Here is a 115,343-nt window from a genome sequence, read left to right on the forward strand (position 1 = left end):
GCGAGAAGGCCTCAAACTTGTGCGGGAGCGGCTCTAACTCGTGCGGGAAGACTTCGAACTTGAGCGGCAGCCGCCTCAACTCGTGTGAGAAGCCCTCAAACTTGTGCGACAGCACCCTGAATTCGTGCAGCGGCTCCTGTGGCTACACTTTCACTATCGCTCACGGCAGCACAGCACGGGGATTAACATGCAGCCACCGCCAAGATTTTAATCTAAATTGGGAATATTTTTCATTATGTCAGCCATCGTGAAAGATATACACGGGATGCCGGGGGAGGTTACATGCTCGTCTTCCTGGAAAACATCAATAAGAGTGTACTGCGCATCGTGCAGAGAATATTGCTCTAAAATACCTGTCTTAGGTTCTACAATCCAATATTCGGGAATCCGGAAGTTGGCATACATATTTAGCTTATCAATTTTATCCCGTTTTAATGTAGACGGGGAAAGGATCTCAACTACAAGGTCTGGAGGCCCTATGACACCACGATTACGTAAAATATTCAAACGCTTGCGGTGGATCAGTACAAGATCCGGCTGTCTTACTTCATTATCAGCCAATATGACATCAATAGGAGCATCTAATATAATATAGTCCGATTCACAGCTTTCAGTAATTCTTTTTTGCATTTGAGCGCTAATCAATTGATGCGTAACAGATGGCGCTGGACTCATCAATTCTAATTGGCCGTCCACTAGTTCATAGCGGTTTCCGTCATCAATTGACGCATAGTCATCATAGGTGAGGTTGTCTTCTTTTATGAGTTCAGTATAGGCGTGCTTATTTTTATTATCCTCTTTATCACTCATCAAAATACCTCCCATTTAGTCGTTTATGATAGTATACCATAAGATCCCTCGGCTATTGCCGAGGGATCTATTCTAAACTCTATACCACCATGCGTTCGTCAAAGTTTCGAAATTAATTAATAAAACCGCTTATACCCATCAAAATGCTTGCTCCAATACGGATTGCTCACATTGGAGATTTGAACGCCATCGGATCCGGCGTGGATGAAGTCACCGCCGCCGAGATAGATTCCCATGTGTGAGATGCCACTCTTATAAGTATTCTCGAAGAATACGAGATCGCCGACTTGCGGGTTGTTCACGTATTGAGCGCGGTTGTAATAGCCAGCGCTTGACCGGCGCGGGATGTCTTTGCCGGCTTTATTGAATGTGTATTTGATAAAGCCGCTGCAGTCGAATCCGCTCGGTGATGCACCGCCCCATGCGTAAGGGGTTCCTTCAAGGCTCGTAGCCGTGCTGATCAACTTATCGACATTGTAGTCAGTATCAACGCTGCTTGAGCTGTCACTACTGCTCGAACCTGAAGAACTCGAACCAGATGAACCCGATCCGGATGTCGCCTTAGAGCCGATATTCAGCTTCTGACCGACCAGAATCAAATTGGATGACAGGTTGTTCCAATTTCTCAGCTGGCTGACGGATACGCCGTAACGGCTTCCGATCCCTGATAACGTATCACCGGATTGAACGGTATAAACTTCTGATGAGCCAGTGCTGCCACTCGAACCGGAGTTGCTGCTTCCCGAACTGCTCGATCCGCTATTACTTGAGCCATTTCTCGACACAACAAATTGATCGCCTGGATAAATCAAGTGGGAATTAAGATTGTTCCAGTCCATTATATTAGATACGGAAATATTATGTCGTGCTGCGATTCCGCTTAACGTGTCACCGCTTTTGACGGTGTATGTAGATCCCTGGCTGCCCGAGCTCGAATTGCTACCGCTGGAAGATGAATTGGATGAGTTGCTGGAATTGGACGTTTCGATTACTTGATTCGGATAGATGATGTCACCTGATAGATTATTGATAGATTTCAATTGTGCTACACTTGTGTCATAATTCTGTGCAATCTCCCACAATGAATCGCCGCTCTTCACCTTATACGAAGCTGCTTCGACGTCATCTGCGGCGAAGATTGCCGAGGCGATAAAAGCACTTGCAGTAACCGACATGAAAATTTTCTTATTCGCCAATGAAAGGGTCCTCCTTCATAATCGTGTTGAAATATGTGTCATATTATACATGGGTATTGTAAAATTTAATAGATTCCTGACACATTTGTAATCAACTTGTGGGCAACATGTAATCTTCTTGTAATATTGTGCAGTGAAGGCAGGAACTGGTTGGATCATATCATTTCAACGCAGACAATTGAACCCGGGCGATTATGATCGCTAGAAACAAACTTGGGCAGGAAAACGAAAACATGAGCACAAATCCCCAAACATATCCCCAATCGCTCAAACATGGCCCCGACTCCCTCCCAATCCCCCCAAAAACCACACCACAAACATGTCCGCTCGCCCTCACCTCCATAGTCCAAAAAAACTATCACGATTTACCAAGATATATGTTATAATTTCGTTTATGATGCCGAAATCATATAATAGACTATCAAACGACAATCGTATAGAACGAAACAGGAGGTAAGCAATCAATGGAGGAAACGATAACGCTCAAAGAGATCTTTGAGGTCATCAAGAAGCGGCTTCTGCTCATCATCAGTCTGGTTGTGGGCGCGGCTGCTATTGCAGCTGTGGTCAGTTATTTCATGCTGACGCCGCAATATGAGTCCAGTTCCATGTTTGTGGTCAACCAGAAGGAGCAGAATCAATCGTCGGAAGTCACGCGAAATGATATTCAAACAAACGTTCAATTGATAAATACTTATAATGTGATTATCAAAAGCCCGGCGATTCTGGAACAGGTCATCGACGAGCTCGGTCTGAATTATTCCGTCGGGCAGCTGGAAAGCAACCTTAACGTATCAAGTGCCGAGAACTCGCAGGTCGTGACCGTGACAGCAACCAATCCGGATCCGGCTCTTGGCTGAGTGGGAGGAGGTGGAGCGGTTGTTGGCGAAGTATCGGAGCGGGTGAGAGGGGCCCTTCCGTAAGGGTGCCTGTCACTTCTGCTTTGTAATTAAATTAGATTTTTTTTGCAATTTTGAGTGGTTCTAATTAACTGGTACGAACATTCGAATCATGTTGCTATTCGCTGGTAACGATCTTTAATATTGATGTATGAAAAATATATAGAAAGCTGTCGACTTTAATTATGAGGAGTCGTTGAAGAGGGAGAGATTGTTATCACTTTCATGATAGCTTTTGGCTTAGCGAGTATTATGCTCTGTGTGGGCATGATTATACGAACGAAGGTTTCTTTTATTAGCAAAATGCTGGTACCCGCAAGTGTTGTTGCTGGCGTGTTGGGCTTGATTATCATGAATACGGGTCTGATTACAGCCGTCGACTCGCAAATGTACGTCGATATTGTGACCTTCTTATTTACGGTGACGTTTATTTCTATCGGATTGACAAGCAATCCTAAGTCCAAAACATCGGATTCTGTTGGAAAGAGTATAGCAAAAGGATCGATTGGATTAGGTTTTCTTTGGAATTTAATTTATGCCCTTACCCCAGCTGTTGGAGCGATTATCATTATTGGGATTGGCGGCTTCTTCGGAATGGATCCGGTATATGGCTTATTAATTCCTTTTGCTTTTACCCAAGGCCCCGGGCAGTCAGCGACATTTGGAGGAATTATGGAACAGCAATATAGGATTGCCAATGCTGCGACAGTGGGTGTCACCTTTGCAGCGTTAGGATTCCTGCTGTGCTTTCTCGTTGGAGTCCCGTTAGCCAGGTATGGGATTAAACGAGGATTGGCGAAAAACATGGGTTCATCCAAAATTGAAGATTTTGTTGAACGAGGCTATTATGTGAAAAGCGAAAAAAGAGACACATTAGGAAACGAAACGATGTTCAGCGGCAACATTGATACGATGACTTTCCATTTTGCAATTATCGGCCTCTGTTTTCTTTTGGCTTTGGGAATGTCCGAAATTGTTTCATACATTCCCGCGATTGGTTCCACATTCAGCGGTATGCTGTTTATATATGGAATGCTGGCAGGCTACCTTGTTAAGTTCATTATGAAAAAATGGCGTATCGAAAATATGTTGGATAATACGTTTCAGTCTAAAATAACCGGCTGGTCAACGGATTATTTGATTGTTGCTTCCTTTATGGCTGTTCCATTCAGTGTTATTGGAAACTGGATGATTCCAATTATCACCGTGGCTGTGGTGGTTATGTTAATAAGTGTTATGATCTGCATCTACTTTGGCCAGCGAATGGGCGGCGAAAATGATTTTGAAAGAACAATCGGCTTATACGGGACAGTCACAGGAACCGTCCCAAGCGGTATTGCGCTTGTGAGGATTATTGATCCTTCTTTAAGAACCTCAACAGCAGTTGAATTAGGATTGATGAACTTGCCAATGGTAGCTTCTTTTGTAACTGTTTCGACGATAATGGCGATAGCGTCCGGTGCATTGTCGATGAGTCTGGGTATTCTTTTGCTATTGGCACCCATTCCAATTTATTTAATCGTATTAAAGGTAATCAAAGTATGGGGCACGAAAACATATGACTTTAAATCGGAGTCTGGATCCAAAGTAGAGAGACTGAAAAGAGCTACTGCAGAATAGAGAGGGGAGTATTGAGTGTTGAAAAAATTGTATTACGGCGGCGATATTGTAACCATGGAGAAGGACATGGATGCGGCAGAAGCAGTGTTAATTGAAGACGGCGTGATTAAGGAAGTCGGTAGTTTAGACGCATTTCAGGCCTATATGAATGATACGGGTATTGAAAAAGTTGATTTAAAAGGGAATACCTTGATGCCGGGATTCGTTGATCCTCATGGTCATTTGTCAATGATGGGACCACTGGCAACAATGGCTGATTTAAAAGAATGTGAGAGCTTCGATGATATTCATTATACACTAACCTCCTACATGCAAAATAAAGAAATTGGCAAGGGAGACTTAGTTGTCGGCTTTGGCTATGATCATAATTTCCTGAAAGAGGAGCAACATCCGTTAAAACACGTATTAAATGAAGTATCATCAGAAAATCCGATTCTAATTTTCCATGCATCCGGTCACATAGGGTGTGCGAACGATGCAGCATTAAATTTTGCAGGGATTGACGAAAATACACCTGACAAAGAAGGCGGCCACATTGGCAGAATGGAAGACACGATGGAGCCCAATGGGTATTTGGAAGAAGGAATCCTGATGTCCTTGATGAACAGTATCTTTGCAGATATTGATATGGATTATGTCCAGTTAGCCAATCTTGGCCAGGAGATTTATATTAAAAATGGAATTACGACTGTACAGGATGGTGCGACCTCAAGCGAAACCATCGAGCTCTTTAAAGCGTTGTCGGAAAAGGATAATTTGAAGGTAGATGTTGTTGCGTATCCATTAGTGGCTGAAAACCCAAATGACATGAAAAATAATGAGCAATACGCTAAGAACTATCATAATCGCTTTAAAATCGGCGGATACAAAATGTTCTTGGATGGCTCTCCTCAAGGCAAGACAGCATGGATGACAGAACCATATGAAGGGGAAGAAAGCTATCGCGGTTACCCGTGGTACGAGGACGAACAAGTAAAGCAGTATGTGACGAAAGCCATTAATGACGATGTGCAGCTGCTTACCCACTGTAATGGTGATGCGGCGTCTGATCAGCTGTTAAAAAACTACGAAGCTGCACTGCAGGAATCGGATAATCCGAACAAAGACAAATTGCGTCCGGTAATGATTCACTGTCAAACTGTCCGTTATGATCAGCTGGACAAGATGGCCGAACTAGCGATGATACCTTCTATATTCATCCCTCACACATATTTCTGGGGCGATGTACATCTGAAAAATTTGGGGCAAGAGCGCGGAAATCGAATAAGCCCTGCAAAATCCGCCTTTGACAGGGGACTTATGGTAAACTTCCACCAGGATCCACCAGTCGTAAAACCGGACATGCTTCATACAATATGGTGCGCAGTCAATCGAATCACCCGAAAAGGCGTTAACATTGGACCTGAAGAACGCGTCACTGTTTATGACGCCTTGAAAGCTGTAACGATCAATGCAGCTTATTCCTACTTTGAGGAAGATCAAAAGGGAAGCATAAAAGCAGGAAAACTTGCTGACTTTGTGATATTGGACCAAAATCCGCTTGAAGTGGAAAAACTGGATATAAAGGATATACAAGTTTTAAATACTATCAAAGAAGGCAGAACGATTTATAGTAGGGATAAGGTTCTTGCTGAATGAAGATCAACGGTTTAAGTCCGTCAAAATTTGCCTTACATCGAACTGTATGAGAAGGGTTATCCGAGTATTGGCTGAATACTGTGTACTTCCAGAGTGACAAGTTCTGATGAATGGCGTTCAGGCAGATGCTCAGGTTTCAAGAAAACTGAGTGTGGTCTCCATACCTCTTAGCAGGCGTAAGGGTGCGTGTAAGTCGCTTCAGGCAACAGCTGATGAAAAGCTTATCAAACACTTTGAAAGGCTTTTCATCATTTTTTCCTCGATAGTTTAATATTAAACGAATACATATCCGATCGATAGCAGGCACGTTCGTATTCGACAAAGTTGCCGTTCACATCCCTCAGGTTCCTCTCGGCAACGAGCATACTGGTGTTTGCCGGAACCTCCAGCAGTTTGGTGTCCTCTTTGGCGATGCTCTCTGATCTGATATTCTGATCTGCTTCAATCGAAAGGACACCTAATTCCTGCTCAAGCAAGTCATATAATGATACTTTGTTTAAATCATATTCCATAATGTTTTCGCCGATCTCAGCTGGGTAATAGTTGTTTTCAACACCCATTGGTATGTTGTCGGCATATCGGACCCGTTTAATATGAACAGCTTCTTTCAGGCCAGTTATTATCTGCAGATGTACGGGCGATTGAAAACCTTCTGCTTTAACAAGCTTTGCACCCGGTTCCATTCCCATACCCTGGATGGTTTCGGATGTGCTGCTCAAGCTGCCCAGCCAGTCATTGATTGGTCTTAATGCGACAAATGTACCTCTGCCAGGCTTTAAACGTAGAGCAATATGTTCTTTTTTCGAAAAAACACTTTCCCAAAAAGGATTAAAAGGTTTTATTCACAGCCAACGCCATCCCCGTCTCTATCAAGGTGAGAGGCATAACCTGGATCTCCGGCATACACTGGTGCTGCACCGGCATTTCTTGCTTCAGTGCAATTCTCGTAATAAGTATTGCTGCTATTGCTACTTGTACTGGCCGAAGAAGTATTCGATGATCCAGTATTTGTAGAAGCGATAGTAGACTTCAAGTCCTCAACGTTAGCTTGTAATGAAGAATTTTTGTCTTGAAGTTCTTCAATTTTGCTCGTTTTTTCTTTTAATTCCGAATTCAAACTATCAATCTTATTTTTGGATTCATTAAGTTCACTTTTGCTACTCTCTAGCTTATCTTCAACTTTTTTCTTATTAGAATTGAGTTCATCTAACTCATGCTTTAGAGAATCATTGTCTTCCTTAAGAGAATTAATCTCACTTGTTAGTTCTTCGTTCTTTTGTATTTCTTTATTAAGTTGTACAGTTGTGCTGTCATCAATAAACCCGGAACTAATTATCATAAGAGCAACACCACCTATTAGAAGTGGATAAAATAGCTTTTTTGATAGTCTTCTTTCTTTAGTTTTGATTTTTCTGATAAGGTGATATGTAAGATAGATTAAAGAAGCTATTAAAGCTAGAAAACCAATTAGAAATAGAGCCATAACCAAAGCCACCTTTCTACTAGAATTGGCGCCTGTCACTTGTCTATTTTTGTCAAATTACATTCATTCGACCAAAGTAGCCTGTACAATGTAACGATTGGGCGCATAACCGATATAATCAAATGGATAACATGTTGTAAGTGTCAAAGTAGGGTCTTCTTTTTCGACAATGACTGATCGATCCTCTGCGTCGGTTACCCATGTTTTTGTGATTTCATATTCATAGGTTTCACCGTTGTAATGGACTTCAAGTATATCACCCTGACCAAGCTTATCTAACCCGGTGAACACGGTGTCACGATGCCCAGAAAGTACTGTATGGCCGGTTTTACGGTTAGGAACCGTCGTCCATTTACTGACATACATACCAACACCTTGATCAAGTGTCTTTTCATCCGTTCCCCAATAAGTTGTAAAACGCTTGTCCATCTTCGGGATATCCAGCATTGCTACCTCTGTTCCTTTTTTATTATCGAAATTGAGGGTGAGTGGATTAACATCAGTATGACTGGAATCTGGATTATCTTCTTCTGCTTCCTCATCTTTTTTATCTATATCAACAGTTGCCGCTTCTGTCTTCTCCGGTATTGTCTGTACTGACTGTGTCGCCTGAAAGTAACTCCAGCCATTATAAACAAAAGCGATGAAACCAATCGCAAACAAAAGGATTGATAATTTACGAATCATCGGTTTCCCCTCCCTAAAATCTGAGAAAGGCAGACGATTGGATCGCCTGCCCTCAAAGATTACTGACGTTTGCGGATACCAAGTGCACCGAGAGCCATAGCGCCTAAACCACCCAGGATACCAAGCGGTAATGCTGTTGCAGTATCAGGCAGCTCGCCTCCCTGTTCATCAGATGATGTATTGTCTTCGGATTCAGATGATGTATCTTCTTCAGAGGAGGTAGACTCCTCAGATGAAGTGGCTTCTGAATCGGTGTTGTTCTCAGATGTGGATGTATTATCATTGCTGGATGCATCAGAATCACCAGCTGGAAGGTCCTCGCAAGGAAGTCCATCTCCTTCTCTATCTAAATCATCTGGGTCATCTGGATGTTCTTCAAGATGCGCTTGGGCTTCAGCTTGCGTATCAAAATCCTTACAATCCAAATCGCCTGAATGACTAGCAAAGACCGATTGAGCTGTCCCAAACATAAATAGAGCCGAAAGCAATACAGCCAAAGTTAGATATTTACCTTTCATTTTGTTGTCCCCCCTTATCTATTTATTCTGGCAGTTACGATATAGTCTATTGTTCTAAAAATCGACTATGTATGTAACTACTAGAGTCACTGTAACATGTTGGTAGTTATGTTACAATAAATTTACGAAATATTACAACGGGTAATGCAAAAATAGATTTTAGGTTAAGGAAATTCCTTTTTCCTTATAGGTTTAGTGTCTGTCACCACCCGAATTTCATCGGTGCGGAATATGTTTAATTATATTCTCCTTCGCCATGATAAAGTATTTCCTGGAGAACGTAACTGCGCAAGCGAAGGTAATATTTTTCTAATTTAACCATCCCAAACTTTTTCAAACACATTCCAGGTCCGCTGCAGTTGCCTTTCGTGATTTTATACTATATATAGTATATATGTATAAACATAATATGGCTTATATAGTGTTAATAAAACTTTTTTCCTAGATTTGGGTTGCCGCAGTCGAACTTTTGTGCTAAATTGGGTGTGTGAAAATTAATAAAAATGGGGGGGAGTGAGAATTATGGCTAAAACGAATAAAGGTAAGAAAGTAGTACCAGTGAAACCGTATTCGAGGAAGGCCGACAGTAAACGAGTAAAGGTCCGCGGTCATCGCCGTTCAACACCAAATTAAAACGCCCATTGCAAATACAATGGGCGAGGAATTGGACAAGGATCTACCAAATCTCTTTAGTGTCCAGATTATGTACTTATATTTAATATTGTACACTAATTTGTCCAATTCCTCTATATTTTTTAAGAAAAAATATAGGGAAGGGTGTATTAGTATTGAAAAAGCCGGTAACTCTTTATCAATTTTGTCGTGCTTTTAAGGGAATTAATTCAAATTCGACTACCAAGCAAAAACAAAATTTCGCATGGGCTATTGGTTCTGCTGAAAGCATCATAGCTGCTTCTTTCAGGAAAAAGTCTCTACGCCCAGTAGAGGGATATTTTGAGCTGAAGAAAAGACATGCTTTAACTGATAACTTTATGAAAAGTTTTTCTGATATAAGTTATACTAAATATCGGCTGGGGCCAAAGTATTCGTCAGGAAATAAATAGGGGACTTGCAAATTCTAGGTATGGAATCGTTGTAATTTCTTCGAGTTTTATTGAAAAGTATTGGCTAAACTACGAATTAGATGGGATTCTTAATAAAGAAGGAAGTACACAAACACAGATGCTTCTGCCAATTTGGCATAATATCACTGCTGATGAAATGAAAAATTATAGTTATTCCTTGTCGAATAAATTAGCTCTGAATACCGCTTTGAATACAAAAGACGAAATTGTCGAGAACGTGAAGAAGGTTCTATGGTCTTAATAGGTGTCTGTCAATTCCCGATTAACCACTGTGTTTCGACAGGTGTTTCCGACGAACGGTTACCGTGCTCGAACTGCTGAACTCAATAGTGCAGTTGGTGATCTTTGACTTCCTGATTTCGGCACCATCTAGCTATACTTTGCCCGCTTTCTTCCCAGGCTTCATAGCGTGCTTGCCACTCTATTCTTTTGTCCTTATTGGGTAATCGTATAACCTCCCGAGTTGATTCCTACGTGTATTTTATTTGACGTTTACAAATATACTGAATGTTATTAATTTTTGTTATTTTTTGTAGTATGATATAGATGGTATGTTCGTGAGTAATTCTCGCTGTTGATAAAGCAGAAGCATAAATATCTTTATTGAACAATTATGGAAGAAAGGAGCTAATTTAACATGTCTTTTAATGATTTAGTTAAAGGGAATAAACTCCCGGTATTATTTATCGGCTCAGGATTTAGTAAACGATATTTAAATTCACCGAACTGGGAAGCATTATTAATGAGGGTTTATCAATACTTGGGAAAGAATACAATAGATTATAAGTCACTAAAACTAAAAACAAAAAACAAAAGAGAAAATAGAAATTTGAGTACTGGTGAAATAAATGCCATTATTGCTGAAGAAATTGAAATGGAATTCAATAATTATTTTTATGAAAGTGATTTGGTCCATGAATTTCCTGAATGGGTTGAAAAGGAAGTAAATCCATTTAGAAAATGTATAGCATCAATTTTGGATGAGCTCGAATTGCTTGAAGAAAAGCAAGAGGAAATCGAGGCTTTTAAGGAATTAAAAAATAAAATTAAATCAGTGATTACAACAAATTATGATACCCTTTTAGAGGACTTATTTGATTTACCGAAAGATAGTACCTTTATTGGCCAACCACAATTATTCAGCCCAAATTCCATGGAAATAGGGGAGTTATATAAGATCCATGGTTGTATGACTGAATCAGATAATATTGTCATTACAAGCAGAGATTATAGTAACTTTAGAAGTAACGCAAAGCTTTTTAGTGCAAAATTGCTTACCCTCATTTCTGAAAATCCTGTTGTTTTCATTGGATATTCAATTAGTGATCCTAATATACAACAAACGCTTAGTGATTTGATACGTTGTTTATCAGAAGAGCAAATCAATAATTTGAAAAGTCATTTTTATGTGATTGAGTTTAATGAGGGTGTTAAAGAAATAGAAGAAAAAGAACTGCTGTTCCACGCACAATCTTACCAGGGTGAAACAACCACCTTCCCAATAACTGTTATTAGTACAGACAACTATTTAGGGGTTTATAAAAAATTAAATGAACTAACTCCGGCAATGAATTTAGATACGGTTAAGCAAGTCAAAAGGATTGTAAAGGATATTGTAGTCGATGCTGTTGAATCTAAGGAAAAAACAGATGTACAGACGATATTTATGGATGACATAAATAAGCTGAAACAAACTGATCAAAAGTTTGCAATTGCAATTGGGAATATTAAAGATATTAACAGTAATTATGGTTACAATCTTAGACCCGTAGAGGAAGTTTTGGAAGACATACTATTTGATAACAAAAACTTCAACTCAGAAAGGTTAATTAAAGAAACGTATGAAAAATCCTATCTAAAAATAAAGCGAATTATTCCAATATACAAATACCTAAGAAAATTATCCAAGGAAGAAGTTGAGGAAAAATGTCCGAATGTTTATAATTACGTTTCTACGCATTTAAAAAAGGATGATTATCTAAATAGTAATATCATTAGATCTCTGAAGAATATTCCGGTTGGAAACAAGATGGATGATATGCCACCAAGTTTTAAAGGTAATACATATAAGACTTCTCTATGGCTTATTAAAAACTTTGAGCTATTACCATTGGAGGAAATCAAGATTTTATTACAAAAGGAATTCGATAATTATGGCCAATTTAATAGTAATCAACAAAGCAGCTACAGAAGATTAGTATCATTATATGATCTGTTTCAATATAAATAAAATAACCACATGGAGTGTTCATATTTAGAATATGAATTCCATATGGTTATCGTTTACACATAATTAGTATGGTTATATTATATTCAATTATGATTAATTCGTCAAGAAATTTCAAGAAAAAATCCGAGTTATTAGGTTAGGTGCCCGAGGTTAGATACCTGTCACCACTCGAATTTTGTCATTTTATGTCGAATTAAATTATTGTATGGGAGCTGCTGGTTCGAATAGGGCTAGTGGCTTTTTTGTGGACATGAAAAAATTTATCCGTTTACTCAAAATGGCATTTTCTCCCGCTCTTTTTCGTTAATTTTGGAGTTTTACTTGCGAACGTTTTCTGAAATTGAAATCTTCATCGTTTGTGGTGTTCATAAGACGATTTCAAGGATTATAAATAAGAACTAGTGTCCTTAACTTTTAACAAAATAGTTAGTGTGCTTGTCACTTTCCGAACTTTGTCGTTTTATGTCGAATAAAATTAATGTATCGAGGTCACTGGTTCAGATCGAGCTGGTGGCTTTTTTATGGACAAGAAAGATTTTATTTTTTCTTCAAAATGGCATTTTCTTCTGCTCTTTTTCTTTATTTCCGGAATTTTACCTGTGGTTGTTTTCTGAAATTTGAATTTTCATATTTTTTAGTGTTCATAAGGTGATTTTATGGGTTATAAATACGAACTAGTGTTCTTGACTTTTAATAAAATATAGCGTATCTTATACCTAATCAATGACTGATAAAAGGTGTGAGAGATAATGGCTGTGATTGTGTCAAGTATTGGTCTGAAAGGAATTAAAGGGTATCGCGTTGATGTGGAGATACAGCTGTGCCGAGGGTGGAAGGGGTTAATATTGTCGGATTGCCGGATACCTCAGTTAAAGAATCAAAGAATCGTGTGATAGCGGCTTTGTATGCGAACGACTGTGAAGTTCCGGATAAGAAAGTTGTGATTAATTTGTCGCCTGCTGAACAGAAGAAAAATAGCCCAATATTTGATTTGGCGATGGCAATTGGGATTATGATATTAAGGAGACAATTCCGGATAATGCTGCTTTTCTGGGTGTTTTATCATTGGATGGCACGATTAAACCCGTTGATGGCATGCTTCCGGCAATCGTTGCTGCCAAATAAGAAGGCATCAAGTACTTGTATTTGCCACCAATGAAGGATACGCCATTGCCGCAAATAAACGGTATGGGGATTCGCACCATTCCGCATCAGCTGTTTCACTTATTAGCGAATTTTACTTGGTCTCATTCGGGTGAAAATATGATAGTAATTGGCTTACAAGGTTGGAGTTGAAAGGAATGCGACAAAAATGAAGAAATCGACCATATTATATATTTATTCCGGTTTGCTTTTTATATTATTTTTTGATTTATGGGTAGAGAATTCAGAACAAGCTAGTAATTTTTTTGGTATATGGATTAAACCGTTTATAGATGAACCTAAATTCTCCTTAGTATGGTCTGTTCTTGCTATAGTTGCAATGGTTGTATTGTTTAAATACATATTAGATGCAAGAGAAGAAGAAAAAAAGGATTTGGAAAAAACATTAGAGTCTGAGATGGGGATTTTAATTATGGCCAATAAGGAGTTGGCTGGTTACAGGTTACAAGATAATCTTATGAGTATTTTAAATAGGTTTGTTCAGCAAAATTCATACGTCAATGCTGCGCAATGGTATCAATATATTGAAAATAATCACCAAGGTGAAACAAAGATTAAGCTGAACTTTCAATACGGCTCTGTAGCAGAAGAGGTTAATTTGAATGCAATTCAACAGCTATATTATTATTGCAATACCTCTACTTTGAGAAAGTTTAGAGAAGTAAAAAAGGCATACACGAACGGTGACACTGATCCATTAGTTGGCTTTATAATTGATGTCCATAATAGTATTGCTCATAAAAGTGAAGAATCACTTACTCAAGAAGATGCTGTTTTGTGTTCATTAATGGTACTATCCTTTGAAATACTTGAAAGAGACTTTGGTATAGTTTTTGAGGATTTTTCGGGTTCAAACTCAGACAAATTTCAAAGATTGATAGATGATAACCGAACGGGAATTTTTAGAGCAGCTCTTATGGAGGATGAGTATTATTCTTTCACACATACACGTGATAATGAAAAGTTTAATCGACAATATATAGCCCGCTTAGTAAAAATAAGGGATGAAAATGTAGTATTTACTATTGTACTGGATTCCAGCATCTTAGATGAGCCAGAATATAAGAAGATTATGCTTGATATTGCTACTGACTTTGAAAGTCTTTTAAAAGATCTTGAAAGAATGTATAATAGAAGTAAAGGAGAAGGTGATTAACATACCAATCCAAAAAGAGGTTCAAAGAAGAGATCAAAATAAAGCGACTCAAAAGTCGATTGAAAAAAGATTAACTAGTGCCGGGATAAAAGTACAATCAGGTAAAAAGACACCGAAAAAAGGTGAGTTTTCTGGGATAATTAGTAATAACAACAAGGTATTAAAGCTTAAATTTTGAATTTTTATAAAAAGACAGCATTCACTGTCTTTTTTTTGTCTGTATAACATATATATACATTGGGAATAGACAATAAAAGAGGTGTTCCAATGTTGTATAAAAATAATAATGAGTTTAATAAAAAGCAGGTGGAAATCGTCAGACGTCTAAATAAAGAAGGTATTAGGGTTCGAAAGGGCAAAAAGGAACCCTTAAATAGAGAATATTCGGGGATACTTGGTTATGAAAGTAAAATATTAAAGATAAATTTCCCAAAATAAAATCGATTTTTGGACTGCTTTGGCCCTTTTTAACACGGCCAAGATCTTTTCGTTATGGTGTGGTGCCTGTCATTCCCCGTAATGAGCGCCTGGCATCACCTGAATTATGTCGTTTTATGTCAAATAAAATTAATGTATCGAAGTCACTGGTTCAGATCGAGCTGGTGGCTTTTTTGCGGACGTGAAAAATTTTATTCGTTCTTCAAAATGACGTTTTTTTCCCGTTCTTTTTCGTTATTTTTGGAATTTTACTTGCGAACGGTTTCTGAAATTGAACTTTTTATCTTTTTTGGTGTATATAAGGCGATTTTATGGGTTATAAATACGAACTAGCGTTCTTGACTTTTAACAAAATATAGCGTATCTTATACCTAATCTATGACTTAAGTCTAGGTGCCTGTCACTTCCCGAATTATGTCGTTTTATGTCGAATATAATTATGAGGTGTGGGACAAGAAATCGGCATGTCGCCAATCTATGAAGAAGGATTGGAAGAGTAAATGCAGAAAAATTATGCTGCAGAAAGAATCGATTCTACGACCGGTTATGAATCAGCCTATAAAGACGCAGACGTCATTTTTCTTGGCGCAACAATTAATATCTTTTAAAAATAGATTCTTTACAGTTTAAGTGTTATTATATTTAAAATTCAATAGTAGGGAGGAACTTCTTTTATGAGCGATTATTCATCACCTGTGGTACATTCAGTAGCAAAAGTTCTTGAACTAAGTAGGGATATTGAAGAAAAACTCCAAGGATATTTAGTAGATAAACATGAGCGCCCGGATATATCCTATGAATTACTAAAAATATTAACAATAGCAGATGATTTAACTCAACTTGTAGATCCAGAAAAAATATCTGGAGAGTTTTTTGGTCTTCCAAAGGATGTTGTTGCAGGGTCTAAGGAGCCAGTTTCATTTTCTAACAACCTTGGATGGGATTTTGGCCCTTGGTTTAGTGAGAAAAGCACCAGTTTAAAAAAGGGTATTCAAAAAGTAATAAAAAATTGGGATTGTGACCCTAATACAGTTAATTTGGTAAGTGATGCTCCGATGTCCAAGAACGAATATCTAAGATATGGGATAGATAGTGGGCTTCATGAAGTTAAGACATATGCTAAAGTTATATTTGATCAATTATTTTCTGACCAGGTAAACGTAGATAAATAAAACAAAAAAACATCTTAACCTGTGACATTGGGGGCTGGGTTTGGTTCCTGTCACTTTCTGGGTTTTATTATTTTATGCCGAATAATGTTATTGGATAGGAGCTGCTGGTTCGGATAGAGCTGGTGGCTTTTTTGTGGACGTGAAAGATTTTATTTGTTTTTCAAAATGGCGTTTTTTCCCGTTCTTTTTCGTTATTTTTGGAATTTTACTTGCGAACGGTTTCTTTTGGTGTTTATAAGCCAATTTCAAGGGTCCTGAATACGAACAAATGTTCATGTCTTTTGAAAGAATATGGCGTATCTTATACCTAATCTATGACTGATAAAAGGTGTGAGAGATAATGGCTGGGATTGTGTCGAGTATTGGTCTGAAAGGGATTGAAGGGTATCGTGTTGAAGTGGAGGTACAGCTGTTGCCGGGGGTGGAAGGGGTCAATATTGTCGGTTTCCGGATGCTTCGGTTAAAGAGTCAAAAGATCGTGTGACGGCGGCTTTGTATGCGAACGACTGTGAGGTTCCGGATAAGAAAATTGTAATTAATTTGTCTCCAGCTGAACAGAAGAAAAATAGTCCGATATTTGATTTGGCGATGGCTATTGGGACTATGGAAGAAGCGGGGGATATTAAAGATGCCATTCCGGATAATGCTGCTTTTCTAGGTGTTTTATCACTGGGTGGCATGATTAAAACCGTTGATGGAATGCTTCCGGCAATCGTTGCTGCCAAAAAAGAAGGCATCAAGCACTTGTATCTGCCACCAATGAAGCATACGCCAATGCCGAAAATAGATGATATGGAATTATGTTTTGTTGAAACGCTCCATGATGTCGTTGCTTCTTTTTCCGGCCAGCTTTCTTCATTTACTATAACGTCCATGCCCTCTACTGAAATAACGAATCTGAAGCCAGTAGCTTACGACAAGGATTTCCAGCAAATTCTTGGCCATAAGCAAGCGAAAAGAGCACTGGAGATTGCTGCTGCGGGCGGTCATAATGTGTTAATGACAGGTCCTCCAGGGTGTGGAAAGAGTTTACTGGCATAGACTTTTCCTTCGATTCTGCCTCTCTTGAGTGAATCGAGTCAATTTGATGTGATGAGCATTTATCAGTTGGCTGGTATAACGAATGACAATTATCAAATTCCGCCATTCCGGGATCCGCATCATTCCGCATCGGCTGTTTCGCTTATTGGCGGGGGAACCAACCCGAAGCCTGGTGAAGTTTCTTTAGCACATCGTGGTGTATTGTTCCTTGATGAAATGGCCGAGTTCCCCAAGCGTACATTGGACATGCTCAGGCAGCCGGTCGAATCAGGGAAGGTGACTATCAGCCGGGCAGCCTCAACTGTAACTTATCCGTCAGAGTTTCTGCTGCTGGGCGCCATGAATCCATGCCCATGCGGTTTTTTAGGGTCAAGACATTATTATTGTACGTGCACACCTAAACAAATAACGGCTTACAGTAACCGTGTATCCGGGCCCATTCAGGATCGTATGGATATATTGCTGAGGCTTGATACAGTAGGACTGGACAAGACGACTGAAGATAATGAAACATCAGCATCCATCTGCAACCGTGTAAGTGCCGTTCGCAAAAGGCAATATGATCGTTATGGTGACGACATACTCAATGCAAACGCGCCAAATGAAACCATATTAAGAAATAGTCAACTAACTGAAGACCAGCAAAAAATGATGCAGCAATGGTCAAGTAAACATAACTGGAGCCCACGCGTGCAGATGAAAATTTTGCGCCTGGCACGGACGATTTCGGATTTGAGCGGTGATGAAGGGATAACCAATGAAAGTATCTGGGAAGCTGTCACAATGAGGCGTTCCCGCGGAAATAAACGAGAGAAAGGGATGGTACAATAACGATGGGCAGGAAGAAACGGGTCTGGGTGCCCAACTCATTTTACCACGTCGTTTGTCGCGGCAATCGCCGTGATGCTCTTTTCAAAGACGAAGGTGACTTTAAAACCTTTCTCCGGATCCTTCGACAGATTCATCAAAAAACACCATTTGAACTCGCTTCCTATTGCTTGATAACCAACCATTTTCACCTGCAAATACGCTCCAAAGAACAGCCGATCTCCAAAGTTATGTCCCTCATAAACAAGCGGTATGCCGATTATTACAATACAAAGAACCGCATCACCGGTCACGCCTTTGAAAAACGGTATTATGCTAAAGTTATTGATTCGATGGAAGGGATGCTCGAAGTAAGCCGCTACATCCATTTGAATCCGGTTGATGCGAATATGGTTGTAACCCCGCAGAATTACCAATGGAGCAGTTACCGATATTACATGCATACGTTCCGTTACCAACTATTGAATATGGCAGTTATCTTGGATTACTTTTCGGGAAATGCGTGGGAGAAACGGCGGAAGTATCAGGCGTTTGTTCGTGGTTGAGTGCCTGTCACTTCCTGGATTTTGCCATTATTGTTGAATAAAATAATAGTTAGGTGGCGAATGCTGGTTTTTGATTGAAAGATAGTTTGAAACACGGTAACTGTTATACGGTCAGTAATAAAAACTCTCCCTGAGCGGCTACGATGAAGTGTATGTAATATCAATCTGTTTGATCAAACCGCTTTTATCTCAACCTATTCTCACCCGCTCCGGGCACGCTTCTTTTTCGAATACTTCGCCAGCAAACGCTCGCACTCTTCCCGCTCTGATTCGGTGCAGGCAGATCCGATTTTGGCGATTTTTCGCTGCTGTCGTTCCCGTTCGATTGTCTGCTGCTTCTTCCGCTCTTTGAACCATTCCGGTACGACTTCATCTTTGTCGGATGTTCGGCTTGTGGGTTTTTGGGCATACTGGTTCCTGAACCGTTTATCGTCAATTGCGACCTGCTCAACGGTCGTAATACCTTTTGCTTTCCAGGACTTAAGAATGCCTTTGACATAATGCCATGTCGGTTTATTTTGTTCCACGGCACGTTTCATGGCATCCAAAACGAGCGCGTCACCCATGTCCGTGATCCACTGACTGATGTCGTGAAGAACATACGAACCGGGCACGTTGAAGTTTTGCTGGTAAAACTGGATGGCAGCAGTTGTTGTTGTTATTGGTTTATGTTTTGTATTCGTTTTGTTTATGTATTGTTTAAATAATGGGGCCGGTGTGTGGTCCGCGCTGTGGTCCATTGAGCAGTCCGGATTGTGGACCAGCGTTTGGACCGTGTTGTCGCTCGGTTTGTGAGCGGGTGTGCGGTCTGTGGTGACATTTGCCTTTTGGTCCATCTGGTGGTTTGCAGTCAGATCCATTGTGTTTGTCTGGATACGCTCATTGGGTTCTTTGGATATTTGTCCAATCGCCGTCGTTGGAAGCTGTTTTTCTGACGGCTGATGAATCGGCTCATATGACGCATGATGAATTGCTGCAACAGGCTGTGGCTTCGCAGTGTGATGTGTAGGGCTGTCGTGCTGCTCATATGTTTTGATTTGTGAAATCATACGGTAGGTGGCAGCCTGGTTACCGCTGCCTGATGTCACGGCGATATAGCCTTTTTCCTGCAGTTCGGTTCGGGCGCGTTTGAAGGTTGTGCCTTTAACGCCGGAAGTAAGTTCGATGAAGCCGGCAGGGACGGTGAATGTCCGTTGCCAGCCACTTTTGTTGTTATAGTGCATGAGTGTGTGCCAGACTGATATGGCTGAGCTTGATAGTGGATTGAAGATGAGTTGATCATAAAACGCATTCATTTCTTTGATATAGTTCATGTTAATTCTCCTTGTTCGTATGAATTTTGCGGGTAAGTTGCCAAATAGAAGTATTATAGTTTTCCAACTGCGGATTTGTGGTTTCAGCCGAACAAATGGGTATCGGTGTTAGAACGGCTGCCGGTTGGAGGCGATAATCGATTGCACCTTTTTCGATGGGATGGCTGATCTTAGTGTCTGTTACAGGAGCTCGTCCAGATTGATGCCTTTTTGAAAGCCGGAGTCGCGCAATTTCTTCTTGACCTGTTTGCCCCGGCTTTTAACAGCTTCAACTGTTGTATTTTCCGCTTGTGCAATTTCCGGGTAGGACATGCCCTCCAAAACGTGATGATACAGCCATTTCCATTGATTGTCGGTCAGCCGGGATTTAATTTGATTCCAAAGGTTGGGATTGTCGATAGGGATGTGCGCCTCATGGGGCAGTGGTGTGGCCATGCCGTTTTGGCGCTGGTGATTACCGTCAGTGAGTTGTGTCCTGTCTTCCTGAATCGCTTTTCTCTGGATGTCTCTTTGATGGTTTTCTTTATTGATGCGATCAATGAGGCGGTTCCGGATGGTGTAATTAAAGTAGGTAGCCATGGGGCCTTTGTCCGGCTGATACGTTTCATAAGCTCGCCACATTGCAATGAGGCCTTCCTGAAAGAATTCCTGATGCGGATCATGAATGTTCATCTTGTGAATCTGGTAGTGGATCCGGCGCTTGTTCTGCTCGTAAATGTCTTCAAACGATATTCTGTTGTCCATGTGATTGCTCCTTCTGTGATTAGGTAATGAGGTGAGGCTGCTTTTGTAAGAAAAAAAGGAAGTTCTAGTTGTCAGGTGGGTGTGTGGAAGGTGAGGGGATAGAAAATCTCGCGATTATGTGTCCTGGTTATTGTGAGGCACGTCTATCGTATGTATTACTTCACTGATCAGTTGATTGGCATCCAGATTCAGAGGGACACTGAGTTTGCAGATGGTTTTGGATGAAGGCTCTCGCTTGCCCAGTTCCACTTTGCTCAGATGCTTTTCATCCATGCCGGACTCATAGGCCAATTCCTCCAGTGTCATGCCACATGCTATTCGTCTTTCCCGCAATTTTCCCCCCGGAATTTCGCATACAATACTTTTAATCCCCTGTGTGTCTTCCTTTTAAAACTATTATCCGGCTGTTGTAGGAGGTGCCTGTCACTTCCCGAATTTTGTCGAATGTTGTTGATTAAACGGAAGATTCCCCCATCATTTCAATCAATTTCCGGAAAGAAAATTATCATATGTACTTTTGTATGGGTGGTATCAAGCGGATATAGAAGCATTTTTACATGCTTTTTTTAGTCACCGTTTTAGCCATACAATATTTCATCTTATTTCACGAACACAAAAGATTGAACTTTTCAGGTGAAGAGTCGTTGTCCAGGATTTTATAGCACTGCTTAAGCCCGGTTAAAAATAGTCTCCCTCACCCCTATAATCGAACCGGACCTGATAAAAGTGGCATCTTCCGTCCGAAAAAATAAAAAATAATTTTCATTCTCATGCCCACAACTCTTTAAATGTTTCGATTATAGTTATGAATAGGAGTCTATTGAGCGAACGTAATTCATTATCCGCATCCTCCATGACACTATGGCACGCGTAGTATTGGGTGCCTGTCACTTCCCGGATTTTGCCGAATTATATCTATCTCTTCTATTTTTGTTTCATGATGTGATTATCATAGTTGCTAAAAGGATGATAGATGACTTGAGGAGAAGATTAATACGCGCGATTTGTTTTAGTCGGGGGTATTAGATTTTAAAAATGGGCTTTGTATAGAACACCTCTATGTGCGGATTTTATTGATATTCGGCTGTTGTAACTTTCAAAGTGGATGTATCATTTTAATATATCTTAACTGTTGTGATCGATGAATAACCGTTCCAACAACTTCCGGGATCTGTGGCGAAAGGAGTCATGGATCAAAGGCAGGGCATTGGTTGCTTTTTAAAAAGAACCATGAATAGGACAATCTTCCTAAGTAATATGTATTAAAAAAAGGAGGAATGCTTGTTTATGGAGACATCAAGAGAGTACAGATTAAGAAATGCAGCTGACCAAATGTCTGAGTATGAATATGAAGTCTTAAGGAGTGGGGTTCAAAAATTACAACCATATCATCTATCTGATTCAGAAGCTTTATATTTCGGTAATTTAATATCTCTTCCGGAGAAACAGGAATTAGCCAATCCATCCCATGTGAAAATTCAGTCATCCAAGAAAACAAGGATCGATCATATAGCGAAACTAGAGAACCCGGAACTCATAACGGCATTAGAAGAATTGCAAAAGAAGTATAATTTAAAACAAGGCGACTTGGATAAAATTTCAAAATGGATGAATAAAATAAAAAAAGAATATGAAGATGTTCAAAATAATGTGAGTAAGTTAATATTTGAAATGAAGAAGTATACAGATCAGGTGATTAATGAAACACAGATACAAAAATATGTAAAAAGCATTGAAAAGAACTGCAAGAACTTGGCAAATTGCCTCACCCTGGAAAATCCTGAAGCTCTTTCAAATGAAACAAGAAAGGAGCTTGTTAATAAGATAAATGTTTTGCAAACTCACATAGATGATTTTATAAAGCAAATGTCAGTATAGCGCAGTCACTGTTTAGCGCAAACAAAGATCGGTCCTGGGTTCCTGTCATCACCTGAATTAGGAAGTAGTTGAGGATCGGAAAAAATTCAACGCCTCTGAATATGAAAAAGCTGAAGAACGTGTCCGAGAGTTTCGGGAAAATAGTAATAAAAACATAATTAAATTTCCTATTATAATTATAGACGCGGTTGTTTAATGAGACACTTCCGTTTTCAATGGAAGGCAGAGGATGAGGAAACAGCTGCAAGTTTATTTAATGCCGAATTTGGATCTGCTTATGAGGATTTGCAATATAGTAGGTTAAAAAACAAGGCATTAATGCGGGAATTTTTCTCTTTATTTAAATCGTTTAGCTTATTTAATCTGCTTCGAGAAAATTTTGCTTTAATGAATTTATTTGATATTCTGATTGGAAACCAAGATCGCCATGCACATAATTGGAAGGTATTATATATTAATCAGAAACCGACTTTTGGGCCATTATATGATAATGGTGCTTCCCTTGGGTGGCAGTTGCCTGAAGAGCAAATACAACAACAATTACACTCAGTTCAGAAAATGAATACATTTTTTAAAAAGTCAAGAGTCAAAATGGGAATGGATAATAAGGAAAGCCCAAGAATAAAAGCAAAACAAGTATTATACTATCTGAGTATAAACTATCCTAACGAAACCCGCTTATTTTACAACAAATTGCCTGATTTTAACCTGGATACGCTTGAAGAATATTTAAAACCATTTCCTTTGCTGACGAAAACAAGGAAACAATTTATTATTGAAATGATTCGTTTCCGCCGGATGAAAATGCTTGAGATTCTAAAAGAGGGAGGAACAGCAAATGAGCAATATTAAGTCATTGCTGTTGGTGTGGCAAAATAGGGAAACTAGGCTATATTACCATATTGGGACGTTGAACTTTGATGGGTGAACAATATACATTTACGTATACTAACCGCATCGAATCGAATCGTAATGTCCTGGCTGCTATGCGGAATGGATACCATTTGCATCCAACGTTTCCGAAACTGGAAAAAACGTATACTGCACAATTGTTATTCCCTGCCTTCAACCGACGAATACCAGATACATCAAGGATTGGTTATCACAAAATTTTAGATGAGTTTGCCTTACCGTCTGATGCTGACAGGATGGATGTATTGCGTGAAACGCGCGGGGCCCTTGCCTGGGATCCTTATACATTTGAAGAGCCGCTGCGACTTAACGGCAGTCATCTGCGCTCAAATTTTTATATAAATGGTATGCGGCATATGGATGTACCAGGCAACTGGACGGACCATGTCCAAGTAGGTGATCAACTAAGGGTGGATTTAGATAGCGACAATAAGGTGGATCCATTTGCTGTGAGTATTAAAACACAGGATGGACTGCAACTGGGCTATGTTCCAGGCATATACGCGCAGGCTGTGCATGCTTTATTGCACCAGGAAATCGACCTGGCTTTAGCGGTTACCCAGATGCATCCAAATTTTTCCCCACAATGGTGGGTGCGTGTGGAATTGTCAGCCGTTATCGAAAGTCTGTCAAGATATGAGGAGGATTCCAGTCATCTCAAAAGTATAATTTTTCGAGAAACAGCATAGGTTGGGTGCCTGTCTCTTCCGGTTTTTGTCGAATGAAATTAAAATGGTTTATAAAAGCTGCTGGTTTGGATAGAGCTGGCGGCTTTTTTGCGTCATCCAAAAAGTAAGTGAAATATTTCTTAGTTTATGCGAGAATAAGCGCATAGATTATGGTATTTCTTTTTCACCGATTCTTCCAGGAATTAGATGGGGAGTGACAAAGACATGACTAAATACCTATTTTACAGAGAATTGAATTCAATTAAACATTGCTTCACTTATGTATTGTATACTAATGACTAATAAGAATATTTTACCAAACGGTGAAGTGTGCATCGTAATGGGAGGCTTTTCAGTGAAATATTTTATAAGCGTTCTTTTTGTGCTCTCGATTATTACATTAGGAGGTTGTGGAATGGGCCAGGATCAAAACAAAAAACCATCTGAAATGAATCCGGAAGACTTGCCTGATGTCAGGGCATTTAATGATGAATTTACGCTCGATTTTCTACAATCCACAGAGGAAACAAGAGATGGGTATTATCCGTTTTTATCAGGAACTGGTAAATATAAGATGGACTTTCCAGCTGGTGGTGTGATTGGAAAAAGGGCATATTCCATAAAAGAGAAAGGTCATGAAGAGGTTCCGATTCATATTAAGGATGAAACAGGTGCCATGATCCATGTTATTTATTATTCATACCGGAAATCTGATCAGGTAGCATCATATCTTGACCGTTTTAAAAAAAGATCAGGAATAGAAACAGAATTCGAAAAGCTGGAAGATAGTAATCAATCACTTTATTATGCGCATAATGAAGATGATATATTCCGAACCTATGCAGGCTATGTGCAAAATGAAAAAGGTACTGGTGGTATTGAAGTAGTTTATGAGATAGACTGCAGAGGTGAAAAGGAAAAAAACTGTTCAGAAAACAAACAAGACGATAAGGGACGTGTGATGAAATGGATGAAATCGATTCAGTTTGTTCATGAAGATGGGAAGTGAGTGCAATGAGCGAAGAGGTTATGCATACACAGGAAATGCGATTGCGATTGATTGATTTGGAGTACAAAGATTTGTCAGAAAAAGAATTAAAAAAAGAAATCGAACGTATATATGTCGAAGAGTATGGTGAAGAACTTTCGGCTAAGATAGATGTCTTCACTTCTTCAGATGCGGAAAGTTTAGAAGATAATACGTCTGGTTATGATGGCACAGCTATTCATTTCCAATCCGAAGAAAACAATATCGATGAAGTATATGTTATATCGCAAGGTACGCAGGGTGCTAAAGATTGGGAATACAATATGAAGGCAATGCTGGCTGGACAGGACATAAGTCAAGCCGATGCAACAGAGGAATTTGTAAATGAAGCAAAAAAGAATTTTAAAACAGGTGATTCCACATCGATTATTGGCTTATCACATTCATTAGCTCATAATAATAATACAACGGCTCATTTACTATACGATACATTTGATGACATCTATAGTGTTAATGGTGCCCAGACAAACTATTATCAACTTTATAATTATAGTGGAGAATTTAGAAAAGCGATATCAGAAGAGTTCTCAATATCTCCGTCAAATCTAAATACTATTTATGAAATTAATCCAGATAAATTAAAAGCATTCGCCAAAGATTATTACAAGGATAAGGGTGAAAACATCCACCAAATCATTTCCGAAGATGATCCGCTTTATGCGGTGAGTAGTACACGTGGGTTTTTCACGCTTGGAGATGTGGAATTTGTAGACACCAATACAGATTATCCAGGACTTCGATCTATCATGGATGACATCCCGGATGAAGCTGTGAAAGATCTTCAGGAGCTTGCTATTCAATATACGACTGCTTCTAATCGTGGCGGGACAGATGCTGCAGTTCAGGAGATATTAGGTGTAGACATGGGTCTAGTCAAGCAAATTGATGGGTTTTGGAGTGCGGCAGGCGTATACACCACAAATCAGTCTGAAATTGATGAGATGATCAGGGACGTTAATGATAAGTTGCCCCGGCTGCTCTCACAAGTCAAAACGGTCACGACAAACGCTGATGTGATTTTCCAGCGGGTTGTTGATGCCGGATATATTAGTGCTGAGCAGAAGCAGCTGATCGTTACGGAACTTACGACTATTCAATCGGAGTTGGACGGGATGATGGAATCCATTTCAAGATTGGTTGACATTCGCGATATGCACAATTTGTCTTCACAACTTGGTGGGGATCTGGGTACTTACATAAATATCAAGAATCATGCTCAAGCAATCCAGGGTAGTCTCGATAAACTGAACACAGAGAAATTTCGTGCCCTTTTGCAAACAATTGGGAGCGGTCATGATATCACTGGTATATTGGAATCAATGAATAAAGGAAACAAATCTTACTTGGGTACAGATATGGTTCTCACGGCGACCAAAGGAAGTGGGGAAATCCAGGTCAATATTTCAGCCACTTTGCGAATGTATGAAGAAGGAAAAAGATTACTTGAAGACAAAGCGACAGAGATTAAACGAATGCAGGCTACCATTGACCGGGAAGTCATGCAAAGTTACAAAACGGAACGAAGAAAAGTCATGAATAAGATCTATGACATGGAAGCAAGCCCCAGCACGTATACCCACCTTCTCAGAAAACATGTATATTTTGTCAGATTGGATAAGTCAATCACAAGCATTAACGTTCATGAAGAATTTTATCCGTTCAATCATACCAATATGGATGACAAGATTAGCCTTTTAAATGAAAGTGTGGAAAAAGGCCATACTTATCTCGAAAACTATCGATCGGCTATTCAAGATCTATTTGACGAGGAAGAAAATATTGCAGCCTTATTTGATGTGGTGGAGGGTTCTTAAATTGCAAGGAGACGACCATTCTATAACGGTTACTGAACAACTATTGGACAGTGAAGACTTTTCCGATAAGAAGGGAATTCTAAAACGGCATACTGAGAAAATTAATGAATGTGATACGGACTTTTTCAAGCGCGTTGATTCCATTATTGTTAATGAAGAGCAAAAAGGGGAAATCGTTGACTCGATGCTGGAGGAAACGAAAAAATTAAAGCGTCAAAATTTTGATTTAATAGAGGACGTCAACCAGCAAATCACTAACACCGTAACAAAATTTAACGAACAGGTAGAAGAAATGAAAACACAGCGGCTGACCATCAGGTACCGGGATAATATTTAGTGATCATTCAGAGTCCGATGATTTTACTGGTGGCGACTGTTAGGATGGGTGCCTGTCACTTTCCGAATTTTGTCGAATTGGTAAGGAAAGACTGTTTCACAAACTTAGGTTGAAAAATATTCATAGCCTGCCTGCACCAGTTTTTGAACAGCTTCGGTAAGGGTCAGGATGGTTGGAGCGGAGCTAATTAAGAGGTCAAAAGGTATTAACGAATACTGCAGTCGTTTGGGATTGCAGGGGATACAGGAAACGTGGTTTTATTGAACGTGCGCCTTTTTATTGCCCGATTTTCCGACGTAGATAGATATTCCCGATTTTACCAAAGAAGGTGTAATGATTTATGATAAAGTAATGGACAAATGAATTGAGCGATAAAGAATTTAAGAAATACAAAAGGGTGTTAAATGCTGTAGGTTCAGGAGATTCATTTTTGCCAGGCTCCCTGAATGCCTCCGAAATCTTTAAGTGCTTGATCGTGTAGTTCGATGACATCTTCAACCTCAAGATATTCTACTTTCATTAATTCTTACTAAGCTTTTCCAAAGCCTTACCATTTGCTTTAACAGCTTTTTTGTAACTTTCCTGGATTCTTTTTTTGCGTTTTACAGCTTGTGGTTTCATAACGGATTTGTTCATTTCTTTATCATCCTTTTTCTTCTTCATTGGATAGCCCTCCTGCATAAGATACATCCATATATATGTTAGCTTATCCAATATCAGAAGTATTTAAATTCGTTTACTCTATTTTATCATAGTACAGTCTATCTTTCTATTAACTGAATAAGCTCTAGGTACTGCCAATTCCCGGATTTTATCCTATTATGTCTATAAAGTTATTGGAAAATGGCTGTTGGTTTGGTGGGAGGTTTCATTTTTAACAATATTTTATAAAACGGAAATTTTCGTATATATTTGCTTGGAATAAGTAAAGATGCCACAGCAGGGGAAAGGCTACTGGCAGGTGCATTTACGTTTACACCAATGAGGTATAGGTGAGGTGAGAAGTATGGATGTAAAATCAGAATTAGAAAGAATTTACTCTAATAGATTTTACAATCCCAGAAAGAAATATCAGAATTTGAAGAGGCATTAGATAATCTAATCAGTTTAGGTGATCCGTCAATTATTAGTGAATTATGCATGGCATTTGACGATGATACAGAACAATATGAAGTAATGTTTGGACTAATACATGGAATAGAGTATCTCTATAAGGAAAGTGTTGAAGAAGGAATTTACTTAATAGCTTTAGCTGTTCCCGGAGTTATTTATAGAGCATCAGAATGGATGGGAATTTTACATTTTTTAGAATTTTAAATCATAAACAAGTGAGAAGAATATATGGTAAGGTATTATCTAACCTAGGTGTGGATACAAAAGAGGTAGTAATAAATTTATTAAGTGACATAAAAAATGAAGACCCAAATATGTTCGGAAATTCTGTCGATGACGTATTAAAAGCGATTTAGTACAATTATCCTGACTAGCTAGGAATTTTGAAAGTTAAAAAAATAGACAGGTGATTGACTTACCACAAGGTCAACCAGTAGCCGTTTAATGTTGGGGCTCTTCGCCATTTAGTGTTGAAAAATGATCCTAAATTCATATTAATCCTAACACTATACCTTCAGGTGTAAATAGGACTGAATTTAATAAATAGCGAACTAATAACTGGAAAAGTAGAGCAAATGATTATTAATATTAATATGAAAAAGGGGTATAAAGATGAGCCTTGAAACTTATCAAAAAGCTAAGCAAATAATTTTGGCAGAAGAAGACATTGCTGACTTTGTTGGAGGTTGCACAAGTGATTTAAAAAGGTTGGCTGAAGAAAAGATAGGGTTAAAGTTTGCTGGTTTATATCTAGATTACGTAAAGACGTTCGGAGCAGGTAATTTCGGATCCCAAGAAATTTACGGAATTATTCATGATGATTTTGAAAACTCTTCAGTGCCGGATGCCATATGGTACACTTTAACAGAACGGAGGGAAATTGACTTACCAAATAACCTCCTTATTATTTATGATACTGGCAGTGATGGGCTATTTTGCTTAGATTATGATCAACTTGATGAAAACGGAGAACCAATAATCGTATCATTTACGCCTGGGGTTGAGCTAGAAAGTCAAACATATGAAATAATTGCAAATGATTTTGGTGATTTCTTATTGGATCTAGTTAAACTAGAGGTGTAAACGCAAAAATAGAAGAGGCTGGAATAACAAATCCAGTCTCTTTTTATTTTTGCCAACTCTCACATAACAATCACATAATGGAAGTCATAGGCGCCAATTCGTCATTAGCGGGCACATCCGAGGATGATGTGTTTGGTGGTGTGAAGAAGGGGACTGGGAAATCAAATCTTGAATTAATGAAAAAGGGAAGATCACCATATTGGGAAGATGGGACCGCGATAGAGCTTCATCATAAAGTACAGTACTTTGGAATAATCTGGAGTCGTGACGGTTGGAACTATAAATACCAAGTTGATTATAGTATTGATTCCTAAACAGAACGTCATTCTTAAAATTGGATGGTAAATCGGTCGGTGACTTTTCAGTTATATATCCCGAATTTAGAATAACCATCTGGAAAAAGGATGAGGAAAACCACCTCAAAGCATCAATTTACTTTTTAGGTTTGCCTTCAGTAGTAATAATATTGTTATTTTCAATATGAACAGAATTGGGTGTATTTGTTTCCATTCGTTTTTGCTTTTTTCGGTACCTTAAATGAAAAGTCAGAAATAGACTTAATGTAAACAGAAGGAAAGTGGTACCGCTTGCATTTAACAAGAAATTAATAAAAAGGTATACACTTAAAGTAGTGTCAAAGTTTTTTAAAGCCTTTATAATTCCTTTTCCTGCCATATTAATTATCTGGAGTAAGTAATAGATGTTCTGCAGCATTTCTTTCACTTTTTACACCCCTTTGTTTATATTTTTATAATTGCCATTTTTATTGATTGTATACATCATGGTATTGGCAGTGAAGAGTATTGTGTTAAGAGGTTTTATTCGGTGCGGGTGTGCCTTTGATGCTGGAATTTATTTTGGTCAGGCTGGCAGGGACGGAAAATGTCCTTTATCAGTCGCTTTTATTATTGAAGTGCATTAATGTGTGCCAAACGGCAATAGCTGCGCTCTATAACGGATTGAAGTATGAGCTGGTCATAAAACGCTCTTCTTTGATATAGTTCATGTTGTTTCTCCTTGTTTGCTGGTTTTTTCGCAATTGGGTCCCGGAATTTATTAGTGTAAAATTGCCGTGGTTTTTGTCGGTGCGGATGTGCGTAGAGGGAGGTGAAGCCGAAGCATCAAATTAACTTGGCCATGCCATGCCGCTTTCTTTAATGAACTGGACTCATATGATGAAGTACGCTGGCTCAAAATGAATTAGATCATTGACGACATGGCCCTTGACCCGAGCATCGTCAATTAATACAACAACCCGTACTTTGAGCATGTCGGCTGTTGCCTGCCGAAAGGTGTCAAGCAGCTTCTTGCTGACCATGATGATTTGCCAAACAACATTATGCAAACCATCGTGAATGCGAACCGCATACAAAAGGGCCACATTGCCAATATAATCATCGAAGGAAACCCGGATGTTGTCGGGATTTTCTGTCTGACTAATAAAGGCTGCCTTCGACCCTTCAGGCAACTGCCACTCAAGTGTTTTGAAACGAATTAAAGCAAAAAAAGTTGAAGTCATTTTTACGAACCAGTAAGCGCGCGGAAGAAACATTTTATAATTCGCAGGTTGAATTAATTGGAGAATGTCCGAACCTAGCGGCAGGAATGGTCTTGTCTCCGGAAACTTGTCATTGTAATGGGTGATAAGTGGCTCCGAAATCCAAAACACCATTGGATGTGTAGACATTACCCCGACGCAGCCCGGCCTTGAGAAAATAACGTATAGTACCATTAAAAGCAACCAATCGGTGAAAGCCAACAGTGCCGTAATGGGTATTGAAAGCCGTTAATTCTTGTTCGCCATATGTATCTGCGTGAGTAGAATCCAAATCAATAATAAGGGTATTGGACTCCCGATGTTGGTGCACTTTGTCCAACAGCTCCTGTGTATAATTAAAATTGGTAATATAATGATATTTTGATAAGCAAAGACCCGCGAATTATATGTTTCTTTCTATGTGTTTTTATCTTCTACACTATCGACATATTCCACATATTTACGGAACATATACTCAATTGTAATATGAAACGGTATAAAAGACACTATTTCAGTTCCATTTTTACTATTGTTGGCAGTAGTAGTAGCGTATATGTTGTATGGAGACATTTGTGCAAGTCGATTATTTTTCAGATTGGTAATTGAAATAAAATTGATTCCCCTTGCTGTTAACTGTTTTACTTGTGGAATAAGGACTGGCGTGTCTCCAGATAGTGATAAAATAATCACAACATCATTTTCATTGATACTGGGGGAGATTGATTCGAACTCAACTTTATCATGAATGATGGTAATAAATCTTTTTATAATGGCAAATAACCGTTGTGCCTCTATCGCACAGGTTATCTGCGCAGTTCCAGTGCCATAAATAAAAATTCGATCAGCATTATAAAGTATTTGACTTATCTTCTCAAAATCAGTAGATGATAGGTTTTTTAATGTAACAGTTAAATCACTTTCCAGCACATCAACATGATTCCCGTCCGATTGATCGGCTTGATCTTTCCATTTTAAGAAAACACGAAATTCACTATAGCCGCTGAAACCTAATTTTTTGGTCATGCGATGGATGGACGAACGTGACACAAAACATAAGTCTGACAGTTTGTTTATACCTAAGTTACGGGAATTCTCTTTATGATTTAATATATACCTCAAAACTTGAAGATCATTTTCATTCAATCGCTCATAATTCTCATTTATGAGTTCTTCTAAATGCATTTCAATTCGGCTCCTATGAAGGTATTTAATCAATTATAGTATAGCATAAAAATATAACTTGAGAATATTCCCAGCATTTGAAAATGCATTCATTTCTTGCTGACCTTTCCCTTTACGCTCATAGTCTATTGAACCCCTTTTCAATGCAACGTACAATAAAATTGTAAAATGAAAGCGAAAACATAAACAGGGGGTGTTAATTTAATGAATGCAGTTCGTAGGTTTGGGAGTGCTATGATAGTTCCCGTATTACTCTTTCCTTTCTTCGGGATTATTGTAGGACTAGCTGTACTTTTTAAGAATGAAGCAATTATGGGTGACTTGGCCGATCCCGATGGTCTGTGGTATCAAATATGGACTTTGATAGAAAATGGCGGTTGGACCGTTTTTAATCATATGGAACTTGTTTTCGTAATTGGTCTGCCAATTTCGCTTGCCAGTAAAGCCCAGGGAAGGGCAGTTTTATCAGCGTTAATGGGCTATTTAATGTTTAATTACTTTATTAACAGTATTTTGACATTGTGGGGACCGGCCTTTGGCGTTGATATGCAGGCGGAAGTGGGCGGAACGAGTGGTTTGACGGAAATTGCCGGAATTAAAACACTGGACACCAATATTCTCGGTGCTATTATTATCTCCGGAATTGTTATTTGGTTACATAACCGCTATTACGATAAAAAGTTACCAGAATTTCTTGGCATTTTTCAGGGTGGACCATTTGTTGTCATGATTTCATTCTTTCTTATGATTCCGCTTGCTTTATTGACAAGTTGGATTTGGCCGGTGATACAGAATGGTATTGCATCACTGCAGGATTTTTTAATTAATTCCAGCTACATTGGTGTTTGGTTGTTTCATTTTCTGGAACGCATATTGATACCAACTGGACTACATCACTTCATATATACACCATTTGAGTATGGCCCAGCTGTCGTTGACGGAGGAATGAAACCTTACTGGATTAAACATTTAACTGAGTATGCGCAGTCATCTGAACCTCTCCGTGAAATTTTCCCGGGTGGTGGGTTCTTGTTGCAAGGTAATATTAAAATGTTTGGATCAATAGGAATTGCAGTTGCGATATATAGTGCAGCAAAGCCTGAAAATCGTAAAAAGGTTGCAGCTTTATTAATACCTGCCACCTTAACGGCTGTATTTGCAGGGATAACTGAGCCGCTTGAATTTACATTCTTGTTCATTTCTCCCGCTTTATTTGCACTTCACGCAGTTCTCGGGGCAGTAATGGTTACGATCATGCACGCATTTGGTCTTGTGTCCGGGACCATGGGTGGCGGTCTCATAGAAATTGCTGCGACCAACTGGATACCATTGTTTAGTAATAATTGGAACGTTTATTTAGCAGAAATCATAATAGGGATAATATTTATTTTTATTTATTATTATCTCTTTAAATACTTGATAGTTAAGTTCGATATCCCAATGCCAGGTCGTGAAAAATCGGGTAACACCGAAACGAAACTTTATACGAAAGAAGACTATAAAGCTAGTAAACAACAAGGTGCCGCTGCATCTACAGAATCATATGGCAGTGAGTATGATGAGAAGGCAGCCGTCTATTTAGAAGGATTGGGCGGTTTGGATAATATCGTTAATGTTACTAACTGTGCCACACGATTGCGAGTCACGGTTATAGATCCTAATGAGGTTAAGGATGATACGTATTTTAAAGAGCATGGTGGAGCCCACGGATTAGTGAAGAATAACGAAAGTATTCAAGTTATTGTAGGACTCTCTGTTCCCCAAGTCCGTGATTCCATAGAATCTTTTATTGATGAACAAAAGGTACACTAATAACAACAAATGGGAGGAAACAAAAGATGAAAAAATTTTCTATAGCAGTTGCAGGTGGAGGCAGTACATTTACCCCGGGTATTATATTAATGTTGATTGAGAACCTGGATAGATTTCCAATAAAAGAAATAAAACTTTATGATAATGATAAGGAGAGGCAGTCCATTGTTGCAGGAGCATGTGAAATTCTTCTAAAAGAAAAGGCTCCTGAAATTAAATTTGTGGAAACCGTTGATCCAGAAGAAGCATTCAGCAATGTCGACTTTGTAATGGCACATATTCGTGCGGGAAAATATGCGATGCGTGAAAAGGATGAAAAGATCCCTCTTAAACATGGAGTTGTTGGTCAGGAAACATGTGGTCCGGGCGGTGTTGCCTATGGTATGCGCTCGATTGGTCCGGTTCTTGAACTCATCGATTACATGGAAAAATATTCTCCTGATGCATGGTTTCTAAATTATTCAAATCCAGCGGCCATCGTTGCTGAGGCAACACGACGCTTACGCCCAAATTCAAATATTTTAAATATCTGTGATATGCCAATTGGTATTGAGGAATTAATGGCATCCAGCATTGGTCTGACTTCACGTAAGGAAATGGAAGTAAAATATTACGGGTTAAATCATTTTGGCTGGTGGTTTGACATAAGGGACAAGGAGGGGAATGATTTATTACCACAAATTCGTGATCATGTTTCTAAGTATGGTTATGTTACTGCCGACGAGTCTAAGCAGCATTCCGATGCCAGTTGGAACAGCACATTTGCCAAAGCCAAAGATGTTCAGGCACTTGATCCGGATACACTCCCAAATACTTATTTGAAATATTACTTTTATCCGGATTATGAAGTAGATCATTCAAATCCTGAATACACACGGACTAATGAAGTTATGGAAGGTCGGGAAAAGTTTATTTTTAGTGAGTGCCAAAAAATTGTCGATAATAGGACATCGGCAGGTACTGAACTGACGATTGATGAACATGCTTCTTATATTGTCGATTTAGCACGTGCTATTGCTTTTAACACGAAAGAGCGTATGCTGTTGATTGTTGAAAATAACGGGGCAATAAGTAATTTTGAACCTACTGCAATGGTTGAAGTTCCGTGTCTGGTGGGAAGTCAGGGACCAGAACCACTTGTAATGGGAGAAATTCCTAGATTTCAGAAAGGGCTAATGGAACAGCAGGTTGCTGTTGAAAAGCTTGTTGTAGAGGCTTGTATTGAAAACTCATACCAAAAATTATGGCAAGCGTTAACACTTTCAAAGATTGTTCCGAGTGCACGAGTTGCTAAAGATGTACTTGATGATTTATATGAAGCCAATAAAGAGTATTGGCCAGAACTGAGATAGTAATAGTAGGTGACATTTTCCTCCCTGGTTCGGCTAGGGAGGATTTTGGATTTGATGATTTTTTAAAGAGAACGTAGAATTAAGGCTCCCTTGAATCTAGGTTACTTCTTAAGCTGTTACTTAATAAGGTCGGACTATTAGGAGGAACCGATGTGACCGTAAAATTGATAGCTGTTGATATGGATGGAACGTTTCTTAATATCCAAAAGAAATATGATTATGAAAGATTTTTAAAACAATATTTAAAATTGAAGGAGCAGGGAGTTCAATTTGTAGTTGCAAGCGGAAATCAATATTATCAGTTGAAATCATTCTTTGGTGACATACAGGACGAAATAAGCTACATTTCTGAAAATGGGGCTCTTGTTGTGAATCAAGGACAGGAGGTATCCTCTGCCGAAATTCCTAAGAAGGATGTAAATCTTATTATGGATGTGCTGGTAATGTATAATAAATTGTCCATTGTATTATGTGGAAAAGAAAGTGCCTATGTTCTTGAGAGTGTATCTGATGATTTTTTTGAAACAATGAATAAGTATTATATCAGATTAAAGAGGGTACAAAGCTTTGAGCTGATTGATGATCAAATTTTAAAGTTTGCATTATTTTGTCCAGAGGAGGAAACGAATCCTTTAAGAGATCTGCTGCACAGTAAAATCGGAAAAATCATAACACCTGTCTCTAGTGGGCATGGGAGTATAGATTTAATTGTTCCTGGATTCCATAAAGCTTCAGGTATCCAATTCTTACAGCAAAAATGGGATATTAAAGACGATGAAACGATGGCTTTTGGTGACGGAGGCAATGATATTGAAATGCTAAAGCATGTAAAGTATGGATTTGCAATGGAAAATGCGAGCGATGAAGTAAAAAATATCGCAAATTATATAGCACCATCAAATGAGGAAAGTGGTGTATTGGAGATAATTGATCAATATTTTTTAAATCAGGGTCCATTTGGCAGTAATTTAAACCATTAATTCGGGGGATAAGATGAAAGTAGAGCATGTGGCAATCTGGGTTAAAGATATAGAAGTTATGAAGACATTTTAATGAAACGTGATTTAATGCACAAGCAAACTCAAGATATCATAATGAGGAAAAGCAATTTGAATCCTATTTTTTACGTTTGACGAAGGTGCACGTGCAAGCCGGGAGTCAATAAGTCGAATTATGACAATAGGATTGGCTGGGCTCATATTGCAATTGCCCTTGGGAGCAGGGAATCCGTCAATAAGTTGACGGAACGTGTACAAAATGATGGTTATTGCTTAGTGAATGGCCCTCGTGTTACTGGTGATGGATATTATGAGAGTGTGATAGAAGATCCGAATAACCTCGATTATTGGTATCGTGCTTGGGTTGATGTTAGTAAGTCCTTCATTGCCAAATGCATGGGGAGTTCGGTTATTCCGATGATAAATTGCAAAATACTGAAATAGAACAATAGATAATAAACATCTTTGATTTAGGAGAATTAACGAACATGAAACAAAACTCTTCAGGATTACTTGGACTTGCTGAATGTCGGGCAAATGACTTTAAAGACGTTGTAACATATGACCTTTACCGTCTGCATTATCATTTGATGCCACCGGTCGGGCTGTTAAACGACCCAAACGGTTTTGTCTTTTTCAATGGAAACTATCATCTTTTTTATCAATGGAATCCGTTTGGAACAGAGCACGGCGTCAAATATTGGGGTCATTATGTCTCGCCGGATCTCGTCCATTGGGAATCAGCACCTGTGGCATTGGCGCCGGATCAATGGTATGACAAGGATGGCTGTTATTCAGGGAGTGCTGTTGTTCATCAAAACAAGTTATATCTTTTTTATACGGGAAATGTGAAAGATGAATCAGGCCGTCGCTCGTCTTATCAATGTATGGCTGTCTCTGAAGATGGTTTGACGTTTCATAAAAAAGGCATTGTGATTGATGTTCCTCGTGGATACACTGCACACTTCCGGGACCCGAAAGTGTTTTATAAACACGATCAGTGGCACATAGTGATTGGTGCTCAGACGGAATCTGGTAACGGTGCTGTTGTCTGGTACACATCGGATGATCTGATGAACTGGATCTATAAAGGACCGATTGCAGGTAGTGGTTTAAACGGGCTTGGTGCGTTTGGTTACATGTGGGAATGCCCGGATTTCTTTGAATTGGCTGGGAAGGACATTTTGATGATTTCCCCGCAAGGTTTGAGCCCTCGAGGTTCCCTTTTCAATAATATTTATCAGTCCGGCTATATAGCGGGAGACATGGACTACGATACAATTAGCTATCAGCATGGGGCATTTACTGAGCTGGATAATGGATTTGATTTCTATTCGCCACAGACAATGCTGGATCATAAAGGGCGGCGAATCATGGTCGGTTGGATGGGTGTTCCCGAAAATGAATCAGCACATCCTACTACACATTATGGTTGGATCCATGCGCTGACGATTCCACGGGAGTTGACATGGGAAAATGGTGCGTTAAAGCAGCGTCCTGTGGAAGAAATGGCTTTGCTACGAAAAAGGGAAGGTCATCAAACAACCTTCATTTTCGGGGATGGGGAGCTATCCCCGCCATCCAGACCTGGTATAGCCTTCGAACTGGATATAAGTTTTGATAGTCACGATGCGGAATTATATTCGATGACCGTTGGAACCAGTACATCTATAACCTTTGATAAGCGAAAGAAAACTATGACACTGAAACGACGCAGTTTTGCCGAGCCTGGGAAATTTGAAACAAGGCATTGTGAACTGTGTGATTTAAAACATTTGCAGTTGTTTAAAGATACATCTTCAATAGAATTGTTTGTTAATGATGGAGATGCTGTATTTTCAGCACGGATTTTTGATGACTTACAAGAAAGGGATGTTATTTTTCAGGCAAATAACAACCTAGAGATGACTGTTACACACTGGGCTTTAAAAAAGGTTTGTGACTAGCCTCTAATCTTCAAACAATAATATGATAGGATGAATAGAGATGTTTAAAAATTTATTTAAGAAAAAGGAAGAAATAAAAGAAATTGCTGTACATTCAGCTGTGACAGGAGAATTCATCCCACTGGAGGACGTTCCAGATCCGGTCTTTTCAGAGAAAATGATGGGAGACGGGTGTGCCATTAAACCAAGTGACGAGGAAGTTTTTGCTCCGGTCAGCGGGGAAATTGTTCAAGTGTTTCCCACTAAACATGCGATTGGAATAGAAGCAGAAAATGGTGCACAAATCCTGGTCCATGTGGGTCTTGAAACCGTGAATTTAAATGGAGAAGGTTTTACTGTTCACGTAGAAGAAGGCGACACCGTTAACCAAGGTGACAAGTTGCTGCGTTTTGACATGAACGTTATTGAGGATAAAGCAGCAAGTACCATCATTCCAATCATTGTTACGAATACAGATGAAATGCAGGAAATCCGACCGAATGGGGCAGGATCTGTAACTGCCGGTCAGGATGATATTCTATTTTTTAAGAAATAGCCGTTTGTTACGAAAAAGGAGCAGTAATAAAAGGAAAAGTCTTGTGAATCTGTGGCTACAAGACTTTTCCTTTTGGAGGCGAGCAACATATGTTAATAGGTGCAATCGAAGCAGGGGGTACGAAAATTGTCTGTGCGGTTGGTGATCGTTCCGGTGAAATTAAGGTAAAGGAAAATATACCGACCAGGAATCCGGACGAAACACTTCAGGAAGTGAGGGCATTTTTTTCAGCGTATGAACTGGAAGCATTGGGTGTTGGCAGTTTTGGCCCGATCTGGCGCTGATATCGAAGCAGCGGCTGGGTCATCTTGTTAGAGTAGGGGAACTAAATAAGCGCAGGAAAAAATCTGGGGCGGCGATAAATTAAAAACCGTTTATGATTATGATATTCCTTCAGAGCAAACCGGAGAAGCCTGGGTGATTTCAGCTCATCCAAACGGTCCGAGCAAAATCCAAAACGGTCCGTTAAAAGGTCACACCTTAGCTGACGCCTGGGATTCCTATGGTGAACTTTTCAATAAATCAGCAGATAATAATGAAGCATACCCGCTACTCGTCAAAATTTTAGATGCCAATGATGATCTGTCGGTGCAGGTGCATCCGGACGATGCGTTTGCCCGTGAAATAGAAGGTGTCCCATACGGGAAAACGGAATGCTGGTATATACTGGATGCGGATCCGGGCGCAGAACTTATTTTGGGACATCACGCGGAGACAAAGCAAGAACTTGAGCAGATGATGGCGGACAGTGAATGGGACAAGCTATTGAGGCATGTGAAGGTGCAACCCGGCGATTTTGTCTATGTGCCAAGCGGGACCATTCATGCGATCGGTGGCGGCATTGTTCTCCTGGAAACACAGCAGAGTTCGGATACGACTTATCGTGTCTATGATTATAACCGGACGGACGCTGATGGAAATAAACGGGAGCTGCATCTAAAGAAAGCTGCAGCGGTGACAAACGTTCCGCATCAGATTCCCGAGTTGAATCAAGAAGAAGCTGTTTCGGGTGATTTGACGATAACAAAGCTCGTTGTAAATAATTATTTTGGTGTGAGCCACTGGGTACTCAATGGCCGCGTCGAACAGTTAATGAAGTCTGATTTTCTGCAGGTCAGTGTGATTGCAGGCCAAGCTGTTCTTACCGTCGGTGATAAACAATTCGAAATAGAAAAAGGCATGCACTTTATATTGCCGCACGGAACCGGAAAATACGAGTTTTCAGGTGAGGCTGAGTTTGTGGTGTCATGGGTTTAAATAGTTAGGATGCCTATTACTCTCGAGTTTAGTAGAATTATATTATATATGAGCTGCTAGTTTTAAAACTGGTAGCTCTTTTTGATTTGTGGTTTTATTTCATCAACACAAAAGATTGAACTTTTCACTGAAGCGGCGTTGTCTAGGATTTTATGGCACCGCTTAAACTCGGTTATAAATAGTCTTCCTCACCCCTATAATCGAAACGGACTTGGTAAAACTGGCATCTTCCGTCCGAAAAAATAAAAACATTTTTCAATCTCATGCCCCCAACTCCTTAAATGTTTCGATTATAGTTATGAAGAGGAGGTATTAAGCTTTAATGCTACTTAATCATAAACAAGGTAACCGCTATCTTTTAAATAATATAAAATATTCACTCGAATAAATCATACAATCATAATATAATTAAATGACAGTCTATTTGTGAAATACTTATTCATTGAGGAGAATATTAAATCATGCAGGATTACAGTAAACAAAATTTTAGTTTAGCTACCGACTATACAAGTTGGTTAGAAGGTATTATTGATTCCATTAATGACGGTGTTTTGGTAATAGATTCTCGAGGAATAGTACAGTTTATAAATAAGGAGTATACTGAAATTACTGGTGTGAGAAGGAATAAGATTATAGGAAGATATTTGATTGACGTAAGGAAAGGTGCTGTTTTACCAAAGACTCTCAGAGATGGTAAGCGACGATCAGGAATACAACGTAAAGAAGGAAATAATAGATACATTGTAGATATGGCACCAATATATATAAGGGGCAAAAAAGCCGGAGCTGTCTCAGTACTAAAAAGTTTAAATGAGGTCCATGACCTAGCAAAGGAGCTCGAAAAAAACCAGGAAAAGCTCGGGAAATTAGAAAAAACCATGGGACAAATTTATAAAACCAGTTATACATTTGATGACATTGTGGGGGGAGATGATGGTTTAAAAGAGTCTGTTAATCTTAGTAAAAAAGCAGCACATTCAAACTTAAACATTCTTATTCAAGGGGAAAGTGGGACGGGGAAAGAATTATTTGCTCATGCTATTCATCATGAGAGTCCTCGATCTAACCATCCGTTTGTTCCTGTTAATTGTGCTGCCATCCCTACATCACTGCTTGAAACCGAACTATTTGGTTACGAGGAAGGAACCTTCACTGATTCAAAGAAGGGTGGGAAAATTGGATTATTTGAATTAGCCCATCTCGGTACTCTATTTTTAGATGAAATTGGAGATATGCCTTTAGAACTGCAGGCCAAGCTCTTAAGAGTTCTACAAGATGGACGAATTCGCAAAGTAGGTAGTTTAGCTGAACAGGCATTAGATGTTCAAGTGATCACAGCAACAAATAAAGACTTGGAAAATATGGTGAAAAAGGATAAATTTAGAGAGGATTTATACTATCGATTAAATGGAATTCAGATTGCAATTCCACCACTTCGAAAACGAAAAAATGATCTTAATGTACTAATAAATCACTTGCTAAGCCAAGAAGATATAAGTTCTTCCTTAACCCTAACGAGCGAGGCACGTGAGGTATTGCAGCAATATGATTGGCCTGGTAATACACGGGAACTTTTTAATGTTATTCAATATGGTATAAACATGATCGACAATGAAATGATTGAACTTCAACATTTACCTGAGCCTATTAGAAAACAAGGGCGATTTACTAAAACATTTCAACAGGAAACTTTGAAAGACATTTTACTTGAGACAGAACAGGCAGTTATTCAGGAAACTTTAGAAAACTGTGGGCATACTCTTGAAGGGAAGAAAAAAGCAGCAAATAAATTAGGTATTTCACTAGCGACTTTGTATAATAAAATAAACAACAGTTCTAGATAATTAGAAAGAGTTCTACATTTTTAGAACCACTTAATAAAAGCGCTTTCATTTTATTGATTATCGGTGAAGGATTAATCAATTATTATAAGGATTTAGAACTATTAAATAAATGTATGTGAAAAGGCCCCGATTCATGGGCTTCTTTTTTTGGCATAATTTTTGCATTTACTATAGATAAGTGTTTATTGACAAAGGGGGGGTGACAGGAAAAACATCGTATAAAAAACTCGGACAGAGGATAGACAAATTTTAATTAATTGAAAGGGGAAGACTTATGTTAGCACTACTGGGCTTTTTGACCATTGCTATTTTTTTAGCTCTTATTTTAACGAAACGGATGTCGGTAATTGCTGCTTTAATTGTAGTTCCAACTGTTTTTGCTTTACTCGGTGGAATAACTGCTGACTTGGGATCAATGATGTTAGAAGGAATTACGGGGGTTGCTCCTACCGGGATAATGCTGGCTTTTGCAATTCTTTATTTTGGAATTATGAATCAAGCTGGTTTGTTTGATCCAATCATTTCCAGTATTTTGAAATTAATTAAAGGTGATCCTACTAAAATAGTAATCGGGACAGCAGTCGTTGCAATGGTTTCACATTTGGATGGCTCAGGTGCTTCGACATTTTTAATTACTATACCTGCATTTCTTCCACTTTACGACAAACTCGGCATTAGAAGGATTGTATTAGCGGGCATTGTAGCATTAGGAGCTGGAACAATGAATCTCGTCCCATGGGGCGGTCCAACCGCAAGAGCTGCTAGTGCATTAAATACAGATGCTACCAACATTTTCAATCCAATTATCCCAGCAATAATTGCTGGCGTTTTATGGGTGTTATTCGTGGCTTATTTATTGGGAAAGAAAGAGCGGAAAAGATTGGGTGTTCAAGCTATTGAATATGATTATCATAGTGAACTGACAGAGGAAGAAAAGGCATTAAAACGCCCAAAGCTCTTTTGGGTAAACCTGTTTCTGACAATATTGGTTATAGTTGCATTGGTTCAAACTTGGCTACCATTGTCAATCGTCTTTATGGTTGGCTTTGCTATTGCATTGTTAGTAAACTATCCAAACCCAAAGGTACAGCAAGAACGTATCACTTCTTTAGCGCCTAGTGTTATAACGGTTTCCATGATTATTTTTGCAGCAGGTATTTTTACAGGTATATTATCGGGTTCTGGAATGATTGATGCAATGGCGGAGTCGATGATTTCTATCATCCCTGAGAGCTTGGGAGGGACTATGGCTGTTATAGTTGCGGTGTTTAGTATGCCATTAAGTCTTTTGTTTACACCGGACTCCTTTTACTTTGGGGTTCTTCCTGTTATAAGTCAAACTGCTTCGGCTTACGGGATAGAAAGTTTGGAAATGGCACGAGCCGCAATATTAGGACAAATGACTACCGGCTTTCCACTTAGCCCGTTAACTGGATCAACATTTTTACTTATTGGTTTAGCTGAAGTAGATTTAGGCGATCATCAGCGATTTATTTTTAAGTGGGCTTTCGGAACGACAATTGTAATGACAATAGTTGCGATAATTACAGGAGCGATACCATTATTTTAAAATTCATTGAGGTAATATAGGAGGATATCATGCTAAAAATAGGGTCAGGTGCAGGTTTTTCGGGAGACCGAATTGAGCCTGCAGAAGAGTTATTACAACAAGTCGACTTAGATTATCTAGTTTTGGAATGTTTAGCAGAAAGAACTATTGCACTTGCGCAAAAGAAAAAATCACATCAGGCGGACGAAGGGTACGACCCCTTATTGGAAAGGAGAATTCGAAGACTTCTTCCACTGCTTTTAAAAAAGGGTGTCCGTTTAATAACAAATATGGGAGCTGCTAACCCGATTGCAGGAGCAGAAAAAATCCTTGAAATAGCCGAAGAACTAAAACTTTCTTGTAAGGTTGCCGCTGTAACAGGTGATGATGTATTGGATCAAATTGATCGGAACTCTAAAATTTGGGAAGATAACAGCAAACTATCATCTTACGACCCAATATTATCTGCTAATGCCTATCTTGGTGTTGACGCATTACTGCCTGCTCTTGAATCAGAAGCGGACATCATTATCACAGGAAGGGTTGCTGATCCATCTCTTTTCCTTGCACCACAAGTATATCATTTTAATTGGTCAAAAGAAGATTATAACAAATTAGGGCAAGGAACAATTAATGGTCATTTACTTGAATGTGCTGGTCAAGTCAGTGGGGGATATTTTGCAGATGGGAATAAGAAGAATGTCACTGATATGGCTAACATTGGCTTTCCTTATGCCGAAATAGCTTCCAATGGTCAGGCAATTATAAAAAAAGCGGAAAAAACAGGAGGACTAATTGATCTTAGAACGGTTAAAGAGCAATTGTTATATGAAGTTCACAATCCAGCTGAATATATAACGCCTGATGTAATAGCTGACTTTACGTCTGTTCAAATTAAAGAAATTGGGGAAAATCAAGTCAAAGTATTTAATGGTAGTGGGCGAGAAAAAACAGATTCATTTAAAGTTTCTTTAGGTTATCATGCAGGTTTCCTAGGCGAAGGAGAAATTTCATATGCCGGTACAAATGCTGTAGAGCGTGCTGAATTAGCTGGCGAGATTTTGAAGGAAAGGCTCTCGGGGAAGATACCAGATTTGAGGATTGATTATATTGGTTTATCTTCTGTACACCGAACCAATTTTGACGACTCATTGATTCCTTATGAAGTCAGAGTTCGTGCGGCAGGCTACCATCACTCAAATCTACAAGCAGCATTAATTGGCGAAGAAGTAGAATCATTATATCTTAATGGACCCTATGGCGGTGGCGGTGCACGAAAGAAAGTTACTGAATCAATTGGTGTCGTTTCTTCGCTAATTCCTAGAGATCAAGTGAACACAAAAATCTATTACAGGGAGTGGGAAAACGAGTTATGAAATTAGTTGAAGTGGCTCATAGCAGGGCAGGGGATAAGGGAGATATCATAAATCTCTCGCTTATCCCATACAATGAAGACCATTATGGTTGGCTATGTAAAGAGGTAACGGCAGATAAAGTTAAGGATCATTTAAGAGATATAGTCTCTGGTAAAGTGATTCGTTATGAACTGCCGAATATTAAAGCTTTAAATTTCGTTTGTTACAGCAGCCTATTGGGAGGAGTAACAACTTCACTTGCAATGGATACTCATGGAAAAAGTTTGAGCAGTGCTTTGTTGGAGATGGAGATTAATAATGAGGAATTATATGGTGTTAGCTAAATAATTGAATAATTAGCTCAGTTGAGAGTATAAACTAAACTGTCTAAATGGAAGTGCCTACACATTTCATATCGCAGTTTAGTTTTTTTATTGGTAGAATATAGGCAAATCACTAGGGGTGGTGGAAATGAATAATGGTTTTTTCGATACAATGACTTTGGATGAATTTAAAGTACCAGTTATAATCTTCGATGAAAACTATACCTACAACAAAATGAACGAATTGGCTAAATTAATGTTGGTCAAGCATGATATAGATATATCCAAAGTAAAGATAGAAGTTCATCTTAATTCAAACATGAAATCAGTGATCAATTTATCGGAGAATATTGAAGGAAGAATACTATTTAACGACGACAAAAATAGCCTGTATATCTTACGTGAGAAAGATTCAAGAGAAGTAAAGTATGAGGAGATGAACTTGGATATTGAGGCTATCTTCAAACATACCTTTGATGTTATCTATATTGCAAATGGTGATGGAGTAACATTAAGAGTCAGTGAGGCAGCCAAAAAAATATGGGGGCTTTCTCCGGAAGAGTTAGAGGGGCAAAGTGTTTATAAACTGGAAAAAGAAGGCGTATTTCATCCTTCTGTTATTAGGCTTGTACTAGAAGCGGACAGAAAAGTTTCAGCTATTCAAACCACGAAAACAGGAAAGAGGCTGATAATTCTTGGAATCCCGATTAAAGATGAAAATGACAACATTATCAGGGTAGTAAACGTATCCCGAGACATTACGGAAGTTAGTCACCTGCAAAAGGAACTGCAGGATACGAAATCATTACTTGAAGGATACAGGGAAGAACTGTTGTCATTACGGGAGAAAAAGGGTGTTCAAAACAGGTTAATTTATCGAAGCCCGGCAATGAGAAAAGTCATTGCCATTGCCAAAAAAGCAGCAATTAGTAACTCTCCTGTAATAGTAAAAGGTGAAAATGGAGTAGGCAAACGTTTATTATGTGAATTTATTCATAATTACAGTGAAAGAAGTTCAAGTCCTTTTATCATTCTTAATTGTGCTGCCATTACAGATAACATCTTTTTAGAGGATATAAATGTTACCGACAACAACGGAGAAAATAATCCTCATATTGGTAATAGAGCGTATAACGGTACCATTATTTTTGAGAATATCTCGGAATTAAGTGAGAAGCTACAGGGGGATCTGACAGGTTTTGTTGAGCATATCCAAGGTGATCCAAATTCAGCCCGAATAATGGCAACAACAGATATGGATTTATATAAATTAATGGAAAAAGGTGACTTTCGAAAAGATCTATTTTTTCTTTTGAATGTCATTCCAATTGAAATACCTCCATTAAAGGATCGACGTGAAGATATTATTCCACTCTGCCTATATTTTTTGCGACAATTTAATGATGAGCAGGACAGCAATAAATACTTCAGTAATGAAGTAAGAAGATTCATCGAACGATATGATTGGCTTGGTAATGTAAATGAGCTGAAGAATGTTATCGAACATATGGTGCTTCTGTCTGATAATGAAGTTTTGAATCGTGAATTAATTCCGGAGTATATCAAAGGAGATCATGAACTATCATCATCCATTTCTGTTAATGAACTAATACCTTTGAAAGAAGCAATCGAACAGGTTGAGAAGGAACTGCTGTACAAAGCAAAAGAACGTTTTGCGTCTACTACTAAAATGGCACAAATCTTGGGTGTTAATCAGTCAAATATAAGCAGGAAGTTAAAGAAATATGAACTTTAACCTGATTATGCAATACTGCATAACCAGGGTTTGCTTTGTTCTCCCAAGGCTTTAAATCATTAAGTGTACACTAGGATTGTAAATAAATGCAAATATGCATAGATTTTTGTATTTATTTTATTGTTTCGAATACTGACAACGCTTACAATTATAGAAACGAAGGGAGTGAGTTTTATGCAAAAGAAACACGGAATTACGTTAGCTGTATTTTTTATCCTGTACGCATTAACTTTTTTACCTAATCTCGGCATATTCAATTCATTAACCTGGGTTGGGCCACTGCCATTGCCATTATTTTGGGTTTTGTTACTCAATTTAATCAATACTATCATTGTTATTTACGTTTATAAAAAGTTCTTTAGACCGTTTGCTTTAAGAACTGAACAAGAATTATTAGACGAAAAGCAAAGGAGGGAATAACATGGCTTCGGTAACGACTACCATTATTGTACTTTCGTTATTTTTAATTATATTACTATCTATTTCGTTTTTGGCTTCCCGCTCAAATATTTCTACTCCGGACGATTTCTATCTGGCAAATCGTGGTCTTGGAACAATCGTTATGGTCATGACGACAGGAGCTAGTTTCTTTAGCACATGGACACTACTCGGAGCAGTTGGCTCATATTACAGGGGTGGCGTATGGTTTATTGCTTTTGCGGCTTGGGCAATTGTGCACGCGATGTTTATTTGGATATTCGGTGCACGAATATGGTACTTAGGGAAGAAGTACAATTTCGTGACGCCCGGTGAGTTAATTGAAAAGTACTATAAAAGCAGTACGTTACGTCTGCTATTTGCTGTAATAGGTATTATTGGGTTAGTTCCTTATATGTTAATTCAGGTGACTGGCGGTGCCTCGGCGTTAAACAGTCTGACGGGAGAACAAATTCCATATTGGATTGGTGTTTTGATTATGGGTGCCTTCGTTGGTCTTATCGTAACGCTTAGTGGTGGACGAGGTGCAGCATGGTCAGACACATTTATGGGCTTCTTCTTTGGCTTTGTATTAATTTTTATTACGGCAATCTTTTTTATGAATACTGGTGGAGTAAATGCACTGAAATCAATTGAAAATGTTGCTCCTGAAATTCTAACAAATCATGGTGATTTCTGGGGTATTTTTGATACAGCTCTTGGATTGGGTTTAGGTTATTGGGTGATGCCCCATATGTGGCAAAAGTTTTACTCTGCTAAATCACCAATGATTTTGGCTAAAACATCCGTAATAACACCATTTTGGAATTCATGGCTAATGGCCTGCGGGGCCTTGTTCATTGGAATTTTAGCACATTATCCCGGTTTGGTTCCTGGAATAACTGCTGCTAACAGTGACCAGATTATTCCGGTGTTTTTCTCAAGCTATGCACCTATTTTCGGATCTATTGTGGTAGCAGCGATCTTGGCGGCTGGTATTTCAACTATTAACAGTCAGATGTTATCATCAGCCAGTTTATTGGTCACTGATATTTATGTTCGTTTCTTTAACAAGGACGTAACAGTTAAACAAACAACTGTCATCGGAAAAACGACTGTTTTGGCACTTACTGGCCTAGTTGTTTTACTTTCATTCCTTCCTGCAGCGCAAGGTTTCCTAGTACCGCTTGCATCATTAGGATTTGCCATCTCTATACAGCTTGTGCCCGCTGCGATAGGTCCTTTGTTGTGGAGGAAAGCGAGTACAACGGCTGCGATATTGAGTATTATTGTTGGGGAAGTAGCTTTAACGCTAGTTTATTTACTTGGTTCACCACTTCCGATGGGACCCGCGGCGTCAGGAATCATACTTGCCAGTATTGTGTTTTTCGGAGGAAGTCTTCTGGATAATAGAGAGCCGTCAGCTATACAAAACGAATTTCACGATACACTTGTTTCAAAATTATATGGGAATGGGAAGAAGTCAAATAGTTATATAAAAAATACTAATTAAGATTAGGGGAGATTAAGATGAGCGAACAACAGTCATATCCAAAAATAAAAGCAGCAGCAGTACAAATTTCTCCAGTTTTTCCGTTTAATAAGAAAAAAACAATAACTAAAATGCTGGAATATGTAAAAGAAGCAGCAGATAATCAAGCGGAGATTGCTGTATTTCCGGAGTGTTTCATCCCAGCATATCCGAATTGGTCCATTGATTTTAATGAACCTTCAAGGTGGGAAGAAGACTTGGCTGATTTTACTCTGGAATGTGTAAATATAGGGAGAGGGGATTTGGAACCGCTGCAAAGGGCTGCTAAGGAAAATAGAATTACTGTTGTGACAGGTATTAACGAAATTATCGATCATTATGATGGTGTTATCTTTAATTCATTAGTCACTATTGGTTCTGATGGGGAACTATTAAATGTTCACCGTAAAGTATTTCCTTCAAACAGGGAAAAGATGTTCCATACTCGGGGGGATGTAAACGGATTAAATGTTGTTGATACAGCAGCAGGTCGTGTTGGAGGCCTCATTTGTTATGAGCACTTGCAACCAATGCTGAAATATGGATTAATAACTCAAGGTGAACAAATTCACTGTGCTTCATGGCCGGGTTGGCCAGTTTTTGAAAATGGCCGTTCGAATAAAGGGGTTATCGAGACAGCAAGCAAGGCTTATGCGCTTGAAGGACAATGTTTTGTGATCGCATCCTCATTTTATGTTTCCAAAGATGAGGAAGGTATTGATTCAATCGGTAATGCAAGTTGGGATTATTTTGGCGGAAGTGCGATTATCTCTCCAAGTGGTGAATATTTAGCAGGTCCACTTTATGATAAAGAAGGAATCGTATACGCTGATCTTGATTTTAGCTTAATTCCAAAACGAAAAGCATCTGTTGATGTAACCGGAAGAGATTCATATCCAGAAGGGTTTGACGTTACATTTAACAGAAGAAACAGGGATCTCATTGATTTTTCGTAAGTTGAATAACTAGGTAGATAACTCGTGAGAAGCATTTGCTTATTCACGAGTTATTTTAGTTTTACTGAAAACCATATTCGAAATAATCAGTAACCTACACCAAGGATCACTCAATTCCCGTTGTGAACGATTAATCCCTAAATTAACCTTCTCGACGTGAGCACCCATGTTTTCAAAAACTTTTACAGAATTTGTTACGATGTTCTCAACTTCTTGATCTACAGGGAAGACGTTAAAGTTAGGACTGTAAGCAATTTTCCACCCTTTTATTGAGTGCCCCAGTGCCCTGCTAAAAGGTCCCCTGAAAACTCATCAACTGCAAACATATCGTTCAAGAGATTCATTTTTTCATGTCATAAATGTAGGCACGGCTGCCACTTCCGAATTTTATCGAATGAAATGAAGTCCCGCTAATATTCAGTGCTGTTTCTCAAATCGGTAAAAGAAAAAGTGTCATGTATAAGTTCATCATGACACTTTTTCCATTTAGTAGCGATAATAGAAAACAAACAGTCATTTAGCAGCCTCGTACTTACCGTGGCCTGGTAATCATGTTGATTGTCAGCAGGTGAAGAGTATACTCAAGAAGTACTAGTCTAAGGTTTATACAATTCATTGAAGCACAAACAGAAGAGCTTTCCAATCGTTTGGCGCCTAATCTATTTACTTCATCAATGATTGTACATGTATCCTTTAGTTTTATTTGCAACCAAATCGCTACATTGGGATAGAGAAGCCCGACTCACTTTTATTTCTTGTAAGAAAGCTTATAACGAATATTCCAAGCAAGGAACCAACCAATCCAAATACAACATAAGGGATATCAGTCCCGATAATATGGGCAATCGCAGTACCCAACAGGCCAATGAATATACTGCCTATAGCCCCTTGTTGGGTTAAAATTCGGGTGTTTTTTAAGAAAAATCCAAGAAAAATAGGAACCAATAAACCGGAAGCGGAATAGGCATAAGTGGCTACAAGCCAGTCTAAAGCTGATGGATATAATACAGCCAAAAGAATTGCTACAAAAAGAACGATGATTGACATAAGTTTGGATAGGTTTAATAATCTCCTCTCACTCACCTCTGGATTGATATAGGATTGATATATATCACGGGTTATATTTACAACAACAGATTGAACAGCACTACTAACAGTGGACATAATAGCTGCTATGATAAAAGCGGAATATATTGCTAAAAACCAGAGAGGAAGTTGCGTTAAAAACCAACCAGGAGCCATTTCAGAGTTTTCCAAACCAGGATTCATAGAACGAATCGAAATTCCCATAATAGATGCCCATACATCTGACAGTACAATGATAATTGCCGTGATGACTAGTGACCATTTTACTGTACTCACATCTTTAGCTGCATAAATTCGTTGATAATACATTTGATTCGTTAAGGTCCCTGTGCACTTTCCCGAATTTTATAGAATAATAGTCCCCGGGCCACAATGAGAAGTTCGGGGAATGGTATGGTGATTATCGTTAGAAGTATTCCTTCATTGCACAATTCCGTCAGCGTTAAGTGATCAAACTTATAAATGCTTGAGTCAAGTTTGTTTTCAAGACACAAGTCCTTGTACATTTCAATAGTTTTGTTAGAATACTAATAGACTGAATAGTAGGAAAAGCGTGTATGGTATTTTATTGGAGGAAAATGACATGAAGCTTGAAACATCTTTTAATGACAAGATATTGGAGATTATTTTTGAAAGCTCTTATTATGGAACAGTTATTGTGGATAGTGACGGGAACATCAAATTTATGAGTAAAAACTATTGTGCGTTTTTAGGAAAAGAACAAAGTCAAGTTGTGGGGCAGCATGTGACAGATGTCATTGAAAATACGAGGATGCACCTGGTCGCCCAGATCGGAAGCAAAGAAATAGCTGATCTGCAGTTCCTTAAAGGTACGTTTGTCATAGCCAATAGGATTCCGATTCTGGAAAACGGCACGATTATTGGTGCAATAGGGACTATTATTTACCGTGATTTGCATGAATGGAAGAGCATGAATGATCACATCCAGGATTTGCTGAGCGAGTATAACTTATACCCGCCTGAGCCCAGTAAAACGAATGGGGCCAGATATTCCCTGGATGACTTAATTGGTATATCATCTGAAATTCACAATTTAAAAGAAAAGGTCATGCTATTGGCGAAGGGGAATATATCCGTTTTAATAAGAGGGGAAAGCGGAACAGGCAAAGAAATCATCGCACACAGTATCCATCAAAACAGTGAACGATCGGACAAGCCGTTTATAAAAGTAAATTGCGGCGCTATTCCAATGGATTTGCTTGAGTCGGAACTTTTTGGATATGAAGAAGGGTCTTTCACCGGAGCAAAGCGGGGCGGGAAACCGGGTAAGTTTCAAATAGCGGATGGCGGTTCAATCTTCCTAGATGAGATAGGGGACATGCCTCAATACTTGCAAGTTAAACTCTTAAGGGTGTTACAGGAAAAAGAAATAGAGCCGGTTGGAGCTACCGAGCCTAAAAAAATAGACGTCAGAGTTATTGCTGCAACAAGCCGCTCTTTAGAAGAATTACTGGACGAAGGAACTTTCAGAAAAGATTTGTATTACCGAATAAATGCTGTTGAATTATATATCCCGCCATTACGTGAACGACCTGAGGATATCTCTGTGATTGTGAAGCATTTGCTTAAAAAAGTAACAGCGCGTATCAATAAAAGAGTGGTGCCCATAGATTCGAATGTCATGTCCTTACTGGAACAATACAACTGGCCGGGTAATGTCCGGGAATTAGAAAACGTGATTGAGGCAGCTGTTCATTTAACGAACAATGATAATATAACTGCAGATGACTTACCGGAATACATTGTCAGAGCAGAAGCAAAAGAACGAGGCTTAAAACAAATCGTTGAAGATACCGAGATAATGGTAATTGAAAAACATCTAAAGCGATTTAATTTTGATAAAAGAAAAGTGGCTGGGGTATTGGGGATTGGATATTCCACCCTTTACGAAAAGATGAAGAAGTATGGGATAAAGCTATATCGATGATTCTGGATTTCCAGAAACCATTTCGGATTTTCAGATAGGAACGAATACTGTTCTTATTGTTGTGAAAATATGCCCGGAGTGTGCTAATTCACATCGAACCAAAAAAATAATTGACATGCTATTTCGGAATTTCAGAAAGATAATATTCAGCTACACGCTAAAATGTCTGTAAAACAAGAGTTAGATATTTGGCATGAATTTTGCATTAATATTTGTGAAATGATTTTCAAGAAACTTATTTTGTATCCGCTTACAATAGGAGTGGGAGGGATTCAAATGGATGTCGGGTACATCACAAGACAGATGGTGAATGATCTTGGATCCGCGGAATCTGAAAAAACAGCAGTAAAAGTGGAAAGCGGGGATTCATGGTCATACCGGGAACTGCACGAAAAATCAAATGCATATGCTAATAAACTTTTTGAATTGGGGGTGAGAAAAGGCGACCGTGTCGGTATTTTATTCTACAACTGTAAAGAATATATTGGTCTTTATTTTGCAGTTGCAAAAATTGGTGCTATTGCAGTCAGGCTGAATTTCAGGCTTTCGAGTAATGAATTGGAATATGCGTTAGACGATTCCGAAACGAAAGTATTATGTTTTCACTCAGATTTTGAAGATAAAATAGAAGCCATACGTGAACATATTCCTGTCCAAGAATATATTTGTCTTCCTTATAATGACCAAGATATCCCAGAATGGTCGGAGCGGTGGCAGGTTTTGGATAGTGGCACAACTGAGGAGATCCGTGACCAAAATATAAAACTTACAGATCCGGTCATGCTAATGTATACTTCCGGAACAACAGGAAAGCCAAAAGGCGCGATATGGACCCACGATACGACCTTTTGGTTCTCAGCCATTCAGTCAATAAAATGGAACTTTACCGGGAACGAAATTGGAATGACTACAGGCCCGTTATACCATGTTGGGGCTCTTGAAGATATAGCACTTCCCATTTTAATGAGGGGTGGAACTGTCGTGATTACTCAGAGCAAAGGCTTTGATATTTCAAGGGTATTATCCGTCATAGAGAATGAAAAGGTCACCGATTGTTTTATGTTTCCATTTATGATTTATGAAATGCTCCAATTACCTGGTATCGATCGATATAAGCTGAAGAGTTTAACAACGATTTATACTGGCGGGGATTCTTTGATGCCGTGGGCACTTGAAGAATTAAATGAAAAATACCCTCATCTTGGCGTTGTTCAGGTTTATGGACTGACTGAAGGGCAGCCAATTGCCGCGTCATTGGATTCTAGTGATTCGCGTTCAAAAGCTCATACCGTTGGCAAACCAATGCCGTTAACTGAAGTGAAAATCATTGACGAAGATAGTAATCTTTTGCCGGCTGGCGATGTTGGTGAAATTGCCATTAAGAGTCCAGGTGTATCAGCGGGTTATTGGAGAAGGCTGGATGCTACAAAAGAAACATTTATCGATGGTTGGTGTAAAACAGGTGATTTAGGGATGTTTGATGAAGATGGTTATCTGTCGATAGCTGGCAGGAAGAAAGATATGATTCGAAGCGGTGGCGAAAATATTTATGCCGCAGAGATAGAGGATGTTCTCTATAGACATAACGCTGTCAAAGAGGCATCCATAATAGGTATACCAGATCCGAAGTTTATTGAAGCTGTGTGCGCCGTTATTGTTACAAAGGAGACAGCCAACGTAACGGAAGAAGACATAATCAATCACTGTAAAGACTATCTTGCTGGTTACAAAAAACCAAAGAAAGTCATATTTGTAGATGAGTTACCACGTACACCATCAGGAAAGATTCAAAAATTTGTTTTGCGTAAGCAGTTCGGTGAGAAATACACTTCCGCAAAATAAAGATTATCGTTTGTGGAAGTCCTTTCTTTTTTTACTTACATTTATCGGAATTTTCTAAAGGGGGATGTTGATGTTTGGATTGTCATCAATCATGACATTTATGTTATTTGTGTTTTGGCCGTTGTCGCTTGTAGCAGCCGCATTATGGGGGATATTTGCTTTTAAAGATGTGGAAGAGGATGATCAGTTATGACTCTGACCATAGGGATCATTTATTTACTTGTCATTTTGGCAATCGGACTATGGTCAATGAGACGTCAAGTGGATATGAACACGTTTTATTTAGGTGGACGCAGTTTCGGCCCGTGGCTAATTGCTTTTGCTGTATCGTCTACAACAATGTCAGGTTTTGGCTTTATTGGGATTCCGGGATTGGTCTATGAAAATGGTTATCCCAATATGATGATTATCATTTTTGCGACTGCCGGTATTTTTGTCAGTTTTTTAATTTTAGCAAAGCCAATGAGGAAAATCACACAAAAGTTTGGAACGTTGACGATTCCAGATTTATTGGAGATAAGGTACAACAGTAAAGCGGTTAGAGGTATTGCAGCTCTCGCCATACTTGGTGGAGCTATCGGTTATCAGATGGCTCAATACAAAGCACTGGGAAATATGCTCCAAACGGTGTTGGGCGTTGATTACAAACTTGCGCTAATAATTGGTGTTGTCATTTTAACGTTCTACGTGGTGGCTGGTGGCATGGTAAGCGCGATATGGACCGATTTTCTTCAAATGATTATAATGGTCGTCGGTTCATTAATTGTCTTTATTGGAGGAATGAATTTAGTCGGTGGTATGTCGCAGCTTAACTCCGATCTTTCAAATATAAATCCTGATTTAGTACAGGCATACCATACGACGGGGCCTATTGGGATATTCGCGTTTATCTCGTATTTTTTCATCTATGTTATCGGTCATCAAGGACAGCCGCATGTTGTTTCTAAGTTTTATATGATTAAAAAAGTATCACTATTAAAATGGGCTTGTATTATAGCAGCATCTACTTACGCTATAACAGGATTACTATCTTTCACAGGACTTTATGCAAGAGTCCTTGTGGAACGGGGCGATATGGCCGTTCCACCGTCTGCTGATATGGTGGCCCCAATGTTTATTGAGGCCTACTTCCCTTCCGTTATAGCGGGATTAATCTTTGCTGCCGTGATGGCTGCAATTATGTCAACAAGTGAGGCATTTCTCCTGATAGCAAGTCAGTCAGTTGTTCGGGATATCTATCAACAGATTATAAAAAAAGGTGAAGAACTTTCACAAAAGAAAGAGCTTGCACTATCCAGGTGGATTACCTTTGGGATCATTGCATTTACATTCGTAATTTCTTTGAATCCGCCAGATCTTGTTGGTTGGTTAGGCAATGCTTCGTGGGGGATTTTTGCCGCATCACTGGTGCCAGTATTAAGTATAGGGATTCTTTGGAAGCGTGCTACAAGAATAGCTGCTATCTGCTCTTCTTTCTTGGGATTAGTTTTTAGTGTTGGCTTATATATCTTAAGTGTCAATGACATTTACACACCAGCCCTGGATACAGGAGCAGTCGCTTTTATTATTTCCGCAGTTTCCTTTGTAGGCATATCACTAGTAACAAAACCAGAAACCAATTTAATATTTGATGAAAATACAGATGAAAAGTCGGCTTAGAATTTCGAAATCTAACAATGAAACATGAAGGAGGCATCATCATGCAGGAGGTAAAAGCAAATATGGCAGGAAGTGTATGGAAAGTTAATGTACGTGAAGGTGAAAAAGTGGAAGCCGATCAGGATGTGGTTATTTTAGAATCTATGAAAATGGAAATCCCGATTGCTGCAGAAGATGACGGAACCGTAATAAAGCTAAAGGTTTCAGAAGGTGACTTTGTGAACGAAGAGGATGTTATAGCCGTTATCGAATAGAAGTTGGAAAGTATTGAAAGGGGACTGATTAGGATGTTTGATAAATACCTTGAAGAATATGAAATTAATGAATCTTGGACCTCGAGAGGCAGAACCATTACCGAATCTGATTTAGTTATGTTTTCAGCATTTAGTGGAGATTGGTTTCCACTCCACACAGATGAAGAATATGCTAAAAAAACCCAATATAACCAGCGTATTGCCCATGGAATGCTCGTACTATCGGTTGCAACTGGATTACTGCATTTTGAACCAGAAATTGTTTTTGCTTTTTATGGTATGGAAAAGGTAAGATTTATAAAGCCAACATATATAGGGGATACCATACATTTGGAGCTGAATGTCGATGATGTAAATGTTAAAAATCCTTCTCAAGGCGTTATCACAGCCCAAATGGAAGTTAAGAAGCAAACAGATGAAGTTGTTGCCGCTGCACAAATGAAATTATTAGTAAAAGGTAAACGGAAATCGCTTCCGTCACACACTTAATAAGGAGGAAATAATGTTGAGTAATAAACTTGCTGTAGTTGGAGTTGGGCACGTAGGCTCTTATGTACTTTCAGACGCGATGAAGTTGGGGTTATTCTCAGAAATCGTCGTAATTGATCAAAATAAAGATATAGCGTCTGGAGAAGCGCTTGACCAAGCCCATGCTACCGCTCTTACCAACATGACAAACATTGATGTTTATGCTGGCGATTATGAAGATGTTAAGGATGCTGATGTAATTATTGTTGCAGCAGGTCCGAGCATCATCATTACCGAAGAAAATAAAAAACCGGACCGGGCCATGCTAGCAGAAGAAAACGGAAAGAACATTCGTGAGGTCATGTCAGGCATCACCAAATATACAACGGAAGCCATCATTATTTTAATTACCAATCCTCTGGATACAATGGTATATGTTGCTGAAAATGAATTTGGTTATCCAAAAGGACGCATTTTTGGTACGGGAACGATGCTTGATTCCGCACGTCTGCGTCATGTGGTAGCATCCAATTATAACATCGACCCCAAAAGCGTTACTGGGTACATGATGGGTGAACATGGAATGACTGCATTTCCAGTCTTTAGCCGCCTAAATGTTTATGGGTTCGGCGAAAAAGAATTGGACACCCATTTTCAAGGAAAAGAAACCCTTGATCGAAAAGCATTTGGCCAAAAAGTCGTAAATGCAGCTTATGACGTCTTAAATGGAAAAGGGTGGACCAATGCAGGAGTTGCCCAAGCGGCCGTTACTCTGGCAAAAGCCATTTTACTGAATGAACGGAGCGTTTATCCTGTTTGCACCACATTGAACGGACAATATGGCTATGATGGAGACGTTGCCTTAAGCATGCCTTGCATCATTGGCGAAAACGGAGTGGAACAGCAATTGGAAATTGAATTAGACGAGGAAGAAATAAAGCTGTTGCATCAATCCGCTGCTTATATAAAAGAAACAATGAAGATAGCAAAAACAGGAAAAGATAAAATAGTGAACTGAACCGTATACGGATTAGTCGACTAAGCGAAGGGTTCTGGTGCCTGTCACTTCCCGGATTTTGTCATTTTATGTTGAAAAAGTGGCTGTTGATTTGGTGGTGGGACTGGGAGGCGGGCTTCTCCTCGTCCCACCTATGTTTGGGGCGGGAGAATGAGTATGTTCTTTTAACCTTTACGAAGCCACTCTCTTGCTGCTTCCAGTTTTTCCAGTGGATACTGTTGTATTTCCACACCCGGTATAAGTTTTTCTACTTTTTCGTTAAGACCCACAAACGATTCATCTGCGACAATAGCGCTTTTCTTTATGCTTTTCAGGTGGGTGACAATTTTCCAGCCCTGCATCAGTGCTTTTGGTGTGTTACCATCAATGTTCTTGAAGATAAACAAAATGTTGACGGGATCCTCTTGAAGTTTTTTAGCCTTTAAAGCCTCCTCAAATTTTTGTAAGTCATCCTGTGTTGCCGTACCCTCAGTCGTCACCTCCAAAATTTCACCTTTATTTTCACCTTTTATTTCCAGCATCAAACTCATCCTTTCATTTTCATCTTTGTGTATAGTATTTCACTCTGAGGGTGAGATGAAACATGCGGATTGGGTGGGTGCCTGTGACTTCCCGAATTTTGTCGAATACACTCACCTACTTATACAGACAAACGGCTGCTGTTTCTTTAATTGCTGGCTTTCTTATCCCTATATTCGAAATGAACGTGGAAAAGGTGGCGTTATTAGCTGAAAAAATTAAAGATACTTTTTAGTTCCATGCCCCCAAATGGCAAATTGTTCCGATTATAGTTGTGAGAGATAGTTTATTAAGCTAATACGCAAGTTGCTATTTGGGGGTGAAAATGGGGACAGAGGTACCGTCTGAAGAAGGGACCAATGGCAACCTATTTCGACTATCTTACCCGAAATCGCCTAATCGTTTGATGCGGAAAGGAAAACAACGAGCTGGATAAGACCTCACCTTATGCTTACGAATGCTGGGCAGATTTCTATGATCAGCTAATAACTGCTGTGGATTGTATGTAAGTAGTAAATTGTATTGAAGCGATTTCAATATAGGATTATAATAGGTAAAAGGAATCACGCAATACGAATTTCATCCCCTGTGTACTTTAAATTTTCCAAAGCAGGGTTATATATACAATCTACGGTAAGGAGCAAACTGATGGCACTAGACTTCAATAGTCCCGAACCACTGCATAATCAATTAAAGGAACTGATCAGAAATGAAGTTCTAAAGGGGAATTTTAACGGCAAAATACCAAGTGAACGAGTATTGATGGAAACCTATTCTGTTAGCCGTACCACCATCCGCTTGGCCTTGTCAGACCTGGTTCACGAAGGTATTTTAGTGAAAAGGCATGGTCGGGGGACGTTTACATCGAATATACCTGTACAAGATTGGCTGGGGTCATTTAGAAGTATCACTGAAACGATTAGAAATATGAACATGGAACCGGGAACCCGCTTGCTCTCCCAGGAAGAAAGATCACGTTCCAAAAAAGCTAAGGAAATGTTTAAGGTGGATAAATATTATTTAATTGAGAGATTGCGGTTTGCGGATGATACTCCGATTGCAATCGAAAAGCACTATTATCCTGTGGAAATTGGATATAAACTAAAAGATTTTGATCTTCATTCAGTTGTATTATATGATCTGCTTCAATCTTCATTGGGAATTAATCTTTGGAAGGCACAACAAATGATTATGAGCGGTAAGCCTACACAGACCGATTCCGAACATTTGAATATTGATCAGAATTCAAGTGTACTGTTAAGCGAACGTTTGATTAAGGATCCTGATGGCAGGCCTGTAGAGTTTTTGCAAAGTGTGTTCAGGTCGGATATGTATGCTTTTAACATTGAATTGGTGCAAAGGGGCAATTAATAGTTCTATTTGCAGAAAATACATTGGGTAGTACGAAACATTATAATCCCTTACTGATGGTAGTAAGGGATTATTTTATAGACATGTGAATATTTGAACACATCAAAAAATATTGACAATAATTCTATGCCGTGTTTTAATATGTATAAATCCATAACTGGTAGATACCAGTAGTTACAATTCAATGGTTGATTCATGGCTTATAATTTTATTTGAGGAGGTATTCAATGGCCACTTTATCATTACCATATCAAATAGAAACGGGCATTGGATCTGTAAAGCAAATTGGGGACGTTGCAATAGCAAATGGTGCTTCCCGTGCACTGGTGGTGATGGACTCATTTTTAGCTCAACCCCCTTTGAACATCAATGAAAAGGTTGGAGAGGCTCTGAAGCAGGATGGTATTGAATGTGCTTTATTTTCGGATTATGCAGGAGAACCGACGACAGACCATGTGAATGAAGCATTAAAAACTCTGCAAGATTTTAATGCGGATTGTGTTATAGCAGTTGGCGGCGGAAGTGCAATCGATATTTCGAAAGCGGTTTCATTATTTGCGCTAAATCCGGAAATGGAGTGGGATAAAATAACATCATATCCGCGGTTAAATTGCCTTCCATTGATAGCGGTCCCAACAACTGCCGGTACGGGATCCGAGGCAACGAAAGTCATGGTTATAACAGATGCTGAGACAGATTATAAGATGAATCCTGGTCACCACAGTTTAATCCCTGATGCTGCCATTTTGGATCCGGAATTAACCGTAAGCCTGCCGGAGAACTTCACAGCTTTTACCGGTCTGGATGCACTAACCCATGCAATCGAAGCTTATGTTTCGAATAAGGCATCCAGAATGACCGATTTGTATGCTTTAGAGGCAATTCAGATGATTGGCAAGTCACTTCCGGCTGTTTATGAAAATGGTGCAGATCTGGAAGAAAGGGAAAACATGCTTTTGGCTAGTTGCTACGCGGGGATTGCATTTTCGAATTCTTCTACAAATCTTGCACACGCTGCAGCACGTCCGTTGGGGGCACGCTTCCATATACCACATGGGTTAAGTGTCGCACTGCTGTTGCCTTTTGTCATAAGGTTCGGTCTGGAAAGCGCTGTGGATCGTTATGCTGATATCGCCATTGCTTTGGGTGCTAATAGAGAATCGGATCCTATCCAAACTTCTGAAGCAGCAATTGAGATTACAGAAGGTTTCAATCGTCAATTTAAGATTTGGGAAGCCGGGGGAGACGTCATTAAAGAAATTGGTGATAATGAGATGAAATTGCTCGTCAATGACGCATTGTCAGGCAATGGTATTCAAACGAACAGAAGAATACCAACAGCTAAAAATATTGAAGATATTTATCAATCTTTGATTCATAGGTTAGGACAGAAGGTAGTTTGAGTAATTGAAGAAAACCATTTATTTATAGAGGGAGGATTTCAAATTATGGTCAACCAAACAGATGAAAGGAAGCAGGCAGTCAATCAGAAACAGAAAATGACACCAAGTGAAGCTATCGTGGAAACCTTGGTGGCGGAAAACATTAAGGAAGTCTACGGGATCGTGGGCTCGGCGTTTATGGATATGCTTGATTTATTCCCGGCAGCGGGCATCCGGTTTATCCCGGTACGGCATGAACAAAGTGCCGGTCATATGGCAGATGCCTACGAGCGTGTTTCCGGCACGGCAGGTGTTATTGTCGGGCAAAATGGGCCGGGGATCACCAACATGGTGACATCGGTGGCAGCCGCAAATCAGGCGCACAGCCCATTGGTTGTTATTTCACCGTCTGCCGGCACAAACGCAATTGGTATGGATGGTTTCCAGGAAGCCAATCAAGTATCGATTTTTAAAGACATTACCAAAGAAACGGTGCAGGTAACCAATAAAAACCGGGTGGCCGATAAACTTCGGACGGCATTCCGGATTGCTTATGCCGAGCGTGGGCCGGTTCTGTTCGATATTCCGCGTGATCTGTTTTACGGCGAAGTGGAAGATGTGATTCTGGAACCGCATCAGTACCGCGCTGATAAACGGGGAGTTGGGGACCCTGCATCAATTGAGCACGCTGTGGAACTGTTGAAGAACGCCAAGAATCCGGCGATCATCTCCGGCCGCGGCTCAGTAGATGCGGAGGGTGTTGATTCCGTCGTGAAAATTGCCGAGTATTTGACAGCCCCAGGCGCCACGGCTTATATGCACAATGACGCTTTCCCGGCGGATCATCCGCTTGCGGTTGGGCCGATCGGCTATATGGGCGCCAAATCGGCCATGTATTCATTGCAGGAAGCCGATGTTGTTCTGGCAGTCGGAACGCGCCTGTCACAGTTCGGAACGCTGCCGTGCTATGATATTGACTATTTCCCGACACATGCCAAAATCATTCAAATCGATATCAATCCGCGGCAAATCGGACGGACGCATCCGGTTGAAGTGGGCATCATTGGCGATGCGAAAGCAGCAAGTGATGAGATCTATCGTCAGCTGAAACTGGCTATGCCGTCACCTGAAAAGGATAACGAACGGATCCAGGCGGTAACTAAGCGGAAGGAAGAGTGGGAGCAGGAGCTGGTGGATTCAGCCATGGAAGATGGCGATCCGATTAACCCAAGACGCGCCTTGCTTGAGATGACCAGAGCGATGCCTGAGAACGCGATTGTATCATCGGATATCGGTAACGTGTCGTCAACCGCGAATGCCTATTTGAAATTTAACCAGACCCGCCGTCATATTGCGGCCCTGACATTCGGCAACACCGGCTTTGCCTATCCGGCTGCCCTTGGTGCACAGCTTGCCGAACCGGATGCACCTGTATTTGCGATCGTCGGTGACGGGGCATGGGGCATGAGCCTGCATGAAGTCAGTACAGCCGTTGAGCAGAATATCCCGGTTATTGCCTGCGTGTTTAATAATAAGGCATGGGCCGCTGAGAAAAAGAACCAGGTTGATTATTATGATGACCGCTATGTGGGTTCCGATATTAAAGCGCCTGAATTCGCTGAGGTAGCAAAGTCTATGGGCGCATTGGGCTACACGATCGATAAACCGGAAGACATTGGTCCGGCAATTGAAGACGTGCTGAAACAGCGCAAGCCTGCCGTTTTGAACATTTATGTTGATGGCACACAGCTGGCGCCGCCATTCCGTAAAGATGCCTTGAAGATGCCTACCCGTCTGTTGGATAAATATAAGCACCTAGATTATGAGGTTTGGGGTTAACGCTAAAGGAGAGCTTGGTTTCAAGCTCTCTAATGTTTTATCACTCAATGAAAACGCTTTACAGCATTTAATTTTAAAAGGGCGTTAAAATAATTAAAAGAGGTGAACTTATATGAGTACACCGGATAAAAAAATGGTTAAACGTGTTGTGGCCTCAAGTGTGATTGGAGCAACAATTGAATGGTATGACTTTTTCCTTTATGGCGTCGTAGCCGGAATTGTGCTGAATCAGCTTTATTTTCCATCAGGCGATCCTGTCATATCCACATTACTTGCTTTTGCGACGTTTGCTGTTGGATTTGTGATGCGTCCTCTGGGAGGCATTATAATTGGCCATTTTGGAGATAAAATTGGGCGGAAAAGCATGCTGATATTAACCCTCACTGTTATGGGCATTGCGACAGGATTAATTGCCTTTCTGCCGACATACGAGCAAATTGGTATTTGGGCACCCATCATTTTGTTGGCGTTACGTATGCTGCAGGGCTTGGCTGTCGGCGGTGAATGGGGCGGAGCCGTGTTGATGACATTTGAGTATGCTAAGCCTTCCCGGCGTGGTCTTTTTGCCAGTTTGCCGCAGGTTGGTCTGTCAATAGGTCTGCTATTATCCTCCGGTATTGTCGGTTTGCTCTCAACATTATTAACAAACGGACAATTCATGGCATGGGGCTGGCGTGTTGCCTTTGGTGTAAGTGTTGTACTCGTATTTTTGGGCTTATATATCCGTTTGAAAGTCTCAGAAACACCTGAATTCCAAGAAGTGAAAGATCAAAAAACTGAATCCAAGGTTCCTTTTAAAGACATGTGGAAAGGAAATGTCGGAAACGTGCTGGCAGGCATGGGTGCAAGGTATATTGACGGTGTGTTTTTTAATGTTATGGGTGTGTTTTCAATTACTTACCTTGTGAATAATATAGATGTATCGCGAGATGTAGCTCTTCTTGGAGTATCTATCGCCTCATTTGTTATGTGCTTTTTTATTCCGATATTTGGGCATATTTCTGACCGTGTTGGAAGAACCAGAACTTATTGGTATGGAAGCCTGATTACCGGCTTTTCTGCACTGCCGGCGTTCTGGATGATGTCGGTTAGTGGGGGCAGTACATGGGTTATTTGGCTTGCTATCATTATCCCATTTGGAATTTTCTACGCCTCGGTTTACGGCCCTGAAGCTGCCTTATTTGCAGAGTTGTTTGAACCACGAGTAAGGTATACAGGAATGTCATTTGTGTATCAATTCTCCGGGATCTTCTCAAGCGGAATCACACCGATGATCGCCACATATTTAATTGCGTTAAACGATGGAGCTCCTTATATACTGGTTGCCTATGTTATTTTCGCTGGGATTGTCAGCGCCATATCAGCAAGGTGGATTTATCTGAAGCAGAATCGTTCGACATTGGGAGGCTCAACGGCAAAGAATGTAGCAGACTTGGATGTGTAGAGATAACTTTTAAAATAGTACTAATGGAATCCGCCCCGGTAGTATCGGGGCGGATATTTTATGTTGTCTGGATGGTGTCCGTTTTTTTTGGTGAGGGATTTTCAAACAGGGCGAGCAGTGAATTGACTACATTAAAGTTGGGGGTAAATTGCTAAACTAAGTAGGCAGTTTTCACCGGATTTGGGTCATGTCGACTCCTATTAAAATATTCTATCTTACCCATTAACCATATCAATATGATATATTATTGCAATTATTTCTATTGTTTGTTTTAATTTCAATTAGTATTATTGTTTTTAAAGAAAAGATTGAAATCGCCTTCCAAGGAGGATCCTTAATTAAATGGGTTGGTATTTAACATACATGATTATATATTTCATATTTATGTTTTCAATGGGAGCCTATTATTTCTTCAAAGTAAAAACATATGATGATTATTTAATAGGAAGCTGGAATATGGGTTTTTGGTCCATTGTCGGAACAATCGTCAGCACCTGGTGCGGTGCTGCCGTTTTTATCGGATGGGTTGGAATGGGGTTTACCGTTGGCATATCCGGCTTTTTCAAATTTGCCTTGCCGGGCATAGCTTTTTGCCTGCTATTAATTATACTTTTCGCGACACCGCTCAGACGGCAAAAACTTTATACGCTTGCTGACCTTTTTGGTGAACGGTTTGGAGGCAAGGCGGGGATAATGCCATCCGTTCTTTCAGCATTCATTTATTCTGTACCAACGCTGGCTTTGCAAATTGTAGGTATGTCGACCATTTTTAACATTGCATTGGGAATTGACGTCAACATAGGGATTGCCCTTTCATTTATTTTGATATTGGGCTTTACGATTCTTGGCGGATTGCCGGCAACCATTATTACCGATGCTTTTCAATCCATTATTGTCATTGTAGGTATCGTGATTTTATTTATTACCAGTATTGTCTACGCTGGTGGGTTTGATCAAATCGCTGCCAAAACAGAACCGGAATATTTAAGTATTGTTGGTCCCTTTGGTCTGGGTGAAGTGCTGCTTTATGCTTTATCGGTTGCGCCTTTTTATCTTGTTTGGCAATCCACTTGGCAGCGGATATTTGCGTCAAAGTCTGAAAAAGTTGCAAAAAACGCCGGTGTTACAGGATTTGTCATAGCTGGAGCACTTTCGGTTTTTCCATATACGATCGGATTAATTGCACGACAGTATGTACCGCTTGATATGGATCCTGATCTGTTGTTCTCTTATGTTACAACGCAGCTTCTTCCACCTGCGATTGGGGGTATTGTTTTAATCGGATTACTTGCTGCGTTAATGACGGGCTCAACCTCTTTTATTCTGCAAGGAAGTTCGAACCTTACTAGGGATTTGTATCAACGATTAATGAAAAAGGATGCCAATCAAAAGGAATTAATGGCTTCATCGAGGTATTCAGTGGTTATTATTGCTGCTTTAGGGCTGGTTGTAGCCTATATGCTGACGGATATTGCAACGGCCTACCAATGGGCATTACGCCTTTCAGCTACGGTGTTGATTTTTCCATTTCTTGCTGTTATGTTCTGGAAAAGAACGACAAAGGCCGGGGTCTTAACAAGTATGCTTCTGGCTTTAATCGGAACACTTATGTGGCCTTTTTTAAATATACAGTTAGATCACACCGTATTTGGATTTCTTATATCGTTAATCAGTTTAATTGTTGTAAGCTTATTAACGAAACATGATGACACGGAGCAGATCAAAGCAGTTTATTGGGAGGACCTAGATTCAGCAAATATAAAGGATGATATGGATTCTGAGGAGGGCGCTTCATGATATCACCGGATTTACTAATCATAAACGCTAATATTCTGACCATTGACAGCAAACATTCCCGCGCCGGATCTGTTGCTGTAACCGATGGTGTTATTGCAAAAATTTGGCCGGAAAAGGAACCGCAGAGAGAAGAGATCGATCATAGTAAAGAGCCAACAATGATTGATTTAAAGGGAAGCACACTCATTCCAGGTTTTATTGATACCCATAACCATTTGCTGATGTATTCCCGATTTCGTAAGCAAGCGGATTGCGGCACACCCCCCAATCGAACGATTCAAGATATACTGGATAGAATGTCAGATTTGGCACAGGAAACACCGGATAATGAGTGGGTTTTAGGATGGGGTTATGATAATACATTATTAGAAGAACAACGTCATCCGACACGGCAGGAACTGGATGCGGCTGTTTCAGATAAGCCGGTGTTCATCCGTCATATATCAGCACATTTTGCGGTTGCCAACTCGCTTGCATTGCAATTGGCCGGCATCGATGAAACCACCGAAGACCCAAATGGGGGCTTCCTCGGACGCGATGAGGCAGGTCATCTGGACGGTGTGTTACACGAGATTCCAGCATTAAGTCTCGTACAAGATGTGATCCCGCTGCCAACGGAAGATGAATTAGCTTCTTTAATGGGCGAGGCTTCTCACGATTACTTGGCACAGGGAATTACGACCAGTACGGATGCAGGAGTGGGACTGGACTTAGGATTGACTGAATTCAATGCTCATCTGAAAGCGGTGAAACAGGGGTTAAATCCAATTCGCATGCGGTTCATGGTTCTTCATCATCTTTTAAACAAGGACGGTTACTTTAAAGATTACACCGCCGAACAGCTGGACACATATATTCAAAATCAAACGGATAATAGGGCTTACCTTGATAGCGCGAAGTTCTTTCAGGATGGTTCCATTCAAGGGCTTACAGGAGCACTCAGAGAACCTTACTATTGTGAGCCGGAGCTATCCGGGGAATTATTGAATGAGCAGCAAGATTTCAATAAAGCTATTTTCGAATTGCATAACAAAGGTTACCGCATTGCTACCCATGGAAATGGTGATCGAGCAATAGGATCTATTATTGAAGCGTATGAAAATGCGTTAAACGAAAAACCAATATCCGACCATCGCCATAGGATAGAACATGTACAGACTGCAACATTCCAAGATTTGGACAAGATAAAGGAATTGGATATAGCAGCATCTTTTTTCATTAATCATGTTTATTACTGGGGTGATCACCATAAACGTTTATTTCTTGGCCCGGAAAGGGCTGCAAAAATGAATCGCCTTGCAGATGCTGCCTCCAAAGATATACTTTATACACTGCATTCTGATTGTCCAATCACACCGATATCGCCTTTATTTTCCATTTGGATAGCGGTCAATCGCATAACGCGGGAAGGTGATGTTTTAGGTGATAAGCAAGCGGTCAGTGTTGAAGAAGCACTGCGCAGTATGACAATCTATGGTGCAAAATTGAATTTTGAAGAAGACATAACCGGTAGTATTGAAATTGGTAAAAGAGCAGATTTTGCAGTACTTGGCGCTGATCCAACAACAATCGATCCCAAAAACATTAAAGACATTCAAGTTGAAGCAACCATAATTGGAGGAAAGGTTGTTTACAGCCAAAAAAAACGCCAACTAACGTAAAGATAGGGGACTTTATGAGAAAATGATAAACGTTAATCGCTTAAAAGAACGCATGTTACAAATGGCGGAAATTGGAAAAACAACAAATGATGGTGTGACAAGGCTTGCGTTGTCAAACGAAGATAAACAGGCGCGGGATTTGTTCATGCAATGGATGGAGAATCTGGGACTGCACGTCCGGTATGATGATTTTGGAAATATTTATGGACGGCTGGAGGGAAATGATTCGGATGCACCGCCCCTTATGATTGGCTCCCATTTAGATTCCGTACCTAAAGGCGGAAGATTTGATGGTGTCTTAGGTGTCCTGGGAGCTTTGGAAGTTGTGGAATCCATATTGGAAAACAATATCCAGAACGAACGCCCAATTGAAATTGTTTCGTTCACAAATGAAGAAGGGGCACGATTTACACCGCAAATGCTCGGGAGCGGGGCGGTCACCAATCTATTTTCAAAGGACTATACATATAGCCGGACCGATAAAGATGGCTTTATTTTAAAAGAGGAATTACAAAAGATAGGTTATCTGGGGAGTCAGGATAATAGATTAGACCAAGAAAACGTCGCTGCATTCATTGAAATGCATATCGAACAAGGGCCTGTGCTGGAGACAAATCATAAAACGGTGGGTATCGTTGAGGGGATTGCCGGCTTCTCCTGGATGGAAGTCGTTATATCAGGCGAAGCCAATCATTCCGGAACAACACCAATGGAACTACGGCGGGATTCTCTGGTAACAGCTTCTTCCGCCATTAAAGCGATTCATGAGTGGGCTCGGTCAAAAAAGGATGGAACTGTTGCAACGGTTGGCGAGATTAATACCGAACCTGGCATTATGAATGCAATACCAGGAACCACTTCTTTTACACTGGACGTTCGGCACCCGTATAAGGATGGATTCACATCGTGTATTAATGAAATTAGAGAGAGTATAGAAGATATTGTTGATGAAGACTCACTGACTTGCAACATAAATGAAATTAAAACCCATCCACCCGTAACGTTTGCTGAAAATATCACAAGTACACTTGAAGAAGCCTCTAAAAAGCACGATATACCTTATCATCGCATGACGAGCGGTGCAGGGCATGATGCGATGTATATGAATACGATTGCCGATACCGCCATGGTATTTGTGCCAAGCATAAGTGGAAAAAGTCACTGTGAAGAAGAAAATACACATTGGGAAGATATCGAAAAAGGGGTTACTGTGCTGTATGAGAGTGTGCTAAGGAAGAGTCGAGAATAGGTAGTAGGGGTGTGTCATTTCCGAATGCAGGTCAATCCATAAAAAGACTTTTAAATTCTCAATAATGATAAGTTTTATAGGAATCATTGTGGCTTTAGTGTTTAATTTGGAATGAAAAATAAGGTTTACACAGTATTTAAATCGTGCGGGATCCGCGTCAACACGTGCGAGAAGTTCTCAAACTCGTGCGGGGCTGGGTCGAACTTGAGCGAAAGCGGCGCAAACTTGTGCGAGAACAGTCCCAACTCGTGCAGGAAAGTTTCAAACATGTGCGGCAGCCACCTCTACTTGTGCGAAAAAGCCTCGAACTTGAGCGGCGTCAACGTAAACTCGTGCGACAACAGCACAGGCTTGTGCAGGAACTTCTTTATGGATCCCTGTCATTTCCCGTATTTTGTCACATTATGTCGAAAAATGACCATCATGACATTCGTTGAATTCGAACAGGAATTGGCAAAACGTCAGGGTAAGCCATTCTACATTCCGAATCAAAAAGAACTGTTGAAATATAAAGATGATATGTATTTTGAACCGACGAAGGCATATAAAGCATTGGAAAAATATGTGCAGCGGCATATTTTTAATGGGGATGCGTACAAAGCGGAGAGGCTGTGTCAAGATATTCATGATGAATGTGAACTTGGTTTTTCATTAGATGAGGTTTTCGAGACATTTGAATGGCATGGCGTTGTGTTGGAAAGTAAGAGCCAAGTGCAGGAAGTGATGGAACTTGTTATGGATCTGTCCAATAACGTCCGGTTGTGGGAGAATAACGGATTTACGCCACATGAATTGCACAGTCGAACAGAACAGCCAATGCTGCAGCCTTTACCCGAAGAGCCGTTTCATGTGATGGACAAGCCTGGGATGAGCCAGGAAATCGCCGCAGCATCAAAACAAGGCGGGAAAACTGTTGTGAACAAAAAGGTCGGTAGGAATGAGCCGTGTCCATGTGGGAGCGGGAGAAAGTATAAGAAGTGTTGTGGGGCGTAGGTTCTGGTGCCCCCCTTCCCGAATTTTGTCAAATCGTTTAAGGTTCCTGTCACTCCACGAATTAACGTGTTAATTTCGGCATATTTTGTGAAATACTTTGACTTCACTTATAATATAGTTAATAAGCTGTGAATTGGGGGACAGGAATAATGGATTCGTCCAAAGATGTTCGGTGGCGGCAACGATTTGAAAATTTTGAACGTTCATTCAAGCTATTGGAAAAGTACGCTAATACCGGTGCTGAAAATGAATTGGAACGTGCTGGTATTATTCAGTTTTTCGAAATGACATTTGAATTATCCTGGAAGTTGCAAAAGGATTACTTGGAGGCGCAGGGTTTTATAATCAAAAGTCCAAGAGATGCGATTAAAAAGGCATATCAGGCTGATCTGATTAATGATGGTCATGTATGGATTGACGCTCTTGCAAAGCGAAATTTAACCACGCATACTTATAATGAGGAAATGGCTAAGATATTCGTTAATGAAATATCGAGCTCATATTTGCCTGCCATAAAACATTTGCATGAAAAATTGTTGGAGGAGTACTAAACATGTTTGGCTTAAAGGACAAGGATATTCGTTTAATCACTGAAACGATTGAAAACATCGGTGAAATTGAAAATGCGTATGTTTTTGGAAGCAGGGCCTTAGGAAATTATAAGAAAGGATCGGATGTCGATATTGCAATCATCGGAAGCAACGTAACACAGGATACGGTGTCAAAAGTAAGCGAAACTTTAAATGAACAATTGCCGTTACCATACTTTTTTGACATTCTGGATTATGATGATATAACAAATCTTAATCTGACAGAACACATCGATCTTCACGGCATCCAAATTTTTAATAGAGATTTAGCTGGACCCCAACATAAGCGAGAAATATAAAAAAGCAATCCAACATTACTTTCCAGGAGATGGTTTCGGGTGCCTAGTATAATAGATAGATGGTTAACCAATCAAAAAACCACCGTCTTCATTGTAAAATGGGACTACCTACTACAGAACTTCCAATTTACTAAACCTGAAAGGAGTGAAAACGATGGTATATCCATCATTTAATCATATACAGGGGAAATTAGGAAGTTGTTGAGCAAATTTTGTTAGAAAGACTGGATCCGAGAATTTATTGCTATATTATCCAGACCATGAGGATCTTTTCATGCCACTGAATAGATTAAATAATAGTAAAGCACACCTGATAGAAAACCTTACAGGTGTGCCTATTGAACAAGCATTTTATACATCTACAGCTTAAATATTTGATAGATTCTACAGTGCCAGGTCTCCAGCTGCTTTAATCTTAACGCGTGTTGCATTTCCTGGGAGATAGGCTAATGGGACACTTTCGATATCGACAATTTCGACCTTTTCGCTGTCAGCACCAGCTTCAATCGTTTCGTTGATGGCGAGTTCTTTTGCACTGCTTAGAATTTCTTCCCGGTTCTCCTGACTGATGGCGTAAATTTTCTCAATTTCGCCGCTGATTTGTGAAATAGCGGAGCCAATAGCATTTGCCACGCCGCCGTTTTCCGGTTTATACACTTCGGATGCGCCTTTCAGATCATCCGGGAATAGAACGTTTCCGCCCCCGACTAATGCGACCGGCATATCATCGGCACTTGTTTTGATTTTATCAATCGACTCTTCGACCATTTCAGTCATGCGCTGATAAATGGCGCTTAACAGTTCATGATCCAAATGACTTACATTCTTAGGATTGCCGAGCGTTACTTTTCCAAGAGCAACGGCAACGTCCGTCGCTGTAAGAGTAGAGCCGCCAAATACCAGTGCTTCTTCCTGGATTCGGTGTCCGACACTGTCGGGGCCTACGGTGAATTGATCGCCATCAAGGTGGATAATCGTGCCGCCGCCCAGTCCAATGGAATGAATATCAGGCATTCTGAAATTGGTACGGACACCGCCAAGTTCAACTGCGATGGAGGATTGTCTTGGAAAGCCTTTTGCCAATACCCCGATGTCTGTCGTTGTTCCGCCGACATCGACAATGATCGCATCTTTATTATCTGACAAGAATGATGCTCCGCGCAAACTATTTGTCGGTCCGCATGCAACCGTTAATATCGGATATTTCAGAGTATATTCCTTGGACATAAGCGTGCCATCATTTTGGCAGAAGAATACCTTTGCATCGATGCCTTTCGTGTTTAATGCTTTCTCGAAACCGTCAGCAGTCTTCTTGGCAACATTTATAATCGAAGCGTTTAAGATGGTTGCATTTTCGCGCTCCAATAACCCCATGCTTCCGATTTCACTGGAAAGCGAAACCGGAATGTCATCACCTAATATTTCCCGTAAAATTTCCTCGGTTCTCGTTTCGTGACTATTACTTACCGGCGAAAAAATCGACGTGACGGCAATGGAATCGACGTTGTCTTTTATTTCTTCAGCGATTAAGCGAATTTTACCTTCATTTAAGGGTGAAATTTCATCCCCGTTAAACTCGTGGCCACCTTCCACCATATCCGTATAATTTCCCAAAATGGCTTTTAAATCATCCGGAACACCTGCAAGTGGTTTAATGGCAGTTCCGGCAGGGGCACCAATCCGGATAATGGCGACTTTATTCAAATTCTTTCTCTCCACAATCGCATTGGTGCACTGGGTCGTGCCAAGCATTGCAAACTCAATATTTTCAACATCTACATTTGCATTTGTAATGAGCTGATCGATGGTGTTATAGATTCCTGTTTCGACATCATCTGTTGTTGGGGTTTTTAACGAATGAACGACATTCATATTTCTGTCTAACAGCACCCCATCTGTATTTGTACCACCGACGTCAATGCCTAAACGAAATTTCATTGCTTACCGCCCTGCCTTTCATTTAATGTTTCGACTGGTGTAAAATCGTAATCATAGCCAAAGTAGCGTGGACCAGCTACTTCAATCCCTTTTTCTGTGCGCCACTTCTCATCGGCAGGTATGCCAATCACCGTTGCTCTGGCGCCATATCGTAATCCTTCTGTTGTTATCGGAAGCGCGGTTTCGGTATCGAGTACACAGATTAAATCAGGGGTCATGCATAGAACGTCGTGATCTGTTTTAATTAATAGATTTTCATTTTGAAATTCCAAATAACCATTATCACCTTTATATTGGTTTAGTCCTTCAACGGTTGCCGTACCGTGCACGAACCCGCCATCTGTCTTGCGTTCAATGTCGGTGACTTTCCCTGAGAATAACGTCATTCCACCTAATAATTGTAATACTTCCTCGATCGGATTTTTCTTATTCAATTGTGCTTCTTTAATGGTCTGGCCGATTTTTTCCTCCAATGTTAAGGTACGATAAATGCTTGAATCTTTTACTTGTCTCCCTGTCATTGGGTAGATGGCATTCATGATGGAGCCGCCCATCACCATCGTTGCGGACCGGGCGATTTTTTCTGCCCACTCGCCATTGACCGTATTTAAAACGGTACTATTGCCTTTTTCGTCAGCTAAAACCATTGGTGTTGTACTGACACCGTTTAAATAGAATGTGACCATTTGCAGTTCGGGAAAAGCTCTGCCCATACCATCGCCATCCACGATCGGCAGTCCGGTACTGGCCGCGAGTGCTATCGGTAATAATGAATTGACCCCGCCGGCCTCAATGGGCATCGTTGCTTTGATTTTTTTGTTTAACACTTTCTCTAAAGAATGAAAGGCTTGAATTGCTTCATCACCGCTCGGAATCTTTTCCACGAGAACAGTGGGAGCCCCCATCATCGCAGACGGTACAATGACGTCTTCATCTTCAATTTCTGTGATATCCAGCAACTTCACCGGCCCCTGTTCTTCGATTGCCTGAAGGGCCATCATTTTACCGACAAATGGGTCACCCCCGCCGCCGGTACCTAGTAATGCTGCACCAATTGCGATATTTTCGATTTCTTCTTTTCCAATTAATTTCATGCTGCATCCTCCTTGACGGTTAATTGTTTATTTTTATTCATAAATCCGATGACCAGCTGGATGATAAATGCTGCTAAAAAGGAATCGATTGCCGGTGCACCGGTGATCGAAAATAGGCCAAAACCGGTTGGACTTGGCGTCGTTATAAATGCCAGCATTGCAGCAACAAACCAGATGACCAGACTTTGAACGCGTATACTCGGGATCTGATGAATATTATCAAAGTTATATTCCCGGTGTCTAAAGATAAAGTCAGCCGTGTAAATGCCTCCAATCGGCGGAATAAGGACACTCAGAACATTTAAAAATGGAATAAAATGATCGTAAATACCTGATATGGCAAAGATGGTTCCAATAATACCTGCAATGATGGTTAAAACATACTTTGGAATCTTTTTGAAAATAACTGAAAATCCTAATGCCGAAGAATAAATATTCGTATTATTCGTTGTCCATTGAGCAAGGATCAGAACAAGCATGCCACCGGTTCCCCAGCCGATGCCGATCATGATCGCGACAACATCCACTTCACTTGTTGCCTTAGCCAGTACCGATGCGATGATTAAGACAATACAGTACGCTATAAAATAGCTGAGGAGAGCTGAAATGGCTGCGTCTTTGGCGGACTTGGCATATCTGGAAATATCCGGGCCAATAATTGCTCCTACGGCCAGTGATCCAATAATCGATGAAATTCCCATTCCGATGGTCAGTGGGTCTGATGTCAATGCCATCTGATTCAGTTCTTCAAATGTAAAATTCTTGCTCGTGATATAAACAGAGCCAATTAATAATATAGCTAGCAAAGGTACAGCAACCGTACTCAGTTTCTCAATTGCGCGGTAGCCGATGCAGGCGGTTAGTGTCATCAGTGCGCCGCCAATAATCATGAGGATACTGGGTGCGATATTCAATCCAAACACATCGTTAATCACTTTATTTAAACTTGATCCAAATAAATCCAGTTGCACACCAAACCAGCCGAATAACGAGATTGCAATAATGACCGATACAGCCATTGATCCATATCTCCCCAGGGCAAAGGATGATACTAGTGCTGTCGATAGTCCAGTTTTAGCCCCGACTATGCAGCAAAGGGCACTCAGGAGTGATAAAAGAAATGTCCCGATAACAGAAGCGATGATGGCCTCGGTTAACCCCATTCCGCTGCCTAATGCACCGCCTAATGCCGTTGCAGATAACGCAACAATCCCCGCTATCCAGACCAGTGTTTGTTTAAACCAGCCTTGTCTTTTCTCGTCAGGAACAGGGTCTAATTCATAATCCTCTATTAATTTTTGGTCATTATCCATTTTTTCACTCCTTTATGGTTTGATTTAAGAATTGATTCATTAAAAATGTGGCTTGCTCGAGATTCTGATCAATTTGCTTTGAATCATAAATCATAACTCCCCAAAACAAGCCATTCCCAATAAAGATAAAGTAATCAATAATTGATTGGATTTCTGGGTTATGCAACTCAGGATATCTCATGCGAAGTTCACCCACTAAATGGTCAACCAACCAGTTGTTATATTCCTCCAGATATTCACGGACTTCTTTCTTGATATCCGATATCGGTGACGTCACCATCATGATATATGCCTTCGTTTCTTCTTCATTTTGCGTGTGATGAAAAACAATCCTGTTGAATAATTCAGAAAATAACGTGTTGATTGACGCTGCTTCATGATGTTCATAGGCCGTTTTCATGTTTGCAAAATGGTGATGAAGAATGCCCCGGATTGCTTGTATAAAAAGTTCCTGTTTATTAGTAAAGAAATAATAAATAGAAGCTGGTTTAATGCCAACCTTCTCGGCAATTTTCCGCATTGACGTTCCCTGGTATCCATATTCCGCAAAGTTTTCGATCGTTGCCTCGATAATCTTATCTCTTGTCATGTCTTCCTCCTAACTAATGTTTGTTAGGTAGAAATATTAGCACTACTTTTTTGTGTCGTCAATATTTTGAGAAAAATATTTTTTCTTTTTGTCCGGGTGGATGGGGTTTTATAGGCGTTACTCGGGCAGATTGTTATTTAGAACCTGCTATCCATGCAAGTCGTAAAATAGCTGATCGGTTTGGGAATGGAAAAGAAATAGAAATAGCAGCATCTACATCCCGTGGAAAAAATCCGTTTCCAAAAGATTGGCGTATGCATGCTTTTTTTATAGATGCGTTGCCCATTTTAAATGAATTTGATTATATAAAAACCAACCTGGCAAAACTTCCCACACATCAGCATATGATAGAAGCTATTCGGGGCAGTGAGGATCCGGTTAAGTTGGTATTTATTGGACCATTAACTGATTTGTCACGTGCACTTGATGAAGCGCCGGATATTGAAAATAATATTGATAAACTAGTATGGATGGGCGGAACATTTTTAGAAAATGGTAATGTAGAAGAACCGGAGCATGATGGTACAGCAGAGTGGAATGCCTTTTGGGATCCTGATGCTGCTAAAAAGGTCTGGGATAGTTCCATTTCCATTGATTTGAAGGTGTAACCATAACAGGGGGAAATGTGGGTTTTGATCAAGAGGTAGAAAATGCACTTTATACGATTCAAGTTGCTGATCCTGAAAAATATGTACCGGTTTACAAGGGTTATGAAGGCCCGATCATAATCGGGTTACCGTGGGAAGGTGCGATGCAGGCAGGTTCATATATTGGGCAGAAGTTTGTATTGAACGAGTTTGTTGCGTTTAGTTCCTTTTTAAAAGATATTTCATCTCTATCAGACAAGACGGTTGCGGTTGTAAGTTTCGCGTTATGTGGATTTGCTAACTTAGGTGCCATGGCTATGTTACTAGGTGGAATAGGCGGACTTTCACCTTCCCGCCGAGACGATTTAGCCAAAAATCACATCGGGAAGAAATGGGCCTGGCTGTATGCATGGATTTTGTATAAGACGATTACTTGAATTATGATGTTGACAAGATGTTACAACCTTGTAATTACCAGAGGGATCGCCCTCTGGCTTTTTCTGCTTGTGCTATTGATAGTTGACAACGGCAGGGGCGGGTTCTAGTTGCAGGACTTCTTTTGGTGTCATCAATGGTGTGTCGTTTTTGGTAAAAAGTTTAAACCCGCCGTATTGGATGGGCTGCTCGCGCACAAGACGTCCGTAAGCACTCTTTTTGATGGCGGCATCACCGAATCCATCGTAATTCAATGGGACTTCCACGTGATCGGTGGCATGGATTTTATCTTTATTTTGGATAATGCCATTGCCGAACTGGTGCACAAGGACCATCTTGTCAGATAGATTGTTCTGTTGAACCATTTGGTCGACGTAATCGACAGCTTTTTGAATATTTGCTCCGTCAACCTGGCCTAAATCCTCTCCGGGTATTTGCCCTTCGCCAACACTATATTCCGTATCAATAGCAAGATGGACATTGGGCTCTTTTAAATAGGGCTCTATTTTTTTGACAGCTTCCATTACTGAAGCACGGCCCAGCTGTATATCTAATAGTAACAAGGCATGTTCCTCTTGTGCCAATTTGATGTATTCTTTGATTACATCATCATTTGGCGGTGTAATATATAAACCCTGTGGACCGGGACTTCTCTGGGCAACCGTTGCAATCAATTCAATCGTTGGAATTGCCGGGCGCTCGGGGTCCAAATTGGAATATTCCTGTGTTTTTTCTTTCAGTTTTTTCATCATTTCATCCGGAGAATACCTGCCAAGAATCCCCATATTTTCCGAAAGCGGTGTGCCATAAAAGGCGACAAGTCGGTTGTTTTTCAACGGTCCGTTTGTGGTATCTTCTTTTCCTTTTAACAGGACATCACCAAGCGGGACACTTCTTTCGGGATCACCGCCTTGGGCTTCGTGGTGCGGTATTTCCCTTTTTTCCTGCTCGCTATAGTGGTCAGGTAATTTGTTTGCATCCTTATCGGGTTTCATCGCAGCGTATCCATTAATTAAGAGGAAGTCTTTTGCTTTTACGGCCGTTTGCATTCTTGGTTGCTCATGGACCATATCATCCTGTTCGCCTGATGGCCCTGTCTTGTCATTGCATGCCCCGAGCAGTATGAGGCAGGCAAACAGGCAAAGGGTTATCACGTGTTTCTTTGACAAGTTGATCACATCCCAATGGCTTGTATTGTCGAATAATAGGATTTGCTGTTTACCATACTATCAAAATAATCAGCTATTTGCCTATTGAAAACCTGATGCGTTTTTTAAGATTTTTAAGTAATTTGAATGGTCAACAAACACTTTTCCTGGTTTACCGGGGATCGAAATTTGTCGAACACTTATTGGTGATGGATGTATATTTAATGCAGCCTCAAGTATAATTCCCGAAAAGCAAGACAACTCGTGCGAGAGTCAGCGCAATGCGTGCAGCACAGTCTCATTAATAATGTTGATTTTTGGCTTCAGCCGAAAATCCGCCATTTCTATTTTTCTACAATGCTATGAAGAAATAGCGGCTTCAGCAAAGTTGGGGTGGGGTGCTGTTATATGCCACCGTTCCTGAGTAATGTTCAAAGTTGCTGATTTGTAAATGTTTTTTGGCAGGAATTGAACAGTTTACCTTATTTAATCCGCCACTTTGGCTCAGTTTTACGCATACGTTCTTGTGTTTCCAGCGCAGAGGAACAGTTCGGGCAAATCATTGCTAATGATGGGATTGGTGTGCAGCAAAACGGGCATTCTTTTTTAGTCATCGAATCGCTCGGATGCTGATGCGGTTTTTTCCAGCGGTTAATTTGCCTGACAACCAGAAAAACGGTGAATAAAATAAGCATAAAGCGAACGGAGGCCGTTATAAACAGCCCATAATTGATGGTGGCAGCACCTGCTTCTTTTGCTTGTTCCAGTGATGGATAAGTCGTACCATCCAGACTGATATATAGGTCTTGGAAGTTTATCTTGGAATACAATAGCCCAACTGGGGGCAAGAGAATATCTTTCACAAGTGAATCGATGAATCCACTAAATGCAGCACCTAAGACGACACCAACACCGATATCAACAGCGTTTCCTTTAATCGCAAATTGACGAAACTCCCGAAATAACCCCATGGATCCCAACTCCCTTCCATTTCCATTTTTATGATGAGCCGGGACAGACTATGAAGGTTGTATCTATTAACGGGTATCGGTGCGGTTTTTTGGAAGGGTGTTCATTTGTAGCGTACTCGGGGCTGAGAAAGCCAAGCAGCTTCGGTCAGGAACATATTGTATTGTAGCAAGCTTCGCCATAACGTTATTGGTAATTTTATATCTAAACATTTCTCGCGGAGTTGTATTTTTTGGGAATGTTCCCCATTTATAGATAGAGATGTCCGAGAGTGGAGGGGACATTGGATTAAAGAATGTCTAAAAAATTTATTGGGAGGTATACCACATTATGAGTATTAAACCCGCACCAGAACGAAAACCGGGTGAAGGACAAGGGCCATTTAAAAAATTATTTATAAAGGGGGCAACAATGATCGATGGTACAGGTGCACCGCCGAGAGGGCCTGTCAACATTATCATTGAAGGAAATCAGATTAAGGATGTCAAGGGCGGTATAGAATCTCCCCCTGAGGATGCGCAAGTAATTGATGCAAACGGCATGTATGTTATGCCAGGATTCGTAGACACACACGCGCACATTGGAGGTGAAGCACAAGGGACGCCTGCAGAGTATGTCTATAAATTGTGGATGGCTCACGGTGTAACAACTATTCGTGAACCTGGGTCTGGTAACGGTGTTGATTGGACTCTAAGCGAAAAAGAACGGAGTGCCAGCAATAAGATCGTGGCACCGCGTATCAGCGCTTATATTAGACCTGGTATGTGGGAAAGAGGAGCAGTTCGAACCCAAGAAGAGGCGCGAGATTTCGTCCGCTGGGCAGACACGAAGGGGGTCAACGGCTTTAAACTTTCGAGCTCAGATCCTCATGTGCTGAAGGCTTTGATCGATGAAGCAAATCAACGCGAACTTGGTTCTGCTGCACATCTGGAACAAACCATTGTTACACGTACCAATGCTTTAGATGCGGCTCGTATGGGGCTCGGTTCATTGGAACATTGGTACGGCTTACCAGAAGCGTTGTACGATGACCGTCTTGTTCAACACTATCCTGCTGATTACAATTATACAAATGAGTACGACCGCTTTAGTCGGGCTGGCCGTCTTTGGAAACAAGCTGCTGCCTTAGGTAGTGATAAGTGGAATACAGTCATGAACGAGTTATTGAATCTTAATTTTACATTAAGCCCAACTTTGACGATCTATGAAGCTACCAGAGATGTCATGAGAGCTCGGGAAGCAGAGTGGCATGGAACGTACACCCTGCCTTCTCTTCGGGATTTCTTTCAACCTGACCCTGAAAGTCATGGTTCATTCTTTTTTGATTGGACAACTGCTGATGAGGTTGCTTGGAAAGAAAACTACAAACTATGGATGGCATTCCTGAATGAATACAAAAATCGGGGAGGCCGTGTTACGACCGGTTCAGATTCTGGCTTCATTTACAAATTATATGGGTTTGGTTATATCCGTGAGCTAGAGTTACTGCAGGAATCCGGCTTTCATCCACTTGAAGTTATTCGGTCTGCAACGATGAATGGTGCCGAACTATTGTCCGAAGAAAATAATATTCCAATGGATTTCGGGGTCATTCGTCCGAATATGTTAGCGGATCTTGTTCTTGTTGGGGAAAACCCGCTGCATAATTTCAAAACCCTTTATGGAACGGGAACCATAAAATTAAACCCCGAAACAAATAAAGTTGAACGTGTCGGTGGGGTGGAGTACACGATCAAAGACGGCATTGTATACGATGCAAAAGAACTTTTATCTGACGTAGAACAGATTGTCAATGATGCGAAAGAATAGTCTGTAGTATAGGAACGGGAAAGTAAAATTATAGTATGGCCAACTGACAATAAAGAGCCCTCATGTTTTGCATGAGGGCTTTTTATGAATAACAACTATTTATTTTTTCTTTTATGAAGGTAAGATAGTATAGCCACAATTAAAGAAATGATTGAGATTGACACCATCAGGATTTGGTAAGTGGTCATTTAAATCCCTCCCCGCTATTTCGAATAATCATTCCTTTCCAACCTTTATTTATAAATACGAAAAGCACATGCGACAATACAATTCATTGACATACTTAAGCCAATATATTGAGATACGTGATAAAAGTCCTTGTTTTTAGATAAGCCTTATGACTCCTTTTATCTTTCAAAGAAGTTTTGTTATAGTGAATAGAACAAACGTTCCCATTAAAGGTTGTATTTTTACCGTGAAAACCCTTTTTTAATAGAAAGGAGGGAAAAAATGGAATTTAATTCATTGACCAAGCATGTTGATTCAGATGCACAAACACTATTTAAGTCATTTACTTCTCAGCATAGTCAGGCTTTGTCCAATTATGTTGTGCAGCGTTTTCTTAGCCAAGAGTCTAATTATCAGCTGTTTACGACAGCAATTTGTTTTCCTACAGAAGACAATTGGCGAAAACTGGATCAAGCATTTAGACAATTTTATACGGAAATTCGTTTCATCAATTACATTGCGAAGGTGTTATGGCGTTATGCGAAGGATTTCCGAGTTAAATATCAACGGGACGAGGCGCGTTATTTGGTCATTTTGGATGAGTCGATTCAAATAAAAGGGGAATCCTCGGCCATAACCTATAAAGATCAACTGGCAGAACACAGCGAAGATAGTACGCCTAAAGGAGAGAGCCTTCAGGATCAAGTTGAGGATGTACAGTTGCAAAAAGCCTTGAACCAACTAACTGACAAGCAATTGAAGGTCTTGGATAGCTATTATGTGCACAATATGACCCAAAAAGAAATAGCGCGTAATTTAGGGGGGTCACAACAATCCGTTTCAAAAATTTTGCAGACAACCTTAGATAAGCTTAAAGAATCTTATGGCAAGGGGGAAAAGAGACATGTCTTTCGTTGATTGGGTTAAGATGGTTCAAGATGTGGGATTTCCTATATTAGTTGTTATATATCTCATGTTTCGTTTAAATAAGAGATTTAGTCATCTAAATCAAACGGTACGTAGCTTAGTTAAAAAAATTCGTGAAAAAGGGTGAAAAATATGCGTCGATTGTATCACCTTGTTCAACACGCTAAAACAAATGATTCGGAATCCACCAAAGAAATCATTCACCGTTTTGATCCGAAAATTAAACAAACCAGTCGCTTCACAGGAAAATTTGAACGCGAAGATCTTGAGCAAGAGCTAAGGATTCGAATCGTAAAGGCCGTTGATAAATTTAAAACTGATGATACGCCTGGATTCAGAGAATTTATCAGCCACTTGTCAGAACAAAATAGCAACCAATGAAGACTCTATCATTTTTGTTAAAAAAATGAAACCAATGTTGTATTTTTTGATGACTTGTCCCTTATTAACAAATAGACTTCCGGAAGTTCACTAACTTACAAGGGAGGAATTTAGAATGAACCATATGATGGGTTTTTGTGAACAAAGTGCAGATCGAGAGCGTCAGTATGAACAGGTTTTTTCGAAACACGTAAGCAACGATTCAATTGCCGACTATTCCAAACATTTGGCAAGCCGGCCGTCCCGTGTTGGAACGTACGGAAATGAAGTAGCTCTTCGTTATAGTCTTGAAGAGCTTCAAAAAGCAGGGCTTGATGCTTACATTCAGTCGTATGATGTGTACATGTCAGTACCGCGGCAAATTTCGGTTAAGCAGATTGCGCCGGAAGAGCGGGAACTGGATGTCATAGAAGATGTGGATCCCAGCACCCCATTTGCAGATGAAATTGTCCCCGGCCACAACGCTTACTCACCGTCCGGTACAGTGGAAGGCGAATTGGTTTATGCCAACTACGGAAGACCTGAAGACTTTGAGGAACTCGAACGAAAAGGGATTTCTGTCAAAGATAAGATTGTGATCACCCGTTATGGTAAAACCTATCGCGGAATCAAACCGAAACAAGCTGCCAAACACGGCGCCATCGGAATGTTAATCTATTCCGATCCCATTGACGATGGCTATGTACAAGGGAAAGTGTACCCCGATGGACCTTGGCGCCCGGAAGACAGTATTCAACGCGGAAGTATTGTCCAGCTTGCTGAATACCCGGGAGATCCACTAACACCTGGCGAGCCGTCGAAAGAAGGTGTCCAGCGTCTGGATCCGAATGAAGCCAAATCTTTACCGACGATTCCTACTACCCCATTGTCATATGGACAGGCACGACATCTCCTAAACGCATTAGAGGGAGAAAAGGCTCCAGAGTTATGGCAAGGAGGATTACCATTTAATTATAATCTTGGACCAGGAGACACCAAAGTACGGATATCACTGGACATTGACTATGAACGACGCGATGTCAATAATGTCATCGCTCACATCCCGGGCTCGAAATACCCTGAACAAAAAGTTGTAGTCGGTGCCCATCGCGATGCGTGGGTGTATGGTGCAGAAGATAATATATCAGGATGGGTAACGGCAATGGAAATTGCTCGTGTCCTTGGAGAGTTATATAAAAAAGGTTGGCAGCCTGAGCGCACCATTATCATCGCCGGATGGGACGGAGAAGAATATGGACTGTTAGGCTCCACCGAATGGGCAGAAGATCAGGCTCAAGATCTTATAAAAAATGCCGTTGCTTACTTTAACATGGATGGTACAGCGGGACAATTTTTTGGAGCCTCTGCTGTTCCTTCCATTGAGAATATTATGTTTGAGGTAACAAAAGAAATTGTTGAACCAAGATCTGGTCAAGTTGCCACATCTATCTATGATGATTGGTATATCAGGTCTGACAACAATACACCGACTATAGGGTATCTGGGCAGCGGCTCAGACTACACGCCCTTTATTCAGCATCTCGGTATAGCTTCGGCAGACATTGGGTTTGACTATCCGACCGGCCTGTATCACAGTGCATATGCCAATTTGGATTCGCTAAAGTTTGTCGATCCGGGATACGAACACCAAGCTGCTGCATCTAAAATTGTTGGTTTGATGGCTTTGCGTTTTGCGAATGCCGACGTATTACCATTCCGTTATTCCAAGTATGCGGATCTAGTCATTCAATTGCTTAGGGACTTTAATGAAAAGTATACGTTTGGAGTTGATCTATCTGAAGTTATTGATCAGGCTCAGGCATGGAAATTAGCAATCACATCTCTGGAGCTTCAAGTCAGCAATTTAATTTCAGATGAGGTTGATCTTTCTGAAAGTGAAGACATTCAAAAAATTAATGAAGCCCTTCTCCAACAAGAACGCAATTTAACACAGTCAGAAGGGATTCCCGGGCGAACTTGGTATAAACATCAAATCTGGGCCCCAGGTCGTGATACTGGATATGCTGCTCAGCCACTGCCAGCGTTGGAACAAGCTTTGAAAGATGACAGTGAGGAAGACTTCAAAAATGCTGTTAAAGTGTTGAAACAAGCTCTCAAGGACGCAACACAGACGGCTATTCAGGCTGTTGAGTGATATATCTATTGAAAGAATAGAATCAAAGGATATTGTATTTCCACCGGGTTGTATTTTTGTTTAAGAATTCCTTTTTTATCAGTGTATCCTTTTTTCGCAGGGATACACTGGTGCAATATATTCGTGATTTCAGGGAGGAAAAAAGTTATGGGGAAGGTCGTTTTTGCGATTCATGGCGGAGCAGGAAGTATTGATATACCACCAGAAAAAGAACAAGAATACCGTGATACAATGCGGTCGGCGATTCGTGCAGGAAAAGAGAGATTGGATAAAAATGATTCGGGGGTTGCAGCAGTTGAGGCAGCCATTCGAATTCTGGAAGATTCTGTTCTGTTTAATGCGGGAAAGGGAGCTGTATTTACAACTGATGCTTCTCATGAATTGGATGCATCAATCATGTATGGCGAGAATTTACAAGCTGGAAGTGTCACGGGTGTGAAACATATTAAAAATCCAATAACTTTAGCACACAAAATGATCAACAACTCTCCCCACGTGATGCTGGCTGGTGAAGGGGCAGAAAAGTTTGGTATGGAACAGGGTGTGGAAACCGTCACCCAGGATTACTTTTATTCAAATAGGCGCTGGCAGTCTCTATTGGAAGCCAAAAATGAATCGGGTGAACAAAATGAATTCGGAACCGTTGGAGCCATCGCTTTAGACAAAAACGAAAACTTGGCAGCGGGAACATCCACAGGCGGTTTGACGAATAAAGCAGTCGGTCGAATTGGTGACTCTCCGATCATCGGCGCAGGCACTTATGCTAATAATGAAGGGGTAGCTGTGTCTGCAACAGGCAAGGGAGAAGTCTTCATGCGCGGCACGGCAGCTTCTGATATTAATGCATTGGTACAATATCAAAATTGGTCTATTGAAAATGCTGCATCTGAAGTCGTGCAAAAGAGACTCCCGGTATTGGGCGGAACAGGTGGAGTGATCGCTTTAAACCGTCAAGGTCAATTCGCATCTCCTCACTCTAGTCAAAATTTGCTTTATGGATATGTCACAGAGGATGATGAAATTTTTATTGACCTTTTTCCAGATGGGGCAATTTAAAATTTGTTAATTAGATATGGAGGGCCATGTCTCATAAGTCGTAACTCTTTGATTAAGATTTGAAAAGATAGACTTATAATTGAAACTTATCCCCCTTGTACCAAGGTAGCAACTAGTACAGGGGGATTTAATTGTTATTATATGATAACGCTTTAGAAAGATTGCTATAGGAGGGACTTGTTGTTCAATAAATTTACCCTTAATTTTTTGATAAATCCTATTCTTATGTTACTATGAACATGTTCATAAAATGAATAAGTTCATATAGACTTCCAAGAGGGGGCCAGGTTGATGACATCATCGAATAGATTGAATCCGTAACGAAGGATGGATACAGGCGAGTCACCCATTTTTCTGGAGAATTGGAAGACATGTTGTTTTAGGATTTGTTCAATATATTTATTGGAGGTATGTAAAAACGTTATGAATCAATCAAGAATTGAAAAGACCGTTTTTTGGCCATCACTAATATTAGTCGTTGTTGCAACATTGCTTCTTGTCATTTTTCGTGATACGGCTGGACCGATTGTCTCAAGTATGATGACAGGATTGACATATCGCCTGGACTGGGCGTTTGAGTTTCTGACAATTGGTTTATTCATCATCCTTATTTGGCTGATGATTGGACGTTATGGACGGGTGAAACTGGGCAATCCTGAAGATAAGCCGGAATTCTCCCGCTTCAGCTGGGGCGGTATGCTGTTCTGTGCTAGCATGGGAACGAGCATTATGTTCTGGTCGATTGTTGAACCGCTGTATTATTATACCGGCCCGCCGTTTGGCCTTGAAGCTGAGTCAACGGATGCTGCTGAATATGCCGTCAGTTATGGCTTGTTCCACTGGGGAATCTCAGCGTGGGCACTATATGCACTTCCGGCGGTTGTCATGGCATACAGCTTTTTTGTCCGGAAAAACCATTCATTGAAAATCAGTGCAGCCTGCCAGGGAGTATTGGGAAAACACGCAGATGGTCTGCTTGGAAAGGCAATTGATGTGCTTGTTATCTGGAGTATGATAGGCGGACTTGGAACGTCGCTGGGTCTCGGTGTGCCGATGGTAGCGGCTGTCGTAGGTAATTTGTTTGGCATCGAACCGTCTACATGGCTCAATATTGCCATCATTATTATCTGGACATTTATTTTTAGTTCCAGTGCATATCTTGGACTTTATAAAGGTATCAGGAAATTGAGTGACTGGAATGTCTACATGGCACTTGGTCTTGCCTTGTTCGTTATTATTGTCGGGCCGACGCTCTTTATTCTTTCGTATTTCACCAATAGTATGGGTCTTATGTTGGATAATTTTATGCGCATGAGTTTGTATACAGACCCAATAGAACAGGGTGGGTTTCCGCAGACGTGGACCGTATTTTATTGGGCATGGTTTGCGGCAACCGCGCCGTTCATAGGTATATTTGTCGCGCGGATTTCGCGGGGTAGGAGTATCCGTGAACTGGTTTCTAATGTGCTGCTTTGGGGGTCACTCGGCAGCTGGCTGTACTTTGGTGTATTCGGTGGATATGCGATGAATCTTGATTTAACTGGAAAGTTAGATTTAACGAGTGTCCTTACTGAACAGGGCGAAACGGCTGTCATTGTTGAAGTGCTTAGCTCATTGCCGCTTCCGGTTCTTGTTTCAGTCTTCTTTGTCATTCTCGGATTTGTCTTTCTGGCAACGTCACTGGATTCAGCCAGCTATGTGATTGCCAGTGTGGCTACGAAGGAACTCGGTCTTAAATCCGAGCCTGCTAGGTGGCATCGGCTGTTGTGGGGAATCCTTTTATCAGCACTCGCGATCAGCCTGACGGTTGCCGGTGGACTGGATGTTGTTCAAACTTCCTCGGTGTTTGTGTCAGTACCGGTGCTCATCATGTATGTATTGATGGCTGCTTCGTTGGTTAAATGGCTCAAAGAGGGAGAACACTTGCACACTTATGTGAAAAGCAAACATTAAATCGTTTGACGAGAGGTGATAATCATGAGCAACAATCGCAAGGATATTCAGCGAGCCCGCATGTGGCGCTATTTTTTGGAAGCGGCTGTAGACGTGATTGAAAAGGAAGGAATCCGGAATGTTACAATTCGCAAAATAGCCGATCAAGCCGGTTTTACCAGTTCGACGGCCTATAATTATTTCAGGGATTTATCTCATTTGAAATTCTTTGCGGCCATGCGTTTTACAACAGACTATATAGAAGATCTCCCTGTATATATGCGTAAGGGAGCCAACACAATCGAAAAATGGCTTTACGCATGGAAATGCTTTTGCATTTACTCCTTTGAGCAGCCTGAAATTTATTCGGTCATATTCATGGAGGATCTGGGTTCGACACCGGAAGATTTCCTCGACGAATACTATCGGATATATAAAGAAGATCTGATAGGGCTGCCAGAGGCAATCAAACCTCTCGTTATGGAGCATAGTTTTGCGAAACGAAGCGCCACATATATCCAGAGTGCAGTGGATGAGGGAATGCTTGAACAAAAAGATGTCGACTTCGTTGCCGATATCACATTGATGATCTGGAAAGGCATGATCAATACTCTGATGAATAAACGGCGGGATTTTACCAAAGAGGAAGCGATTGAAAAAACATTGCTATATGTCTATAAGAACGTGATGTATTTAATCCCGCCGGAAAAACAATCCGAAATAAACGTGAACCTGAAACTGTAAACTGTTCTATAGGATTTAACACAATCGGTAGAAAGGCTGAATATATTGGTTTTTAATATAAAAGATAACGAAAACAGACGTGTAAAAACAGAATTTCCGAGATCAATCGAAAAATGGGAACATGTGTGGATCCCCATGTCTGACGGGGCAAAATTGGCAGCGACCATCTGGATTCCGGAAGATGCGCATGACAACCCGGTTCCGGCGCTGCTTGAATATTTGCCATATCGGAAGAATGATTTTACGGCCATCCGGGATTCGGCTCGACATCCTTATTTTGCCGGCCACGGTTATGCCAGCATCCGGCTCGATATCAGAGGGACTGGTGATTCAGATGGTGTGCTGCTCGATGAATATTTGAAACAGGAGCAGGATGATTGTCTCGAAGTGCTTGACTGGATTGAGAAGCAACCGTGGAGCACCGGAGCAGTAGGTATGTTCGGAAAATCCTGGGGCGGTTTCAATAGCCTCCAGGTTGCTGCCCGACAGCATCCGGCCTTAAAAACCATTATTACACTCTGCTCAACAGACGACCGGTATGCCGATGATGTCCACTACCGCGGAGGAAATATTATGGGGCAGGATATGCTCTGGTGGGCATCAACTATGTTTGCCTACAATGCCCGACCGCAAGACCCGGCTGTTGTCGGTGCCGGCTGGAAAGAAAACTGGCTTGAACGGCTGAATACGCCACCATTTGTGGAAGCCTGGCTGAGTCATCAGAGGCGGGATGACTATTGGAAGCATGGTTCGGTATGTGAAGATTACTCGGATGTAGGCATACCGGTATTTGTGGTCAGCGGCTGGCAGGACGGTTATACAGATGCCGTGTTCCGGATGCTGGAGAATTTGCCGAATGCCAAAGGCCTGATTGGTCCATGGGCGCATGAATTTCCGGAAGTGGCCACGCCTGAACCTGCTATTGGATTCTTGCAGGAATGCCTGCGCTGGTGGGATCAATGGCTAAAGGGTATCGATACTGGCATCAAGGATGAACCGCAGCTAATTTCCTGGATTCAGGAAAGTGAACTACCGGAAGTGACGTATGATGAACGGCCGGGAAAATGGGTGGCCGATCAGAATTGGCCATCAAGCACTGTCACATATCAATCACTATGGCCATCGGAAGGAAAACTTGTTCAGCATGTTTCAGATGAGAAAAAAATGATGGTTACGGGTATGCAGGAACATGGCTATTACGCAGGTGTATTCTGCCCATTTGGCCAGCCTGGAGATTTGCCTGCCGATCAGCGCCTTGAAAATGGGAAATCAGTCGTTTTTGAGTCCGAACCACTTGAAGAAACAATCGAACTTTTGGGTAAACCCGTTTTCCACGCCGACGTGTCATCTGATCAGGAAAATGCAATTCTTGCCGTCAGACTATGTGATAAAGCCCCAACAGGCGAGTCAACACTGATAAGCTGGGGAATGCTGAATCTTACCCATCGTGACTCGCATGAACATCCTGAACCGCTCGAGCCAGGTAAGCGATATAACATAGAAATCGGTATGGATGTGCTGGGCCAGCAAATACCAGCAGGCCACCGTTTGGAAGTGTCTGTTGCACCGACCTACTGGCCACAGGCATGGCCTTCACCAAAACTGGTGAGCCTGTTGCTCTATAGCGGTGCTGGAACGCATATCGATTTGCCGGTTCGGACACCGCAGAAAGTGGATGCATCATGGCAAGAGCATTTCGACCGTCCGGAAATTTCCGACGTCATGGAGAAGGAGATTCTTCGGGAAGAAGAACGCACAAGGGATCTCATTCATGACACGGTAAACGATGTCTGGACATTGTATGATTACTCCGATGAAGGTGAACGCCGCCTGCCGGACAATAACATGGAATATGGCAGCATCAACAAAAACACCTATACCATTAAAGGTAATGATCCGCTGTCAGCACATGTAACATGTGAATGGGATTTGAAAGTCGGACGCGGTGAATGGCAGACAAGACTCAAAACGTACAGTGAAATGACCAGTGATGCGACAACATTTTATTTAACAAATACGATCACAGCCTTCGAAAATGAGGAAGAAATTTTTAATAAGACATGGAAAAAAGAAATACCACGAGATCATGTATGATAAGGAGAGGAGACCAGCCCGGAGCGATTGCGCTCCGGGCTGTTTAGGTGCCTGTCACTTACCGAAGTTTGTCGGATTTTGTCGGAATACTGCTGCATTCTTACACACGGTGCCATTTAGACAAGTAATAATGTAACATTGGTTTATACAGGTAGACGTATTACTAATTGTATGCTTAGCAATTATTGGAGTTTTCATTCAATGAGAAATGTTGTCAAACGTTAATATCTATGATAGATTGATTTCATTATGAAGGTTTTCCTTATTTCTGACATTTAAATAAAGGATATGCTTCATCACCTTCTGCATCACGGAGGCTTTTCTATGGAAGGTATATATCAGAAAATTTCGTCTAAACAGCATGCGTTTTCAAAACAACTGTTGAAGATTGCATCTTATCTATATGATGATCCCAAATTATTTGCGATGCACTCTGCTGAAGAAGCGGGGAAAATAGTGGGAGTCAGCGAGACAACGGTGATTCGTTTTTGTCAGAAGTTGGGTTATAGTGGCTATCGATCGCTGCAGGCGGATATTCAGCATCAGCTTTTTGAACGGAGTACATTAACGGAATTTATCGGGGAAAAATCCGAGACGTACGGCGGGCAGTCATTTGATTCCATAAAAGGCTTGATGGCGAATGATCTTCAAGCGATTCAGCAAACCAAGGAGCGATTATCCGAGGAAAAACTCGAAACGGCGGTTGCGAAACTTGCTTCCTGTGATCAGGCATTGGTTGCGGGTGTTCGCTCATCCCATGCCTTGGCAAGCTGGTTTGCCTTTGCACTTGATTTGATTATGGGAAAAACACGGGTTTATCAGCCAAATGTGGATGATGTGTTACTGCGGATCAGTGCGCTTACCACGAAGAGTGTGGTCGTCGCTTTTTCGTTTCATCGCTATGCGAAAGACACGATTCATATTGCTAAATTGGCCAAACAGCAAGGGGCGTTTGTCATCGCATTTACTGATTCCCCTGCAGCACCGATTACTAAGTATGCCAGTCTTACAATACCAGTACAGCTGCAGGGTAAGTCCACCCTTGATATGGCACCAACCGTGATGTCCATAACTAATAGTATTGTGTCAGCTATTTCGCTCGAGAATGCGGAGGCGTTTCAAGAGCGTGCAGCACGATTTGATGCGATAGACGGGCAAGATTTTTTCGCGTAATTGGAGGAAGAACTATATGGAAACGAACGGTTATAAGTTAGCAGATGAACTAAACCGAATCTTTGATTATTTGCATAGGTATCCTGAAGTCAGCTGGGAAGAAAAGGGGACGAGCGATTATATTCAATCCCTGGTGTCCCGGTATGATTGTAAGGTTACGAGGTTTGATGATTGTGCCGGTGTTGTGGTTGAAATCGGTAACGGAGCCCCGGTAATTGCCTTAAGGGCAGACATGGATGCGTTGTGGCAGGAGGTTCACGGTACGTTCCAGGCAAATCACTCTTGCGGTCATGATGCGCATATGACCATTGCCCTCGGCGTTTTTCTGACTATGATGGAAAACGGAATCCCAGAAACGGGGACCTTTCGTTTTATATTTCAGCCGGCCGAAGAGAAGGGAAACGGCGCATTGAAAATGGTCGATAAGGGCGTTGTGGATGATGTCGATTTTCTTTATGGTATGCATCTTCGTCCGGCAGAGGAGCTTTCGAATGGACGGTTTGCTCCAGCGATTCAGCACGGAGCGGCAAGGTTTATTAAAGGTACCATTCAAGGGGAAGATGCGCATGGGGCACGTCCGCATTTAAATGCGAATGCGATCCAAGTCGGAAGTGAATTTTTTCAACACTTAAATAACATCCAGATAGACCCGCGAATTCCCTATTCCGTAAAAATGACTGCTTTCCAGGCGGGGGGAAAAAGCGCCAATATTATTCCCGGAAGTGCTACCTTTTCGTTGGACCTCCGGGCACAAAACAATGATGTGATGCACCAGGTGAACGATAAGGTAGAAAAGATTGCGTCGATGCTTGGGGATTATCATCAGGTTGCCATTCAATTGGAAACGAATGCCGATGTGGCCGCAGCAGTACTCGATGATGATGCACTTGGCATGATGGATGAGGCGATTGTAAATCAGGCAGGTGAAGCCAGCACAGCACCGATGATTACAACAACCGGCGGCGATGATTTTCATTTTTATACACTCAAGCGTCCGTCTTTAAAAGCAACGATGCTGGCAATTGGCTGCGATTTAAGACCTGGCTTGCACCATCCAGAAATGACGTTTGATCGAAGTGTGATACCGACTGCGGTCTCGATCCTGACCGATTGTTTAACGCGAACAGCCAAGACATGCAGCAGGAGGGAAGAATGATGACAGAAATCACAATCAAAAGCTTGTCAACGATGGCGGAACTGCACGCGATGCAAAAGGTGGAATCGGCGGTATGGCATATGGATCCAGTTCCTGACCACCAAACATTCACTGCGCTGAAAAATGGCGGTATCTTGCTGGGAGCTTATGATGGAGATAAAATGGTAGGTTTTTTATATAGTTTTCCCGGATTCAAAGATAGCACCTCTTACTTGTGTTCCCACATGATGGGAATTTTGCCTGCATATCAAACGAGTGGAGCCGGCGTTCGTCTCAAGTTAAAGCAGGCCGAGGTGGCCCGAGAGATGGGATACCGTCTGATTACATGGACTTTTGATCCGCTGGAAAGCCGGAATGCTTACTTGAATTTGCATAAACTGGAGGCGGTCGGTGCATGGTACAAGGCAAATTATTACGGTGACATGCAAGATGACTTGAACCAGGGGCTGCCGTCAGACCGGGTTCATATTATGTGGGATTTAACTCGTTCGAACGCCAATCCTGCTGCCCAGTTTCAGGGTGAACAGGTCCTGCTTGATGGCGATCAAGGTCGTGCGCCGGTTGTGAAGGCGGCGTTTCATACGGCCGATTTTTCAACTGATAACACCTACTTTGTAGCGATCCCCAGAAAATTTCAGGCCATCAAACAAACCAGCTTCGAGCTTGCCAAAGAATGGCGGCTGGAAACACGGAAGGTTTTTGAGCAATTGTTTGAACGGGGCTTTCGGGCAGTGGATCTGCTGCAGAGCGATGAGGATTATAGTTATTACGTGTTTGCCAAATGAATAGATGAGGGAGTGGGTCGTCATGAATCTAATCAAACAGATAAAGCTAAGAAAATTAAACATGCACTTGAAGCATCCGTTTACGACAAGTTTTGGCACAATGCAGGATAAGGAATTTTTTATCGCAGAAGCAATCGATGGTGAGGGAAACCGCGGATTCGGGGAGTCGGTGGCCTTTTCTTATCCCTGGTACAGTGAGGAAACGGTCGGGACTAACTGGCATGTCATGACGGATTTCCTGATACCGATTTTGCAGGAAAATGCGATTTCCCACCCGGACGATGTGTCTGCTTTCTTTCAGCCAATCAAACGAAATAATATGGCTAAATCAACGTTGGAAGGCGCTGTATGGGATCTTTATGCGAAACAAAATAATAAGACGCTTGCCAGTGCATTAGGTGGGGAAAAAGAAGAAATCGGTGTTGGCATCAGTATTGGGATTCAACCATCTGTTGAAGCGCTTCTGGATAAAGTGGATTATTTTGTCAATGAAGGTTATAAGCGAATTAAGATCAAAATCAAGCCTGGCTGGGACGTCGATGTGCTGCAAAATGTGCGGGAGCGCTTTCCGGAGATACCGATAATGGCGGATGCCAATTCCGCGTATACATTAAATGATATGGAACATTTGAAGCAGCTGGATGATTTGAATTTGATGATGATCGAACAGCCGCTTGCACATGATGACATTATTGATCATGCGACATTGCAGGCGAACATGGCGACGCCGGTTTGTCTGGATGAAAGCATCCATTCACTTGAAGATACACGAAAAGCAGTGGAACTGGGAAGCTGCAAGATCATTAACATCAAAATAGGCCGTGTTGGCGGGCTTTCAGAAGCTAAGCGGATTCATGACTATTGCCGGAACAATGGTATCGATGTATGGTGCGGCGGCATGCTGGAAGCTGGCGTCGGACGAGCCCATAACATTGCCCTGACGACATTGCCGGGATTCACCTTGCCGGGAGATACAGCCGGATCGTTACTATACTGGGAAAAAGATATTATTAAGCCGGTCGTGAATGTGGAAAACGGCGTGATTCAGGTGCCTAACAAGCCGGGAATTGGATATGAGATTGATGAGGAAGCTTTGGAAGAGTTTACCGTTGATGTCCGGACGTTTGATTTCTAAGTGGCAGAAAAATCGGGAATTCAATGGTTGCTCCTGCAATTTCTTTATTCATGGAAAGAATTTCACCTGTGAACTGCCCTTACTGAACAGGGCATGGTGTTTTTCTTTTTAATTAGTAGTCGAAATATTATTGCAATTAAAAGGGGTTATTAAGTTGAAAAAAAGTTTGCAAATTGCGGGCGCTTATATTGGATTATTAGTCGGAGCAGGCTTTGCGTCCGGTCAGGAGATTATCCAGTTTTTCACCAGCTTTGGCTGGATGAGTGTAATTGGGGCGGGTGTTGCTACTGTGTTATTTGCATTTCTGGGGATGCAGATTATGCAGATTGGTTCACGGCTGCAAACCACTTCCCATAAAGACGTCATTTATCAAATTTGCGGCAAGTATGTTGGAACGGTCATTGATTACCTGGTCACGTTTTTCTTGTTTGGCGTAGCATCCGTTATGATTGCTGGAAGCGGCTCTATTTTTCAGCAACAATTTGGGATTCCTCCAATGATCGGTGCATTCATTCTGACATTATTGGTAATCCTAACGCTCTGCCTGAATGTAAAAAAGGTGATTTCGATTATTAGTATGATTACGCCGTTGCTTCTCCTGCTGATTTTTGTGATTGCCATTTATTCTATCATAACGAATCAAGCCGGACTGGCTAAACTTGACAGCACCATCTCACAGCAGCCATCAGCTGCACCTAATTGGCTGATGGGCGGTATGTTGTATGTCTCCTATAATATTGCTGCAGGTGTATCCATGCTTGCAATCGTAGGCGGTACCGTAAAGAATAAAAAGGTTGCGAGTCTCGGCGGTTTATTAGGTGGTCTTGGACTGGGTCTTTTACTGTTTTTAATCAATTTAGGCTTGTTTATGAATGCTGATATAATTGAAGGAGCTGAAATGCCGACATTATTGCTGGCGTCCAATCTGTCGCCCGTGCTCGGTTTCCTGATGACAATTGCTCTATTGGGGATGATTTACAATACAGCAGTTGGCATGTTATATGCTTTCACAGCCCGTTTTGTCCAGCCGCAAACACCACGCTTTAAGAGAAGTGTTGTCGTGATCAGCTCGTTATCATTTTGTGCCAGTTTTGTAGGTTTTACCGAATTGGTTGGTTCTGTTTATCCGATCACCGGCTATTTGGGTTTTATACTGATCGCAGCTATATTTCTGTCTTGGATTTGGGGGCGCAGGTAGGGTGCCTGTCACTTCCCGAGTTTTGTCAGTTACCGTGTTTGTGGAAAGACTGCTCTTATCACGCTTCAAATTCCTCCATGAAAACTATTGATATCAAAAAGTTCTCTTGTTTAAAGCAGATTCGTATTGTAGTGTTGCCCTCCGTCTTTTTCCAACGGTTGTTCGAATATGGCGAGCGGAATGAAGGATGTTAGGTGTGCGAGGAGGTTGTGAACTCGTGCGGCGACGAGGCAAACTTGTGCGGGAACGCCTCGTGTATGTGCGAGAACGTCTTGAACTTGTGTGGCAATGCCGTGAACATGTGCGAGAATGGCTCGAACTCGTGTGGTCGTGGCACAAACTTGTGCACTAACGTCTGGAACTTGTGCGGGTGGAGAGTATATGGATGATAAGCGGTCTAGACTGGATCTGCTAGTCGTGACAGATTCAGACGAATGGATCAATATAGAAATCCAGTTTACAAATAAATATGATATGGTAAAACGTTCCCTGTATTATTGGTCCAAAGCATACTCACGTCCACTTGAAAGAGGAAGGGCGTATTCTGAGTTACGGACGGTCATTGCGATCAATATTTTGAATTTTAATCTTTTTAATGAAACGGAACGCTTCCATACCTCGTATCATTTGTATGAGGATGAGAATCAGGCCAAACTGACAAATGTAATGGAATTTCACTTTATCGAGATGGCCAAGTTAATGAAGGACTGGAAACGTGATAAACTAGACCCATGGAATAGTGTGTTGGCAAGATGGTTGCTGCTGCTTGGTATGGTCGATCATCGAAACGGGAAAATCTATCATGATGTCTTTAAAGAATTGGAGGAGATTTCCATGAAGGATGAATCGTTGCGGAAAACCTTTAAAAACTGGGAAGAGCTGAGCACGACACAGGAACAGCGATTAATTTACGATTCACGTTTGAAACAGATTATGGATGAGGAAGCAGCTAAACGTGAGATCGAGTTGGAAATACAAGCAACGGAACAAATAAAGCAAAAAGCAATGCAAGATATAAAGAAAGCAGAGCAAATGAACAGAGAAACGGAGCAAAAGAATAAAGAAGCAGAGCAAAAGAATAAAGAAGCAGAACAAAAGACAAAAGAAGCAACACTAAAGGCAAAAGAAGTGGAACAAAACGCAAAAGAGGCCATTGCCAGCAAGCTTTTGCAAAAAGGTATAGAAATTGAGCTTGTTGCAGAATCTACTGGTTTGACCAGGACTGAAGTTATGGATATCCAGCGTGATGTGCTTTAGATCGGCCTCAGAACGATTAGTATCGATACGAAAAATCAAATTATCTTTCAACATCATCATTTCTTTTTTTGATTGATTTGGTCTATAATTGTAATAAGGATGGTGTTATAGATGGGTTTATTACATGAAAGGTACAGCACCTATGAAGAGTTCGAAAAGTTAAGGGAAGAAACAGATGAAATGTTGGAATATATTGATGGCTTGATTTATATGTCCCCGTCTCCAAGTATAAAGCATCAGGAAATTTCCTCTTATTTACATGGAGAACTCTATAACGCACTTAAGGGGAAGGATTGCAGCGTATTTTCTGCTCCGACTGATGTCTTATTTGATACCACTCATGATGAAGGCAAGAAAAAAGTCGTTCCAGACTTATTTGTTGCTTGCAATCCAGACAATTTTACAGAAAGTGAATACGTGGGGGCTCCCGAATTCATTATAGAAATTTTGAGCCCTTCTAGCAGATCACATGATATGGTGACGAAATTGAATCTTTATATGAATAATGGCGTCAAGGAATATTGGATTGTTGACCCCATAAAGAATCACATCATGATATATGTCAAAGATCACAATAACGAAGTGCAATTTGATTTGATTAATATCGGTGGCGTGGCTACTTCCAGGACCATTACGTCCTTTGCGATCAACTTGAATATATTGTTTAAGTAGTGCGGGGCTGTTGCTTCCCGGGATGTGCTGGTGTACACACAGAAAATAAACCCGGAAAAACCCGGATCAAGGATGAAGCTGTCGGCAAGGAGGATTTGGATGTTTTGATTCAATTAAAATGAGACGGTGTATAATTGGGGGCTGCTGAATAACTTAAAATGGTTGTCATGCAGGGATTTATCGTAATTCTAATTGTAGTAAAGTGCAAGGTTATTGCCAAACATCGCTTAAAAATCGTGCACGTTGTCATTTATCCAATTATATTTGATCTCCAAAAAATGTGATGAGAACATGAAAAAAATCTGCTTAATCGTTTGATTTTGCGCATATTAAGCTATTTTCTAAACGTATATAAGTTCGAATTAGGGTTATTCAGTAACCCCTAATTGTATCAAAGGTCTGGAGTACGCTTAATATCTGAAAACACAGTGCATATGAAGACAGTCTCTTTTCATTTGTAAAGTACTTCCCCTGTCCATGCGAACCATTCCACATGATTTGTTGGATTGAGCCAAACTTGGTTTTATGTTTAATGTGTTGGGCTTTGTGGAAACTTGAATACGAAAAAACTTATGTAACTCAGTGTTATTATAGCAAAACTATTATTTAAACTTTAGCATAGAGAATGGCAAGAGACCTCGCGAGGGACGATATGAAATCGTGCATCCCTCCCCGAATTTCACGCGACGAGCTTTTATGATTAATATTTTAAACTTCAACCTTTTCAATGAAACTGAATGATACTCATACCTCTTATTATTTGTATGAAGATGAAAACCAAGTCAAATTGACAGATGTGATGGAATTTCATTTCATCCCACATGTTACTTGCAGTAATCCCCCCTCCTCAACTCACATAACGAAAATAAAGCAAGATAAGTGGGGATAAACTGCCAGTAAATGAGAAAAGAAGTAACACAAATGACCAAGGAAGTGGAACAAAACCCAAAAGAGGCCATTGCCAGCAAGCTTTTGCAAATAGGCATGGAAATTGAGCTTGTTGCAGATTCTACTGGTTTGACCAGGGCTGAAGTTATGGATATCCAGCGTGATGTGCAGTAGACGGGGCAAGTCTTTTCCCGAATGTTTCTGAACGCGTTGATAGATATGGTGGCATGGAGATTCCCGTGCCATCATTTTTTACATCCACACTGTTTTGTTATTAATTTCCATTCGAAGCCATGAATGACTGACTTGAAAGACCCGCCATCATCCCAGTGTTCCTTCACTACTACAATCAAATCAGGAAAAGAAAAAATTCACATAGAGGAAGCCTTTCAACATTTAGCATACAATTTTGGAGATATCAGCTCACTGAAGTTTACTGACGCTCACTGAGCTTCACTGAGCTCACTCAGTTGCTGAGATCGGATTTGTCAGTAATCAAAGGCTTTTGTAGACTATATTTAGTTCATGCGCATGGCTATACCAATTCAATTTATTGATTCTTAAAGACAAAACAGGAGTGATTTCACATGGCGCAAAAGTCTGCCAGAAAGGGGAAAAAGCAACGTCGTATCATCGACACCGATATCCACGAAAGAGCAACCTACGCGGAGCTTGTTCCTTACTTAGATAATCCATGGAGGCGGTATATAACAGATAACCATTGGATGCAGGAAAAACATATGCCTTACACACAGCCAACTGTCGCTGGCGTTGATCGGGCGGATGCTGTAACACCAGACGGTGGTGCTGCAGGAACGGACCTCAGTTTTATGCAACAACAATTACTCGACGCGGAAGGACATGAATACGGTATTTTAACCGGCGCCTTAGATCCGTCTCCGTCGTCCATGCACGGCTGGTATGAAATGGGGACTGCTTTAGCGAGCGCTTATAACGATTGGCAAATCGAAAATTGGCTGGAAAAGGATGACCGTTTATATGGTTCCGTTCATATTGCGGCGCAGGATCCGCAGCAAGCGGTTCGTGAGATAGAACGGGTCGGCCCTCATCCGAAAATGGTGCAAATTTTGTTGCCGATTGATACCCGGTCATGGGGAGATCCGTATTATCATCCCATTTACGAAGCTGCTGAGCGCCACAATTTATCGATTGGTATGCACCATAATGAGCCACCCACCCATTTCGGGGGCTGGCCGCGTTATTTCATCGAGTGGCATACCATGTTGCCAACGGCGCATATGATTGAAGTCTCTAACATGGTGTTTAACGGTGTATTTGATAAATTCCCTGGCTTGCACCTTGTCATGATTGAGGGCGGATTCACGCATGCCCCGCATTTGATGAAGAAGATGGACCAGCAATATAAGGAACTTCGTCACGAAATTCCTTGGGTAAAACGGATGCCCAGCCGTATCATGCAGGAGCATGTCCGTTTCACAACACAACCTGTTGAAGAATTAAGTCATAAAGAATTTATGCAGTATATGGATCAAATGGGGTCGGAGGATATGGTCTGTTTTGCAACGGATTATCCACATTGGGATTATGATTCACCACTTCAGGCGCTTCCTAAACTTGATGAAACATTGGAGGAAAAAATTTATGCCGAAAATGCGAGAGCTTCCTACCCTAAATTACCGCAATTGACAGGGAGTGTGAAATCATGAGGGAAGTTGTGTGCAAAAAAGAAGATATTCAGCCCGGCAAGATGAGAAGTGCCTCATTAGGGAAGATTCCGGTTGTTGTTTGTCGCACAAAAGACGGTGAATTTTACGCATATGCCAATAGATGTCTGCACCAGGGAGCACCGCTCTCAGAAGGTGCCTTATGCGGTGATACTAAACGTACGGATATTCACGGCAACTATGAATATATTAAAGATGGCGAAATCCTCCGCTGTCCATGGCATGGGCTAGAATATGACATTAAAAATGACGGTTGTATGCTGGCTGAACCCGAAAAAAAATTACGCAGTTTCAATGTCATGATCGAGGATGACCATGTGGTTGTATATAAATGAATCTGTTAAGGACGCATGAGGTGAACGTATGAAAAAGATGTTTATTAACGGTGAATGGGTGGAAGCCAGTTCCGGCGAAACAAGAGATATTATAAATCCTTACAATCAGGAAGTCATTGCAACGGCAGCGGAAGGCAATGAGCAGGATACGAAATTTGCAATTGCGGCCGCCCGGGAAGCTTTTGAACACGACGATTGGGCAACCACCCCCGCTGCTGAACGCGGAAAAATTGTCCATAAAATTGCCGATTTGATCGAGCGCGACCGCGAAGAATTGGCTGAGCTCGAATCACTCGATACCGGTAAAACAGTTGAAGAAAGCCTTGGTGACATGGATGATATTGCTGGTGTGTTCCGTTATTTCGCTGAGATGGCTGATAAAGACGGCGGCGAGATCATCGAATCCCCTATTCCAAATTCAACCAGCAAGGTGGTTCATGAACCTGTCGGCGTCTGTGGTCAGATTACGCCATGGAACTATCCACTCTTGCAGGCATCATGGAAATTGGCACCGGCATTGGCAGCAGGCAACACACTTGTCATGAAGCCGAGTGAAATCACGCCGCTTACGTCAATTAAAGTGTTTGAATTAATGGCAGAAGCCGGCGTTCCGGCAGGTGTTGTCAATCTGGTGCTCGGACCCGGCGATTCCGTTGGTGCAGAACTTTCGGCTAATGACAATGTCGATTTGATCTCGTTTACCGGCGGTATTCATACGGGCAAGAAGATCATGCAGGCAGCCAGTTCTAACGTGAAAAATCTGGCACTGGAGCTGGGCGGGAAAAACCCGAATATTGTCTTCGCCGATGCTGATTTTGAAACAGCTGTCGACCAAGCGATGAACGCCGTATTTTTCCATGCCGCAAATTTGTTCAGCGGGAACTCGTCTGATTATTGAAGAAAGCATTCATGATGCTTTTGTCAGTGCGATCGTTGACCGTGTGAAGAACATCAAGCTTGGCAGCGGTTTTGATGAATCAACTCAAATGGGACCGCTCATTTCTAAGGACCATTTAAATAAAGTGGTCAATTATGTTGAAAACGGCAAACAAGAAGGCGCAACGGTCGCAGTTGGCGGCGGCCGTCCCGACGATCCGGAACTGCTAAACGGCTTTTTCTATTTGCCGACCGTATTGACGGGGTGCACGAGTAACATGCGTGTTGTACAGGATGAAGGCTTTGGCCCGGTGATTACCGTGGAAAAATTCACGACCGAAGAAGAAGCGGTCCGTCTTGCCAATGACTCAATCTACGGGCTGTCCGGCGGCGTCTTTACCAATGACATTGCCAAAGCTGAGCGCTGTGTTGCAAAAATGCGGATGGGCACTGTCTGGATCAACGATGTGAACCTGTACTTCCCGCATGCACCATGGGGCGGCTATAAACAGTCCGGCATCGGCCGTGAACTCGGCAAAAAAGGGCTGGAAGAATATCAGGAAACGAAGCATATTTTCCAAAATCTGAAGCCTGAGCCAGTTAACTGGTTTTAAAGTAAATGCCATGGTCCTTGGCAAACGAGCGTGAATGAAATAAAGAATGAAACACGAGGGTGATCACAATGCAACATTCAGAGGGAACGAACCCTGCTTTAGACGATTCTTATATTTATGTGTGTCCAAGTTCAGAGCTTGAAGAAGATGATCTCATCGAATGTGAAATAGGGACGGAGACGATTGTTGTCGGCCGGGGCGAAGGAAACGTTTATGCCGCCCAGGGGATATGTACGCATGCGTATTCTGAGTTGGTCGACGGTGAGTTGGATGGAACATGTCTAACGTGTCCGCTGCATTTTGCCTGCTTCGATATCCGAGACGGTTCCGTGCTGGAGGGGCCGGCTGAAACCCCGCTGCGAATCTATAAAGCTATCGAGGCTGACGGATCCGTTTGGGTTAGCAATGAAAGGGGGTGAGAAGTTGTCTGATAAAAATACAACAGTTATTACCGGAGCGGGAATTTCAGGCGTGCATGCCGCTGAGAGCCTGCGAAAGGGTGGTTATCAAGGGCGGATTGTGCTGATGGACCGTGACCGGCAGATGCCTTATGACCGCCCCCCTTTATCTAAGGAATGGATAACTGGTGAGGTGGATGAGTCAAGTGTTTTATTACGAGACCCTGCCATCTATGAAAAACTGGATATAGACTTGAAGCTTGGAGTTGAAGTGACAGACATCGATTCCGTTCGCAAAACCATCGATACTAAGGATGGTTCTTCTTATGAATGGGAGAAACTCATGCTCGCAACAGGATCAACATTACGCACATTGTCAATCGCGGGTGATGACCTTCAAGGCATTTTTTACTTACGACGGATGGCTGATGCCATAGCAATGAAACAACATATAGAACATGTGAAAGACGCTGTTATTATTGGAGCCGGCTTTATCGGTGCCGAGCTTGCCTCTTCCCTTAGTCAGTTGGGAATCAAAGTTACGATTGTGGAAATGGCCTCCTATCCGATGGAAAATATCGTTGGCCGGGAAGTATCGGAATATTTTCTGGATTTGCATCGACGCAACGGTGTCGACGTGATTACAGAGGACTCTGTCACTCAGTTTAACGGGGAGACAACCGTTGAAGAAGCGGTGACAGCCGAGGGACGGCGGATTCCATGCCAAGCGGTCATAATAGGCGTTGGGGTGAGTCCTAACACGGAGGTGTCGCATCCGCAATTAGAGGTAGAAGGCGGGTATGCTGTGAATGAATACGGTGAGACATCAGTTCCTGACATTTATGCTGCGGGGGATTGTACGTCATGGCCATACCACGGGTCACCCATTCATGTTGAACATTGGGATCATGCCGTCAACCATGCCAAGACAGTCGCTCAAAACATGATACAACCGCAATCAGTACCCTATACGTATACACCGTACTTTTGGTCGGAACAACACGGCAGCCGGTTCCAATATTTCGGTCATGCCAAGCGATGGTCCAAAACCGTTTTGCGAGGATCGATCGAATCGAATACATTTACAAATTTTTACCTGAATGATCAGAATATCGTCCAAGCCGCGTTCATTTCTAATCAATCGAAAAATGCCTTGCCCGTCAGACGCATGATTCAACAGCAAAAAGCTATAGATCCAGATGCTTTGGCAGATGAAAGTGTCGCGTTGAAAAAAATGCAACGTAGGTTGATATGAATAAAACATGGGATTAGTGGTGTTTGTTACTCTTATCCCCGATGCATGATGACATATGGGCTAAATCTGTTCTTTGCCGACAAGCCATCTTCAAAAAAAGATACAATTTATTGTCGAGAAAATATTCTTCAACTGATACTTAGAATAAAACGATTACTATGTAAAGGATGATGTCTTTTAATGATTAAATGGATTAAAACGCTTAAACCTATTTTGCTCGTGTCAGTTTTGGTGGTTTTATTATCAGCCTGCAGTTCATCAACAGGTGCTACCAGTGAAAATAGTGGCAACCAAGAGACGAAAGAAACAATTGTGTTCTCCGATTTGGGCTGGAACAGTATTCGCTTCCATAATCAGGTAGCGGCTACGGTCTTGGAAGAAGGATATGATTATCAAACGGAAGTGACGACCTCATCGATGTCCATTGGCTTACAGGGACTGCAAAATGGTGATATCGATGTGACGATGGAAATTTGGGGAGATAAGATGGGAGATGCCTACAAGAAGGCACTCGAAGATGGAAAGGTTGAACAAGTTGGTATTAATTTTGGGGATACCAAACGTGGTTATTTCGTCCCTACTTATGTTATTGAAGGCGATAAGGAACGTGGTATTGAGCCTATGGCACCAGATTTGAAATCCATCAAAGATTTACCGAAATATAAGGATCTGTTCAATGACTCTTCTAATAAAGATAAAGGACAAATTGTAGGTGCGCCATCTATGTGGGGAGCTGCTAAGCCATTTCAACAAAAAATGGAGACTTATAATCTTTCCGATACCTTCGAATATGTGGATCCCGGTTCTGGTACTGGATTGAATACATCATTGACAAAGGCGTATGAAGCGGGTGAACCCTGGGTCGGTTATGCCTATTCTCCAAGTTGGGTGTTAGGAAAATACGATATGACGTTGCTCGAGGAGCCGGAGTATGATCCTGAGGTTTGGAATAAAAATTATGGTACGGCGTTTCCAGACCAAGATATTCCGATTGCCGTTAACGCGAAGTTAACAGAAACCGCGCCCGATGTTGTCAAATTCCTTGAAAATTACGAGACAAGTAGTAAATTGACCAACGAGGCGCTTGTCTATATGTATAACAATGATGCAAAGGCGAAGGAAGCCGCCACATGGTGGATGAAAAAACATACCGATATCTGGACGGAATGGGTTCCTGATGATGTGGCGGAGAAAGTGAAAAAAGCGATTGAATAACATTCTTTTAGAGGTTGGCTGTTCGTTTGAATAGCCAACCTTTTTTAGATGGGGAATGGTTGATGTATGTGTTAAAAGAGTTGAGGGAAGCCTCGAAGAAAGATGAATTATTTCTTCGAGAACCTTATTGCTCCATTACTGAGGTAAGCGTCCTACTGAAAGTACATTCTGAATCCTATAATAACCAACAGCACGGATAGCATTTGCATCACCATTCTGCCTGAGAGTTGCCGTGAGATAATAACACCAATATTGGCACCAACAATGATTCCAGCGCCTCCGAAAGCAACAGCCATCCAGTCAATATTGCCGTAATACACTTGCGCGATAACGCCTACTGTCGAATAAAGGCAAAGTGACAGAATCGATGTTGCGGCTGCTTGGTGTGTGGGCACTTTAAACAGGTACACAAGAATTGGAACCAGAAGCCACCCGCCGCCGATCCCCAAATAGCTGGACAGAACTCCCATTAGCAGGCCGAGCGGGATGAACCACTTATTATTTAAGAATGCTGGTCTATTCTCTATATTATTTGATGTTGCTTTCTTCTCACCAAAGGGGAAATTCTTGCTGAACAGAAAAAGACCAAGCCCGATTAGAATGGTTGCAAAGATAACGTAAAAGTATTGCGACGAGTATACGCGCAAAAGCCATACGCCGAGCATTGCTCCCGGTAACGCACTGAATCCGATGGTAAGGGCGACTTTATAATCTATTTGTTTCTGTCTGGCATACCCAATGACACCGGTAAGAGAATTAATTAAGACGATAACCAGCCCCGATCCAGCGGCTATTATTGGATTCATATTCAACAAGATAAGTAATGCCGGGACAAAAATGAAACCTCCGCCGGCCCCGACAATGGTTCCGTATCCTCCCGAGATAATTCCAATTACAAAAAGCAGTAATCCCGTCCATATATCCATTCAATTGTCTCCTTTTTGACTATTGCTTTCCTCATTTTCTCATGATATATGGATGACATAAAATCAGTATATTTTATCCCCCATAAGGAAACTGAATGGCCCCTGTTTTGTTATGGTAAAATGATAGTTGGATGGAAGAAGATCAAAAGAAAAAACGCATGTTTAATAAAGAGGTGGTATGGGTTGACTATTGAAAGCTTTTTGATGTTTTGCCGTGTGGTTGAGGAAGGGAGCATTACCAAAGCTGCCAGGCTTAGCTATGTGTCGCAGCCGGCAGTCACAAGGCAAATACGCCAGCTAGAGGACAGCTACGGGACCAATCTATTTGACAGGGAGGAAGGAACGTTGCAGTTAACAGAGGCCGGCGCATTGCTTTATCCATACGCGAAGGAACTTACAGCCATTCACAGAGAGGCTCATGAAAGGGTTCAAGAGCACCTTGGGAAAAGGGAGATGACCTTGTATGTCGGTGCAAGTCTGACCATTGGGGATTACTTGCTGCCTGCTCTGATTGGTCGGTTTAAAAAGCATTGGCCCTCGGTTCAGTTTAATCTGTTGATCGGTAACACACCATTGATGCTCGAAAAATTGGAAAAGGACGATATTGACATTGCTTTAGTAGAAGGCGTTGTTTCTGGGGATACATACAAGACGCAGAAGTTTGCAGATGATGAATTAATCCTGGTTACTGCCTACAATCATCGATGGGGTAATCGGAAAGAAATTCAGTTAAATGAAATCCCGGAGGAAAAGATGATTTGGAGAGAAAAGGACTCCGGTACACGGCAAATTGTAGAAGAATCTTTACAAGAACATCATGTTCTGGAAAAAATAGAAAATGTCATGGAACTTGGCAGTATGCAAGCTATCAAAAGTGCCGTGGAGGCAGGCCTCGGTACAAGTATCCTTCCAAAACTGACCGTTCAGAAAGAATTACAATACAAGACACTGCGTGAAATTCCCGTTGAAGATTTTGATTTGACAAGAGAATTTTGGATGGTTCAGAAGAAGAGACGGTATGAGAAGGAAATAGTCAAGGACTTTGAAGCATTTTTACTGTAAGTACCTTGCAATACTGTCATTCCTGGCATATGATTAAGGTAGAAAGCATAATACTAAAAGAACCCCGACAGTGAGTGGCTTGTCGGAGTTCTGATAAGTTGCACCGCATGATGTTGCGGTGCAACGGTAGGAGTAATCCCCAACCGGGTCCAAATTTGCAGGTGGGGATTACTTTTTTAATATCAGAACAATTAGCGCTATGATGGCAACGAGTAATGGCCCGAAGCCATCATAAGCATCATGCCTTGATACAACGAAATCATTGTCGGCATCACCTCCCCTCCCGTTTTGACATGTTCAAGTCAAGTGACGATCAGCAAAGGTTCCACCGCCCCATCCTGCTTATACAACTCAATGTTATTATAGCAAAACTATCAATATAACAGTAGTATAAGCAAAACTCACATTTTAAGTTGTACACTTCGAACAACCTGGTTATTTTACTTAATTGTATTCCCACCATCTATAACGATATTTTCGCCGGTGATTAAATTTGTAGCATCACTAGCTAAGAATAAAGCAATAGCTGCAACTTCTTCTGGATAACCAAATCGGCCTAACGGAATTTCTTTTTTCGCTTTTTCGCCTTTTTCTCCTGCCCACGCTTTCTTGCCTAATTCGGTTAGAATTACAGTTGGGGAGATAGCGTTAACATTTATATTGAATTGTGCCCATTCAAAAGCAAGATTTTTTGTGATACCAAGTATTCCGGATTTACTTGCCGAATAAGCAATATGATTCTCCAAGGCGATCAATGCTGCTTGGGAAGCCATATTGATGATTTTCCCGCCTTCCCCTTGTTCAATCATAATATTTCCTACTTTCTGGCACATTTTAAATGAAGCTGTCAAGTTTAAGTCAATTGTTTTTTGCCAGAATTCGTGAGAAAGGTTTTCCGCATCATCTAACAATGCTACACCTGCACAATTGACCAAAATATCAATCTTACCGTAACGATCTTTAACTTTCTTTAAACTTTCATTTATGTTTTCGCCATCTGTTATATCGCACTTAACTCCTATTGCGTTCTTTGGGTTCAGCTCCTGTGCAACTTCTTCTACATTATTTTTTAAATCAAAAATTGCAACGTTGGCACCTTTTTCTAGATAAAGGCTTGCAATTGCCCTGCCAATGCCATTTGCTCCCCCCGTTATAATCGCTGTTTTTCCAGTAATGTTAAAATTTTTATCGAACCCTTTGAATTCCATCCCGATCCCCTTTTCTTTTACTATTTATCCTTTAGCTTTATAGTGAAGCTTCACTCGGTAGTTTAGAAGCGATCAATTCGATGTTCTTTTGTTTTAATCCTTCCGAAAATTCTTGGCTCACAGATTTATCAGTGATCAATGTACTAATTTCTTCCGGAGCAGCAAATACAGCACTGGATGATTTATCAATTTTAGAAGCATCGACCATAGCTATTATTTTACCTGCCTTTTTAACTAATTGTTTTTTTAAGGATACTTCATAAAGATTAAAATCGGTTAATCCATTTTCCACTGAGAATCCATTTCCGGATGTGAACATGATATCTACATTCACATAATCTAATATGTTTAACCCCAATGTTCCTTCAATAGATGATGATCGATTTGTCACCACCCCACCGATTAAGATGACAGTGAGGTCCGGGTTTTCTTTTAGTTCAAGGGCTGTATTCAGGCCACTAGTTACAACTGTTAATCGAATCGCCTGGTTTTTAAGGTATCGTGCTAACTCTAAGGCTGTAGAGCTAGCATCTAATAAAATGCATTGCTTTTCTTCAATAAATTTGAAGCCTTCTTTAGCTATTTGTATTTTTTCTTGTTTATTTTTCTTTTCTCTGGCAGAAAAACTGGTATCGCTTTCAGTCCCATCGTTAAGAATGGCACCACCATGAGTTCGAATCAACATACCTTCTTCTTCCATTTTATTTAAATCTGTTCTGAGGGTTGCTTCTGATACCCCAATTTCCAACGCTAATCCTTTCACTGTTAAGCGTTTCTTTTCGTATAGGTGTTCCATAATTTTATTTCTTCTTTCACTTACAAACATTTTCATAATCTTTACATCCTTATTTTTGTATTAACTTTATGGTATTTCATTTTTAAAGATTTATCAATATATAGATGGGTGATTCTTGTTTATTATTATTTAATCAATAACGTTTATGTAATTGAAAATACTCAAAAATATTATTGACAAAACGAAAAAAAGTGATAATATAAAAATAAATGAATGTAACCGATTTCAAATAATTCGTTTGTTTTGGGTTTCTTCATTGTCTTCCAAAAAAATTAAGGAGGAGAACTTTAAATGACCGAAACACTTGGTAAACAACGTGAATACTCAGAAGTTATTCCAGAAACGATGAAAGCCGTTGTCGCATATGGCCCGCAAGACTACAGATACGAGGAAGTGAAGACGCCGAAACTGGAAAATGATAAAGAAATACTTGTAAAAGTAGAGGCGTGTGGCATTTGTGCCGGGGATATCAAAGCATATGATGGTGCACCAAGTTTCTGGGGGGATGAACAACAGCCTGCCTATATCAAGGCGCCAATGATACCGGGACATGAATTTATTGCACGTATTGTGCAAAAGGGAGACGCTGTTACGGATTTTGAAATTGGTAACCGCGTTATATCCGAGCAAATTGTTCCATGCTGGGATTGCCGATTCTGTAATAGAGGTCAATATTGGATGTGCGAAAAACATGACTTATATGGTTTTCAAAATAATGTAAACGGTGGCATGGCAGAATATATGAAGTTTACAAAGGAAGCCATTAATTATAAAGTACCTGAAGATTTGCCAATCGAAAAAGCTATTCTGATAGAACCCTATGCATGTAGTTTACATGCAGTCCAGCGCGCCCAGGTTCAAATTGGTGACGTGGTTGTTCTATCTGGGGCTGGGACCCTAGGCCTTGGAATGCTTGGAGCTATTAAAAAGTCGGGGGCTTCAAAAGTAGTTGTTCTGGACTTGAAGGAAGATCGATTGGAGCTGGCAAAGCAATTCGGAGCAGATATTGTTCTTAACCCGAGTGAAGTGGATGTCGTCAAAGAAATTAAAGACATGACAGAGGGTTATGGCTGTGACACTTACATTGAAGCTACGGGACATCCAAAGTCAGTCGAACAAGGACTGCATGCCATTAGAAAACTGGGACGTTTCGTTGAATTCAGTGTATTTGGAGAACCAGTTTCCGTTGATTGGAGCATTATTAGCGACCGTAAAGAATTGGACTTATTAGGTTCACATTTGGGACCTTATTGCTATCCGCTGGTAATCGAAGGTATCTCCAATGGTGATTTGCCAACCGAAAATGTTGTCACACATACATTAAAGATGGAGGATTTCGAGAAAGGTTTTGACCTGATGAAGAAAGGTGAAAAATCTTTGAAAATCGTTTTAGAACCATAATTAATAATGAAGGGGAGAGCTTGACCGAAACGAAGGGGGAGAAAATGATAGGATGAGAGATTTAACGCAGACAGGGTCATTTCTAGATCGAATTGGTATTCCCTCCCATTTGGCATGGGGCTACTTTGGTGTACTCATTTTTATGATGGGAGACGGTTTAGAGCTTGCTTGGATAAGCCCTTACCTGGTAGATCAAGGATTAACGGTTCAACAGGCCTCTTTTTTAACAACGTGTTATGGCGTAACAATTGCTATCTCAGCATGGCTATCCGGGGTTTTGGTTGAATCGATTGGGCCCAGAAAAACGATGTTGTCGGGGCTGATTTTATATCTGGTTGGTCATTCACTTTTTGTTGGTTTGGCCATTCCTACACTTAACTATGGCTTAATGATTCCAACATACGCCATTAGAGGTTTTGGCTATCCGTTGTTCGCCTATGCCTTCCTGGTTTGGATAACTTATCGTACCCCGCAGCACCAGCTTGGTAAAGCGGTGGGCTGGTTCTGGTTTGTCTTCACTGGGGGATTAAGTGTTCTAGGTGCATACTATTCAAGTTTCTCTATTAATTTGTTTGGCCATATTCCAACTCTTTGGACAGCCATTTTATGGGTGCTTGTTGGTGCATTTTTTGCACTTGTTGTTAATAAAGATAAATTTGAACTCCCGGAGAAAAAATCTGATAATTCTTCCAAATCCAAAGAGCTCTTAAACGGCATTACAATTGTGAAAAGAGAGCCAAAGGTTGGCATTGCGGGTTTTGTACGTGTTGTCAACCAGGCCGCACAATATGCGTTTCCATTGTTTCTTCCAATCTATTTGGCCGATCAAGGTGTAAGCACAACAGTGTGGCTTAACATTTGGGGGACAATATTTATTGCGAATATTGCTTTTAACCTCATTTTTGGGTACCTTGGCGATAAAATAGGCTGGCAGAATACAGTCAAGTGGTTTGGAGCATTTGGCTGTGGCCTGTTTACATTGATGTTGTTCTACCTGCCTCAAGTATTTACGGGGAATGTGTTTGTTGTAGGAACGATTGGTTTTCTTTGGGGCGCGTGTTTAGCAGGATTTGTACCGATTTCCGCCCTTACGCCTTCCTTGGTTGGTGATGGTGATAAAGGCGCAGCGATGTCTATATTAAATTTGGGAGCCGGCCTTTGTGTGTTTGTTGGACCGGCACTGGTAACACTGTTTTATGATTTAGTTGATACACAAGGGATGATGTGGATCCTGGGTGGTCTTTACTTTATAGCTGCGATTCTGACAGGATTTCTTAAACTTCCAGAAGAAAGTCAAAAAGATAAATCAACTGGAGAAGGAGCGCATTCTGTTGTTTAAAAATAAAACCAATAGCTCTCATAAAATTGAGGGCTATTTCTCTGTTTTGTCCAAGGAGAAAACTATATATTAATGAAAAGGAGTATTATAGATGAAGAAACTAATAAATAATCCCAACAACGTAGTAGAAGAAATGGTAGAAGGTTATGCGACTGCACATCCGGATTACATAAGACAATTACCAGAAAATAAACGATCCTTGGTTACGGCGCGGGAGACAAAACAAGATAAAGTTGGCATATTAATCGGCGGCGGATCAGGACACGAACCTGCTTTTATGGGGTACGTCGGCGAAGGTATGGCAGATGGCGTTGCTGTCGGAAACATTTTTGCTTCACCCTCACCAGAACCAATCTTAGAAGTTACCAAAGCCATCGATAAAGGCGCCGGGGTCGTTTACTTGTATGGCAATTACGCTGGTGATGTCATGAACTTCGGAATGGCTGCAGAGATGGCGGATATGGAAGAAGATATTGAAGTTGGAGCGGCATTAGCATCAGATGATGTAGCTTCTGCGCCGGTTCAGGAGAAAGAAAAACGTCGTGGAATAGCAGGTGAGTTTTTTATTTATAAAGCGGCTGGGGCTGCCGCAGATTTTGGCTACAATTTAGGTGACGTTGTGAGAATTGCAAAGAAGGCAAATGAAAATACACGCTCTATGGGTGTTGGGCTTACACCTTGTTATCTTCCGCAAACAAACGAACCAAGCTTTCAAATCAATGAAGACGAGATGGAAATTGGTCTTGGTCACCATGGTGAACCCGGTATAGAAAAGGGAAAACTTGAAACAGCTGATCGTGTGGCAGATAGATTACTAGGGGATATTTTAGATGATATTAACATTTCAAAAGGAGATGATGTAGCGGTTCTTGTAAATGGATTAGGTTCTACCCCTAAAATGGATTTATATATTATTTACCGTAGAGTCGATCAGATTTTAAAAGAACGGGGTATAAACATTTATCGTTCTTATGTGGGCAATTATATTACGTCATTAGAAATGGGAGGCTGTTCCATTACGTTAATGAAACTGGACGACGAGCTGAGTAAAACAGTTGATCACGCTGTTGATTGCCCAATGTTCGTTCAAAAATAGAGGGAGGTTACAATCATGGAGTTCACAGCGACAGACTTAAAAGGTTATTTCAAAGTAGTTATCGATATGATTGAGGAACAAAAGGATTATCTTTGTGAGTTAGATCGTAAAATAGGTGATGGTGATCATGGTGTTACGATGTCCATTGGATGGCAAGCTGTAAACGATATTTTAGATGACGATCTTAAGGATGAGGATGATTGTGGAAAGATCAGCATGAAAGTTGGAAAAACGTTTTTAAATGCAGTGGGTTCATCTGTAGGCCCGTTATATGCAACTGGGCTGATGAGAGGGGCAAAAACGGTTAAAAAGAAAACCATTCTTAATGATCAGGATTTAGTTAACTATTGGTTAGCATTTACACAAGGTGTTAAAGAACGTGGTCAAGCAAAGAAAGGCGATAAGACCATGATGGACACTTTTGAACCATTCGCGGAAACTCTAAAACCAAAGTTTGATGAAACCCATGAATTCGTTCCATCGTTTGACCATGCGTTAAATTTTGCTAAGAACGGGATGGAATCAACGAAAGAGCTCGTTTCCCAAAAGGGTCGATCAAGCAGATTAGGTGAGCGATCAGTTGGTTTTCAAGATCCGGGAGCCACGTCAGCATATCTTATTTTAGTAACTTTTTTAAACTATGCTAAGAGCAACTCAGCCCAAGTTAGCTGACACCGTGCCAAAATTCAAAACCTTTCATAACGAACAAAGGAATCAGATAACTCACTACTTCTGGTTCCTTTTTAACTGAAGAAATAATAAATGAAGCAATTTAATATTAAATGAAAACAATAAATTGAAATATAACAATAAATATTATAAAATGAAAATATACGAAAATAATGTGAAGGAGGAATCACTCATGAAAATAGGTATTGGCAGTGACCATAACGGTTTTGAATTTAAAGAGGAGATCAGGCAGTTTGTAGAAGAAATTACCGATCATGAACTTGTGGACTATGGCTGTTATTCTTGTGACGCGGTTGACTATCCTGATGTTGCTTTTGATGTCTCTCAGGCGATTAGTGAAGGTGAATTAGATAGAGGAATACTGATATGCGGTACTGGTATTGGCGTTTCTATTGCTGCTAATAAATATCCTGGTATTCGTGCTGCACTTGCACATGATCCGTATGCAGCAGAAAGAGCACAATTAAGCAATAACGCTCAAATAATAACAATGGGAGCTCAAATTATAGGTGCAAAAGTCGGGAAAAAAGTGGTTGAGGCGTACTTAAATGTTGAATGGGCAGAAGGTTCCAAACGTAAAGTCGATAAAATTAATAATAAAGAAAAAGAATTTGTCGGCAATGAGTAAATGCTTTTAGTGTCAATCATTCATTCGTTAAATCAAAGGGGCTGAGTATCAAATGGAACCATTATTATTCGACTTTTTAAAGGTGACAGAATCTTCTGCGCTAGCAGCAAAGCAATGGGTTGGCAGAGGGGATAAATTTGCTGCGGATGAGATCGCTACCAAAACAATGCGCGAACATCTAAACCGTATCAATATGAAGGGAAAGATTGTCATTGGGGAGGGGGAAATTGATGATGCCCCCATGCTTCACATTGGAGAGGTGCTTGGTTCAGGGGCAGATCCTGAATTGGATATTGCGGTCGATCCAATCGAAGGAACAACCCCTACGGCCAATGGACAGGATAATGCGATGACAGTCATTGCAGCTGCACCTAAAGGAAACTTACTTCATGCCCCTGATATGTACATGGAGAAAATAGCTGTGGGGGCTGATGCCAAAGGTAAGATAAATATTGAAGCCCCAATAATCGAAAACCTTCAGGCTGTTGCCGAAGCAAAAGGCAAAACGGTTGATGAATTAAATGTTCTCATTCAAGACAGACCTCGTCATCAAGAAACGATAGATAAAATTAGGCAATCAGGTGCCAAGGTCCATTTATTTAAGGATGGCGATGTTATTTACGCCATTTCAACGTGTATTAAACGTGTCGATATGGATCTGTTTCTTGGTATTGGGGGAGCGCCTGAAGGTGTGTTAGGAGCCATCGGTGTCAAAAGCCTTGGTGGCGAAATGCAGGCAAAGCTAAAACCCAGAAATGACGAGGAAATAGAACGCTGCAAAGGTATGGGAATAACAATTCCCGAAAAGGCACTAAATCATGAAGACTTGGTAAAATCCGACCACTGTATGTTAGTCGCAACGGGCATAACAAATAATCTTTTTTTAAGAGGTATTGAATCTGGTAGCGAACAACAAACAACCCATTCTCTCCTTATTGCAGGAAAAGCGCAGCAGCTACGTTACGTGGAAACGCAGTATCCTTTGGTTAAGGAAGCCTATGAAACACTATGAAAAATTGGAATGATA

At 40.8% G+C, this 115,343-nt stretch carries 109 protein-coding genes and 7 pseudogenes; 89 read left to right on the top strand and 27 right to left on the bottom strand.

Features of this window, described 5'->3' with window-relative positions; all coding sequences use genetic code 11:
- Positions 1–207 precede the first annotated feature (207 nt).
- Together ON01_RS14205 and ON01_RS14210 are read right to left on the bottom strand one after the other, a co-directional pair.
- Positions 208–810: a Uma2 family endonuclease gene (locus ON01_RS14205; RefSeq protein WP_010531735.1), complete on the bottom strand. Its 603-nt coding sequence runs from the start codon at positions 808–810 to the stop codon at positions 208–210.
- A 116-nt stretch (positions 811–926) separates the two neighbouring features.
- Positions 927–2,006, bottom strand: coding sequence for a C40 family peptidase (locus ON01_RS14210; protein WP_010531736.1), 1,080 nt, complete (start codon positions 2,004–2,006; stop codon positions 927–929).
- A gap of 464 nt (positions 2,007–2,470) precedes the next feature.
- Between ON01_RS14210 and ON01_RS14215 the strand changes: the two genes are divergently transcribed.
- The 3 genes from ON01_RS14215 (at position 2,471) to ON01_RS14225 (ending at position 6,163) form a co-directional block, all read left to right on the top strand.
- A complete protein-coding gene (locus ON01_RS14215; RefSeq protein WP_010531737.1) occupies positions 2,471–2,866 on the top strand; it encodes a YveK family protein in 396 nt (131 codons plus the stop codon).
- A gap of 264 nt (positions 2,867–3,130) precedes the next feature.
- Positions 3,131–4,525: a sodium/glutamate symporter gene (locus ON01_RS14220; RefSeq protein ID WP_010531738.1), complete on the top strand. Its 1,395-nt coding sequence runs from the start codon at positions 3,131–3,133 to the stop codon at positions 4,523–4,525.
- A 15-nt stretch (positions 4,526–4,540) separates the two neighbouring features.
- Entirely contained in the window at positions 4,541–6,163 is a 1,623-nt protein-coding gene (locus ON01_RS14225; protein ID WP_029329143.1) for an amidohydrolase, read from the top strand.
- 248 nt (positions 6,164–6,411) lie between these two features.
- On the opposite strand, the gene ON01_RS14230 is transcribed toward ON01_RS14225, so the two are convergent.
- From ON01_RS14230 to ON01_RS14245, 4 genes are all read right to left on the bottom strand, one after another.
- Positions 6,412–6,882, bottom strand: a complete 471-nt coding sequence (locus ON01_RS14230; protein ID WP_010531740.1) for a GntR family transcriptional regulator — start codon at positions 6,880–6,882, stop codon at positions 6,412–6,414.
- Positions 6,883–7,001: 119 nt separating this feature from the next.
- Positions 7,002–7,646 carry an excalibur calcium-binding domain-containing protein gene (locus ON01_RS14235; RefSeq protein ID WP_010531741.1) on the bottom strand — a complete coding sequence of 215 codons (645 nt, stop codon included), beginning with the start codon at positions 7,644–7,646 and terminating at the stop codon, positions 7,002–7,004.
- 63 nt (positions 7,647–7,709) lie between these two features.
- Positions 7,710–8,333, bottom strand: coding sequence for a class D sortase (locus ON01_RS14240; RefSeq protein WP_010531742.1), 624 nt, complete (start codon positions 8,331–8,333; stop codon positions 7,710–7,712).
- Positions 8,334–8,392: 59 nt separating this feature from the next.
- Positions 8,393–8,851 (bottom strand): excalibur calcium-binding protein, encoded by a 459-nt coding sequence (locus ON01_RS14245; RefSeq protein ID WP_010531743.1) that lies wholly within the window; start codon positions 8,849–8,851, stop codon positions 8,393–8,395.
- Between the two features lie 788 nt (positions 8,852–9,639).
- On the opposite strand from ON01_RS14245, the gene ON01_RS14255 reads away from it, so the two are divergent.
- Entirely contained in the window at positions 9,640–9,915 is a 276-nt protein-coding gene (locus tag ON01_RS14255; protein WP_010531744.1) for a hypothetical protein, read from the top strand.
- A gap of 25 nt (positions 9,916–9,940) precedes the next feature.
- Entirely contained in the window at positions 9,941–10,177 is a 237-nt protein-coding gene (locus tag ON01_RS14260) for a hypothetical protein (protein WP_245545015.1), read from the top strand.
- A gap of 82 nt (positions 10,178–10,259) precedes the next feature.
- Here ON01_RS14260 and tnpA read toward each other — a convergent pair whose 3' ends face one another.
- Positions 10,260–10,388: an IS66 family insertion sequence element accessory protein TnpA gene (gene tnpA / locus ON01_RS20250; protein ID WP_425357516.1), complete on the bottom strand. Its 129-nt coding sequence runs from the start codon at positions 10,386–10,388 to the stop codon at positions 10,260–10,262.
- Positions 10,389–10,573: 185 nt separating this feature from the next.
- Here tnpA and ON01_RS14265 point away from each other — a divergent pair, with 185 nt between their 5' ends.
- The 10 genes and pseudogenes from ON01_RS14265 (at position 10,574) to ON01_RS14295 (ending at position 18,510) form a co-directional block, all read left to right on the top strand.
- Positions 10,574–12,166, top strand: a complete 1,593-nt coding sequence (locus ON01_RS14265) for an SIR2 family protein (protein WP_010531746.1) — start codon at positions 10,574–10,576, stop codon at positions 12,164–12,166.
- An 820-nt stretch (positions 12,167–12,986) separates the two neighbouring features.
- Positions 12,987–13,325, top strand: a complete 339-nt coding sequence (locus ON01_RS14270) for a magnesium chelatase domain-containing protein (protein ID WP_010531747.1) — start codon at positions 12,987–12,989, stop codon at positions 13,323–13,325.
- 153 nt (positions 13,326–13,478) lie between these two features.
- The gene (locus tag ON01_RS14275; protein WP_010531748.1) at positions 13,479–14,486 is read left to right on the top strand and encodes a hypothetical protein; all 1,008 of its coding nucleotides are present in this window, start codon (positions 13,479–13,481) and stop codon (positions 14,484–14,486) included.
- Positions 14,479–14,664, top strand: coding sequence for a hypothetical protein (locus ON01_RS14280; protein WP_010531749.1), 186 nt, complete (start codon positions 14,479–14,481; stop codon positions 14,662–14,664). The genes ON01_RS14275 and ON01_RS14280 overlap by 8 nt, the downstream gene beginning before the upstream one ends.
- Before the next feature lie 89 nt (positions 14,665–14,753).
- Positions 14,754–14,924, top strand: a complete 171-nt coding sequence (locus tag ON01_RS19580; RefSeq protein WP_175284960.1) for a hypothetical protein — start codon at positions 14,754–14,756, stop codon at positions 14,922–14,924.
- A 674-nt stretch (positions 14,925–15,598) separates the two neighbouring features.
- Positions 15,599–16,096, top strand: a complete 498-nt coding sequence (locus tag ON01_RS14285; RefSeq protein ID WP_010531751.1) for a hypothetical protein — start codon at positions 15,599–15,601, stop codon at positions 16,094–16,096.
- 340 nt (positions 16,097–16,436) lie between these two features.
- Positions 16,437–16,580 (top strand): hypothetical protein, encoded by a 144-nt coding sequence (locus ON01_RS20280; RefSeq protein WP_010531752.1) that lies wholly within the window; start codon positions 16,437–16,439, stop codon positions 16,578–16,580.
- Positions 16,577–17,554 (top strand): annotated as a pseudogene (locus ON01_RS20285) (YifB family Mg chelatase-like AAA ATPase); the annotation flags it as partial. The gene ON01_RS20280 and the pseudogene ON01_RS20285, both read left to right, overlap by 4 nt.
- 33 nt (positions 17,555–17,587) lie before the next feature.
- The gene (locus ON01_RS20290) at positions 17,588–17,968 is read left to right on the top strand and encodes a magnesium chelatase subunit ChlI family protein (RefSeq protein WP_483466325.1); all 381 of its coding nucleotides are present in this window, start codon (positions 17,588–17,590) and stop codon (positions 17,966–17,968) included.
- Between the two features lie 2 nt (positions 17,969–17,970).
- The gene (locus ON01_RS14295; RefSeq protein ID WP_010531753.1) at positions 17,971–18,510 is read left to right on the top strand and encodes a transposase; all 540 of its coding nucleotides are present in this window, start codon (positions 17,971–17,973) and stop codon (positions 18,508–18,510) included.
- Positions 18,511–18,710: 200 nt separating this feature from the next.
- On the opposite strand, the gene ON01_RS18605 is transcribed toward ON01_RS14295, so the two are convergent.
- From ON01_RS18605 to ON01_RS14315, 3 genes are all read right to left on the bottom strand, one after another.
- A complete protein-coding gene (locus ON01_RS18605) occupies positions 18,711–19,823 on the bottom strand; it encodes a DnaD domain-containing protein (protein WP_010531754.1) in 1,113 nt (370 codons plus the stop codon).
- A 180-nt stretch (positions 19,824–20,003) separates the two neighbouring features.
- Positions 20,004–20,567, bottom strand: coding sequence for a sigma-70 family RNA polymerase sigma factor (locus ON01_RS14310; protein ID WP_010531755.1), 564 nt, complete (start codon positions 20,565–20,567; stop codon positions 20,004–20,006).
- 114 nt (positions 20,568–20,681) lie between these two features.
- A complete protein-coding gene (locus tag ON01_RS14315; RefSeq protein WP_010531756.1) occupies positions 20,682–20,900 on the bottom strand; it encodes a helix-turn-helix domain-containing protein in 219 nt (72 codons plus the stop codon).
- Positions 20,901–21,854: 954 nt separating this feature from the next.
- Between ON01_RS14315 and ON01_RS14320 the strand changes: the two genes are divergently transcribed.
- From ON01_RS14320 to ON01_RS14345, 6 genes are all read left to right on the top strand, one after another.
- Positions 21,855–22,445, top strand: a complete 591-nt coding sequence (locus ON01_RS14320; RefSeq protein ID WP_010531757.1) for a hypothetical protein — start codon at positions 21,855–21,857, stop codon at positions 22,443–22,445.
- 318 nt (positions 22,446–22,763) lie between these two features.
- Positions 22,764–23,297, top strand: coding sequence for a HipA domain-containing protein (locus ON01_RS14325; protein ID WP_138919802.1), 534 nt, complete (start codon positions 22,764–22,766; stop codon positions 23,295–23,297).
- A 68-nt stretch (positions 23,298–23,365) separates the two neighbouring features.
- Complete coding sequence (locus tag ON01_RS14330) at positions 23,366–24,046, top strand: HIRAN domain-containing protein (protein WP_010531759.1); 681 nt, start codon at positions 23,366–23,368, stop codon at positions 24,044–24,046.
- Positions 24,047–24,440: 394 nt separating this feature from the next.
- A complete protein-coding gene (locus tag ON01_RS14335; RefSeq protein ID WP_010531760.1) occupies positions 24,441–25,034 on the top strand; it encodes a hypothetical protein in 594 nt (197 codons plus the stop codon).
- Between the two features lie 5 nt (positions 25,035–25,039).
- Complete coding sequence (locus tag ON01_RS14340; protein WP_010531761.1) at positions 25,040–26,887, top strand: DUF6792 domain-containing protein; 1,848 nt, start codon at positions 25,040–25,042, stop codon at positions 26,885–26,887.
- 1 nt (position 26,888) lies between these two features.
- A complete protein-coding gene (locus tag ON01_RS14345; protein ID WP_010531762.1) occupies positions 26,889–27,224 on the top strand; it encodes a hypothetical protein in 336 nt (111 codons plus the stop codon).
- A gap of 519 nt (positions 27,225–27,743) precedes the next feature.
- Here ON01_RS14345 and ON01_RS19585 read toward each other — a convergent pair.
- Positions 27,744–27,887, bottom strand: coding sequence for a hypothetical protein (locus ON01_RS19585; protein WP_175284961.1), 144 nt, complete (start codon positions 27,885–27,887; stop codon positions 27,744–27,746).
- A 438-nt stretch (positions 27,888–28,325) separates the two neighbouring features.
- Here ON01_RS19585 and ON01_RS19945 point away from each other — a divergent pair, with 438 nt between their 5' ends.
- The 3 genes from ON01_RS19945 (at position 28,326) to ON01_RS19950 (ending at position 29,734) form a co-directional block, all read left to right on the top strand.
- Positions 28,326–28,541, top strand: a complete 216-nt coding sequence (locus ON01_RS19945) for an Imm30 family immunity protein (RefSeq protein WP_245545016.1) — start codon at positions 28,326–28,328, stop codon at positions 28,539–28,541.
- 408 nt (positions 28,542–28,949) lie between these two features.
- Positions 28,950–29,420, top strand: coding sequence for an SMI1/KNR4 family protein (locus ON01_RS14355; RefSeq protein ID WP_010531764.1), 471 nt, complete (start codon positions 28,950–28,952; stop codon positions 29,418–29,420).
- Between the two features lie 176 nt (positions 29,421–29,596).
- Complete coding sequence (locus ON01_RS19950; protein ID WP_245545017.1) at positions 29,597–29,734, top strand: HNH/ENDO VII family nuclease; 138 nt, start codon at positions 29,597–29,599, stop codon at positions 29,732–29,734.
- Positions 29,735–29,852: 118 nt separating this feature from the next.
- Here ON01_RS19950 and ON01_RS14365 read toward each other — a convergent pair whose 3' ends face one another.
- The 4 genes and pseudogenes from ON01_RS14365 to ON01_RS14375 all read right to left on the bottom strand — a co-directional run bounded on the left by ON01_RS14365 (position 29,853) and on the right by ON01_RS14375 (position 32,139).
- Positions 29,853–30,143: a hypothetical protein gene (locus ON01_RS14365; RefSeq protein ID WP_010531766.1), complete on the bottom strand. Its 291-nt coding sequence runs from the start codon at positions 30,141–30,143 to the stop codon at positions 29,853–29,855.
- A 445-nt stretch (positions 30,144–30,588) separates the two neighbouring features.
- On the bottom strand, positions 30,589–30,939 hold the full coding sequence (locus ON01_RS19590; protein ID WP_175284959.1) for a hypothetical protein: 351 nt from the start codon (positions 30,937–30,939) through the stop codon (positions 30,589–30,591).
- Between the two features lie 81 nt (positions 30,940–31,020).
- Positions 31,021–31,306, bottom strand: a pseudogene (locus ON01_RS19010) (transposase); the annotation flags it as partial.
- Between the two features lie 68 nt (positions 31,307–31,374).
- Complete coding sequence (locus tag ON01_RS14375) at positions 31,375–32,139, bottom strand: MurR/RpiR family transcriptional regulator (RefSeq protein ID WP_010531769.1); 765 nt, start codon at positions 32,137–32,139, stop codon at positions 31,375–31,377.
- A 204-nt stretch (positions 32,140–32,343) separates the two neighbouring features.
- Between ON01_RS14375 and ON01_RS14380 the strand changes: the two genes are divergently transcribed.
- The 16 genes and pseudogenes from ON01_RS14380 to ON01_RS14450 all read left to right on the top strand — a co-directional run bounded on the left by ON01_RS14380 (position 32,344) and on the right by ON01_RS14450 (position 49,770).
- On the top strand, positions 32,344–33,951 hold the full coding sequence (locus tag ON01_RS14380) for an alpha-glucoside-specific PTS transporter subunit IIBC (protein ID WP_010531770.1): 1,608 nt from the start codon (positions 32,344–32,346) through the stop codon (positions 33,949–33,951).
- Between the two features lie 26 nt (positions 33,952–33,977).
- Positions 33,978–35,303 (top strand): 6-phospho-alpha-glucosidase, encoded by a 1,326-nt coding sequence (locus ON01_RS14385; RefSeq protein ID WP_010531771.1) that lies wholly within the window; start codon positions 33,978–33,980, stop codon positions 35,301–35,303.
- Between the two features lie 152 nt (positions 35,304–35,455).
- Entirely contained in the window at positions 35,456–36,283 is an 828-nt protein-coding gene (locus tag ON01_RS14390; RefSeq protein ID WP_010531772.1) for a Cof-type HAD-IIB family hydrolase, read from the top strand.
- A 13-nt stretch (positions 36,284–36,296) separates the two neighbouring features.
- A pseudogene (locus ON01_RS19955) lies at positions 36,297–36,634 on the top strand (VOC family protein); the annotation flags it as partial.
- A gap of 155 nt (positions 36,635–36,789) precedes the next feature.
- Entirely contained in the window at positions 36,790–38,247 is a 1,458-nt protein-coding gene (locus tag ON01_RS14395; protein ID WP_010531774.1) for a glycoside hydrolase family 32 protein, read from the top strand.
- A 40-nt stretch (positions 38,248–38,287) separates the two neighbouring features.
- A complete protein-coding gene (locus tag ON01_RS14400; RefSeq protein ID WP_010531775.1) occupies positions 38,288–38,782 on the top strand; it encodes a PTS sugar transporter subunit IIA in 495 nt (164 codons plus the stop codon).
- Positions 38,783–38,871: 89 nt separating this feature from the next.
- Positions 38,872–39,066: an ROK family protein gene (locus tag ON01_RS14405; RefSeq protein ID WP_010531776.1), complete on the top strand. Its 195-nt coding sequence runs from the start codon at positions 38,872–38,874 to the stop codon at positions 39,064–39,066.
- A gap of 61 nt (positions 39,067–39,127) precedes the next feature.
- A complete protein-coding gene (gene manA / locus ON01_RS14410) occupies positions 39,128–40,039 on the top strand; it encodes a mannose-6-phosphate isomerase, class I (RefSeq protein ID WP_050901129.1) in 912 nt (303 codons plus the stop codon).
- Between the two features lie 461 nt (positions 40,040–40,500).
- The gene (locus ON01_RS14415; RefSeq protein ID WP_010531778.1) at positions 40,501–41,883 is read left to right on the top strand and encodes a sigma-54 interaction domain-containing protein; all 1,383 of its coding nucleotides are present in this window, start codon (positions 40,501–40,503) and stop codon (positions 41,881–41,883) included.
- 274 nt (positions 41,884–42,157) lie between these two features.
- Positions 42,158–43,453, top strand: a complete 1,296-nt coding sequence (locus ON01_RS14420; RefSeq protein WP_010531779.1) for a CitMHS family transporter — start codon at positions 42,158–42,160, stop codon at positions 43,451–43,453.
- Positions 43,454–43,482: 29 nt separating this feature from the next.
- Positions 43,483–44,808, top strand: coding sequence for an acyclic terpene utilization AtuA family protein (locus ON01_RS14425; RefSeq protein WP_010531780.1), 1,326 nt, complete (start codon positions 43,483–43,485; stop codon positions 44,806–44,808).
- The gene (locus tag ON01_RS14430) at positions 44,805–45,131 is read left to right on the top strand and encodes an AtuA-related protein (RefSeq protein ID WP_010531781.1); all 327 of its coding nucleotides are present in this window, start codon (positions 44,805–44,807) and stop codon (positions 45,129–45,131) included. The genes ON01_RS14425 and ON01_RS14430 overlap by 4 nt, the downstream gene beginning before the upstream one ends.
- 127 nt (positions 45,132–45,258) lie before the next feature.
- On the top strand, positions 45,259–46,866 hold the full coding sequence (locus tag ON01_RS14435; RefSeq protein ID WP_010531782.1) for a sigma 54-interacting transcriptional regulator: 1,608 nt from the start codon (positions 45,259–45,261) through the stop codon (positions 46,864–46,866).
- Between the two features lie 174 nt (positions 46,867–47,040).
- On the top strand, positions 47,041–47,286 hold the full coding sequence (locus ON01_RS14440) for a hypothetical protein (protein ID WP_010531783.1): 246 nt from the start codon (positions 47,041–47,043) through the stop codon (positions 47,284–47,286).
- Between the two features lies 1 nt (position 47,287).
- A complete protein-coding gene (locus ON01_RS14445; protein WP_010531784.1) occupies positions 47,288–48,796 on the top strand; it encodes a sodium:solute symporter family protein in 1,509 nt (502 codons plus the stop codon).
- Positions 48,797–48,813: 17 nt separating this feature from the next.
- A complete protein-coding gene (locus ON01_RS14450; RefSeq protein WP_010531785.1) occupies positions 48,814–49,770 on the top strand; it encodes a carbon-nitrogen hydrolase family protein in 957 nt (318 codons plus the stop codon).
- 717 nt (positions 49,771–50,487) lie between these two features.
- Here ON01_RS14450 and ON01_RS14455 read toward each other — a convergent pair.
- Positions 50,488–51,180 (bottom strand): annotated as a pseudogene (locus ON01_RS14455) (sodium:solute symporter family transporter); the annotation flags it as partial.
- A gap of 259 nt (positions 51,181–51,439) precedes the next feature.
- Here ON01_RS14455 and ON01_RS14460 point away from each other — a divergent pair.
- From ON01_RS14460 to ON01_RS14485, 7 genes are all read left to right on the top strand, one after another.
- A complete protein-coding gene (locus tag ON01_RS14460) occupies positions 51,440–52,804 on the top strand; it encodes a sigma-54 interaction domain-containing protein (protein ID WP_010531787.1) in 1,365 nt (454 codons plus the stop codon).
- A 276-nt stretch (positions 52,805–53,080) separates the two neighbouring features.
- Positions 53,081–54,646: a long-chain-fatty-acid--CoA ligase gene (locus ON01_RS14465; RefSeq protein WP_010531788.1), complete on the top strand. Its 1,566-nt coding sequence runs from the start codon at positions 53,081–53,083 to the stop codon at positions 54,644–54,646.
- A 70-nt stretch (positions 54,647–54,716) separates the two neighbouring features.
- Complete coding sequence (locus ON01_RS20105) at positions 54,717–54,839, top strand: hypothetical protein (protein ID WP_280990993.1); 123 nt, start codon at positions 54,717–54,719, stop codon at positions 54,837–54,839.
- Positions 54,836–56,305 carry a sodium/proline symporter gene (locus ON01_RS14470; protein ID WP_010531789.1) on the top strand — a complete coding sequence of 490 codons (1,470 nt, stop codon included), beginning with the start codon at positions 54,836–54,838 and terminating at the stop codon, positions 56,303–56,305. The genes ON01_RS20105 and ON01_RS14470 overlap by 4 nt, the downstream gene beginning before the upstream one ends.
- Positions 56,306–56,346: 41 nt before the next feature.
- Positions 56,347–56,559: an acetyl-CoA carboxylase biotin carboxyl carrier protein subunit gene (locus ON01_RS14475; protein ID WP_010531790.1), complete on the top strand. Its 213-nt coding sequence runs from the start codon at positions 56,347–56,349 to the stop codon at positions 56,557–56,559.
- 33 nt (positions 56,560–56,592) lie between these two features.
- Positions 56,593–57,048 (top strand): MaoC/PaaZ C-terminal domain-containing protein, encoded by a 456-nt coding sequence (locus tag ON01_RS14480; protein WP_010531791.1) that lies wholly within the window; start codon positions 56,593–56,595, stop codon positions 57,046–57,048.
- 13 nt (positions 57,049–57,061) lie between these two features.
- Positions 57,062–58,045, top strand: coding sequence for a lactate/malate family dehydrogenase (locus ON01_RS14485; RefSeq protein ID WP_029329146.1), 984 nt, complete (start codon positions 57,062–57,064; stop codon positions 58,043–58,045).
- A gap of 164 nt (positions 58,046–58,209) precedes the next feature.
- Here the strand turns inward: ON01_RS14485 and ON01_RS14490 are convergent, their stop codons facing one another.
- Positions 58,210–58,566, bottom strand: coding sequence for a SpoIIAA family protein (locus tag ON01_RS14490; protein WP_010531793.1), 357 nt, complete (start codon positions 58,564–58,566; stop codon positions 58,210–58,212).
- Positions 58,567–59,212: 646 nt separating this feature from the next.
- On the opposite strand from ON01_RS14490, the gene ON01_RS14495 reads away from it, so the two are divergent.
- From ON01_RS14495 to ON01_RS14525, 7 genes are all read left to right on the top strand, one after another.
- Positions 59,213–59,935 (top strand): GntR family transcriptional regulator, encoded by a 723-nt coding sequence (locus ON01_RS14495; protein ID WP_010531794.1) that lies wholly within the window; start codon positions 59,213–59,215, stop codon positions 59,933–59,935.
- Positions 59,936–60,162: 227 nt separating this feature from the next.
- The gene (locus ON01_RS14500) at positions 60,163–61,338 is read left to right on the top strand and encodes an iron-containing alcohol dehydrogenase (RefSeq protein WP_010531795.1); all 1,176 of its coding nucleotides are present in this window, start codon (positions 60,163–60,165) and stop codon (positions 61,336–61,338) included.
- A gap of 45 nt (positions 61,339–61,383) precedes the next feature.
- Positions 61,384–63,156, top strand: a complete 1,773-nt coding sequence (xsc, locus tag ON01_RS14505) for a sulfoacetaldehyde acetyltransferase (RefSeq protein WP_010531796.1) — start codon at positions 61,384–61,386, stop codon at positions 63,154–63,156.
- 112 nt (positions 63,157–63,268) lie between these two features.
- The gene (locus ON01_RS14510) at positions 63,269–64,600 is read left to right on the top strand and encodes an MFS transporter (protein ID WP_010531797.1); all 1,332 of its coding nucleotides are present in this window, start codon (positions 63,269–63,271) and stop codon (positions 64,598–64,600) included.
- A 342-nt stretch (positions 64,601–64,942) separates the two neighbouring features.
- Complete coding sequence (locus tag ON01_RS14515; RefSeq protein ID WP_010531798.1) at positions 64,943–66,397, top strand: sodium:solute symporter family protein; 1,455 nt, start codon at positions 64,943–64,945, stop codon at positions 66,395–66,397.
- Positions 66,394–68,058, top strand: coding sequence for an amidohydrolase (locus ON01_RS14520; RefSeq protein ID WP_010531799.1), 1,665 nt, complete (start codon positions 66,394–66,396; stop codon positions 68,056–68,058). Before ON01_RS14515 ends, ON01_RS14520 begins: the two co-directional genes overlap by 4 nt.
- 22 nt (positions 68,059–68,080) lie before the next feature.
- On the top strand, positions 68,081–69,307 hold the full coding sequence (locus ON01_RS14525; protein ID WP_010531800.1) for a Zn-dependent hydrolase: 1,227 nt from the start codon (positions 68,081–68,083) through the stop codon (positions 69,305–69,307).
- 125 nt (positions 69,308–69,432) lie between these two features.
- Here ON01_RS14525 and ON01_RS19595 read toward each other — a convergent pair whose 3' ends face one another.
- The gene (locus ON01_RS19595; protein WP_175284962.1) at positions 69,433–69,576 is read right to left on the bottom strand and encodes a hypothetical protein; all 144 of its coding nucleotides are present in this window, start codon (positions 69,574–69,576) and stop codon (positions 69,433–69,435) included.
- Positions 69,577–69,676: 100 nt separating this feature from the next.
- On the opposite strand from ON01_RS19595, the gene ON01_RS14530 reads away from it, so the two are divergent.
- The 3 genes from ON01_RS14530 (at position 69,677) to ON01_RS14540 (ending at position 71,189) form a co-directional block, all read left to right on the top strand.
- Positions 69,677–70,300, top strand: coding sequence for an SEC-C metal-binding domain-containing protein (locus ON01_RS14530; protein ID WP_010531801.1), 624 nt, complete (start codon positions 69,677–69,679; stop codon positions 70,298–70,300).
- A gap of 149 nt (positions 70,301–70,449) precedes the next feature.
- Complete coding sequence (locus tag ON01_RS14535; protein ID WP_010531802.1) at positions 70,450–70,851, top strand: nucleotidyltransferase substrate binding protein; 402 nt, start codon at positions 70,450–70,452, stop codon at positions 70,849–70,851.
- Between the two features lie 2 nt (positions 70,852–70,853).
- Positions 70,854–71,189: a nucleotidyltransferase domain-containing protein gene (locus tag ON01_RS14540; protein ID WP_010531803.1), complete on the top strand. Its 336-nt coding sequence runs from the start codon at positions 70,854–70,856 to the stop codon at positions 71,187–71,189.
- Positions 71,190–71,573: 384 nt separating this feature from the next.
- Here the strand turns inward: ON01_RS14540 and ON01_RS14545 are convergent, their stop codons facing one another.
- The 4 genes from ON01_RS14545 to ON01_RS14560 are packed head-to-tail and all read right to left on the bottom strand — an operon-like array spanning position 71,574 to position 76,123.
- Positions 71,574–73,127, bottom strand: a complete 1,554-nt coding sequence (locus tag ON01_RS14545) for a hydantoinase/oxoprolinase N-terminal domain-containing protein (protein ID WP_010531804.1) — start codon at positions 73,125–73,127, stop codon at positions 71,574–71,576.
- Entirely contained in the window at positions 73,124–74,221 is a 1,098-nt protein-coding gene (locus ON01_RS14550; protein WP_010531805.1) for an S-methyl thiohydantoin desulfurase family protein, read from the bottom strand. Before ON01_RS14550 ends, ON01_RS14545 begins: the two co-directional genes overlap by 4 nt.
- On the bottom strand, positions 74,218–75,534 hold the full coding sequence (locus tag ON01_RS14555; RefSeq protein ID WP_010531806.1) for a purine-cytosine permease family protein: 1,317 nt from the start codon (positions 75,532–75,534) through the stop codon (positions 74,218–74,220). The genes ON01_RS14550 and ON01_RS14555 overlap by 4 nt, the downstream gene beginning before the upstream one ends.
- 4 nt (positions 75,535–75,538) lie before the next feature.
- Positions 75,539–76,123 (bottom strand): TetR/AcrR family transcriptional regulator, encoded by a 585-nt coding sequence (locus tag ON01_RS14560; protein WP_010531807.1) that lies wholly within the window; start codon positions 76,121–76,123, stop codon positions 75,539–75,541.
- Between the two features lie 110 nt (positions 76,124–76,233).
- Here ON01_RS14560 and ON01_RS14565 point away from each other — a divergent pair.
- Positions 76,234–76,722: pseudogene (locus tag ON01_RS14565) on the top strand (nucleoside hydrolase); the annotation flags it as partial.
- Positions 76,723–76,847: 125 nt separating this feature from the next.
- Positions 76,848–77,084 (top strand): annotated as a pseudogene (locus ON01_RS14570) (nucleoside transporter C-terminal domain-containing protein); the annotation flags it as partial.
- 135 nt (positions 77,085–77,219) lie between these two features.
- Here ON01_RS14570 and ON01_RS14575 read toward each other — a convergent pair.
- Both ON01_RS14575 and mscL read right to left on the bottom strand, forming a co-directional pair.
- On the bottom strand, positions 77,220–78,314 hold the full coding sequence (locus tag ON01_RS14575; RefSeq protein ID WP_010531810.1) for a hypothetical protein: 1,095 nt from the start codon (positions 78,312–78,314) through the stop codon (positions 77,220–77,222).
- A gap of 461 nt (positions 78,315–78,775) precedes the next feature.
- Positions 78,776–79,264, bottom strand: coding sequence for a large conductance mechanosensitive channel protein MscL (mscL, locus tag ON01_RS14580; RefSeq protein ID WP_010531811.1), 489 nt, complete (start codon positions 79,262–79,264; stop codon positions 78,776–78,778).
- A gap of 328 nt (positions 79,265–79,592) precedes the next feature.
- Between mscL and ON01_RS14585 the strand changes: the two genes are divergently transcribed.
- The 23 genes and pseudogenes from ON01_RS14585 to ON01_RS14685 all read left to right on the top strand — a co-directional run bounded on the left by ON01_RS14585 (position 79,593) and on the right by ON01_RS14685 (position 105,170).
- Positions 79,593–81,071 (top strand): amidohydrolase family protein, encoded by a 1,479-nt coding sequence (locus ON01_RS14585; protein ID WP_010531812.1) that lies wholly within the window; start codon positions 79,593–79,595, stop codon positions 81,069–81,071.
- A 450-nt stretch (positions 81,072–81,521) separates the two neighbouring features.
- Complete coding sequence (locus ON01_RS14590; protein WP_010531813.1) at positions 81,522–82,157, top strand: sigma-70 family RNA polymerase sigma factor; 636 nt, start codon at positions 81,522–81,524, stop codon at positions 82,155–82,157.
- Positions 82,144–82,293, top strand: a complete 150-nt coding sequence (locus tag ON01_RS19020) for a YvrJ family protein (RefSeq protein WP_010531814.1) — start codon at positions 82,144–82,146, stop codon at positions 82,291–82,293. Before ON01_RS14590 ends, ON01_RS19020 begins: the two co-directional genes overlap by 14 nt.
- Before the next feature lie 5 nt (positions 82,294–82,298).
- Positions 82,299–82,547, top strand: coding sequence for a helix-turn-helix domain-containing protein (locus tag ON01_RS14595; RefSeq protein WP_010531815.1), 249 nt, complete (start codon positions 82,299–82,301; stop codon positions 82,545–82,547).
- A gap of 115 nt (positions 82,548–82,662) precedes the next feature.
- Entirely contained in the window at positions 82,663–84,681 is a 2,019-nt protein-coding gene (locus ON01_RS14600) for a M28 family peptidase (protein WP_010531816.1), read from the top strand.
- Between the two features lie 147 nt (positions 84,682–84,828).
- Positions 84,829–85,737 carry an isoaspartyl peptidase/L-asparaginase family protein gene (locus ON01_RS14605; RefSeq protein WP_010531817.1) on the top strand — a complete coding sequence of 303 codons (909 nt, stop codon included), beginning with the start codon at positions 84,829–84,831 and terminating at the stop codon, positions 85,735–85,737.
- A 423-nt stretch (positions 85,738–86,160) separates the two neighbouring features.
- Positions 86,161–87,690 (top strand): BCCT family transporter, encoded by a 1,530-nt coding sequence (locus tag ON01_RS14610; RefSeq protein ID WP_010531818.1) that lies wholly within the window; start codon positions 86,161–86,163, stop codon positions 87,688–87,690.
- A gap of 24 nt (positions 87,691–87,714) precedes the next feature.
- Positions 87,715–88,413 carry a TetR/AcrR family transcriptional regulator gene (locus ON01_RS14615; protein ID WP_010531819.1) on the top strand — a complete coding sequence of 233 codons (699 nt, stop codon included), beginning with the start codon at positions 87,715–87,717 and terminating at the stop codon, positions 88,411–88,413.
- 45 nt (positions 88,414–88,458) lie between these two features.
- A complete protein-coding gene (locus ON01_RS14620) occupies positions 88,459–90,507 on the top strand; it encodes a CocE/NonD family hydrolase (RefSeq protein WP_010531820.1) in 2,049 nt (682 codons plus the stop codon).
- A gap of 324 nt (positions 90,508–90,831) precedes the next feature.
- Complete coding sequence (locus ON01_RS14625) at positions 90,832–91,680, top strand: MurR/RpiR family transcriptional regulator (protein WP_010531821.1); 849 nt, start codon at positions 90,832–90,834, stop codon at positions 91,678–91,680.
- A 16-nt stretch (positions 91,681–91,696) separates the two neighbouring features.
- Entirely contained in the window at positions 91,697–92,836 is a 1,140-nt protein-coding gene (locus tag ON01_RS14630; RefSeq protein ID WP_010531822.1) for an amidohydrolase, read from the top strand.
- A complete protein-coding gene (locus tag ON01_RS14635) occupies positions 92,836–93,621 on the top strand; it encodes a GNAT family N-acetyltransferase (protein ID WP_010531823.1) in 786 nt (261 codons plus the stop codon). Before ON01_RS14630 ends, ON01_RS14635 begins: the two co-directional genes overlap by 1 nt.
- Positions 93,622–93,643: 22 nt before the next feature.
- Positions 93,644–94,756, top strand: coding sequence for an o-succinylbenzoate synthase (gene menC / locus ON01_RS14640; RefSeq protein WP_010531824.1), 1,113 nt, complete (start codon positions 93,644–93,646; stop codon positions 94,754–94,756).
- 154 nt (positions 94,757–94,910) lie between these two features.
- Entirely contained in the window at positions 94,911–95,954 is a 1,044-nt protein-coding gene (locus tag ON01_RS14645; RefSeq protein ID WP_010531825.1) for a YkvI family membrane protein, read from the top strand.
- Between the two features lie 381 nt (positions 95,955–96,335).
- Positions 96,336–97,211, top strand: a complete 876-nt coding sequence (locus tag ON01_RS14650) for an Rpn family recombination-promoting nuclease/putative transposase (protein WP_010531826.1) — start codon at positions 96,336–96,338, stop codon at positions 97,209–97,211.
- 111 nt (positions 97,212–97,322) lie between these two features.
- Entirely contained in the window at positions 97,323–97,883 is a 561-nt protein-coding gene (locus ON01_RS14655; protein ID WP_010531827.1) for a Uma2 family endonuclease, read from the top strand.
- Positions 97,884–98,783: 900 nt separating this feature from the next.
- Positions 98,784–98,945: a hypothetical protein gene (locus ON01_RS19605; protein ID WP_175284963.1), complete on the top strand. Its 162-nt coding sequence runs from the start codon at positions 98,784–98,786 to the stop codon at positions 98,943–98,945.
- 413 nt (positions 98,946–99,358) lie between these two features.
- Complete coding sequence (locus tag ON01_RS14660; protein ID WP_010531828.1) at positions 99,359–100,459, top strand: amidohydrolase family protein; 1,101 nt, start codon at positions 99,359–99,361, stop codon at positions 100,457–100,459.
- Positions 100,456–100,812, top strand: coding sequence for a Rieske (2Fe-2S) protein (locus ON01_RS14665; protein WP_010531829.1), 357 nt, complete (start codon positions 100,456–100,458; stop codon positions 100,810–100,812). Before ON01_RS14660 ends, ON01_RS14665 begins: the two co-directional genes overlap by 4 nt.
- A 28-nt stretch (positions 100,813–100,840) precedes the next feature.
- Positions 100,841–102,302, top strand: a pseudogene (gene betB / locus ON01_RS14670) (betaine-aldehyde dehydrogenase).
- 68 nt (positions 102,303–102,370) lie between these two features.
- Positions 102,371–102,721, top strand: a complete 351-nt coding sequence (locus tag ON01_RS14675) for a Rieske (2Fe-2S) protein (protein ID WP_010531830.1) — start codon at positions 102,371–102,373, stop codon at positions 102,719–102,721.
- Between the two features lie 4 nt (positions 102,722–102,725).
- On the top strand, positions 102,726–103,955 hold the full coding sequence (locus ON01_RS14680; protein ID WP_010531831.1) for an NAD(P)/FAD-dependent oxidoreductase: 1,230 nt from the start codon (positions 102,726–102,728) through the stop codon (positions 103,953–103,955).
- Between the two features lie 180 nt (positions 103,956–104,135).
- Positions 104,136–105,170: an ABC transporter substrate-binding protein gene (locus ON01_RS14685; RefSeq protein ID WP_010531832.1), complete on the top strand. Its 1,035-nt coding sequence runs from the start codon at positions 104,136–104,138 to the stop codon at positions 105,168–105,170.
- 152 nt (positions 105,171–105,322) lie between these two features.
- Here the strand turns inward: ON01_RS14685 and ON01_RS14690 are convergent, their stop codons facing one another.
- Complete coding sequence (locus ON01_RS14690) at positions 105,323–106,096, bottom strand: sulfite exporter TauE/SafE family protein (RefSeq protein ID WP_010531833.1); 774 nt, start codon at positions 106,094–106,096, stop codon at positions 105,323–105,325.
- Positions 106,097–106,279: 183 nt separating this feature from the next.
- On the opposite strand from ON01_RS14690, the gene ON01_RS14695 reads away from it, so the two are divergent.
- Complete coding sequence (locus tag ON01_RS14695; protein WP_010531834.1) at positions 106,280–107,158, top strand: LysR family transcriptional regulator; 879 nt, start codon at positions 106,280–106,282, stop codon at positions 107,156–107,158.
- A gap of 440 nt (positions 107,159–107,598) precedes the next feature.
- Here the strand turns inward: ON01_RS14695 and ON01_RS14700 are convergent, their stop codons facing one another.
- Positions 107,599–108,366 (bottom strand): SDR family oxidoreductase, encoded by a 768-nt coding sequence (locus ON01_RS14700; protein WP_010531835.1) that lies wholly within the window; start codon positions 108,364–108,366, stop codon positions 107,599–107,601.
- Between the two features lie 37 nt (positions 108,367–108,403).
- Positions 108,404–109,198, bottom strand: coding sequence for a DeoR/GlpR family DNA-binding transcription regulator (locus ON01_RS14705; RefSeq protein ID WP_010531836.1), 795 nt, complete (start codon positions 109,196–109,198; stop codon positions 108,404–108,406).
- A 255-nt stretch (positions 109,199–109,453) separates the two neighbouring features.
- On the opposite strand from ON01_RS14705, the gene ON01_RS14710 reads away from it, so the two are divergent.
- From ON01_RS14710 to glpX, 6 genes are all read left to right on the top strand, one after another.
- Complete coding sequence (locus ON01_RS14710; RefSeq protein WP_010531837.1) at positions 109,454–110,563, top strand: erythritol/L-threitol dehydrogenase; 1,110 nt, start codon at positions 109,454–109,456, stop codon at positions 110,561–110,563.
- 52 nt (positions 110,564–110,615) lie between these two features.
- Positions 110,616–111,902 carry an MFS transporter gene (locus tag ON01_RS14715; RefSeq protein WP_010531838.1) on the top strand — a complete coding sequence of 429 codons (1,287 nt, stop codon included), beginning with the start codon at positions 110,616–110,618 and terminating at the stop codon, positions 111,900–111,902.
- A 91-nt stretch (positions 111,903–111,993) separates the two neighbouring features.
- Positions 111,994–112,998, top strand: a complete 1,005-nt coding sequence (locus ON01_RS14720; RefSeq protein WP_010531839.1) for a dihydroxyacetone kinase subunit DhaK — start codon at positions 111,994–111,996, stop codon at positions 112,996–112,998.
- Between the two features lie 15 nt (positions 112,999–113,013).
- Positions 113,014–113,670: a dihydroxyacetone kinase subunit DhaL gene (gene dhaL / locus ON01_RS14725; protein WP_010531840.1), complete on the top strand. Its 657-nt coding sequence runs from the start codon at positions 113,014–113,016 to the stop codon at positions 113,668–113,670.
- 190 nt (positions 113,671–113,860) lie between these two features.
- Positions 113,861–114,316, top strand: coding sequence for a ribose 5-phosphate isomerase B (gene rpiB / locus ON01_RS14730; protein WP_010531841.1), 456 nt, complete (start codon positions 113,861–113,863; stop codon positions 114,314–114,316).
- Positions 114,317–114,368: 52 nt separating this feature from the next.
- Complete coding sequence (gene glpX / locus ON01_RS14735) at positions 114,369–115,328, top strand: class II fructose-bisphosphatase (RefSeq protein ID WP_010531842.1); 960 nt, start codon at positions 114,369–114,371, stop codon at positions 115,326–115,328.
- The last annotated feature ends 15 nt before the right edge of the window (positions 115,329–115,343 follow it).

This window comes from Lentibacillus jeotgali (assembly GCF_000224785.1).
In the GTDB taxonomy this organism is placed as follows: Bacteria; Bacillota; Bacilli; order Bacillales; family Amphibacillaceae; genus Lentibacillus; species Lentibacillus jeotgali.

Coding starts and splice junctions, on each gene's coding strand:
- ON01_RS14540 (WP_010531803.1), top strand. CDS start 70,854: ATGTTTGGCTTAAAGGACAAGGATATTCGTTTAATCACTGAAACGATT.
- ON01_RS19580 (WP_175284960.1), top strand. CDS start 14,754: ATGTTGTATAAAAATAATAATGAGTTTAATAAAAAGCAGGTGGAAATC.
- ON01_RS18605 (WP_010531754.1), bottom strand. CDS start 19,823: ATGAACTATATCAAAGAAATGAATGCGTTTTATGATCAACTCATCTTC.
- ON01_RS14275 (WP_010531748.1), top strand. CDS start 13,479: ATGAAGAAATCGACCATATTATATATTTATTCCGGTTTGCTTTTTATA.
- ON01_RS14245 (WP_010531743.1), bottom strand. CDS start 8,851: ATGAAAGGTAAATATCTAACTTTGGCTGTATTGCTTTCGGCTCTATTT.
- ON01_RS14705 (WP_010531836.1), bottom strand. CDS start 109,198: ATGAAAATGTTTGTAAGTGAAAGAAGAAATAAAATTATGGAACACCTA.
- ON01_RS14545 (WP_010531804.1), bottom strand. CDS start 73,127: ATGAAATTTCGTTTAGGCATTGACGTCGGTGGTACAAATACAGATGGG.
- rpiB (WP_010531841.1), top strand. CDS start 113,861: ATGAAAATAGGTATTGGCAGTGACCATAACGGTTTTGAATTTAAAGAG.
- ON01_RS14610 (WP_010531818.1), top strand. CDS start 86,161: ATGAATCAATCAAGAATTGAAAAGACCGTTTTTTGGCCATCACTAATA.
- ON01_RS14435 (WP_010531782.1), top strand. CDS start 45,259: ATGAATAATGGTTTTTTCGATACAATGACTTTGGATGAATTTAAAGTA.
- ON01_RS14615 (WP_010531819.1), top strand. CDS start 87,715: ATGAGCAACAATCGCAAGGATATTCAGCGAGCCCGCATGTGGCGCTAT.
- ON01_RS14295 (WP_010531753.1), top strand. CDS start 17,971: ATGGGCAGGAAGAAACGGGTCTGGGTGCCCAACTCATTTTACCACGTC.
- ON01_RS14675 (WP_010531830.1), top strand. CDS start 102,371: ATGCAACATTCAGAGGGAACGAACCCTGCTTTAGACGATTCTTATATT.
- ON01_RS14215 (WP_010531737.1), top strand. CDS start 2,471: ATGGAGGAAACGATAACGCTCAAAGAGATCTTTGAGGTCATCAAGAAG.
- ON01_RS14655 (WP_010531827.1), top strand. CDS start 97,323: ATGGGTTTATTACATGAAAGGTACAGCACCTATGAAGAGTTCGAAAAG.
- ON01_RS14240 (WP_010531742.1), bottom strand. CDS start 8,333: ATGATTCGTAAATTATCAATCCTTTTGTTTGCGATTGGTTTCATCGCT.
- ON01_RS14400 (WP_010531775.1), top strand. CDS start 38,288: ATGTTTAAAAATTTATTTAAGAAAAAGGAAGAAATAAAAGAAATTGCT.
- ON01_RS14535 (WP_010531802.1), top strand. CDS start 70,450: ATGGATTCGTCCAAAGATGTTCGGTGGCGGCAACGATTTGAAAATTTT.
- ON01_RS19595 (WP_175284962.1), bottom strand. CDS start 69,576: ATGTTTGAAACTTTCCTGCACGAGTTGGGACTGTTCTCGCACAAGTTT.
- ON01_RS14520 (WP_010531799.1), top strand. CDS start 66,394: ATGATATCACCGGATTTACTAATCATAAACGCTAATATTCTGACCATT.
- ON01_RS14485 (WP_029329146.1), top strand. CDS start 57,062: ATGTTGAGTAATAAACTTGCTGTAGTTGGAGTTGGGCACGTAGGCTCT.
- ON01_RS14715 (WP_010531838.1), top strand. CDS start 110,616: ATGAGAGATTTAACGCAGACAGGGTCATTTCTAGATCGAATTGGTATT.
- ON01_RS14685 (WP_010531832.1), top strand. CDS start 104,136: ATGATTAAATGGATTAAAACGCTTAAACCTATTTTGCTCGTGTCAGTT.
- ON01_RS14660 (WP_010531828.1), top strand. CDS start 99,359: ATGGCGCAAAAGTCTGCCAGAAAGGGGAAAAAGCAACGTCGTATCATC.
- ON01_RS14355 (WP_010531764.1), top strand. CDS start 28,950: ATGAGCCTTGAAACTTATCAAAAAGCTAAGCAAATAATTTTGGCAGAA.
- ON01_RS19605 (WP_175284963.1), top strand. CDS start 98,784: ATGAGAAAAGAAGTAACACAAATGACCAAGGAAGTGGAACAAAACCCA.
- ON01_RS14205 (WP_010531735.1), bottom strand. CDS start 810: ATGAGTGATAAAGAGGATAATAAAAATAAGCACGCCTATACTGAACTC.
- ON01_RS14220 (WP_010531738.1), top strand. CDS start 3,131: ATGATAGCTTTTGGCTTAGCGAGTATTATGCTCTGTGTGGGCATGATT.
- ON01_RS14325 (WP_138919802.1), top strand. CDS start 22,764: ATGCGGGAATTTTTCTCTTTATTTAAATCGTTTAGCTTATTTAATCTG.
- ON01_RS20290 (WP_483466325.1), top strand. CDS start 17,588: ATGGATATATTGCTGAGGCTTGATACAGTAGGACTGGACAAGACGACT.
- ON01_RS20105 (WP_280990993.1), top strand. CDS start 54,717: ATGTTTGGATTGTCATCAATCATGACATTTATGTTATTTGTGTTTTGG.
- ON01_RS19590 (WP_175284959.1), bottom strand. CDS start 30,939: ATGACTTCAACTTTTTTTGCTTTAATTCGTTTCAAAACACTTGAGTGG.
- ON01_RS14475 (WP_010531790.1), top strand. CDS start 56,347: ATGCAGGAGGTAAAAGCAAATATGGCAGGAAGTGTATGGAAAGTTAAT.
- ON01_RS14525 (WP_010531800.1), top strand. CDS start 68,081: ATGATAAACGTTAATCGCTTAAAAGAACGCATGTTACAAATGGCGGAA.
- ON01_RS14710 (WP_010531837.1), top strand. CDS start 109,454: ATGACCGAAACACTTGGTAAACAACGTGAATACTCAGAAGTTATTCCA.
- ON01_RS14530 (WP_010531801.1), top strand. CDS start 69,677: ATGGATCCCTGTCATTTCCCGTATTTTGTCACATTATGTCGAAAAATG.
- ON01_RS14385 (WP_010531771.1), top strand. CDS start 33,978: ATGAAAAAATTTTCTATAGCAGTTGCAGGTGGAGGCAGTACATTTACC.
- ON01_RS14405 (WP_010531776.1), top strand. CDS start 38,872: ATGTTAATAGGTGCAATCGAAGCAGGGGGTACGAAAATTGTCTGTGCG.
- ON01_RS14500 (WP_010531795.1), top strand. CDS start 60,163: ATGGCCACTTTATCATTACCATATCAAATAGAAACGGGCATTGGATCT.
- ON01_RS14330 (WP_010531759.1), top strand. CDS start 23,366: ATGGGTGAACAATATACATTTACGTATACTAACCGCATCGAATCGAAT.
- ON01_RS19950 (WP_245545017.1), top strand. CDS start 29,597: ATGAAAAAGGGAAGATCACCATATTGGGAAGATGGGACCGCGATAGAG.
- ON01_RS14415 (WP_010531778.1), top strand. CDS start 40,501: ATGCAGGATTACAGTAAACAAAATTTTAGTTTAGCTACCGACTATACA.
- ON01_RS14395 (WP_010531774.1), top strand. CDS start 36,790: ATGAAACAAAACTCTTCAGGATTACTTGGACTTGCTGAATGTCGGGCA.
- ON01_RS14595 (WP_010531815.1), top strand. CDS start 82,299: ATGCGTCGATTGTATCACCTTGTTCAACACGCTAAAACAAATGATTCG.
- ON01_RS14425 (WP_010531780.1), top strand. CDS start 43,483: ATGCTAAAAATAGGGTCAGGTGCAGGTTTTTCGGGAGACCGAATTGAG.
- dhaL (WP_010531840.1), top strand. CDS start 113,014: ATGGAGTTCACAGCGACAGACTTAAAAGGTTATTTCAAAGTAGTTATC.
- ON01_RS19020 (WP_010531814.1), top strand. CDS start 82,144: ATGTCTTTCGTTGATTGGGTTAAGATGGTTCAAGATGTGGGATTTCCT.
- ON01_RS14465 (WP_010531788.1), top strand. CDS start 53,081: ATGGATGTCGGGTACATCACAAGACAGATGGTGAATGATCTTGGATCC.
- ON01_RS14445 (WP_010531784.1), top strand. CDS start 47,288: ATGGCTTCGGTAACGACTACCATTATTGTACTTTCGTTATTTTTAATT.
- ON01_RS14560 (WP_010531807.1), bottom strand. CDS start 76,123: ATGACAAGAGATAAGATTATCGAGGCAACGATCGAAAACTTTGCGGAA.
- ON01_RS14490 (WP_010531793.1), bottom strand. CDS start 58,566: ATGCTGGAAATAAAAGGTGAAAATAAAGGTGAAATTTTGGAGGTGACG.
- ON01_RS14285 (WP_010531751.1), top strand. CDS start 15,599: ATGAGCGATTATTCATCACCTGTGGTACATTCAGTAGCAAAAGTTCTT.
- ON01_RS14480 (WP_010531791.1), top strand. CDS start 56,593: ATGTTTGATAAATACCTTGAAGAATATGAAATTAATGAATCTTGGACC.
- ON01_RS14420 (WP_010531779.1), top strand. CDS start 42,158: ATGTTAGCACTACTGGGCTTTTTGACCATTGCTATTTTTTTAGCTCTT.
- ON01_RS14700 (WP_010531835.1), bottom strand. CDS start 108,366: ATGGAATTCAAAGGGTTCGATAAAAATTTTAACATTACTGGAAAAACA.
- ON01_RS14235 (WP_010531741.1), bottom strand. CDS start 7,646: ATGGCTCTATTTCTAATTGGTTTTCTAGCTTTAATAGCTTCTTTAATC.
- ON01_RS14470 (WP_010531789.1), top strand. CDS start 54,836: ATGACTCTGACCATAGGGATCATTTATTTACTTGTCATTTTGGCAATC.
- ON01_RS14375 (WP_010531769.1), bottom strand. CDS start 32,139: ATGCATTTAGAAGAACTCATAAATGAGAATTATGAGCGATTGAATGAA.
- ON01_RS14590 (WP_010531813.1), top strand. CDS start 81,522: ATGGAATTTAATTCATTGACCAAGCATGTTGATTCAGATGCACAAACA.
- ON01_RS14460 (WP_010531787.1), top strand. CDS start 51,440: ATGAAGCTTGAAACATCTTTTAATGACAAGATATTGGAGATTATTTTT.
- ON01_RS14635 (WP_010531823.1), top strand. CDS start 92,836: ATGACAGAAATCACAATCAAAAGCTTGTCAACGATGGCGGAACTGCAC.
- ON01_RS14495 (WP_010531794.1), top strand. CDS start 59,213: ATGGCACTAGACTTCAATAGTCCCGAACCACTGCATAATCAATTAAAG.
- ON01_RS14515 (WP_010531798.1), top strand. CDS start 64,943: ATGGGTTGGTATTTAACATACATGATTATATATTTCATATTTATGTTT.
- ON01_RS14600 (WP_010531816.1), top strand. CDS start 82,663: ATGAACCATATGATGGGTTTTTGTGAACAAAGTGCAGATCGAGAGCGT.
- ON01_RS14430 (WP_010531781.1), top strand. CDS start 44,805: ATGAAATTAGTTGAAGTGGCTCATAGCAGGGCAGGGGATAAGGGAGAT.
- glpX (WP_010531842.1), top strand. CDS start 114,369: ATGGAACCATTATTATTCGACTTTTTAAAGGTGACAGAATCTTCTGCG.
- ON01_RS19585 (WP_175284961.1), bottom strand. CDS start 27,887: ATGAAGAAGAAAAAGGATGATAAAGAAATGAACAAATCCGTTATGAAA.
- ON01_RS14665 (WP_010531829.1), top strand. CDS start 100,456: ATGAGGGAAGTTGTGTGCAAAAAAGAAGATATTCAGCCCGGCAAGATG.
- ON01_RS14450 (WP_010531785.1), top strand. CDS start 48,814: ATGAGCGAACAACAGTCATATCCAAAAATAAAAGCAGCAGCAGTACAA.
- ON01_RS14625 (WP_010531821.1), top strand. CDS start 90,832: ATGGAAGGTATATATCAGAAAATTTCGTCTAAACAGCATGCGTTTTCA.
- ON01_RS14310 (WP_010531755.1), bottom strand. CDS start 20,567: ATGGACAACAGAATATCGTTTGAAGACATTTACGAGCAGAACAAGCGC.
- ON01_RS14605 (WP_010531817.1), top strand. CDS start 84,829: ATGGGGAAGGTCGTTTTTGCGATTCATGGCGGAGCAGGAAGTATTGAT.
- ON01_RS14720 (WP_010531839.1), top strand. CDS start 111,994: ATGAAGAAACTAATAAATAATCCCAACAACGTAGTAGAAGAAATGGTA.
- ON01_RS14440 (WP_010531783.1), top strand. CDS start 47,041: ATGCAAAAGAAACACGGAATTACGTTAGCTGTATTTTTTATCCTGTAC.
- ON01_RS14630 (WP_010531822.1), top strand. CDS start 91,697: ATGGAAACGAACGGTTATAAGTTAGCAGATGAACTAAACCGAATCTTT.
- ON01_RS14690 (WP_010531833.1), bottom strand. CDS start 106,096: ATGGATATATGGACGGGATTACTGCTTTTTGTAATTGGAATTATCTCG.
- ON01_RS14265 (WP_010531746.1), top strand. CDS start 10,574: ATGTCTTTTAATGATTTAGTTAAAGGGAATAAACTCCCGGTATTATTT.
- ON01_RS14380 (WP_010531770.1), top strand. CDS start 32,344: ATGAATGCAGTTCGTAGGTTTGGGAGTGCTATGATAGTTCCCGTATTA.
- mscL (WP_010531811.1), bottom strand. CDS start 79,264: ATGGGGTTATTTCGGGAGTTTCGTCAATTTGCGATTAAAGGAAACGCT.
- ON01_RS14650 (WP_010531826.1), top strand. CDS start 96,336: ATGGATGATAAGCGGTCTAGACTGGATCTGCTAGTCGTGACAGATTCA.
- ON01_RS14335 (WP_010531760.1), top strand. CDS start 24,441: ATGGGCCAGGATCAAAACAAAAAACCATCTGAAATGAATCCGGAAGAC.
- xsc (WP_010531796.1), top strand. CDS start 61,384: ATGGTCAACCAAACAGATGAAAGGAAGCAGGCAGTCAATCAGAAACAG.
- ON01_RS20280 (WP_010531752.1), top strand. CDS start 16,437: ATGGCTGGGATTGTGTCGAGTATTGGTCTGAAAGGGATTGAAGGGTAT.
- ON01_RS14550 (WP_010531805.1), bottom strand. CDS start 74,221: ATGAAATTAATTGGAAAAGAAGAAATCGAAAATATCGCAATTGGTGCA.
- ON01_RS14555 (WP_010531806.1), bottom strand. CDS start 75,534: ATGGATAATGACCAAAAATTAATAGAGGATTATGAATTAGACCCTGTT.
- ON01_RS14340 (WP_010531761.1), top strand. CDS start 25,040: ATGAGCGAAGAGGTTATGCATACACAGGAAATGCGATTGCGATTGATT.
- ON01_RS14510 (WP_010531797.1), top strand. CDS start 63,269: ATGAGTACACCGGATAAAAAAATGGTTAAACGTGTTGTGGCCTCAAGT.
- ON01_RS14585 (WP_010531812.1), top strand. CDS start 79,593: ATGAGTATTAAACCCGCACCAGAACGAAAACCGGGTGAAGGACAAGGG.
- ON01_RS14320 (WP_010531757.1), top strand. CDS start 21,855: ATGGAGACATCAAGAGAGTACAGATTAAGAAATGCAGCTGACCAAATG.
- menC (WP_010531824.1), top strand. CDS start 93,644: ATGAATCTAATCAAACAGATAAAGCTAAGAAAATTAAACATGCACTTG.